Here is a 115,343-nt window from a genome sequence, read left to right on the forward strand (position 1 = left end):
ATTAAACCTGCTCGCTAGTAAAGTCGGAGTTCATTCCGGAAAGTCGTTTATCGACGTCGGATGCGGCAACGGCGAGTGGTTACTCCCCTTCATTCAGGCTGGTAAAGCAGTTCAGGGAATGGACGAAAAAGGAGCGATCAGTGGCGCTCCAGGCCAGCACATCATCGTTGGGTCGCCGTCTGCAAATGTCCCTTGGGAACCGCATTCAATCGACACGATCCTCTTTCGTGGAACGAGTTTGCACCGAGCCGCCGAGTTCGGGCCGGAACTGATGATCGGGCTTGCGAACCTCGGTTCGTCATTGAAAGCCAAAGGACGACTGATCATCCCTGTCGTCGGAACGAGTACCAGTGAGGTTGAGGCAGAGCTGACTCGCTGGAAAAACCAACTCTCCGTCTTCCCGGGAACATTCCAAACGAAGACGCTGAAGCCCGGACTGAGCGCCTACCTGACACTGGCGTTTCTCTTTGGCCGGAGTCATCAGGTTTCAATCATCGATTTTCAGGTGAACAAGAATGCGATTTCGCGGCTGGAGTGGCATAAGCTCGCCCGCAATGCCGTCATGGCTCGCATGAATGCACCTGCAGTTGCGTAGTTTGATTGTCGTTTAGTGCAATCGAAACTCCCAAACACCTCGCACCAGACCTGCGAGGTGTTTTTTCATTGATGGTAAACGGAAAACACCTCGGAGCTTTTCGAGAAGAAATTCTCTGTTGATATGGAAGCACACCAATTGCAGATTCATATTATGAATCAAATCGAATGAAGTCTGCTTTGGTGATCCGACAGTGGCCAGTTGGATGCGGACCAACCGTTTAATCCTGCTAGCGAGGCAATGTCATGGTGCGATGGGAATCTGGACGCAGAAGTGACAACGTGGACGACCGCCGTTCAATGAAACCGCGAGGAATCGCATTGGGAGGTGGCGGAACAATTTTGATGGCGATCATGATCTACTTCTTCTCAGGAGGAGATCTGGGGCAGGTGTTGCGATTCTTCCTGCAAAATCAAGGAGGAGGAGCCCAACAGCAAGCAGCGGCCCCTGATCCGGAAGAAGACAAGATGGCAGACTTCGCAAAGGTCATCCTTGGCGACACGGAAGATGTCTGGACCCAACTCTTTCGACAAAACGGTCGCCGCTATACGCCCACGAAAATGGTTCTATATCGCGGGCAGGTCAGTTCCGGATGCGGGAACGCCTCTGCAGCGGCCGGTCCGTTCTATTGCCCTGCTGACCAGCAGGTTTACATCGACCTCTCGTTCTTTGATGAACTCGACCGCAGGTTTGGGGCCCCCGGCGAAATGGCGCGTGCTTACGTGATTGCACACGAAGTGGCTCATCATGTGCAGAATCTGATGGGAACAATGGATAAACGTCAGGAGCTTCTGCGATACATGGATGAGAAAGAATTCTCAGTCCGACTGGAACTTCAAGCAGATTTCCTGGCGGGAGTCTGGGCTCATCATGCCCACGACGAACGGAAGATTTTGGAACCGGGAGATATCGAATCTGCCTTGCAGGCTGCGACTGCAATCGGCGATGACGCACTCCAGAAACAATCACAAGGCTACGTCGTGAAAGAATCCTTCACACACGGTTCCTCCGCACAGCGAGTCCGCTGGTTCAAGAAAGGCTTCGAAACAGGGGATATCAACCAGGGAGATACATTCAGTGCCAGAAGTGTCGACGACCTCTGACAGTTGCTGAAACGGCACCGATCTCACTGACAACCTCAGTTCCACCAGAACCGCCAAGCTTCCCATCTTTCATTTCCATGAAAGGATGGGATTTTTTTTGGACTCAGTTGAACAGCAATTGCTGCGGCTCAGCACACTGAGTTTCAACAAAATTCCGTTGGATTACGTGACTCGGACAACCTGACGGTCATTGTCATTCTTCTAAACCTATTGGCGTAACAACACTTACCGGCTCACCCTGCCCCTTCATTGGTGCTCGATAACTCATCTTGTCCCATTCGCAATCTTCCGGTATTCCTCCCCTACATCGGAGGAAAAGCTCAAGTGACGACCGTGCTCACGTGCGTTACGACGAATTCCCCTCCTCCGCCAAAGTGGATTCTCTACGAATTCCGCAAAGCAAATCATGGGCAGGAAACCGTGATTTGATGTGCTGATTGACGCATTTCAAAAAAATTCGCCAAGCTCCAATCAAGTTAGACACCCACCTCAACGCAACTTCAAAGCCATTAAGCACTACGGTCGGAAGAAAAGTTAAGCAGACAGAAATCAAACTTCGGTTTCGATTTTCAGCCTCGTAAAATTCGTATTCGCATGGACGCGATGGTAATCAGGCAAGGTTTCATTCGATTGAAATCTCCCCCCTGCTTACGTCGATTATCAATCGAAAGCAAAGTCGATGAAGCGTGTCACGAATGACACTCGTCGAACAGAACAGCGATCAAATTGCTGGCGCAATGGAGTGACACTCTGTGCGTTCAGCGGGCTGTTGCTTTGCTTCGTACTGCCAACGCTGGCAGACGGTCCTCGACCATTTCCCGGTTCCGAATCCGAATCTAGCTCTCCCCCTGTTGCAGCAGAGGCCGAATGGGCCAAGCCCATCACCCGCAGTGCCCCAACGACTCTTCCGTCGGTGAGCACTCCTGCTCCAGAACCTGCAAGTAAGCCTGCCCCAGCGAAGACACGCCTTGATGACACCATTCAACCTGTCTCTGGAGTGAAAACAGCTGAAGGTCGAGCAACTCCGTCTGATATTGGACGGGCGACACTGTCTGCCTCCCCCGCCAACAGTGGCGTCTCACTCTCTGGAATTAACCCCAACGAAAAGGTGAAACAGGCAAGCTTCTCTCCTGAGAATCTGCTTGAGACACCACTGGAAGACGTGATCATCGAAGGGAACGAGACGATTCCGACTGCGCCTCTGTTGCAGAAAATCGAATCTCGCCCGCACCGCATTGCTTCCAACGCAGCGATTCAACGTGACGTCTCTCACCTGATGAATACCCGCTGGTTCTATTCTGTCCGCCCGAGTTTTCGTGAAGGGGCCAATGGTCCGATTCTCGTTTTCCAGGTGGTCGAAAAGCCAATGCTGAATAGCGTCAGCTTCAAAGGGAACAAGAAGATCAAGACAGGTGAGCTGGAAGCTCAGACCGGATTGCGCAAGGGAGCGGTGTATGATGTCGCTGCCAATCGGGAATCAGTCAATCGAATCAAGCAGTTGTACAAGGAAAAAGGGTTCCTGTTTGCAGAGGTCACTCTGGAAGCAGGAAACCAGAATGAAGAGCGCGACGTTGTGATCAGCATCGTCGAAGGCCCCAAGCCCAAGATTCGCCAGATCAAATTCGAAGGAAATGAGTTCTGTTCAGATGGAGTGCTGCAAACGAAAATCAGCTCTCGAACGCTGAAACTCTGGTTAATCCAAGGCGAATACGATCCTGACGTGATTCAGAACGATGTTCTGGCTCTCAAGCAGGAATATATGAGCCGTGGATTCTTCGACGTCGACGTCAAATCTGAAGAACGTCTTTCTGAAGATCGTGCCAAAGTGACTGTCGTCTACACGATTAACGAAGGACGTCGATACTCTGTCGACAAAGTCGAAGTGGTCGGAAATGAAGTGATCGGAAGAGACCTTCTTCTCAACGACCTGAAAATGACTACTGGAAAACCTTTCAATGAACGATTCCTGAAGGAAGACGTTCAGAAAATGACGGACCTGTACGATGCTCAGGGACGCTTGTTCGCCAAAGTGGTTCCAACTCCCCGCTTTCGACCGGGTGAAGAAGCTTTGATCGACCTCGTCTACGAGATCGATGAAGATGTACCTCGTTACATCGGGACGCTAAACGTTCATATCGCCGGCGATTACCCACACTCGAAAGAAGAGCTGGTACGCCAGCAGATGAATCGATTCCTGAAGCCAGGCCAACTGGCAAGTGCATCCGACCTGCGGATGGCAAAAGCACGTGTCGAGGGAAGTGGATTCTGGGACAAAGAAACACCCGTCGTTTTCGACATCGTCCCGAATAGTGGCGAAGACTATTGGATTAAGACGACAAATCGTGCTCAGGACAGCCGCCTCATTTCGCAGGATGATGCTGCTCTAAAGTCTCGTACTCCAGAAGAGATCTTCGACCACCTCGCTCCACCGATTCAGTTCATCGACGCCCCCAACGAGGCGGAAAATGCGCAGCTGGACGATTACAGCCCACAGTTGAATCCAGAGATCGGCGTGATTGATCAAGCAGTTGGCAAACCTCAGCTGGGAGTCGACTCTGAACCGCTGCCAGAAGTGTCGCGTCGTCAATTGCGCCGGCCAGAAGCCAACACCACACCACATGTTGGGAATGCCGCGAACGCCCCGGCTCCACTCACCGAGAATGCTCAAGCACCTGCAACGATCCGAGTTCCAGATTTCAAGGCGAACGAAACGGGGACAGAGCCTGCCGTTGCTCCCTCGGAATTCGTTTTCCGTGGTCAATCAATGGATGGACAGAATTTCCGATCACAGAGCCTGGATGCTTATGCACAACCAGTTCCGCAGAATTACCTCGAAGGCGTCTCTCCTCAAGGAAACCCATTCGGGGATGCATTGACGACCCCACCTCCGGGATTCGTTGATGTGAACGTGGATGTCGCTGAAGGACGAACAGGTCGACTCATGTTCGGTGTCGGGGTGAACTCTGACGCTGGTCTGGTCGGATCGTTGGTGTTGCAGGAAGACAACTTCGACATCATGCGTCCACCACGTAGTCTGGCTGACATCATCAATGGTCAGGCATGGCGCGGTGCGGGGCAGAGCTTCCGGATTGAAGCGGTGCCCGGTACTGAAGTCAGTCGGTACATGGCGAGCTGGAGTGATCCGTATTTCCTGCGCAGCGACTTTAGTCTCGGCGTGAACGGGTTCTACTACAACCGTTTTTATGAAGCCTGGACGGAAGAACGTCTCGGTGGTCGCGTCAACGTCGGCTACGTGCTCAACAAATATTGGTCAGCGTCGGCTTCAGTTCGTCTGGAGAACGTCGACATCAGCAACATTCCGACAATCGCTCCACCCCCACAACTGGCGGCAGTTAAGGGAAGTAATTTCCTGTCAACGGCGGGAGTGTCACTGCAGTATGATGCACGAGACAACTCATTCTTCCCAACTCGCGGAAACTACGCAAACTTCAATTACGAACAAGGATTCGGGGAATTCACATATCCTCGCTTCGAGGTCTCCGGCGGACAGTTCTTTACAACCTACGAACGTCCCGACGGATTTGGTAAACACGTGTTATCATTCACCGGTCAACTCGGCTTCACAGGCGAGAACACACCTGTTTTCGAGAAGTTCTTCGCAGGGGGCTATTCATCCTTCCGCGGTTTCTACTTCCGTGGCGTTTCTCCTGAAGTCAACGGAGTGAAAATCGGGGGAGACTTCCTCGCCCTCGGCTCTGCTGAATACATGATTCCGATTACAGCCAATGACAACATTCGAACCGTGGTTTTCACCGACTTCGGTACAGTTGAGCCAGATGTCAGCCTGGATCACTTCCGAATGAGTGCAGGTTTCGGCTTCCGTCTGACAATCCCTGCAATGGGTCCAGCCCCACTGGCGTTCGACTTCGCATGGCCAATCACAAGACAAGAAGAAGACAGACTGCGAGTCTTCAGCTTCTACGTCGGATTCAACCGATAGCAACGATCCGATCAGGGCGAGCCGCCCCAGTAGAGATTGAGTCGGCTACGTTCAATTGAAACTCGGCCTCCAATCAGTGCCAGTTCCCCCGTGAGGACGCTCGGTTGAAAGTTTTCATCAGCAGCTCGATGAACCTGCGCAGACAAGTTCCGCGAAAAGAACTTAGAATGCCGAAATCGTGACGAATGACCGTCACAAGGCGATTCATTTCGACGTCGCCTGACAGACGAATCGACTCAAGGATGGAGCTTGTCGCTGATGGGTGTTCCCATTTCTCAAATGTGGAGTGTGGCCTCCTACGTTATTCGACAGAAGCTCAACGGCCGAAAACGCTACCCTCTTGTGTTGATGCTGGAACCGCTGTTCCGCTGCAATCTCGCCTGTGCTGGATGTGGAAAAATCCAGTACCCCGGAAAGATTCTTAAGCAGAACCTGTCAGTTGCGGAATGTCTGAACGCTGTGGACGAGTGCGGTGCTCCCATCGTCTCCATCCCCGGTGGAGAGCCTCTCCTTCATCCAGAAATTGATCAGATTGTCGCGGGAATCGTCGAACGGAAGAAATTTGTGTACCTCTGCACGAACGCCATCCTGCTCGAGAAACATCTGCATCGCTTTAAGCCCTCAAAATATCTCTCGTTCTCCGTCCATCTCGATGGTCCCAAAGAAGAACATGATGCGGCAGTGTGTCGCGATGGAATTTACGACATCGCCATCAAAGCGATTGAGACAGCTATCAAAGCTGGGTTCCGAATTACGACGAACACCACAGTCTTCAACAACAGCGTCCCAGAACGTCTGCACGAGATGTTCGATACACTGATGGGAATGGGTGTTGAAGGGATGATGATTTCTCCGGGATACCAATACGAAAAAGCTCCCGATCAGGAACATTTTCTGGGACGCCGTGACTCCATCGAACTCTTCCGGAAGGTGCTCGGCAAGAAGAAGAGGTCCTGGGTATTCAACCAGTCTCCGCTGTTCCTGGAATTCCTGAAGGGGAACTGGCGGTTGGAGTGCACTCCCTGGGGGAATCCGACATTCAACCTATTCGGCTGGCAAAAGCCCTGTTACCTCCTGCAGGAAGGGTATGCCAACAGCTTTCAGGAATTGATGGCGACAACCGACTGGGATGCGTATGGGCGCGCCAGTGGGAACTCCAAATGCCAGGACTGCATGGTCCATTGTGGTTACGAACCATCAGCGGTTGACGCCACATTCGGCACCGCTTCAGGCCTGATTGAATCCGCCTTGCGAACCGTATTCGGTCCTAGCAAAAACAAAGAATTGCCGCAGGAAGGACTTCGTCCAGCAGCCCCCGCTCTTTCAGGACCACTGGTGTCGCTGCAATTGCCGAAGCGATCGGTTCACCCTGAAGTTGCGAACATGGAATCGTCTGAAGTAGAGACTGTTTCGCAGCGTTGACACCATGACACGCTGCTGTCTTGTCTCACTCCGACAGCGGCGTGCAGGTCCGAATTAATCAACCATTCAGACCTCGATTTTGCGATCGAGGTCTGAATTTATTTCGGGAGGCGTAGAACCCAACAACGCCTCCTGTCCGCCGGCGGAATCTCAGGAAACTGTGTCGAGCAGCGACTCCGCCTCAGCAATCGAATGGCATGGAAGCTGACAGAGTCCTTGCTCGCAGAGATAAAACGATGACCCCTGCGACGGTTCTTTTCCGTTCAACAGTTCTGCAGTCAGTGTCGACTGAGCCGAAGCTGACCATCTCAGATAAACTCGGTTGGGAATAAACCGCTGCCAGACAGCTGATGAAAACTCAGTGGCAAGGTGATCTCCGGAATCGCGCACAACAATTTCGTACGTCGGCCCGAGCAAAAAATCGAGGGCCAACAACGACTGCCCCCCTGCTCTCGGATGATCTACCAACATGGACGAGATGGAATTCAATGTCCGTGTCGCAGCATTGAGGTATCGCTCGTTCGACGTCAACTTTCCAAGCTTCGCCAACGCCGTCGCCATCATCCCATTCCCGGACGGCGTGGCATTGTCTTGTGAGTCTTTGGTTCGCGCGATCAGCTTTTCGTGATCATTCGCAGTGTAAAAGAATCCGCCCACATCCTGATCTTCGAATCGAGCGATCGCGTCATCTGCCAGCTGAACTGCGGCTTGCAGGAAGTCTTCGTCGCTCGTCACCTGGAAGAGTTCGACGAGACCATCGATCACACAGGCGTAGTCATCAAGAAATCCGTTAAATCTCGCAACGCCATCTTTCCATGAATGAAACAATCGGCCTGAGTCATCACGCATTTCGCTGAGCAGGAATCTCGCCCCGTGAACCGCTGCTGCCTGATATCGATCGTCGTTTAACACCGCAGAAGCCTGAGCCAGCGCTGCGACCATCATTCCGTTCCACCCCGAAAGAACCTTTTCATCGCGGCCGGGAGCGACTCTTCGGGATCGGGCGAGGAGCATCTTCTTTCGACTTCGGGCCAAAACGTCTTCGACCTCTTTCGGCTCCATCACCAATGCATTTGCCACATCATCGAGCGGGCGAGGAACATTGAGGATCGAATGCCCTTCCCAGTTGCCGCTGGCTGAAACATCGTAGTAGGCATCGAACACTTCAGCATCATCTTTGCCGAGGATGTTCGCGGTCTCAATGGCAGACCAGACGAAGAATTTTCCTTCTTCCCCTTCTGTGTCCGCATCCTGAGTGCTGAAAAAACCGCCCGCATCGGAAGTCATCTCTCGCAGCACGTAATCAAGCGTTTCACGAACGACCCGGGCATAAAACGGATCATGCGTGATCTGGTACATCTCAAGATAAACCGGGACCAGCAACGCATTGTCGTACAGCATCTTTTCAAAATGCGGTGCGAGCCAGATTGCATCGGTCGAATAACGGTGGAAGCCGCCTCCGAGATGGTCGTAAATTCCTCCATTCGCCATCTTCTTCAACGTCAGTTCAACGACCTTCAGAGCGTCATCGTCACCGAAACGTTTCCAACCACGTAACAACACACGAAGGTCCATCGGATGCGGGAACTTCGGAGCCCCTCCGAATCCCCCGTGTCGCCTGTCCGCAGAGTCTGTGAGCGCTTCCCCCCCCGCCTTGAGGGTCTCCTCGTTCAACTGGGTGGTCTCGAAAACGGGAGCAGCCATATTCTGAATCGCCCGGAGCAACTCGCTGGCGCTCGTGTTAATCTCCTCCCGCTTTGTCACCCAGTAATCATTGAGCTTTTGCAGAATATCGATGAATCCGGGCATCCCCATTCTGGACGTCGGGGGCCAGTACGTCCCCCCATAGAAGGGAGTCGCTTCCGGCGTCAAAAAGACGGACATCGGCCAGCCCCCTCGGCGGGTAATCAGCTGGACAGCGGACATATAGATCTGGTCGACATCAGGACGTTCTTCTCTGTCGACCTTGATTGAAACAAAATGCTCGTTGAGGAACTTCGCGATGCCAACGTTTTCAAAACTCTCCCGTTCCATCACGTGACACCAATGGCAGGCGCTGTAGCCGACCGACAAAAATATCGGTTTCCCCTCCCGTTTCGCCTTCTCAAACGCTTCTTCTCCCCACGGATACCAATCCACGGGGTTATAGGCATGTTGCAAAAGATATGGGCTTGTTTCCGCAATCAAGCGATTCGAAGGTTGGTTGGGTAACGGGGAACCTGCCATGATTGCAAACATCCGAAAATTGAGGCGATGAATTCTCTCTTGCTCATGGTACGTTTCCTGTATTGCAATGCCTATAGCGCGGGCGAGGTTCATGATTGAAGTGATGACATTTCGAATCACTCAATTCACACACCGGTCATGCTCGGTCTCCTGACCCTGGAAAAAGCGAAATCCATCGCTGATCCGATTGCGGCAAGTTCGGGAATTGACGAAACTGACGAAGTCGCTCGCATCGTTGTTCATTGTTCAGTGTCCCAGGTAACGAATTACCTCCCCATGAGTACAGATTCCCCAAAGCTCAGGAAAATTGGTCCTTTCCAATTGGAAAAGGAGTTGGGAGTCGGCGGAATGGGAATCGTTTACGCTGCGACGTATGAAAAGAACGGAATGAAATGCGCGGTGAAAGTCCTCGCGCCGGACATGTCTGGAAATGAAGCAGTAAATCAGCGGTTCATTCGCGAAACAGAAATTCTCAAAAAGCTGCAACATCCGAACATCATCAAGTATTTCGGTGCAGGGTCGAATCGCACGCAGCGATTCTTTGCGATGGAGATCATTGACGGCGGTTCTCTCGATAACGTGATCCGACAGGAAGGACGGCTCACAGTCGAACGAACGATGGACTTCGGGATGCAGATCGCCAAAGCGCTGGAACATTCCCACAATGCAGGGATTGTTCATCGCGACCTGAAACCGGCCAACCTGCTGATGACTCAGGATGGGGTACTGAAGCTCACCGACTTCGGGATCGCCCGAGATACGGAAGCGACTGCTCTGACTCAAGCGGGCAAAACGATGGGAACCATGAACTACATGGCGCCCGAGCAGATCAGCGGGAAATATCCCATCACGCGGCAAACAGATTTGTATGCGCTGGGCTGCGTCCTCTTCGAACTTCTGACCGGCCGAGTTCCATTTCAGTCTGACACGCAAGCAGAATTGCTGTTCAAACATCTGGATGAGAGTCCTCCCTCCGTTCGGGAATTTAATCAGACAGTCCCGATCGGGCTCACGAAACTGATCGACGAACTGCTCTCCAAAGAGCCCAGCGATCGCCCGTTTGATGCACTTGCAGTTCAGGTCCGACTCGAAGAAATCAAGAAGAAGCTGGACAAGCAGGAACTGAACAAACAGGCGACAATCGCCTCTGGTGGCGTGGTTGCGACTGCTGGCATTACGAAGAAAACGTCGACAGCCAAGAAGAAGAAAAAGAAGACCGAAGAAATCGGTCCGCCCGTTCCATTCTACGAACGGACCTGGTTCCTTGGGACGATTCTGGGTGTGCTTGTACTGGCAGTTGCCTACTACGTGACGGTTAGCCGTAGCGAAAAGACACTCTACGCCCAGGCCGAGAAATATATGTCGTCGACTACCCCCGCGACTTGGGTAGGAGCGGAACATACACTGAAAACGATGCTGGCGCGATACCCGGCGGGAGAACATGCAGTTCAGGGCCAGCATTGGCTCGATCAGATTGAAATGTTCCGAACCGAGAGCCGGATTGAAATGAACCTGAAGTTGGGCAAAGACGCTCAATCAGAACCAGAGCGCCTTTATCTGGCTGCCAATCAGTATGAGAAATTTGGCGATCGCATCACGGCCTTGGAGAAATACGATGCAATGCCTCAGGTGATCAGCAAAGACGAAGCTGCAAACCGGCCGTACCTGAATCTCGCCAAACGGCAGGCAGAAAAGATACGTGCTCAAGTCGGCGGCGAGACCGACCGTACCGTTTTCATTGAAAAAGCGTTGAATGATGCAGACCAACTCTATGCAGACGGCAAGAAATTGGCCGCGAGAGAGAAGTGGCAGGCAATCGTGAATCTCTATCGGGATAACGCTGAGTTTGAAAACTACACTCAGCAGGCTTCTTCCCGGTTGATCGAGACGAAGTAAACCGTTTACCACGTCATGCCATCCGTACAACCGCAGTTCCTAGCATCCTGTCCTAGCATCCTGCTGAGGTTCTCCTGAGAGTTTGACTTGCACCGAGGACCGCGGCCACTCAGGACCGCGGCATTGGATTGAAGGAGCAACACGATCTTTCTGCTCTACTACGCTCCTTAGAGCGGCTCTCACGAGAGTGTGGCGTTCCGGCGGCGATAAACGCAGCGTTGGATCGAGTTTTTGCCACCATTCGTCGCCACACACCCCTGAGACAAGGGCTACGTTGATCGATTTGCAATAGACCACACGATCCAATGGCGATCTGTCCAATGGATCAAAAATGCGAATCGACAACTCTCCGCGCGGGGACCACGTTTCCGTTTCTTATACACTCACTACTGCGAAGTTCACTCAACCAGTTCATTGAGTGTGTAATATGCCTGAGGATGCAGAAGTGGCAACCCTTCACGGGATCGGACCCCCTTTGCGATCATCTCGTGCACGTGACCTCGCTGTAGGCCGTCGACTTGCAAGCGCACGGTGTAGCCGTCGTCACTGACGGTCGCACCGGGAAGCTTGGGAGTCGTGAAATCGACTTCAGGACTTCCGTACGCACCCTGATAGATGTAGGTGTAGGTTTGCATCGTGATCGCATCACTCTGCTGAATGGATTCAGCATCCACTGGATGAGTAAACGTCAGGTCGAAACCATCCGATCTCAGCTTCATGCGTTTGATTTCAAAGGGAACGTTTCCATTCCAATCGACACGTTCTACAGAGAATTCTTTGTTTCCACGAGATCCCCATCCACGCGACGTTCCGCCGACGAAGAGTTTTCCATTGGGAGTCATTTCCATGCCAACAACCCCGGATGCAAACCCTTCCAGAAACGGAAAACATGCTCCCTGGTACACCCCTTTGATCATCTCCAGATCGACGCGCATCACAGTGCTGGCAGTCTGATCTCCAACAAAGAGTTGATTCTCGAACGGGCCAAATTTTCCTCCTGTGGTATCACAAACGACACCCGCTGCCGACTGCCCCATTTTTTGATAAGGAAAGAGAATGGCGGGTCGATCAAGTTCCGGAATCTTGTCCGCTTCGAGATGCAATCTACCGCCGGATTCGGGACGTCTCGGCTCTTTACCCATTGATGCTTCTGCAATTTTGTACCATTTGAATCCGTCTGGATTTCCCACAAATTTGCCGGGTCGCAGCGGTTTGAGCCCACAAGTCCCATTCCACGGACCTTGATTATCGACGTAGAAAATCTGACCGTTCGCATCAGCACCTTGCCCCCCGGGGGAGCGTACTCCGCTGGTGGTAGGAATCATCTCGCCGTTTTCATTCACCCGCACGCACCATCCGCGATACGGAACTTCGCTGGTGAATGACCCCGTCAGGCAGAGTGTGATCCAGAGATTCCCCTCTGCGTCGAATTTCGATCCAAATGCGTACTCGTGATAATCCCCGTTGATCTCCCAGTCGTCGCTCACGATCTCATACAGATCCGCGACGCCATCATCGTTCAGGTCCTTCAAGCGAGAGACATCAGAACGTTGAACGACGTAAAGCCAACCGTTGCGCTCATCCAGACCGAGAGGTTCGTGGAGGCCATGAGCAAAGCGAGTGAACTGGCTCGCTTTCAATTCTTTGGAAAACGGATCACTAATGATCCAGATTTCTCCTCGACGCGAAGCGACTGCGATCTTGCCGTTCGACAGGAGCTCGATCGCCCCGATCTCCAGAACAGCTCCTTCAGGAAGTTCACCACGAGTGATTGAGTAGTAGTCACTCTCTTTGGGCTGATCATTGGCGAACAGGGCATTGGTTGTCATCGCGAGCATGGTCAATGTCGTGAATACAATACAGATGCTGCTCCGCATAGGTGCCCCTCGCTATGGTGTTGCCTGGAGAGTTTGGCAACCAGACACATCACCAAACTTCGATTTCAAATCCTCTAGAAATCAAAGAGATTCTGCAAGGCTGCAACAATCAGTAATGAGAACCGTTTTTGCGAACATGGACCCATGGGCGTTCTTTCCCCAGTCGTGGGCCAGCACCAGCGTGATGAATCTCCACGAGAAACACTGAGTGATCGCCAGCATCGATGATGGCTTTCACTTCCCCTTCCAGCCAACCAACAGAGTCGGATAAAAGCGCAAGCCCGCTCGTTGAACGCTCGATCTCGAGACCTTCAAAGGCGGGCGCCCCGGGCTCGAACCCTTTGCCAAAATGTCCGAGAAGTTTTTTTTGCGAGTCGCTCAACAGGTTCAAACTGATTGAGACTCCCTCCTTCACCCATTCATGGAGGTAGCGAGACTTGTTCACCGCAACCGTGACAGCCGGGGGATCGAACGCTGCCTGTTGTACCCAACTCGCCAGCATTCCTGTCTCCAACCCCTCTTCAGAACGGGCGGTCAAAATTGACAGTCCGCTGGGAACCTGCCCAATGATAGAAGCGATCGTGTCGTTCATCAGTGTCATCTTTCATCTGCCATTGGATTGTCCGACTGTCGGCCGGAGCGTGAGTCGGAAATGAGTTCGCCCTCGCGGGGTCGATCAGCTCAGCGTTCGATCCAAACTGATCCTCACTTGCCCTACTTCACCAACTACGGGGCCTCAGCCGCTCACCGGAAATACGGTTCGCGAGGGAAGAACCCGAGATTCCCATCTTAACAACTTGCAGCCCTAGGCTCGCCCATCCACTCCCCCGGTTTTCACGCGGTGATTCCCCTAAATTTCCCACCGTGCAGCTGCCAGAACATTCCCACCATCCCGCACAACCACACCCCCTCTTGTTGCAAATGCGAAACAGAACGATCGAATTCCACAACATCGGACATTGGATGAAATAGAAATGATGAGAAGACTTTTACGATCAGGAAATCCTGACAAATAAAGGAATCTTTTGGTTTCATTGAGGAAACCTGTGAATTCGCGAACGATGGATTCGGTTAGATCACCGAATTCCATTGCGTTGATCATCTCCCTGTTTCAATGTCGCGGGCCACCCCGCAGGAGCGATGAGTTATGGAAAAGAAGACCACAAACCGTACCCGTGTCCGCAAGAGCGAACCGATTCCAACACCAGCCCGAATCGCCAAAGAACGCGTGTCGATTCAGGCGACTTGGACAACCCGCGAACGCCAACGCCGCCGGGTCGATCAGTCTCACAAGAAGGCTGACCCACGAATTCAGGCACAACTGCGCTTCATTAAATTCCTTTTGGAATACGAAGCAGCCTGTAACTAGCCCCTGCCCCTGGTGAGTGTGGCGGCGAACGCAAGCAGAAGTTCATTCAAACGCTGTGCTGATCGCCGCCGGAACGCCACTCTCTCGGGAGAGGCACTCGAGTCCGTCAGAGCCTTGGCCTCATCGCCGAGGCTCACCAAATCAACAGCGTCGTCATTGCTGGGTTGGTTGAAATTGCGGATCACTTGCGTCCTTCGGAAGGGCCGAGTTCCACTCTTCAACCGATTGCAGCATCCGTGCGACGACATCTGGATGTTCCTCAGCGACGTTTGTCGTTTCGCTGGAATCACTTTCCAGATCGAATAGTTGTTGTGTCGTTCCATCCAGATTCACGGTGAGCTTCCACTTCCCGGAGCGAATCGCCAAATCGGGATTGTCTTCCTTGTCGCTTCCCGGGCGATCGGGCGGACGACGCCACATTAATGGTTTTTCTCGGCTACGCGTTGCGTTCCCCAGCAACGTGGATGACAGGTCTTCACCGTCCAATGTCACCCCTTCTGGGGGGGCGGTTCCCGTGATTGCGTATAACGACCGATTCAGATCAATCGTCGATAGGATTGACGATTCATTGATCTTTCCCGCCATCTCTGGATTCGTGAGCCCTGCTCCCCAAACAACCAATGGGGACCGAATTCCTCCTTCGTACAGCCAACCTTTCGAACCGCGGAATGGATCCGAACGGCCCGCCCCCTGCTCGTGACCATTATCAGAACACAACAGTACGAGAGTATTTCGACTCAGCTTCTCGTTGTTTCGAATTCGGTCAAACAAGACAGCTAGCTGCGCGTCCATTGCTTTCAGGACTTTCAGATACATCGCTCGCTTTCCCTGAGCCCCTTCCTTTCGCAGTTCTTCCGGGGGGAAAAAGGGAGAATGCACATCGTCCGGCCAGAGATTGATGTAGAAGGGCTTTTCTTCAGCCTGTGCCTGGTCAATGAACTGAATGGCCTTTTTCACGAACACCGATGTAATTTTTGACCGATCCTCCCAATCAATCGGCCCCTGACCGAGATTGTCAGAACCGAGAGCGTGTTTCTGAGGCTCTTTCCCATCGTATGCATCCTTCAGCGGAAGAACGCGAGGGCCAAGTCCTTCAAAATTCGTGTAACTCTCATCGAATCCGTACGCTGAAATCAGCGGTGCCTCACCGACATCCCGCTGACCTCCCATGTGCCACTTCCCGAAGTGCCCTGTCCGATACCCCGAACGCTGAAGTTCTCTCGCCAGCACGGGAACAGCCGGGTCCAACCATTGCGCGACCCCGCGATCAGAGTTTGATTGACGATTATTCAGAAACGATGTGATCGAAAAACGCTGGGGATAACACCCGGTGGTCAGTGCCACTCGCGAGGGGGAACAAATCGGGGACGCGACGTAAAACTGATCGAACCGAATTCCTTCGGAAGCAATCCGATCGATATTCGGGCGTCTGATTTCGATTCCCGCCGAAACAGGATAGGTCCGAGCGTCCCATGTCGTCGACAAAAATGACGATCACATTGTGGCGAGCAACGATCTCATCGGCTCGTGCTTCCTGCAGAAAAGCGTTGCTCGCAAAGAAAACGGCCAAAAAAAGAACTGCAGATAAGTCCGCATGAACAACTGATCCTTTCAAGCAATCAGATTCACATCAGAGGTATTGTGTACCGCAAGATTACCGATTTCGCTCGGCCGTGAGGATGGATTGAGAGGTTCATTTCGCAGAATGTGGATGGGTTGCCTAGAATTCAATTTTTATCGAGTGCCACGGTTGCCGCATTGCATCTCGAACGGCGACAATCAGAGATCCTGGACATCTTTGATACGCTGATTTCACATGACTTCTCCGGCCACTCTTTCAGTTTCCGAACACACCCCGCGTCTACTTTCTGCCCTGCAGAAATATTGGGGTTACGAATCGTTCAGGCCACTTCAACAGGAAGCGATGGAGTCTGTCCTGTCCGGAACTGACACGCTGCTCGTTCTTCCGACGGGGGGTGGAAAGTCTTTGTGTTATCAGGCTCCGGCGCTCAGCATGCCTGGAACAGCAGTGATTGTCTCGCCGCTGATTTCTCTGATGAAGGATCAGGTCGACGCTGCCCGCGAGAACGGAATCAACGCAGCCTTTCTGAATAGCACGCTCACGCTTCAGGCACAGAGAGAAACGTTGCGAGAGGCCAGAAACGGAAAGCTTCAGCTTCTGTACGTTTCACCGGAACGACTCGCCAAAGAAGACTTCCTGAAGATCCTCACCGATGTTCCCGTCTCGATGTTTGCGATCGATGAAGCGCACTGCGTCAGTCAATGGGGACACGACTTTCGCCCACACTATCGCGAACTCGGTCAGATCCGCAAATTATTCCCCAACATCGGACTACATGCGTACACCGCGACAGCGACGGAACGGGTGCGGCAAGACATCGCTGCTCAACTGGGCCTGCGGAATCCCAAGGTATTGATTGGCAATTTCGACCGCCCCAATCTGCGATTTCGAATCGAACGCAAATCGGATCTCCAGTCTCAGATCGCAGGAGCACTCAGTCGGCATCCGAAAGAGTCCGGCATCATCTACTGCATCACCCGAAAAGAGGTGGAACAGTGGACTCTCGCGGTACGGGCGATGAAGAGAAAAGTCCGCGCCTATCACGCAGGATTGGACGATGAAGAACGTCAGGCGAATCAGGAGGCGTTTCTTCAGGATGAAGTTGACGTCATCGTCGCGACGGTCGCATTTGGAATGGGCATCGATAAATCCAACGTCCGCTTTGTGATTCACGCTGGGATGCCACAGTCGCTGGAGCATTACCAACAAGAGAGCGGGCGAGCAGGCCGCGACGGGCTTGAGGCGGACTGCTACCTCTTTTATGGCGGTGACGATATCCGTAAATGGCAACGAATATTCAGCGATCAACCGCCAGCAGTCCAGCGGGTCTCGTTGAATTCGTTACGCTCGATCGCAGACTTCTGCGAAGGAGTCATTTGTCGACATCGCGCACTCGTCCAGCACTTCGGGCAGGATCTCCCTCACGATTGTGGAAATGCCTGCGATCTGTGTCAGGATGAACGAACAACACTCCCAGACTCGCTGACGATCGCACAGAAAATACTCTCCTCGATCTATCGGCAAGAGCAACGCTTCGGAGCCGATTACACTGCGCTCGTCCTCAAGGGATCGCGCGACCAACGAGTGGTTGAGAATGGTCACGAAAAACTAAGTACATGGGGAATCCTGAAGCAGCACGAGAGAGAGGCCATTCTTTCCTGGATCGGTCAACTGATTCAACAGGGATTTCTGGAACGCGTCGGCGACTTTCACTGCCTCCAAATCACGGAAGCCGGCTTTGAAATCCTGAAAGGCCAAAACACAGTCAGATTGCTGACGCCAATCGATACGCAACGCAAAAAGGCGAGAAGCTCTGTTGCTGACGAAGATGTCGAATGGCTTGGAGTCGACCGGGACCTGTTCGAAATACTTCGAGAAGAACGAACATCCATTGCTCATGAACGAGGAGTTCCACCGTATTTGATTTTTGGTGACGCGACGCTTCGGCACATCGCCCGCCAGAAGCCTTCGTCACGAGAAAAGCTTTTGCTGATCTCTGGGATCGGGCAAAAGAAGCTGGAAGATCTCGGAGACCGGGTTCTCAGTGTGATTGCGAAGTATTGCACCGAGAACAACAAACCGTTCGATCAGGCAGCGACTCCCGGAATGGCCCGCACTACCGAACTAAAACGTGCCAACCCGGCTTCGTTTCCAGCGTTCCCGCTGTTTGACTTGGGCCACTCCATCGATGTTGTGATGGATCGACTCGGCCGGGCACGCGCCACGACAGTGGAGTACCTTTGCGATTACATCTTTGAAAAGCGGGAAACCAACCCGGCCCGGTGGCTCGACGAGGAACTTATCGCAAAAGTCGAGGCAGCAATCGACGAAGTGGGGATGCAACGCCTGAAACCGCTCTACTCCCACCTCAATGGAACAATCGAATACGACTACATTCGTATTGTCTGTAGTTGCCGACAGGTCCGCGAGTTTCTTTCGCGCTAAATGATGTCTGGCTTCAGAGACTCTTCTTCTCCGTGATTCTGCTCCATTTCATGCTGTAGAGCCCTTCGTTCTTGAATGCACAGACAGCCCATTCTCCAAGTGGATCACAAATCACTTCGATGACGTCATTCGGGACTTGAGATTTCCACAGTACGGTTCCCTCTTTATCCAGCCACTCGATCTCCCGTTCGACTGTGGAGGCAATGATGCGATCGGGATCGTAACTCGAGTCGATCCGATTGACGGTTCCATCCAGCACATAAGTTCCGAGAGCGTTTCCATCACCATCGAGAGCCTGAATGCCGTGCAGAAATCCTGCGATAAACAGGACATGCCCGTCGCCACAGACAGAAATCCTCGCCACATTCGACCGATTTGGGTGCTGCCAGATGAGCACTCCTCGCAGATTGAAACAGCAAACCAATCCATGATCTGCTGCACCGAAGAGAATCGGTTCCTCTGGACAGAATTTCAAAAAGGAGAGCGGACGAACGGACTCGAATGTCGCGACCGGCTTTTTCTTCCCCGCATAAATGAACGTCTTGCTATCAGCCAATCCAACAGCAAGATGATTCCCGAATGGCGAGACTGCGACACTGCGACAGACGTCATGAAACTTCAATTCCATCTCGACTTGCAGATGCTGATTCAATCGCACAACTCGATTCTCGCCGAGAATGGCGGCACCTTGCGAACCGTCATCACTCCAACTGAGTGCGACAATTGGCTGGTCGAATTGCTGATCCAGAACCTTGCGCCCAGCTGAATCCAGAACGGTGAGCTTCCCAGTCTCATCAGCGCAATAAAAATCTCCTGCTTCCCGACTGTGTTCAACACAAGTCAAAGGAGAAGGAGATTTGTAATTCCAATCTAACTTCGGACTCGTCCCTTCCCCATAAAACCAGGTTGGAACGTTCATCGAAGAAAGCTCGGCCATCAGTTTACTTCTTGGTAAACTCCAGACCTTGCAACTGGCGTAAGGCTTCTCGCAAGTCTGGATCGTTCTCGATATCGACGTCACCCAGAACACGATTCGTGGGCCCGTCCTGCACGACGACGTCAGGTTGGAGTCCGATCTTACCGTAGGTATTTCCACGTGGCGAGTAGAACTTGGCAGTTGTCAGTCGAATTGCTGTGGAATATTTCCCATCGAAAATCGACTGCACACTCCATTTACCGAACGATGTACGGCCCACAATCGTCCCACGCTGATGATCCTTAATTGCCCCAGCGACAATCTCACTGGCACTGGCGCTGTTTTCATCGATTAACAGGATAATTGGAACGTTCCATGTCCCTGGGCGATGTGCTGTGTAGGAAGCATTTTGATCCGCAGCACGACCGCGAGTCGAAACAATGACTCCTTCTTCCAGAAAGCGATCCAAAACCTCAATGGCAGCAGTCAGCAATCCACCCGGGTTTTCACGAAGATCCCAGACCAGTGATCGCATCCCCTGCTTACTCAACGAATTGAGTGCTTCATCCAGTTCCGCGACTGTTCCTTGCTGGAATCCGGTCATCTGGATGTACGCGATCCCGCGAGTCGAGTCGATGATCTTCGCTACAGGGATACTTCGCACTTTCACTTCACGACGAGTACAGACAACTTCAAAAACCGCGGAGTCTTTGCGAGAAACTTCAAGTTTGACCTGACTCCCAGCTTGTCCACCGAGAAGGCCAGCGGCCTCGTCAGTCGTGAGGTTTCGAATGTCTCGTCCATCAACCGTGATGATGAAGTCACCTCGTTTGAGTCCGGATGCAGCAGCAGGACTATCTGGCAGCACCTGTGCGAGAGACATTCCTTTCCCCGGCTCCGCATCCATCACAATCCCAATTCCAACGAACTCCCCTTTGATATTTCCAAAGAGATCCTGTTTCTTCCCGGGGCTGAGCACATTGGAATAGTCATCGAGGCAGTTACAGGCCCCAAAGACGTATTCCATAATCACCGGACCATGACCAAGTCCGACGCTTTGTCGACAGAACTCACAGATTTCCAATATCAGTTGGCGAGCCCCTGCTGGACCGCTGACAGGTTTGTTCCAGTACTTCTCAAAGAGATCGCGGCGAAGCTTTTGAATTTTCTCGCCAGATGCTCCAAAGAGATTTTCTTCCAGAAAGCGATCGTTTCCGAGCGCCAACCAGAGGCTCTCTGTCCCGTGAGCGACGATGGAAGTGGTGTTGATTGGATCGACGTAGTAAGTCTGAATATTTGAGAGAACGTCGTCGTAAAGAGACAAACTCATCTCTTGCGACATGGGCCGCAACGATTCCAGGAATGAGCTATCAGAGTAGCGACGAGCGACTGAGAACTGGAACTGTGACCGTCGCAGACCACGGACCAACGCCTCCTGATCTGGCCACTGCTTGAGCCCTTGCTTGTAAACAGCAACTGCTTCTTTCCAGTTTCGTTGTTCTTCAAACTGGATGGCTGATGCAAGCGCTGCCTGCACATCTGTATGAATTTCTGCAGCGTCGACGCGATTCCAAGCCAATGCGACGATGAGGCCGAGTGCTGCAATCGTTCTGAGTTGGGTATTGATGCGAACCAAAGTGGTCGTCAAATCCATTCTTATCCCTTTCGCGGGGGAGCTGGTGGAGTTCGTAGCCAAACTTCCATGTGAGGAAACCCCCTGCCAACAGGAGCTCAACTTCATCATCCTGACGAAGCGTTCACTTGAACCTACTTCACGATGCCAGCGCGGGCAAAAGACCACAAGCGAGGAACTTAACTAAAAAAGCTCGACCCGCCTGATTTCGTCAAAACTCACCCGAAAAAGACAACTAAGCAGTTCGTTCCGACTAGCAAAGATGCGAAGCGCTCAAAAAATGTCGGAATTTCACCGAAAAATCACGCCAATACAGTCCGCAAAGCCGTTACAACCAAGCCGTTACAACCACACCATACAACAATGCAATCACCTTCCCCCCGACCCGCACATCCCCACCAAAACGATAAATTTCGTAGAACTCAATCGTACAGAAATGAAAACGTGACCACACAGACGATCCAACCGTCACAGGACTCACAGAAAACAGCCCCGTACTCGGGGAACTCCGCAAACCAATTCAAACTCCCCCAGTCAATCGCTCGCGACTCAAATGAAAAACGGCTCCAGAAACCAAAGGTTCCTGGAGCCGTCGAATTCGATGAATCGGACGCTGTGGAGAACAGCTTACGGCTGACGAGAAAACCTCTTCCCGCCCGATTTGCCGTTACCTCTCCCCCCGGAGGCACGTTCGCCGCCAGCATTTCCTCCGGCCCCGCCATGACGACCACTGCCCTGCTTGGGGCGTCGAGGTGCTCCACTTGAACCACCCCCATTGTTTGGTCGTCCTCCCGACTGCCGGCCTTTTCCAGCCGCTGGACGAGTACTTGCCCCTGCTGGAAACTTGTCGGGAAAGTCCGGGTGGACTGGAACAGATCGGCGGATCAGCTTTTCAATTGCTCGCAACTGACTTCGCTCGCTGGAATCGCACAGCGTGTAGGCGATTCCGCTCGCACCAGCCCGACCAGTACGTCCAATTCGATGAACGTACGATTCTGGCTCAACGGGCAAATCATAATTCACGACGTGCGTGAGTCCTTCAACGTCGAGTCCTCGTGCTGCCAGGTCAGTGGCGACCAGAACACTCAGTTTTTCGGACTTGAACTGATCCAAAGTCCGAGTTCTCGCATTCTGGGACTTATTGCCGTGAATTGCCTCCGCCTTGATGCCGTGCATGGTCAACTGCTTGGCAAGCCGGTCGGCTCCACGCTTTGTACGAGTGAAAACAATCGCTTTCCCAACGTCTGCCCCTTTCAGAATGCTGTCCAGCAAGGGGCCTTTATTGAGGTTCGATACGTACAGGACCTGCTGTTCGATCAGTTCCACAGTAGAGGACTGCGGAGCCACTTCGACTCGGACGGGGTCCGTGAGGAGACCCGCAGCGAGTTCAGCCACTCGGCCGGGAAGTGTCGCTGAGAAAAAGAGTGAATGTCGCTGCTTGGGAAGCTTCGCGATAATCCGCTTCAGGTCTGGAAGAAACCCCATGTCCAGCATGCGGTCCGCTTCATCCAGAACGAATGTTTCGAGCTGTTCGAGATGAATATGCCCCTGATTCATCAAGTCGAGTAGCCGCCCCGGAGTTGCAACGAGCACGTGAACGCCGCGGTTCAGCGATTGAACCTGCCGCCCTTGCCCGACTCCTCCGAAAATCACGGTCGTTCGCGTACGTAAATGCTTGCCATACGTTAGAAAGCTGTCTCCGATCTGCGATGCCAATTCGCGTGTCGGAGCGAGAATCAAAACTCGTGGTCGATTTGGAATTGACTTGGCACGATTGATTCCCAACCGATTCAAAATCGGCAATGCAAATGCCGCAGTCTTTCCTGTTCCTGTCTGTGCACATCCCAATAAATCACGTCCATCGATCAGGTGTGGAATCGATTGAGCCTGGATCGGAGTGGGTGACGTATATTCGACGTCGGCAAGGGCTTGTTGAATTTCCGGAATCAGATTGAGATCAGTAAACAAAGGGGAGTTCAAATCGGAACTTTCAGTTGAACAAGTCAGGCCTCGGTTCCGGAAGACACCGGCACCCGCCTGACTGCATTATGATTTTTTACCGCTTGCCTCAATGACAAGGGGTGGGGCCAAGGAGTCGATCAAGAAAGAATGCCTCTCCAATCGAACTGATTCACCGCAGTTTGTTCCCGCCGGTCTCTCTTGCCCAGAAGATAGACGGAAAAAGAAAGAACGGATTCGCCGACTCATGATTGGACTCGGACCTGCCGCTGGATGATGCAAAAAACCACCAATTTGCAGTGAAATTCATCTGCAACAGCGATTCTCCGCGAACGTTCCAGAAACCAGATCTTTGCTGTTCTTCCTGGGTGGCCGCAAAAAAGAGAAATTTCGGCATCCTACAAGACGAGGAGTCTTGCCGAAAAGTTCGCGATATTTCGCGGCAGTGGCCATTCCAAGAGGAGAAACGAACAGCGTTTCAACCGAGTCAGGGCCATTGCTGAGTCATCTACGATCACTCAGCGAACTTGGTCAGGTAAGTGTACCGCCGACATGATAAGACGACAAGATGTGAACCTCGCCAGGTCGCTGAATTCCAGACGAACACGCAGTTCCCACGGCTTTCGTGAAACATTGCAGGAATGCTGTCGAAAAGAGCCGCACGAGATTTTGGGCAACACTGACGCATCACCTAGCTGATCATCCGGTGATTCCCTGAACGCATCGCCTCACATTCAAGCTCTTGCCGCCAGCGTCCAGAACTCACTCGAATGAATCGAGTTCAGTCTGGAGTTCAAGCCAACGATCTTCCGCGTCACTGAGTTCCTGACTCACCGCGGTGAACTGGGTATGGAATTCCAGAGCCTTCTTGGGATCCGTGGCTTCCATGAGTTGCTTGTTGAGATCGCGTTTCTGTGTATCCAACTTGGCAATCGTTCGTTCAAGATTGACTTTCTCTTTGCGGATGACTCGATCATCTCGCTTAGCTGCCGGCTTCTTTTCTGCAGATTTGGCCGCAGTCGAAGGCATCGGAGCAGCACGCCCCTTGCTGGCAGCGAGTTCACGTTCGCCGTCTTCAATCTCTTTATTGACGGAATAGAGATAAGAATCGTAGTCACCACCGTAGTTGCGAGCAGTTCCGTCGCGAACTTCCACAATACAGGTCGCCACATTCTTCATAAAATAACGATCGTGGCTCGTGAAGATCACGGTCCCTTTATACTCGAGCAACGCGCTGGTCAGGGATTCAACCGTTTCCACATCTAAATGGTTCCCCGGTTCGTCCAACACAAGGATGTTGTACGTGCCCAAAAGTAGGCCGGCCATGCACAAACGCGCCCGCTCTCCCCCAGAGAGTACGGAAATTTTCTTCTTGGTGTGTCCGCCACGGAACAACAGTGCTCCTGCTCCTGCCAGCAGTTCTTGAGTGGTTGTCCCCGGCTTAGCCACGTAATCGAGGTACTCGAGAACAGTCTGATTCTGGGGAAGACTTGTGTAAACATGCTGGGCGTAGACACCAATTTCACACCCGTAGCCCCACTTCACCTCTCCATCGAGCGGTTTCAGTGAGTCCACCAAGGTACGCAGCAAGGTCGTCTTCCCCTGCCCGTTATCTCCTACGATCGCTGCTCGTTGACCATGTTCGATTTCCAGGTCGATCCCCTTGGCGATCACGTGCTCGCCGTAGCCAATCGCCATCTCTTTACATCGAACCGCTGGCCCCTGACGAGGGTCAACACGAGGGCACCGCATGTGTGCGACTGCTTCATCCGCCGCAATATCGATCGTCTGCAACTTCTCGAGTTGCTTTTCTTTGGATTTCGCACGAGTCGCAGTACTTGCGCGGGCTTTGTTTTTATCGATGAACTTTTGCAGTTCTTTCTGCTTTGAGATGACAGCCTGATTGACGCGAAGGTCATGCTCTTTGCGATCTGCCTGATACTCTAGAAAACTCTCAATCGGCCCGGGATACATGGTGAGTTTGCCGCGGGTCAGATCGAGTGTGTGCGTGCAAGTTGCATTCAGAAACGCACGATCGTGGGAGACAATCAGGCACGCCTGCTCGAAATGCTTCAGGAAGTGCTCGAGGAGAATCTGTGTTCGCAAGTCAAGAAAGTTGGTCGGTTCGTCCAGCAGCAGCAATCGTGGCTCATGCAACAGGAGCGCTGCCAGCTTGACTCGAGTCTGCCAACCTCCGGAGAGCTTGGAAACTGGTCCTTCCAGGTAAGTTCCTTTGACTTCGAATTCGCCTGCAACCTCTCCGCACTTCCAGTCAGGCTGACCAGAGTCCCGCATGAGAAAATCCAAAGCGGATTCTCCTGGAAGAAATGGATCGTGCTGTCGCAGATATCCGACCTGCAAATTGGAAGCTCGCGTCACTTCGCCGCTGTCGAGCTCTTCTTCCCCGAGAAGAACTTTCAAAAGAGTCGACTTGCCAGCACCATTTCGTCCGACGAATCCGACTTTCACCCCATCCATTAACGTGGCACTGGCATCATCCAGCAGTACTTGATCGCCGAAACTCTTGACACCGTTACGGATTTGCAGCAGGACTGACATTTGAACTTTCTCGGAGACGAAATCGGACCCAAGTGGGAATCGTATGTCCAGAACTCCCGCGAGTAAAGGAATTCCCTCCCGGGGCAAATAGGGATCTTTCAATCCGCCACCGAATCAGATCAACACAAACCGATGTCTCTACCGCCCAAAAGGATTCCTGCAACGTCCCATCCCCAAGCCCTCACGACTCCGATACGGGCCCGGTATCGAACTTCCACCGCACAGGTTCTACCCGTCTGATCGTCAACAACAGCAAGGCCACCGCGACGAGTAAAACTCCAGAAGTGAGATAGAAGGACGAATCATACGATCCTGACTTCTCATGGAGCCATCCAGTAATGACAGAGGAAAAAGCCCCCGCGAGGTTCCCAAAGGCATTTGCGACTCCACTCCATTTACTTGCACCTGCCTCGCCAGCCAACGTCTGCGTGACTGCCCAGATACTGCAGGAAACCATCGCAAACCCGATACAGGCACACGTTGTAATCAAAAGAATCGTGAACCCGCCGGGCGGAATGACAGAAGTCTCAATGGGAGAATTGCTGAACAATTGCCGAAACGCATCGATCCCTTGCAGCACTACGGATCGGACCGGCTGAATCCAAGTTGGGTCATCCTTAACAAATGGAATCAACAACATCATCGGAGCAGCGATGGCGAATCCACCCACAAGCATGATTAGCCGACTGAACGTTGCGGAAAGCCCGCTGGAGATCATTTTATCCGAGAGAAATCCCCCGAAAACAGTGACCACTGCCATCACAGTGAATGGAATCGATCCATAGATCGCCATTTCGGACTTAGTAAATCCGCGCTGCGTCTCCAGAAAGTCAGGCAGATAGGATATCAGGAAGTAAAGTGAATAACCTAACGCACTGAACCCTATAGATGTCCCCCAGAATGGAACCTTCGCCCAAAGATCCATGTAGGTGGCCGATCGTTTATTCTCTTCCTCTTGAAGTGAATCGAGGTCACTGACACGAGAAACACGTTCGTTGGGAACGATCAGCATCCAGGGGATCAACCAGAGGAGACTCACCACCCCGGTTAGAATGAAAAGTGGTCGCCAGCCCCATTGATTCGCAATCAGACCACCAACCAGAATACTGATAGCCGGCCCAATTTTCGTCCCGGCAGCGATCAGTGCATTGGCTGTTCCCCGCTTTTCCTCCGGAATATTCGCGACAAGGATCTTGGAGACACAAGGATAGACGACGCTCTCGCCGATCCCCAGTAACAGCCGCATGACGAATAAGGCCCAGAAGCCCCACACCAAACCTGCCCCAAGAGTTGCCAGCGTCCAGACGAGGAATCCAATCGCGAAGACATGCTTCACGGAGAACCGGTCAGAGAACCACGCGGCCCCAAATTGAGCGAGCGAATAGCTCCAGAAAAAAGCTGAGATTAACCAGCCCATTTCCAGATTGCCGAAACCAAGCTCAGCCTTCAGATTCGTGGAAACGACTGAGAGGTTCTGGCGATCGACATAACTTAAGACCGCCGCAATTATCAGCAAAACCAGTATGGCTCGCCCTCGCCCTGGTGACTGCATCAGATCGCATTTCAGACTGCTAAGCGCTCAAGAGACACGGACGAACCTTTGCGCAGCGTTCGTCATTTCCTATGAACACAGGTAAGGTGAACTGATCAAACTTTAAATCGCTGACGATATTCAAAAAGATCAGACAGAGCAACGTTCCCACCGCACAGTAGCAAGACCACTTTCTCGCCTGGCTTGAACGTTCCTTTGTGAGTCTCTGCAGCGGCCAGACAGCATGCCGCTGCGGGTTCAGTCAGCGTTTTCACCCGCTCCAGCAAAAAGATGAGAGAGCGGACAGCTTCTTTGTCATCTACGACGACCACATCTTCCACGAATTTTCGAGTCGCTTCGAATGTCATCTGTGACACTCGTACCGCGGATAACGTCCGTGCAATCGAAGTGAGCGCAGACATCTCAATCAGCGAATTGGCAGCGAGACTTTGAGCCATCGTGTCTGCCCCCAGAGTCTCGACCCCATAGAGCTTCATCTCCGGCAGAGCCGCTTTCATCACAGAGCCGATCCCTGCGATCAGCCCTCCTCCTCCGATGCTCACGTACATCCGCGTCACGCCTGGCAGCTCATCCAGAATTTCCAGACCAATGGTTCCCTGTCCAGCAGCGACAAGCGGATCATCGAACGGTGGAACAAATGACATCCCGGCGTCGCGTCGTTTCATTGCTTCTGCAATTGACCCGGACTGACCACCCTCGCACAGAATGACTTCCGCACCGTAGCCGCGGGTCGCATCGACGTAGTTAGACGGGGTGTTATCTGGCATACAGATTGTCGCTCGCAGGCCCAACAGTTTCGCTGCGTACGCCACACCTTGAGCGTGATTTCCACCACTGACGGCGACAACTCCCGCCGCCCGTTCCGCCGGTGTCATTGCGAGAATTTTGTTGAACGCACCGCGTGGCTTGAAAGACCCGGTTTTCTGCAGACATTCCAACTTCAGGTAAACGTCCACTTCCAGCAAATCGCTGATTGTTTGCGAAAACACCAGCGGCGTTTTGTGCAGATAACCGGCAATTCGCTGTTGTGCCTGAAGAACGAGGTCGAGAGTGGGAGCTGTCTGATTCATAGCTGTGCTGTGTGCAGAAACCGGTCAATCTGACTGAAATCGAACTGTGTTAATTGAAGGCTCGTTGAATCATCACCGCCCTGACTCAGAATGCAACCTAGCGCTCTGGCAACTTGACTCGAAATTTATGAGTACCCCCATAACACAAAGAGCAACACTCTTTGCGGCGACGCAGCATCCACCTGCGACTTCAGCGCAGTGGAACGCACAAAGTCGACTCTCATGCGCATTTCCCGGTCCATTCTTCGATGTACTACCAATTCGGAGCGATTTCAATATCCGTTTATTTGATTCGATTGACTCAAACGCATCGAGAAGAAATGATGCGAACACACGCAACAAAACGTTTGGCGAAGATTTACCCACCCCAATAGATTGAGCGACCATTGAAACGACTCAAACTCTTCCTTGCCGGGCTGACACTGGCAGTCTCGACAACTCAGCTCTGCAATGGTGCTGACCCTGCCTTCGAACTGAAGAAGGGAGACCACATCAGCGTAATAGGAAACACCCTTCCAGATCGAATGCAACATGATGGCTGGCTGGAAGCGCTCATTCAGCACCGATTTCCCGAACACGAGCTCGTCTTCAGAAATCTCTCATTCCCCGGCGACGAAGTCGATGTCCGACCACGTTCAGACAACTTCGGAACTCCTGAAGACTGGCTGAAGAAGAACCAGACTGACGTTGTCTTTGCGTTCTTCGGCTATAATGAGGCCTTCGCTGGAGAGGCTGGACTTCCAGCTTTTCGCGATCGACTCAGAAAATTCATCGACGAAACGCAAGCCGCTCAGTACAACGACCGGGCTCCTGCACGTCTTGTCCTCTTCTCGCCCATCGCAGCAGAAGAGTTGAACAATCCGAACCTTCCAAGTAGCCAGGAACAGAACTCCCGTCTGGCAATCTACGCTAAGGCGATGGAGGAAATCGCGAAGGAAAAGGATGTTCCTTTCGTTGACTTGTATACTCCCTCCTACGAGATCTTTGCTCGGGAATCAGAGCCGCAAACAATCAACGGGGTCCACCTGACCCCCGATGGCAATCACAAAATCTCGGAAGTGATCGTCAAGTCGCTCTTCGGGGCCGAGGCTCCGCAAGTTGATGCTCATCTCGAGAAGCTGCGACTGGCAGTTGTCGACAAAGACTTCAAATGGTTCAACGTCTATCGCGCTATCGATGGCTACAACATCTTTGGCGGCCGCTCCAAGCTGGAATGGTTTGGACAAAGTAATGCAGACGTGATGGGACGTGAAATGGAGATTTTCACAGTCCAAACGAACAACCGTGACCAACGCATCTGGGCAATCGCCAAAGGGGGCGACCTCGAGATTGATGACAGCAACACCCCACCGGAACTTGTCGTTCAGACAAACAAGCCGGGTCCACTCGAAGGGGGCAAATATCCCTTCGAAACGGGCGAAGGGGGGATTGCTCTCATGCAGATCGGAAAAGGGTTGCAGGTCAACCTTTTCGCATCTGAAGAAATGTTCCCGGACATGATCAAGCCGGTACAGATGGCTGTCGACACCGATGGGCGACTCTGGGCTGCCACTTGGCCGACTTATCCACACTGGAATCCGAACGAACCACTCGCTGACAAGCTCATCATCCTCCCGGACGAAGATGGCGACGGCAAAGCCGACAAACTCATCGTTTTCGCGGAGGGGCTGAATAGCATCACCGGATTCGAATTCTGGAACGGCGGAGTTCTGGTCGCTGCCGCCCCTGAAATTCTCTTCCTGAAAGACACTGACGGCGACGATGTTGCCGACGTCAAAATTCGCATGCTTCAGGGGATTTCCTCCGAAGATTCACACCACACCGCTAACTCACTCACCATCGGCCCTGACGGTGGGCTGTATTCGTCGCACGGAATTTTCCACGTTGACAACATGGAAACCCCGACGAAAACCTTCCGTTCAGAGGCATCGGGTGTCTTTCGTTTCGATCCACGAACTTTTGAAGTGACATTTGAGCACCCAATCGGTCCGAACCCTCATGGAATCGCTGTCGACCAGTGGGGATACATGTTCGCCAATGACGGAACAGGAGGAGCAGGAAGCTACGTCTCGATCGGCAAAGGTGTTCCACCGCCAAAGAACTGGTTCCAGCAGCGGGTGCGCCCGGTTGCCGCCACAGGTTTCCTCTCAAGCTCACAATTCCCTGACGAATTCAATGGGGACTTCCTCATCTGCAATTGTATCGGTGTACTCGGCGTGTTGCGTCACCAGGTGCAATACGACGGAGCAGATATCAACGCCGTCGAAGTTGAACCAATCCTGATTTCCTCCGATCCGAATTTCCGTCCGACCGACGTCGAAGTCGCTGGCGATGGTGCACTGTATGTCTCTGATTGGGCAAACCCACTTATCGGGCACATGCAACACAACATTCGCGATCCAAACCGCGACCACATTCACGGTCGCATCTACCGCGTCACTTATGAAGGAAAGGCAAACCCCAAGCCGTTAAAACTCAAGGGAAAGCCAATCACGGAAGTCGCACAGGCGTTTTATCAGCCAGACACCGGATCACGTTACCGCGCCCGTCTGGAACTGACAGGTAGGACTCCGGAAGCAATCAAGTCTGAACTTGGCCCGTGGACCGAGAGGATTCAGCCGACAACTCCAGAGCACGAACAGGCCCTGCTCGAAGCTCTGTGGGTTTTTGAAGAACAGCGAATCCCGAACGAGCCCTTGCTGAAGAAAGTTTTGACCGCCAAGGAACCTCGTGTTCGTGCCGCTGCAATCCGAACACTCGGACACTGGGGCGAAAAGGTTTCAAGCTGGGAATCGCTACTACTGGCTGCTGCGCAGGAGGACGAACCTTTGGTTCGCGCAGAAGCAGTCAAAGCTGCGGTTTCATTCACCGGTCCATCCGCTGCCGAAGTCGTCTTCCAGGTAGCACAGCGACCATCCGACGTGCAAATTGCCTACGTTCTGCGATATTCCGCTGGGCAGCTCAAAGTCAATGCGGTCCTGAAGGATCAGATTGCCTCCGGAAAGGCACTCTCCCCGGCAGCTCATCAATATGCCCTTGCTAACGCCGATGTGGATGACCTGCTCAAACTCGGTAAGACAGAAGAGATTTACCTCGCGATCCTGTCTCGTCAGACGCTCCCACCAGCGGTCCTGAAAGAAGCTCTCGTCGGTCTCGCGGCACTGCGAAACATCAGCCCGATCAACCTGACATTGGATCTACTGGTTCAACAGGACGCTACCGAACAGACATCGAATCTCCCGGTGCTCATACAGCTGCTCCTCGAACAACCAGCGCAGGAGCTTCATCAGGTTCGAAGCCAACTTGAAAAGCTATACACCTCGAGCAAAACGAAAGATGCAGTCGTCGCTGGGTATGCAGCATCGATCATCGCTGATCAGGGACTTCACAACGTCCTTGAAAAGTCGCTGGACTCCAAGAATCGCTTTGCAAACGTTCTTGCCTCAATCCAACTCCTCAAAGACGAATCACTCCGCAATAGTCTGTATTCGCAGCTACGCGGGTATCAATTCGAGCTTCCTTCTTCACTCGCGGACGCATCGGGATCAAGTGCGATCGGTGCCCCGGGAATCTTTGTTGAGTATTTCCATCCAAATGGTAAAGACGTTTCTCAGGAAACGCTGGCGAAGATGAAGCCGCTCAATTCAGGGATCGTAAACGAGATTTCTCTGAACGTTCCACAGCGAGCCCGAAGTGATGAATACACACTGCGATTCACCACGACACTCCAGATTGAAACGGAAGGCAAGTACACGTTCTTTGTCCGATCCGACGATGGATCTCGCGTGTATGTCGATAATCAGCTGATCATCGACAATGATGGCCCACACGGGTCGATCGAGAAAAATGCTCAGGTTCAGCTCTCCGCTGGTCCACACAAACTTGTCGTCAACTATTCCAATCAAACCGGTGGCTTTGATCTCAATTTCGACTGGAGAGGTCCGGGAATCAAACGCGGACCACTCCCATTGAATCTGCTGGCTGTCGAAGGTGCCAAGACACTCACCGATGAGATCATCCATACCTTGGCGACACTACCGGGCCACGAAGACCAGAAGTTCGACGACTTGGTCGCAGTCATCAAGTCCGGCAAGAATCGGGCGGCCGCGATCAACGCACTGGCACTCGTTCCAACGTCGAACTGGAAAAAGAACAACCTTCAGGAACTAGCTGACAACCTGGTCGCGTACCTGACCGAGATTCCCACGAAGAACCGGACATCACCCAACGCGGTGACAACGACCAAGCTCGCAAAGATCGCGGCTGAATCACTGTCTGCCGAACGCAAGGCGGAGATTCTTGCCCGCCTCGAAAACCTGGACATTCGCTCCATCGCGATCGGTGCAGTCCCCGAGCGGATGATCTATGACAAGGAACGCATCGTTGTTCAAGCGGGAAAAACCGTGGAGTTCGTGTTCTCAAACACAGACAACATGCCCCATAACCTGGTGATTGTTCAGCCGGGCTCGTTGGAAGAAATCGGGCTGCTGGCAGAACAAACCGCCCAGAACGCTGATGCAATGCAGCGACAGTACGTTCCGAAGTCCGACAAAATTCTCCTCAGCGGCAATCTGTTGAAGCCCGGTGAAACGGAACGATTGAGCTTCGAGGTCCCGACCAAGCCCGGAGTGTACCCATATGTCTGTACTTACCCCGGACACTGGCGGCGTATGTATGGAGCACTGTACGTCATCGATTCTTCCGCTGAGGATGAAGCGGCTGCAATTGCTGCCTTGAAGCCGCAAGATGAACTGTTGGCGTATCTCCTCCGAAATACCGAGTGGAAATACGACGACCTCACCAAGGCGGCTGATCAAGTGGCGATGGGGCACTCACCCCGATCATTCGAAGTCGGCAAACAGCTCTTCAAAGTGGCAGCTTGCGTCAGCTGCCACAAGCTGAACGGCGAGGGACAACCGATCGGTCCGGATCTGGCACAACTCGATTCGAAACTTTCGATGAAGGAAGTGCTGCGAGATATTATTGAGCCGTCTCATCGCATCAACGAGAAGTTTTCTTCGCAGCTATTCGCTCTGGAAGATGGTCAGGTTGTGACCGGTCTGGTCATCAGCGAAGATGCAGAGACGGTGAAGGTTGTGACGAACCCCTTGGCTCCAGACAAGGCGGTCACAATCAAGAAAGGCGACATCGACGAGCGAGCAGTATCCAAAGTCTCGCTGATGCCGCAAGGAGTGCTCAACAAGTTGACCGAAGAAGAAATCATGGATCTGCTTGCATACATCTATGCTCGCGGGGATGCAAAACATGAACTCTTCAAGGGTCATGAAGGGCACGATCACTAAATTCGATCGGCCGGATGACAATGAATTCGACAGTGTCGTCGATTCACTCCCGGTTGATGATTGACATGAACGCCAAAGAGTCGCATTTTTATTAGTGCGACTCTTTGTTTTTTAAGCACCATTGCCGTCATCCCGACAACTCCGACCTGAAAAGCCAAGCCAATGCTCACATCTCTGATCCGCTTCAGTTTCTTTGTGATCTGCTTTGGATTGGTAGTCATCACTTCGGCCGTCGCCCAGGATTTGATTTCCGGGCCGAAGCCCTACGTCAGCAGGAACTTCCAGCTCGTGACCGACTTACCTCCAGAGGAGGCCAAAGAACTCACGACACGGCTGGAAACCATGCTGGCAAACGTCGCTACTTACTATGGACGTCCGTGCCGCAAACCAATCCGAATGTACGTCGCGAAGAACATCGAGAGTTGGCCACAGGCCGAACTCAGCAAAATGGATGAGAAGGGACTGAATTCCATTCGCGAGAAAGCCGGACTGACAATCAGAACGACCACATCCACCCAGAATGGTGTGCGACTCGATGCGGATGCGATTGTCTACGCATACGCTGACCACGGAACGCCTCAGCACGAAGCGGTCCACGCTTATTGCGGACTCACTTTCGGCGGGACAGGCCCGACATGGTATGCAGAGGGGATGGCAGAAGTCGGCCAATACTGGAAGGAGAAGGAATGGGGAGTCACGACAAACCCCAATGTGCTGGCATATCTCAAATCGCAGGAGCCGAAACCTCTCCGTGAGATCATCGACAACCCATTGGAGACCACAGGAGACTCGTGGCAAAACTACTCGTGGCGATGGGCTGTCTGTCACCTCTTGCTCTATAACAAAAACTACTCAGACCGATTCAAGCCTTTGGGCCTTTCCATGATTGGTGGAGGAAATGCCTCATTCACATCCGTTTACGGCCAACAGTTTCAGGAAATCGATTTCGAATATCGGCAGTTCCTCAAGAATGTCGAAACGGGATACCGTGCCGATCTCTGCAGCTGGGATTGGAAAACCCCTTTTAAGATAGTGAAGGGGAAGCCGGGCGCCGCTTCAAAAATTGACGCGAAACTCGGGTGGCAGGCATCTCGTGGAATCGTCAAGGCAGGGGTCACTTACAAAGTTGACGCCACCGGAAATTGGACTGTCAATAAAGAGATCGCCGCTCACGATGCAGGCGGAAATGAAAACGGAAAAGGGAAGCTGATGGGGATCATCTTCGACGATTACGCGCTGAGCGAGCCGTTTGAAATTGGCAATGCGGGAGAGTTTATTCCGCCACAGGATGGCAGGCTTTTTTTGCGGTGTGACGACCAATGGGGGGAAACAGCAGACAATCAGGGAACCATCTCTGTCCGGATTTATCAGCAGAATGAAAAGTAAACAGCTGTGGGATCGATCGGACCCCACAGCTGTTTACGATGATCTTCGCTTAACTCGAACGATCTGACTGGCAACGTCCGTTCATCACTATGTCAAAAGACCGGAATGAACATAGTAGCGTGCGCCGGTTTGGTCACCGTCATCAGTACCAAAAAATCGTCGCAACGTCCTGAACTCGTCTTCGAACGGCTTCAAAGGATTCTGTAACCACTCAATTGCTGGTGCCAGCTTCGGTTCTCCGATGAATTGAGCGGAGCCCGGGATCACCGAATCGAGTGTCGACGGCAACTGAACCGAAGCGGAAGTCAGGAAATCGGTCGCGAATTCGTTTTGGCGAGCAAGCATCAAGGCTGCTCGCGTCAGTTCTCGCCGTGCCTGTAAATCGCTCATGGCCGGCTTCGCAACGGGATCAAGAACCATGCCGGTGGAATAAGCAGCCACCAGCGTTTCGGCAGCGGCATCCACTGACGGCTGACCAGCAGGATCGCCAGAGACGCCTGCAGGCGCTGCCGCTAAGTTCGCTGCAGCGGGATCGCTCCCGCCGCGATTCGGGGACAACACCGGCAATGCCACAATGACGGCTGCGAGCAGCAATCCACCCACGGCACCATAGACTGGAAACTGTTGTCTCCAGCTCGGCTTATTCGGAGCGATTCGCGTATGGGCAGCAAACTCCTGCTCGATGGCAGCCATTGCTTTCCACCGTGGAATCGCCTCACCTAACAGGAGAAAATCGTCCCACGCATCTCGGCACTCAGGATCAATGCACTCCGAAGAATGTGCCTGAAGCTCCAGACTCGGAGTCGATCGCTGCTCGATGCAGTTTTCCAATTCAGATTGAAAAGTATGACAGTTCATTTTCAATTTTCGACCGTCTTCCGATTAGGAGAAATTCCACGTTCTCGCAAACGCTGAGCAAGCTGTTTTCGACATCGATGAAGCCAGGTCTTCACAGTTCCTTCAGGCATCTCCATGATCAGAGCAATCTCGGCAATGCTCTTGTCCTGCTGGTAAAACAGACAAAAACAACGGCGCTGCTCCGCATTCAGAGTCTCGAGCGCAAGTTCCAGTTCTTCACCCAGACCGAAGGAAGCTGTTGAATGTGAAGCCTCAATAATCTCGACGACAAATTCGTTCTGAGAGGGGAATTTCCCCCGCTTTCCGAGATTGGTTCGGCAGCGGTTCGCAGCAATTTTCAAGACCCAAGGGGTCAAAGGCTGCGTATCATCCCACGATTTCAGATACCGCAAGGCACGAACAAGAGATTCCTGAGTAGTATCCTCAGCGTCCTGCTGGTGCCGGAGCATGCGTAAACACAATACAAAAACGGGTTGGTAGTACATGTCCACGAACTCGCGGACAGCACCTGCCTCACCGATCAAGCATCGTTGAGCTAGCTCCACCTTCGTCCTTGTCACAATCTCGTTGTTCATGACTCAACAGAATATACCCTGATCGTCGGGAGAAGTTTCAAGGATTTCACTTGCGCCACGATTTTTTTATTTCTTCACATGCGTTTCGTCACACTTCGATCCATCAAGAAAGACGGTCACGTTTTCAATCACACCCCATCTCCAGCAAAACAACTCAACGCATTACCCTTAAATGACATACGAACACACCGAATGAGAATTCCCTTCAAAAACGAGGAGTCGTTTCACTCGCTGTACTCATCCTGTCGCTACCACCAGCGATTTCCGTCCTTCACTCACAGCTCACCCAAGCAAAAAAAGCTTCGCACCATTGAATGGAGCGAAGCTTTTCGAAGTACATCGAAAGGATGCCTGCAACCCTTTGGTTAGCTGGCGAGTTCTCCTTCATCCTTCATCAGTTTGTATTCCACAGCATCAACAAGCGCCAGCCAGCTCGCTTGGATGATATTCTCGCTGACTCCGATTGTATTCCAGACGCCCTTCTCGTCGGCACTTTCAATCACAACGCGGACGCTGGCAGCAGTCCCTCCGGTCGAATTGATCACCCGGACCTTGTAATCAACAAGGTGCATCTCAGCGAGATTCGGGTAGAAGTCGATCAGTGCTTTTCGCAAGGCCTGATCCAGTGCATTCACTGGCCCGTCCCCTTCTGCGACCTCGTGCATCACCGGACCATCTCCGTCAACTCGCAATTTCACGGTCGCTTCGGTGAGTGGATCAGTCTGTCCCGCAGTCTCCACATTCACTCGGTAGTGAATCAGCTCAAATTTCGGTGTGTAAAGTTTGGCGACCTTTTTCACCAGCAGATCAAATGACGCTTCGGCTGCTTCGAACTGATAGCCATCATTCTCCATTTCCTGAACTTTATTCAGGATGTCCGCCATGAGTTGCGGATTCTGATCGAGCTTATGCTTGCTGGTTTTCGCAACGATGTTCGACCGCCCCGACAGCTCACTGACGAGAATTCGACGTTCGTTTCCAACGAGTTCAGGAGCGATGTGCTCGTAGCTGTGAGAAAACTTGTTCACTGCGTGAACGTGCATTCCGCCTTTGTGAGCAAATGCACTTCGTCCGACGAACGCCTGATTGGATCGAAAATTCATGTTCGCGAGTTCGTAAACATAGCGAGAAATTTCAGTCAGGTGTGTCAGTCCACTGCCGTGCGTCAGGACTTCAAAGCCCCCCATCTTGAGCGCCAGATTGGCCGCCACACTCAACAGGTCGACGTTTCCGCAACGCTCCCCGATTCCGTTGATGGTTCCTTGAACCTGAACAACTCCAGCCTGGACCGCCTTGAGTGAATTCGCGACCGCAAGATCACAGTCGTTATGACAGTGAATCCCCAGCGGGGTTTTGATTTCCCGCTGAACGAGTTTGAGAACTTCGGTCAATCGCTCTGGGAGAGTCCCCCCGTTGGTATCACAGCAGACGATCACGTCTGCACCAGCTTCCTCAGCAGCTTTGAAGGTCCTCAACGCGTATTCCGGATTTGCACGAAATCCGTCGAAGAAGTGTTCCGCATCGTAGAAGACCTGCCGCCCTTCGGCCTTCAGAAACTCGATCGAATCGCGAATCATCGCGAGGTTCTCTTCGAGATCGACCCGCATCACCTCCAGAACCTGAAGGTCCCAGGTCTTTCCAACGACGGTGCAGACCGGGGCGTGCGAATCACGCATCGCCTGCATGCCGATATCGTTCTCAGCGAGCACACCTTTGCGACGTGTCATTCCGAATGCGCAGATCTTGGCATGTTTCAGATCAAGATCGCGGGCTCGCTGAAAATATTCGGTATCTTTCTCATTCGAAAGTGGGTAGCCCCCTTCAATGAAATCAAACCCCAGATCGTCCAGTTTCTGAGTAATCATCAGCTTATCCTGCAGGGAGAAGTTCACTCCTTCCCCTTGGCTTCCGTCACGCAGGGTCGTGTCATAAAGCTGGACGTACATAATTCTGTTCTCGATTGGACGCTGATAAACAAAAAACCCCTCAGATCTCGAAGGACCTGAGGGGGGATATTTTGGACGGGGCCAGACTCTCCTCAGATCACGCGCGGAATAATCGCAGGAATTTCGCTCGCCAACGAAATTCGCGTACCACGGATGATGGAGATTGTCTGCATGCGATGCCCTGAGATTGTGTACAGAGTTCAACAGAGAGTAGGGCAACAAGTTGGCTCAGGTCAATCGAAGAGGCTGAATTGGCTGTCTATTCGAAAAATCCTGACAATGAAATTCTACATGTCACTAACACGCCGATTGAATCGACCAATCCACCCTGATTCCAAGCGGACCTACGACACCAGACAATTCTGCTGCTGATCGCGGAAACTCTAGTCAGCACGAAACTTACTCGTCAATCGTCTCGCTTCAAGCACGACGAATTACTGCTGCGGATCCGGGAATTCCAACGGGGGCTTATTGAACTTCTTACGCACCCAATTCAACGATGTTCGCACCGATTTTCGCTGAATCACCCCGTCAATGAGTCGGTGTTTGCCGGGGAGATCCATGATCGAAATGCCAAGCAGAATGGCAAGAATTCCGGGGCCGGGAGCGATCACCATGTAGATTCCCAAAACGATAAGAACTGCACCGATGGCGTTCCTGACGACAGCACTGACAACACGCATCACCGGGTTACGATGTGTGGACACCCGAATGGGTTGAGTGAAATGGTCAACAGGCATGTTCACGATCACCCAGAAAACCAGAACCGTCCCGACAATGCTGGAGATGATTGCAAGCAACAGTATGACGCCGCCAATGCCTTCAAACATTACGTATTCTACCTCTTTTCCAAGTCATTGACTTGTTCCCTGCCGTCTTTCTCACTCGCCCGTTATTCTAGTGAACACAGAGCCCGCTCAGGGAGTGCGAATTCACACTTCCTTCCCTGCACGGCGACAAATCACGAGTTCGGATTGAGTAACCACAAACATGACGTTGCTCGCAGCCGAACTGAAAATCAAACTGGCCTAAAATCCCGTCAGGGAATTATTTCGAAGAGATCAGGGGAGTCGTTGCAGTGCCTGTCATTAATGTTGAAGGAGATTGGCTGAACCAACTGCTGGGACGGACATACGCTGTTGAAGAACTCGCCGATGCCCTTGAGCAAATGGGCTGCGATGTCGACGATGTCCTTGAGGTCGACCGCTTCCGTTGTCCGAAATGTCAGCAGGTCGTCGAAGCTTCTCTGGGCGCTGAAACAACCAATCACTGCAACTGGTGCGAATTCGAACAGGAAGCCAGCTTCGCGAAAATCGGTCGCAGCACCGTGATTCGACTCGACCTGCTCGCTGCCCGCCCAGACCTCTTCGATGTCGGGGGAATTGCGAGAGCGTTAAAGGGGTACCTCGGAGAGGTCGAAGGACTGCCCGAATATACCGTCCTGCCGTCGGACGTCGTTGTTGAAGTGGACGCTGCCACCAACAGTGAATCCTGCCAGCGTCCATTCATCAGCTGTGCTGTGGTGGAAATGCCAGAGGTCACCGACGTGACACTCGTCTCCTTGATGAAACTCCAGGAAGCACTCCACTGGGGCGTCGGACGCGATCGAAAACTGGCATCGATCGGTGTTTACGATCTCGACACCATCCAAAGCCCAATTCAGTACACCACAATCGATCCGGACAAAGAGTCGTTCGAGCCTCTTGGACGTCCGGGCGAAAAAATGACCGGTCGCGAGATTCTCGAAAAGCACCCGAAAGGGGTTGGCTATGCTCGCCTGCTGGCAGACCACAAAAGCTATCCGGTGCTGAAGGATGCGAATGGCGTTGTGCTTTCAATGCCTCCGATCATCAATAGTGAAGGAACGAAAGTTCATCTGGGAAGTCGTCGCCTGTTTGTCGATGTCACTGGCATCAGCCAGGCGGCCGTCGTCAAGTCGCTCGACACGTTCGTCTCATCGTTGGTCGAATTAGGCGGACAAGCGAAATCGGTGACGATCTCCTTCCCGGATGGGTCGAAGGTTGTCTCTCCGGACCTTTCTCCACGCGAAATGGAAATTGACCTCGAAGCAGCCAAACGCTGGCTCGGGCTTCCACTCGATGAAACCAATCTCGTGACGTCGCTGCGACGCATGCGACTGGACGCCGTACAGACGCAACCGGGGGCATCCACTTTCCGGGTTCGCTTCCCGGCATTGCGAACCGACTTCAAACACATGGTCGACGTCTTCGAAGACCTGGCGATCGGGTATGGGTACAAAAACATTCAGGCCCGTCTTGTCAGTCAATTGACCGTTGGACAATCACGCCCGGAAGATGACGTCAGCGACCTTGTCCGCAGCGTACTTATTGGACTCGGATACACCGAGATCATGAGTTTGCCAATGACAACCGAAGAACATCACTTCACCAAGTTCCGCCTGCCAGTCCCTGAGCACTATGTTCGGATCGGCAATCCGAAACTCAAAGCGATGACCGTCGTCCGATCCCATCTGATGACTGGCTTAATGGAGCACCTTCGCGAGAACAAGCGTGCGCCGCTGCCGCTACGGTTCTTCGAACTGGACAACGTCACCGTTCTGGATCCAGAAGCGGAAACAGGAGCCCGTGAAGAACGTCATCTTTCCATCGTAGAAATGGGGAAGGAAGCAAGTTACGCCTCTCTCCGCACGGTGATCGACGCCCTGTTGTTCGAATTGGGGGAGAACGGGACGTTCGCAGAGACTCAGCACCCAGCGTACATCCCGGGGCGTGTCGCATCAGTTTCCACTGAAGGGGAAATCGGAGGAGTGCTGGGCGAACTTCATCCGGAAGTAATCCTGAATTTCGGCCTCGACCACCCGGTTGCTATCGCCGATTTCAAAATCATGAATGTGCGGTAAACAAAGACTTCACTTCAACTGGAAGCCCACGAGCCACTCCATCGCCACGCTGGTCGTGGCTCTACGGGTTTCGAGGCGATGACTTCGTGTCATTCAACGAGGGTAAATGACTGAGTCCTGTAATGAGACACGCTGTGTCGTCTTCGACGCTGTGGGGACATTGATTCACCCCTCCCCAAGCGTCGCAGAAATCTATTACGCGATCGGCAAGAAGTTCGGGCTTCGGTACTCGCTGAAGGAATTGGCCCCACGTTTCAAATCCGCGATGAAGAGGCGACCAGCGACCGAGCAAACAGACGAGGAGTCAGAGTTCAACTTCTGGAAGGCCCTCGTCGACGATGTGCTCGGTCCGGTCGATTCTCCGGAACAGTGCTTCCTGGAGATCTACAACCACTTCGCTCAATCGGATGCGTGGCGGGTCGGAACAGACGTCGCCGAAACTCTTCAGGTTTTGAAAGATCACGGAATTGTCACTGTCATCGCTTCAAACTTTGACGAGCGGTTGGATCGCCTGGTTCAACAGATTCCGACCCTGCAACTTGTCGACCATTTAATCATCTCGTCTCGGGTCGGGTGGAGAAAACCCCACCTTAACTTCTTTAACCAAGTCCTAAAAATCGTACAGTTGCCTGCCCGGAACGTTCTGATGGTTGGTGATGACTATGAACTCGATGTAATTGGCGCACAATCTGCGGGAATGCAGGCGATGCACCTGTCGGACATCCCGGCACCGGGCGGAACTCATGGATTTTTCCGCGGGACGTCGGTTTCTGATGTCTTGCCAATTGTGAACTGCAGATGAATCAAAATCCAATTGCCTATGAATCCGGCGATTCTCCACCAGAAACCGGTCGCAAGTCTCAGGCCGCATTGAGATGGATCTGTTACAGATTCGTGCGATTGGCACTCTTCGTTCTTGCGACAATCGTCATCATCGGCAGCCTCATTCGTTTCACGGTGAAAGACGAATGGGATGTCACGTCAACAATTTTCTATGCGACTCCGCTGGTTTTACTTGTCGGCGGGAGTTCAATCTGCCTGGCTGCCGCGATACTAATGCATTTCCGCATCAGAACGAAATTCTGGATCGTGATTACGTTCCTCTTACTGGCTACCTGGCTTTGGCAGGATTGGCGCTGGCACAGTACCGGGACGATTCCCTCTCAAAGCGATCAACAGGAACTGAGCGTGCTGTTCTGGAATGTTGCACGTAAGCAGGACCTAACCGGCGCGGCAGATTTCCTGAAACTTCGAAATCCGGACATCATCGGACTAGTCGAAGTAATCGGAGACGCGAACCATTGGAAGCAGTTCTGGAAAGACCGCCTCCCTGAGTACGATGTTTCCGCATTGGGAGGAGGACTGTACGTGCTCACTCGTGGGACGAGCGGAACATCGATTCCGCATAATCTCGGAGCAGGTTCCATCGGGAGACAAATTCAAGTCGAACTGAACGGAAACAAATTCGAAATATTGGTCGTCGATATCAACGCCAACCCACGAATCCCAAGACGACTGGCGTTCCAGAATTTATACACTGTCGCACAGAAAATTCGTGATCAAAACACCATCATCATGGGGGACTTCAACACCCCCAGTGAGTCTGCTTTGCTCACTGAATTACGAACAGATTTCCGGTTATGCTTCGATGCAGGAGGCCGTGGATACAAATGCACGTGGCCAACTTGGCTTCCGTTGATGCAGTTAGACCAGATTTGGACAAGCTCGAACATCAAGGTTTTAACATGCCGTCATTACTGGACTTGGAACTCCGATCACAAACCAGTTGAGACGCGAATTCACTTGCAGCGTTGAGTTGAAGCACTGAGTGAATTACGCTGTTGTCAATGAGAAACTGGACCACCAGTGCCTGTCTCGCCCGACATGCTCACTTTTGCAAACAAATGATTACTTTGTAAAATAAGCATCGAGGCAGAGGGCAATCGACAGCGCAATCGTCGAATAATACCAGTCATCAATTTCCCACCTCGTTCCCGATGGAGCACAAGTGATGTCGAATAATTCCTCCCGCCCAGAAAACAATTCTGGTGCTTCTCGCCGTGACTTCCTGAAAGCTGGCACCGTCGCCGGCGTGACAGGATCCCTCCTCGGTTCATTCGCAGCGAACTCACAGGTCTTCGCTGCTGGCGATGACATCCTCAAGGTCGGTCTGATCGGCTGCGGAGGACGCGGTACCGGTGCAGCGAACCAGGCACTCAACGCCGACAAGAAAGCCCATCTCGTCGCAGTTGGCGACGCGTTCCCAGAAGCAATCGAGCCAAGCCTGAACTCACTGCGAGCTCAAAAGGAAATCGCTGATCAGGTCAAAGTTGATGACGATCATAAATTCTCCGGTCTCGACTCATACCGCCATGTGATCGACGCCAGCGACGTTGTGATTCTGGCTTCTCCTCCGGGCTTCCGCCCAGAGCACTTGGCCTATGCCGTCGAAAAAGGCAAGCACATCTTCACAGAGAAGCCAATGGCCACCGATGGCCCAGGGATTCGTTCTGTCATCGAAAGCGTCAAGAAGGCCAAAGAAAAGAACCTGTCTCTGGTTGCAGGTTACTGCTGGCGATATGACTACCCACGCCGCGCTCTGTTCCAGAAGGTTCTGGCAGGCGAAATCGGCGACGTGCTCTGCACATACGCGACTTACCTGACTGGTTCAGTGAAGCCGATGCAGGATCCAGCGTCCCGCCCAGAGGGGATGAGCGACCTCGAGTGGGAAGTTCGCAACTGGTACAACTTCACATGGTTGTCCGGTGATGGTCTGGTCGAGCAGGCAATTCACGCTGTCGACTGGCTCGCATGGGCAAAAGGCGATCAGGCACCTGTCAGCTGTACTGCAGTGGGTGGACGCCAGACTCCAGCAGTTGGCACTGCAAACATCTTCGACCACATCGAAGTGAACTACCTCTGGGCAGATGACACTCGCTCCTTCCTCGCTCAACGCCAGATCAACGGCTGTTACAACGACAACAGCTGCTACATCCTCGGTTCAAAGGGCAAGGGAGAAATCGGACGCCGTGGAGTCTCCATCAAGGGTGAATCCAACTGGAAGTACGAAGGTCCAAACCCAAACATGTACCAGGTCGAACACGATGAGTTGTTCGCATCCATCCGCAATGGCAAGCCCATCAACGATGGCGACCGCATGGTCAACAGCACACTCATGGGAATCATGGGCCGCATGGCTGGTTACACCGGTAAGGAAGTCACTTACGAGGAAGCCCTCAACTCGAAGGAAATCCTCGTTCCAGAAACACCAAACTGGGACACCAAGATCAACACACCTGGAATCGCGATCCCAGGCGTCAACCAGTTCGAATAATTTCGAACGAGTCTTGTGAAGCGTCAATCACGGGGCAGGCCAACAGTTGGCTTGCCCCGTTTTTTGTTCTCATGTTTTCCATTGCGGCAAGTGGAGTTCATCAACGGCTGTCGACTATTCTATTTGGACGAACCGCCGGAACCTTTGACCGGTATTCGCGGTGCTGCCGTCGACGCGACCACAAGACGCTCCGGGACTATCCATGAGCGAAGCACGATCAGATTCATCGCCCCGAAAGAAAGATCAAAGCTTCTATTACCGCCTGTTCCACATGCAGCTCCCACTTGAAACCGAGTCGACGGTTTTCATTCTGGTCAATCTTCTCGATTTCTTTGCGACCTACTTCGGACTCGCAAATGGTGTTTTTCGAGAATCCAACCCAATTGCCAATTGGTTTCTCGAGGGCTGGGGCGTCAAAAAGGGACTGCTGATCTACAAGCTGGTCATGGTGACTCTCGTTTGCGTCATCGCTCAGATTGTCTATCCGCATCGACCTCGTACCGCCCGCATGATTCTGATCGGCGGAAGCCTCGTTGTCGGCTACGTCGTCATCTACAGCGTGCGACTGTTGCTCGCTCAAGAGTTGTTTTAATAAACCTCATCAGGTCGATGCGACGCCCCTTGAAGCACAAGGACATTTGAACCTTCCCTCGCTCGTCTGGCTCCCTCCTCGAGTCAGGAAAGAAGGTTCTGAATCTGCTGCTCAACCGCATCGATATCCAACCCGGTGATCGCAAAAACTTTTCGTGAAGACTTCAATCCCGATACGAGTTCGATCTGTGACTTCGAGAGCCCAAATGCTTCTGCAATGGCCGCCAGAATCTCCCGATTGGCTTTACCCCCTTCAGGAGCTTGCGTCACAGCGATTTTCAACCGGCCATCATGGACGCCGGAAATCTGATTTCGACGCGATCCGGGTTGTGCGTGAATGGGAAGAAGAACACGGTGATCTGACACTTTGAGTTCAACACCGCTCATGCCGCTGAGACTCCATCAAACACGGCGCTCCCGACACGAATCAGCGTCGCCCCCTCTTCAATGGCTATTTCGAAATCATGACTCATTCCCATCGAGAGTTCCGGGAGTTCGACCTGACTACCAAGAGCGCGAAGCTCATTGCGTAGCTCACACAACCCTCGAAACGTCAAACGAATTGCTTCACTGTCTTCGGTCAGCGGAGCCATCGTCATCAATCCCTGAATCGCGATGTTCGGCACAGCAGTCAATTGCTCCCATTCAGCCCGCAGCGTCTCTGGTTCGAAACCGCTTTTCGTCTGCTCTCCCGAAACGTTGACCTGCAACAACACATTGGGTGTTAATGAAAGCTCGCCGGCGATTCGCCCAATTCGCTGCAATTGCGACAACGATTCCACTGAGTGAATCATGGCAGCATCGGGCAGGACGCTCCGAATCTTGTTGCTTTGAAGTTGTCCGATTAGGTGCCACTCAATCGGATTCGACGTCACTTCCGTTTGCTGAAAATGCCGCGACCGTTCAATTAATTGTTGCGGTCGATTCTCTCCCAGCACCTGGTGACCGCACATCAGCAGGGTCACCACATGTTCAATCGAAGCATATTTGGTGACAGCGATGAGTCGAACGTCACTCACGGAGCGGTGCGCACGAGTACACGCTGCTTCGATCCGCTGATTCAGTGAATCGAGATTCTGCCTGATTTTTTGAAGAGATTCGAGAGAAGGATCTGACATGAAAGAAAACAACGCGTCGATGGCAGGATGAAACTGGTGTCACTAAGACACTTCTGATTCTCCTGCAAACCAACGCGGTTCGTCAAATCAGACACCGCGACGAGCGATGCGAGTATCGTCGATTTCAATGGATGACAGATCGAGCAAACATGTTGCGATCTGGATCATCCAATGAATCGAGATTCGTCGACTGTCGGCGAAAGCTATGCGCCGGGGCGCACACGTTGATATTCCGTCAGAACCTCATAGAGATCTTCCGGAACCTGAACTCCATCCTCGGAGAAATCTCGCAACGAATTTCGATGCTTACGACTTGCTTCATTGAGGATGTGCATCAATTCGCCGAAGGTGATCGTCATCTGAGGAAGGCTTGCGACATCTTCTTCATGATCGCCTGTAAAGATTCGTAACCTGGGACGCATGATTTATCCTCCTTGATCCACGAATGCACACTTCCGAACAATCTCCGACTGTTCGTCTGCTCGCTGGTATTAGCTATCGGCGAACTCTGCATGTTCCCTTGAAGATCAAAGCGACTTTTGGGCGGACTGATCGTTTTAGTCGATTTCAACCGCATTTCTGGAATCTCATTCAAGTTTCGAGATCAGCTCATCGCAGCCGCGGATTATGCAACATCGGCCGGACCTACCTGACTCGGAAATTCCACCCAAAACACCCCAGGGAAAATCTCCCGATTACAAAATTGTTGACCAACGAATCTGCAGGGTGTGTCGAGACAGGAAGAAAGCAGCGAGCGATCCGAAGAGGGGCCCCGAGGCGAGGGCTTGCATCAGCTTCGAGAGTTCTTGAGGAAGGCGACCGACTTTCAATACAGAGCGACAACAACCGATTTGTATCGCAATTGCTCACCCTTCAACAAACGCGTCAAACTGCTCCCGCCTCGCATCAAATCACACAGAATCCAACGCAACAGTTTACCCCAGAACCACTTGCAACCAAAGCCAAGAACAAAACCTGTCAAGAAACTCATTCGCGAAGAGATCTTCATCTTCAAAAAAGTGTCAATTCCCTGCACTGTTCGGACGGGAATCGCCCCCTGATGCGCTTCTATTCCATGACAGTCATTCGCAACAGGCAGAGCTGTCCTGAATTTCATGTCTTCCGTTCGCCCAGATTTTCACAAACGACTTTGTCACAGTATTTCAGTGCACGAAATTTCCGCTACTCTTCTACTTTCTTCATTTGAAATCCATCTGAGCGAGAAGCAGTCTCATCAACAGCCACCGGTTTCACTTCAAACACGATTGAAGCGAAGGCTGATTGGAGACTGACGATACAGATCCCAGGGAAGATCATGGCAGCTAGCGCCAAGAATGAATCCAGCTACGTCGCAGACGACATTGAAGTACTGGAAGGACTTGAACACGTTCGCAAACGTCCATCGATGTATATCGGGGGGATCGATACTCGCGGTCTGCACCACCTGATCTGGGAAATCGTCGACAACTCCGTCGATGAGTATCTCGCTGGACACGGCGACTCCATCAGCGTCACTCTGCACAAAGACAACGCATCGATCACTGTCGAGGACAACGGCCGCGGCATTCCTGTTGATATTCACAAAAAGACAGGGAAATCCGCTCTGGAAGTGATTCTGACCACGCTTTATGCAGGAGGTAAGTTCTCGGAAAAGAACTACCTTCGCAGCGGCGGACTCCACGGGATTGGTTCGTCCGCGGTCAACGCCCTTTCAGAAACGCTCATCGCGACTGTTCGCCGTGACGGCTTCGAATGGCGTCAGAGATTCAAACGAGGACGCGCGACGACAAAAGTCGAACAGGTCCGCCCGATGCGTGGCCATGGAACATCGATTTTCTTTAAGCCTGACGACGAAATTTTCCGCCGGGTCCAGTACCACGCGGACACCATTCGCCAACATCTCGAAGACATTTCGTACGTCCACGGCGGTCTGAAACTCACCTTCATCGACGAGGTCAAGAACGAGAAGTTTGAACTGCATCACCCCACGGGAATTGCAGCCTATCTCGACAAAATCATCGCGGATGACAAGCGCAAACCGATTCACGAAGCAGCATTTACCACAGCGAAGGATGAAGGAAAGATCCGGGTCGAGATGGTTCTCCGCTGGAGTGAATCCACGGACGAACACATCCGTAGCTATGTCAACGGAATCCGTACGCGAGGCGGCGGAACTCACGAATCGGGCTTCCGCTCTGGTGTTGCCAAAGCGATTAAAAACTACATGGATGTCCACAACATCAAAACCAAGGGACTATCGATCACGCCGGATGACATCCGGGAAGGAATGATCGGGATTATCTCGGTCTTCCACAATGACCCGATGTTTCAGGGACAGACGAAAGACCGTTTGAACAACCCTGAGATGACATCGATGGTCGACAGCATGACCCGCATCGCGCTGGAAAGCTGGCTGAACTCAAACAGAACCGTCGCCGACGCTGTCATTGGTCGCATCATCCTCGCTGCCCGCGCTCGAGAGGCAAGCCGCGAAGCGATCAAAGAAGTGAAACGGAAATCAGCCGGGACCCGACGCAGCAACCTCCCCGGAAAACTGTTGGACTGCCGTTCCACCAATCCAGAGGAATGCGAGCTGTTCATCGTTGAAGGTCAGTCTGCGGGTGGAACTGCTGCCAGCGGACGAGACTCCCGAGTTCAGGCGGTCCTGCCCCTCAAAGGGAAAATCCTGAACACAGAGGCGCTTGCCCTCGGAAAAATCATGGTCAACCAGGAAGTGAAGGACCTGGTTGAATCACTCGGGACTGGCATTGGCCCCAATTACGATCCACACAAACTTCGTTACCACCGCATTATCCTTCTGATGGATGCCGATAGCGATGGATACCACATCAGCACCCTGTTGCTGACGTTCTTCTTCCGCCATATGCAGGAACTCATCCAGCAAGGGCGTCTTTATCTGGCGCAGCCGCCCCTCTACAAAATTGAAGTGGGCAAAGAGCGTTTTTACGCTCGCGATGACGCAGACAAAGAAGAGATTCTCTCGAAAATCCCGGCCAATCGCTCGTTCGACGTCCAGCGATTCAAAGGACTGGGAGAAATGAATGCATCACAGCTCAAAGAAACCACTCTGGACCCAGCGACCCGCACACTCTTGAGGGTGGAGATCGATAGCCTCGTCAATGCAGACTCCACTTTCGCCCAGCTTCTTGGAAAAGATCCTGCTGAGCGATACCGAATGATTATGGAAGAAGCAGCGGAAGTGGACGACCTAGACCTCTAGTTCAGCCAACTGTTATGTTGAGCCGCAGCAAAAACTACGTCACCATTGCTGGAAACTGATTGTTGAATATGGAAGCCGCACCCGTGTCAGATTCGAGAGACTCCAGCGTTCCCTCGATCTATCGTGATCGTTCGTTCTGGGGAATGACGTCGACCCAGTTTCTGGCAGTGTTCAATGACAACTTCTACAAGCAAACAGTGATGCTGGCTTGCGTTGTCATGGAGAAAGAAGTCCCGGGAACCTGGAAGAATCAGGCGCTGGCAACAATTTTCTTCTCGCTGCCCTTCATTCTGTTCTCCGGATTTTGCGGTTTCCTTGCTGACCGATACAGCAAGCGCACAATCATCGTCGTTTCCAAACTCGCGGAAGTCGGGATCATGCTCTTAGGTATGATCGCCTTTCATTTAGACAACTGGCCAATGATGTTCGGAGTGCTCTTTTTGCTAGGGGTACATAGCACGCTCTACGCCCCAGCCAAATACGGTCTCCTCCCGGAACTCTTCTCGGAAAATCAGCTTCCGCGAGTCAACGGTCTGTTCCAACTCAGCATGTTCATCGCGATTATTCTAGGGATTGCAGCAGCGGGAATCGTCGCGGAACGTCTTCAGGCACCTTGGGTTGTGACGCTCATCTGCATGACGATCGCCGGAATCGGATTTCTGACCTCTCTGCTAATTCATCCAACTCCAGCGGCCCGTCCGGAACTTAAATTCGATTCATCCGATCTGGTCCTCAACGTCGAAACCCGCAAAGTCATCTGGGCCGATCGTCGCCTGCTCTATGCACTTCTGGCGACATCCGCCTTCTGGGCAACGGGTGGACTTGTCTATCCGCAAGCAATTAATGATGTGGGAGTGACTCAGTTAGGGCTGAATAAAGAGATCACCAGCTACATGGCAGCGGGAACAGGATTCGGCATCGCGATTGGCTGCATTGTTGGAATGATTTTCTCACACGGCACATTCAACGCACGCCTCGTATCCTTTGGAAGCTTAGGGATGTTTTTTGGGCTGGTGGCCCTCTCTCTTCCTGGCAATCAGAGTGGGACTTTCCTCGGAGTGAATGGAACCGCCGCAATGCTCGTGTGGCTTGGTGTTTGCGCTGGAATCTACAATGTGCCCCTGCAAGTTCTTATTCAGGCCCGAGCCCCCGAAGAGCACAAGGGGCGAGTGATTGGGGCCATGAGCCTGGCGAACTGGATTGGGATCTATTTCTCTGGCGTCCTTTTGCTAGTGTTGAAGCCGATTCTGGTTAAAGGGGAATTGCCACTGAATCTGCTCTTCGGTGCCGGAGCTCTCTTCTTCCTCCCAATCGTCCTGTTCTACCACCCGAAGTCGGAGCGACTGAAATCGTCAGTGCCGCATGATGCGCATCATGCATAATTTCCTCCAATAAACAGAGGTTCATTCTCTTTTTGCGAATTTCGTGGAAATGGAGCATGACTTTTCTACTCGACAACGGTTAGAAAAGACGTAGACACCAATCAGCACGTCTCCAATCTCTCTGATTGCGATGTCGATCGTACTTCCCTGTCCTATCATTCGATGAACAGGGGAGTCACTAAGCATCACTGCGGGTGCAGGAATTCCATGATTGCTCAACTCATCCCAATTGACGGCAGTCCACCCATAGAAATCGTGAGAGACGTCACGCTCGTTGGACGAAAACGCGATTTGTGTGACGTCATCATCATGAACACGAGCGTTTCGAAACTGCATTGCGCCATCGCCAAAACTGATGGACTTTTGTTCATTCGGGATCTGGGAAGCACGAATGGAACGAAGGTGAATGGCCAACGAGTCTCCCGAGGGGCGCTGCTTCCCGGAGATGAACTCAGTTTCGCGAACGCAAAATTCCGTGTGCATCTCGGCCCCAGCCCTGCACAACAGCCGGTCAGCTCAACGGAACATACAGAAGAACTCGTACGTTTTGTGAAGCCGAACTCCTCAGCGAAAACCCCGCCTGATCACTTTGTTTTTGTCGAACATGGCGACGAAATGAGCTGATTTCTTCGGGCTCTCTTAAAAGTCCCAAACGATTTCGCTGCATTCCCATCCTCCGAACGTCCCGAAATGCGCCATCGACGGTTGGTCTGCCACTGAATTCGCCGCTGTGAACTCTCAAACAAAGTCGGTCTCCGCGATTTGCGGCATTGAGCTCGGAGACGCCGCGCCAATTGCTCGTCCTTACGGGATAATTGAGAATTTCACTTCAATTATCGTCTTCAAAGGTGGTGGAGCTCGTTTCGATCCCTCGCACGCGTCGATCTAGATCGCCTCTCACGAGAGTGTGGCCTCCCGACGGGGATAATCGCAGCGTTTGAACGAGTTTTGGCCACCATTCGCCGCCACTCACCCCTGAGACAGGAGCGAAGTCCCTTCGAAACGCGAGGCTAGCCCAAGCCAAGCAACACCCCCGCTTCTCTATTCCATTCGCTCTGTCACCAGTGGGGGCTTCCTGACGTCCAAGTACGCTGGCCGAGAAAACTCTCCAGAGACTGGGCTCAGATGCTTCCCGAATAGACGAACACTAGAGAATCTCCCCGCCCCCCTGGAGGTGGAACTTCTGAGACAAGATCCGAGATCAGCCGTAGCCCCACGAAACACTCACCCTAAACCACCTAAACACCCCACTACCCAAGACAACTCAGCCTCACACGCCAGATAAACGCTAAGTTCACTAAAATCGTCATAAACCCACAAGTTTCACTCCCCATCCGTTCGATATATCCATTGTCGGAAGGAGCAACCGTCTTACGCATACGGACTTTGCGTATTCGCTCCCTTCGCGTCATCGCAGCACCTGGAGGCGATCGGATGACAACCTGGAAGAGTCAGGCCAAGCGATGGGGCTTGTTTGCAATGTTGTTCTTGGGGACGTTACCCAGCAGCGGATGCTACGGGACCTATCTTTACTTATTAAAAGATGCGTTTATCGGTGGTTGGTTCTTCGGAACGACAGCTCCGATTCCGGTGACACCCTATTTCAGTCAGCAGATTGAAGACACCTATTGGGAGGAGGAGAGGTACAAACGTGTGCCAATTCTCGACCCCATCGAAGGTGAAAACGCTCCGCTGTTCTGTTTGGATCCACCGAGACCAGACGAAGTCATGCGGGCATTGCCAGATGACGTTTCTGGCGGCGTGCCATTCCTCGCGGAGACGTTCCGTAACAACGTCCGCATCGTTGTGGAAAAGATCGTGGATCGCGTTGACGAGCCCCGGTTCTATCCACAGGTTGGACCAGCTCGACTACATCACTGCCACTACAAGTGTACCGTCTACTTCGAGAAGACGATTCGCTCAAGCTGGCCTGTGCCGTTCACACATGTCGACGAAGTTCAGGAAGTGGTCTATATCGACCATGACCACCTGATTCGTGTGGCAGGTCCAAGTCACCAGCTGTAATCAGCTCGGTTATAAAAACATCAATAGCCCAGTCACGTTTTGACTGGGCTATTTTTGTTTGAGCAATTGCAGGTGGTGCCTGCCAGGTACGGTGCAAAGTTGCACTGAATTTGAATCACACACCGAAGAATCGGCGAACTCCTGAGATCCCCTCGGCAACATGGCCGACGATATCGAATTGCCCCAGAAGCTTCTTCATGGATGGCACCGCAGGAGGAAAGACCAGCCAACATCCTGGCTCGAATCAACAATAGAAACGACGAGTGGGGACATCATGTGATTCTAACACACGGTGTCCCCACTTATTTGGGCGAACGGTTGTTGTGACGGCAACTAGGCGCCGATACCTAGCTTCTTTTCAACCGCTTGGCTGAGTGTCTCTCGTACGAGTTCCACCGGAATACGATCGTAGACGCCTGCGAAGAAGCCTTCCACGATCATGTGCATGGCTTCATAACGGGAAATTCCGCGGCACATCGCGTAGAAGATCTGTTCTTCATCGACCTGACCTGCTGTCGCACCGTGTGTACAGCGAACGTCATCTGCTTCGATTTCCAGACCGGGAATCGCATCTGCGCGAGCATCCGAACTGAGCATCAGTGAGTCGTTACGTTGGTACCCGTCAGTCTTCTGAGCTTCTTTGTCGACTTTGATCATTCCGCGCCAAACAACGCGTGACTTATCTCGGCACACTTCCTTGTAGAGGAGGTCCGACCGAGTGTCTTCCTGATGGTGCGTTTGCTGTGTGTAGTACGACAACTGCTGCTTGTCAGTCGCGAAAGTGACTCCGTTGACCTGACCAGTTGCTCCACGTCCATCGAGATGAACGTCCTGATGAATGTGTGCCAGACGGCTTCCCAATGCACCGACCGTCCACTGCAACATTCCGTCACGTTCCACTCGACCGGATTGGTGAGCGAAATGTCGAACTTTCATGTTCCAGTTCTGGAGCTGGACGTATTCGAGTCGCGCCCCCTGCCCGACGATCAGTTCCACTGCTCCGACATGCAATCCATCAAATTCATCGGACGCAGAAACGGTTTCTTCGAGCAGTGTCGCCGACGCGTTATCTTCAATAATCACAAGAGTGTGGCTGAAGTCAGCTGCCAGATTCTGCTGAAGACTGATCAGGCTGTACAACGGCACTTTCACTTCGACATTGCGGGGGACAAACAGAACAGTTCCACCTGTCCAAAAAGCAGCGTGCCAGGCCGAAAACCGATCAGTCTCTGGTTTCACAGCCTTCGAGAGGAAATAAGGTTCCAGCTTCTCGCGGTGCGTCACTAGAAGCTCGGAAAGGCTTCCGAACAGCACGCCTTTCGCAATGAGTTCTTCACTCAACGAGGACGAGAGACATTTCCCGTCTGCGTGTGTCACTGATCCACCGAACTCCGCTCGATTCTGCATGAGTGTCGAAAGTTGAGCGGTTTCAGCAGCCTGCTCGGCAATGAAATACTTGCCCGGCTGAAACGTTCTCAGTTCAACCCGCTTGTATTCTTCCGGATCGAGATCAACCTGCAGCAGCTCCTGATACTTCTGAAATGCTTGACGACGGCGATCCTGCAACCATTGTGGTTCAGCGCGAGCCGCCAAAAAGCGGTCGAAAGCCGCCTGATCAAAACCGGCGGCAACAGGGCTCGGAGCAGCTGAGGAAGTCATGTCTAAAAACTGTCTACTAGAGGTCTAACGCAGGCCAAGCGATCTTATCAGGTTTTCGGTAACCCGACGAAAATGACTTCGCCCCAAATGAACGCATTTAAGCACAGACAGGCAATGCCAAGCCAACCGACACTGCCCGTCTGTTCAACTTATCAATTTTCGATACGCAATGAACGACGACTACTTCAACAGGCCGTAGTTCACAAGCGTGGCTCGCAACTTCACCTGATCAGCAGAAGACAGCGGTGTCAGTGGCAGGCGAACTTCACCCGTGTCGCGTCCAAGCAATTGCATGGCTGCTTTGAGCGGAATGGGGTTGGTCGCCAGTCCGAGCATGTCGCGGCATAATGGGAACAGCTTATGATGAGCTGCCTGTGCTTCCGCCACATTCCCTGACTTCCAGGCCGCAATCAGCGCCAGCACGTCCTTTGGCACGATGTTTCCTGCAACCGAGACGACTCCGCTTCCCCCGACGGAGAGAAGTGGCAACGTCAGGCTGTCGTCACCCGAAAGAAGAGTGAGATCACTTCCATTCAGAACCTGGGAGGCCTGATCAAGTGATCCAGTCGCTTCCTTGATCGCTACGATATTCTTCAATTCAGCCAGTTTACAAATGGTATCTGGCTCGATGTTTTTCGCTGTCCGGCCCGGAATGTTGTAAAGAACGATGGGCAAATCGACAGATTCTGCGACGGCTTTGAAATGCTCGTAAAAGCCATCCTGCATTGGCTTGTTGTAGTATGGCCCGACCATAAGAGCGCCATCGGCACCCGCCTCTTTTGCCCGTTGCGTCAGACGAACAGCTTCACGGGTCGAGTTCGATCCGGTTCCCGCCATCACCTTCATGCGGCCGGCGGTCTGCTCGCAAACAATTGAGATGACCCGTTCATGCTCTTCATGGCTGAGTGTTGGACTCTCTCCAGTGGTCCCACACGGACAGACGCAATTGGTTCCCTGCTCTGCGTGCCAGTCGACGAGTTTACGCAGTGCAGCCTCATCGACATCACCATTGCTGAACGGGGTGATCAAGGCCACTGTCAGGCCGGCGAACTGTTCTCCCTTGCGGGCCATTTTCAACTCCATCGCCACTCAATGCGGCCATCGATACTGTTACAGAGGGGACTTTCGCGAAAGGGCACATTTTAGACGGTCCGACAGCGGACCGAAAGCGCACGGGTCTCTTTCGTCATCGATCGCCTCGGGACCGCCCCGATTGTATCGAATCAAAATCGCAGACAACCCCTGAAAGATGCAGGTTCACACTGCCCTCATATTTATCACGACTTACGTCGACCGAAAGATTTCACAGCAACAGGTCTGGAAAATAGACCATCAATTCCATTACGCTGGATCGCTGCGCCCGATTTCGGGCGGGTCGACCTTTTTTGATCGGCCCTTGTACACTTTCGACCTAATTTAGAACCGCGAGCGATACGTCTCACCAACAGGGAATCCAAAACACTAAGTGGGTATTCTGGAGACCGTTTCCGAGGGACTAAGATTCACGCGCAGGGAGGCCAGGGGTGTCTCTGACACAACTGCTTGAGAGCAAATTCCGAGGCGATATCAGATTCCGTGGACAGGCGTATCTTCAGGCCGACCGCGTTTCCATTGCCCGAGTCACAGCCGACGATCTTCATGCTGTCGTTCGCGATGGTACAGAATTCCAAACCCATCTGAGTCGCCTTGAGGGTGAGCTCCGGATGTTTTGTTCCTGCGTCGGGGAAGGTCAATCTCGCGATCCCGCCTGCAAACACCTTTGGGCCACCGTTCTGGCGGTTGATGCGGGATCTTATCTGACCGGCGTTCCGAAGCCGGGACAAGTCCCCCCATTCGTTTCTGAAAGCCGATACGAACCGCTCGACCTGAGTTCATGGGACGAAGATGACTTCGACGGGGCTGATTTCTTCCGATCCTCAGAAAAAAGCCGCGACACCTCTTCTTCCGCTGCGAAGAAAGAGGCTCCGACCGCTGCACCTCGGTCTCAACCGCGAGAATGGGAAACCAAACTTCAGGACCTGAGAAATCAGATGCCTGCGAGCAGCCGCGCGGGCGCCTCCGCAGAGTCGCGAGAACGCGAAATCTTCTACGAAGTGGACGTGGAAGAAAGTCGCAAGTCGATGCAGCTTGTGATTCAAACCTCCCAGCGACAACGACGCAGCAACGGTCAATGGGGCAAACTCAAACCACTCAAGATTCGACCAGGCCGGCTGGAAGAAATCGAACACGCCGACGATCGCCAGATTCTCGCATACCTCGGGGGCGGAACCCCTGAGCGTACAGGCTGGATGGCGCAGCAGGCAGAATTCCAGACATCGATCAGCCGATACCGCCTTCCATATGAGCTCTGTTTGCTCATCCTTCCGATGATGGCAGGCTCAGGACGACTTCGCTTCCTCGATGAATCCGAAAAAGACACCGACGCTCTCTTCTGGGACGACAGCGATCCTTGGAGACTCTGCCTGTCCTTGGAGCAGCAGGAAGACCAAAGCTGGGCACTCAAGGGGCAGGTTCGGCGCGATGACATCGTTTTAACGCTGGACAAGTGCGACCTGATCCTTCCCGGTGGTCTGATCATCTACAAACATAAGTTCTCCCGTCTGGAGGACTTCAACTCGTTTGACTGGGTCCCAATGCTGCTCGGTGAGCAGAAATTGACCGCCAAAGAGAACGAAGAGCAAGATCTGGTGGACTGGCTGCTCGACATGCCAAGTCTTCCGCAACTGGAATTGCCCGAATCCCTGCAACTGGAAGAAGTGCGTCCGATTCCTTCGGCACGCCTCATCTTCAAGTCTCCTTCCAAGCGTGGATGGAAACACGAACGGATTCACGCCAACGTCGAATTCGAATACGACGGCACTGCCGTGCGCGGATCGAATGTTCAATGGGCGATTGTTCAACGCGACTTGAATCGCTGCATCCTCCGCGACCAGAAACTCGAAGGAGGATTCTGGGGACGACTCGACGATCTTGGTTTCCGACGTCTCGTCGACCATCGCCAGACAGCTCATGATGTCGACATCTCGGCGAGTGAGCTTGGTCGTGCAGTTCGCGGCTTGATTGCTGACGGATGGCAGGTCCATGCTGACGGCAAAGAAGTTCGCCAGCCAGCATCGGTCAAGTTCAATGTTCGCTCCGGAATTGATTGGTTTGAACTGACAGCTGACGTCGATTTCGACGGCAAAAAGGCCAGCTTCCCAGAACTACTGGCAGCTTTAACGCGTGGCGATCAAACCATTCGCCTCGACGACGGCTCGCTGGGAATTCTCCCGGAAGAATGGCTACAGCAATACGGTATTCTGGCTGGGCTGGGGACGACGGACGAAGAAGGGCTTCGTTTTTCAACGACTCAGCTGGGACTCGTCGATTCCCTGTTGTCGACGCAAGAGTTCGTCGATTTCGACGATCGATATCTCGAGCTGCGAGGTAAGCTGGCATCCTTCGAAGGAATTCAGCCGCGGGCAGAACCAAGCGATTTCCATGGAGAGTTGAGACCGTACCAGCGAGAAGGTCTCGGGTGGTTGCACTTCCTCCAGGATTACGGATTTGGGGGATGTCTAGCGGACGACATGGGTCTGGGTAAGACAGTCCAGATGATCGCTCTCTTCCAGGAGCGTAGCCAATCTCGTGGGCGCCATCTGCCTTCGTTGGTCATCGTGCCGAAGTCACTGATGTTCAACTGGATTCAGGAAATCGAGAAGTTTGCTCCTGCGTTGACACACATGGAGTACACCGGACCGGAACGTGCAGTTCTGTTCCCAAACATCCCGACAACAGACATTATCCTGACGACCTACGGAACACTTCGACGCGACATTCTTGATCTGAAAGACATCGAGTTCGATTACGTCGTACTCGACGAAGCCCAGACGATCAAAAACGCGTCGTCACAGGCTGCCAAAGCATCTCGACTGTTGAAAGCTCAACACCGCGTTGCGTTGTCCGGTACGCCGATCGAAAACCATCTGGGCGACCTTTGGTCGATCTTCGAGTTTCTCAACCCGGGAATGCTCGGACGCAGCCAGATCTTCAAGTCGTTTGCCACGGAAGCTTCCAACGAAGGAGCCAGAAGGACAATCGCGTCCGGTGTGCGTCCCTTCGTTCTACGCCGAACCAAAGGGCAAGTGGCCAAAGAGCTGCCAGATAAATTCGAAGAAACTATTTACTGTCAGATGGGCGAGCGGCAACGCGAGCTCTACTCCGAGATGCGAGAATACTACCGTGATTCGCTGCTCGGCATGGTCAAAAAGCAGGGGATGGGAAAGAGCCGCATGCACGTGCTCGAAGCTCTTCTCCGCCTCCGTCAGGCAGCATGCCATCCGGCACTACTCGACAAGGGAAGCGACGAAGATGCATTCGCGAAGCTGGATGTGCTCATTCCGCAGCTCGATGGACTGATACAGGAAGGCCACAAATCGCTGGTCTTCTCCCAGTTCACCAGCATGCTGTCGATTGTGAAGAAACACCTCGATCGCAAGAACATTCCGTACGCGTATCTGGATGGTCAAACCCGCAAACGCAAGCAGGTTGTCGAACAGTTCCAGAACGACCCGAACTGCCCTGTCTTCCTGATCTCCTTGAAAGCTGGGGGTCTGGGTTTGAACCTGACACAAGCGGAATACGTCTTCCTGCTCGACCCATGGTGGAACCCTGCCGTGGAAGCGCAGGCCATCGACCGAGCTCACCGAGTGGGACAAAAGAAACAGGTCTTCGCATATCGTTTGATTTGCCGCGACACTGTGGAAGAGAAAATTCTCGAGCTGCAGAAGCAAAAACGAGAACTCGCAGACGCGATTCTGGAATCGGAAGGAACGCCTCTCGGCGAGCTGACGACCGACGATCTCGAAATGTTGCTCTCCTGATTCTCAACTGAGAATCATCAGATATCGACGCAGAAACGCCGGACATCAGTCGTCCGGCGTTTCTGCTTTTGATGAATCGCTTTTGCCACATCTCGCGAACTTGAACTGAAAGTGCAAGCAGTTGTATTTAATTCCTCAACAAATAGACCGAACAGCAAAAAAATGAAGATTTCTCGTCAACATTCCGTCACATCAATTGACATGGATGTCGCACGAATTTAAGTTCGTCTTCAGCCTTCGAAATGAAATCCGTATTTGATCCCATCGCTTTTCCTTTCTTTCCGCCGTAAGTCATTTCGATTTGCAGCACTCATAAACTGCGGTACTGCGGCAGCAATCTACTTGATGTCGGAGGGTTCGTATGAACACGTCGCTAGTCTCGATGCAAGCAGACTCCACCAGAGTGATTCGCTCACAAAACGCCGAGGATTTCTCCTCACATCACCTCAGTAACAGAAGGAAGTCGAACTCCGGTTTTACCCTCATTGAACTTCTCGTTGTCATCGCAATCATTGCTGTCTTGATTGCACTCCTTCTTCCCGCAGTCCAGCAAGCTCGCGAAGCCGCGAGGCGCACTGAATGCCGAAACAAAATGAAGCAACTTGGCTTGGCAATTCACAATTACCATGACGTTGCCTCAACATTCCCGATCAATTTCGAGGTCGCGGGAGACTTCTCAGCTACGTCACGAGGACGCTCCTGGCTCACCGGCATCCTCCCCTACATCGATCAAAGCCCACTCTACAACACAATTCAGTTCAACGAACCAATGGCGCCCGCCGCAACATCCCCACTCCCCACTCCCTACTCGGCCAATACGCTGGCAGCGATGACGATCATCCCCGCATTTCTCTGCCCTACAGACTCGACCTATGAGTCAGGAAAACTCCCATGGCGGGCGAATCTCACTCAGGATGCTTTTGCTGTGAATTCCTACAAAGCCGTCGCAGGAAGTAACTGGGGATGGGGACCATTCATTCACTCATCTCCCTTAGGACGTGGTGCGAATGACGCGAATGGCTTGGATGTCGGAAATGGCTGGATGTGTCGAAATAATCGCACGAACGGACCACTTGTTACCCGAATGCGCGATATCGTCGACGGAACATCGAACACTCTCTTCGTGGGAGAAGCCCTCCCCGGAAAATGCACGCATACTTCCTGGTATTTCTTCAACCACACAACAGCCACGGCAGGCGTTCCACTGAATCACTATGTCAAAGCCGTTCCTGCGATTGACCCTAACGATTGGCCACAAAACTACGCATTTGCCAGCCAGCACGTTGGCGGCGGAAACTTTCTGATGGGGGACGGAGCGGTCCGCTTTGTTTCCGAAAATGTTGATCTCGCGACGTACCGCAATGCCGCAACCATCAACGGAAACGAAGTCCTCGGGGAGTTCTAAACCACCCCCAAGTAACCACGCAATCTGCTCGTTCAACCCTGGATCTGCATGAGCTCTCGGAAGCAGATCCGGGTTGTGCTTGTCCCGTCAACCTCTAGTCGAGGTGGGAGTTCTGCTCGTGCGAGGAATCTCCCTACATCTCGCTGTCAAAGAACAATCATCATGCCCATTCATCAGACTCTCTTCCCCTGCATCCTACTCCTTGCGATGGGATGTGGAGGATCGACCGGGCCGAAGATCCAGCTCGGACCAGCTAGTGGAAAAGCGATCTTCAATAATGCCCCAATCAAGAATGCCACAATCACCTTCTATCCGGAGAGTGGACCGGTTGGCGTCGCTACAACCGACGACTCAGGTGCTTTTGAAGTCAGAACAAATGGTCGACTCGGAGCAGTTGTTGGAAAACACAAGGTCACCGTTTCAGGTGCAAAGGAAGACAATGTCATCCCCCCCATGAACGGTAAAGAAACCACATACATGAAGAAGCCAACGTTTGATCCGAAGTATTCCGACCCGCAAAAAACCACGTTGGTCGTCACCCTTGAGCCATCCGGCGACAAGGATATTGCTTTGGAACTCACGAAGTAGTCGACGAGTCAGCATGAATTGCTTGCTCGTCATCCATCGACCAGCCCGCTGAAACACTGAGAGCCAGATCGGAATTCCGGTCTGGCTCTCGACCATTCTCAGTTTCATTCAATCGCGAATCAGACCATTGCAGCCTGATGTTCACGGACGTCAGTGACGTGACCATCAATCGCAGCAGCGGCCACCATCGCTGGGCTCATCAACAAGGTACGACCAGTTGGACTCCCCTGACGGCCTTTGAAGTTTCGATTTGAAGAGGACGCACAGATTTCGCGGCCTTTCAATTTGTCAGGATTCATCGCCAGACACATTGAGCAGCCTGCTTCACGCCATTCGAAACCAGCTTCAGTGAAGATCTTGTCGAGACCTTCCATCATAGCCTGTTTCGCGATCAATTTTGATCCCGGGACGACGAGCGCTTTGACTCCTGCTGCCACATGCTTACCACGAGCGATCTCAGCCGCTTCACGCAGGTCGGAAATCCGACCATTTGTGCAGGATCCGATGAAGGCAACGTCGATCTTGACCCCCTGCATCGACTGACCGGCTTCCAGTTCCATGAACTGAAGCGCCTCTTTAACCCCCGCCTGCTCTTCAGCTGGGAAGTCAGCGACTGCGGGAATACTCTCATTGATCCCAACGGATTGACCTGGATTAATCCCCCAAGTCACTGTTGGCTCGATGTCCGCTGCGCTATAGACGACTTCGTCATCGAACTGGGCATCTGGCCCGGAAGCGAGTGTCAGCCACCATTTGGCAGCCTTCTCGAACTCTTCACCCTTTGGTGAAAACGGACGACCACGCAAGTACTCGACAGTTGTCTGGTCCGGGTTGATGTATCCGCAACGAGCTCCCCCTTCGATGCTCATATTGCAGACTGTCATTCGTTCTTCCATTGTCATGGAGTCGAAGACTTCGCCCGCGAATTCGTACGCATATCCGATTCCACCCTTCACGCCAAGTTGGCGGATGATGTAAAGAGCAACGTCCTTCGCGTAGACACCCGGAGCAAGTTTGCCGTTCACGACGACACGGCGAACTTTAGGCTTGTTCATGGCAAGTGTCTGAGTCGCCAGAACGTATGCCACCTGGGAAGTTCCGATGCCGAATGCAATCGTCCCGAACGCACCATGTGTCGAGGTGTGACTGTCACCACAAGCGATTGTCAGCCCCGGCTGTGTGAGCCCCTGTTCCGGACCGACAGCGTGAACGATCCCCTGGCGATCATCCTTCAGGTCGAGGAGAGTCACGCCAAATTCGTGACAGTTTTTCTCGATCGAAGACATCATCTGTTCAGCGAGAGTGTCCTGAAACGGACGCAACTGGGAATCGGTTGGAACAATGTGGTCAACCGTCGCGACAGTGCGTTCAGGCGACATGACCTTCAGGCCACGATCTCGCAACATTTCGAACGCTTGGGGACTCGTCACTTCGTGAATGAGGTGCAGGCCAATGAACAGCTGGGTTTGCCCGGAAGGCAACGTACTGACAGTATGCAAGTCCCAAACTTTTTCGAACAGATTACGTTTGTCGCTCATGATTTCTCTGATTTGCTGGTAGGAGACTCCAGAGAGCCCCCGTGCCGTTGCCAAACTGCCGAAGAACGGATCAACGTACTTCGATCTCATCCTACACACTCGTCTCGGCGGAATTGATCCTCCAGTGTACGAATCCCCGCCCTGAATTGTCTACATTCGCAGCGAGCGAAGCTGGTATTCAAATCAAGTGGAAAAACCCGACAGCGGCGGCTCCACACTCAACGTAACCTACTACAGGAAAAACTCTTGCAGACGAGTACGGCGACCGATCCCTGAATTTACGTGGAGCAGTCGCTGGAAAATCGCGGACACAGCCCGATTCGTCACCACGGCTCCAGTCTCGCACACCACGGCTTCCGAGTGATTTTGAACATCCCAAGGAGTTTCGAAATCAAGTCTCGCAGCCCAATGTCGCTTCCATAAAACTTCGCATTTTCAATCACTGAAATGTGGGATTTCCGGTATGTTAGGGAGGCTCGACCCCACTTCCAGTACCCGGGAGATATTCCGATGAGGGCGCTTTCCTGCATTTTCGTATGTCTCATGCTGATGTTCGAATCCTCGTTGTTGGCAGACCCGCCTCAGGTCTCGGCGGAAATTATTCCGAACGAGCAGGCCAATCCTCAGTTTCAGCTCAAACACCTCTCGTCCCCTCAAAATAATGATGCCGCTAACGTCGCGACGTTTCGAGTTATTAAAGGAAATGTCGACGGCAATAGCGGACCGGCAGCTGTCTTGAACGACGGGAAGTCTCCTCCGCACGCAGACGCTCCCACTGCGAATTTCTTCTTCGCCCCTGGAACAGAAAATGGCCAACTGCTCATTGATCTGGGCGAGGCCCGCAAAATTCAGAGTGTCAACACCTACTCCTGGCATACGGGCGAACGCGCGGCTCAGAAATATCAGCTGTACGGCAACAAAGACGAATCAGCCACACTCACTGAACTCAAACTTGAGGAGTGGGTGCTTCTCGGTGAAATCGACACAAGCACTCAAGGTGGACGGGGTGGCCAGCATGCCGTCAGTCTCTCTCAACAGGATGGTACCGTAATTGGAGAGCATCGCTATTTGATTCTCAGCTTCTCTCCAACAGAACCCAACAACCAGTTCGCCCAGACATTTCTGAGTGAAATTGACGTGATTGATGGTAAGCAATATTCACTTCCAGAACGACTCCCCAAGAAGCTTGTCAAAATCAATGAGCAGTATCAGGTCGTGCTGGACTACTCAGATCTCCCGGAAATTCAGCCGTGGGTCGACGAGAAACTGATTCCGGTGATTATCGAATGGTATCCGAGAATCGTGGAACTCCTCCCTAGTGACGGATTTCGCGCGCCTGCTGAATTCTCGATTACATTCCATCGCGACATGAAGGGGGTTGCACATGCATCCGGGACCTCAATTCACTGCGCCGGAAACTGGTTCCTGAGAAACTTGAACGGAGAGGCTGCCGGCTCAGTCGTTCATGAAATGGTGCACATCGTGCAGCAGTACGGAAGAACACGCCCCGGAGCACGTAATCCCGGCTGGCTGGTTGAAGGAGTCGCCGACCAGATTCGCTGGTACCTTTACGAATCGAAAGACCAACGCCCCGGAACACCTGATTTTTCACGAGCAAAATACTCCGACAGCTATCAGACGACCGCGGGTTTTCTGGACTATGTTCAGAATCACGGTCACGAAGATCTTGTTCAACGACTCAACGCTGCAATGCGAGAAGGAACCTATTCTGAAGAAATCTGGAAGAAGATTACTGGAAAGACCGTCGACGAACTGTGGAATGACTACAAATCTCATTCAGCACAATGACCTGTCTTGACGTCCTTCATCTTCAGTCCATGATTCAGCCTCATTCCGTTCGTCAATCAGTCGGTAGCACGAAATGATGAGCGATCGCGTCATCAGGACACTCCTCTGTGATCTGGGGAATGTCCTCTGTTTTTTCTCTCATGAGAAGATGTGCCAACAAGTGGCAGACGTCTGCAATGTTCCGGTGGAAAGTGTTCGTAAGACTCTCCTTCAGGGGCAGATGCAATGGAATTTCGAGCGAGGGCTGATCACGGAGATCGAGTTAAAGCAGCAACTTGAGAATGAATTCAATTGCCGAATCAATCTCGGGCAACTGGTTCGAGCCCTTGGAGACATTTTCGAGCTGAACGACTCGATGATCCCACTTCTACTCCACCTGAAACGCCGACGTACACGGCTGGTACTTCTCTCCAACACTTGTGTTAGCCATATTAATTTCATTCAGTCGCGATGGAACATTCTCGGGCTGTTCGACCACATGATCCTCTCTTACGAGGTCGGGACAGTGAAGCCCGAAGATCGCATCTTCGAGATCGCTCTCGACCAGGTTCAGTGTGATCCCGAGGAGGTCCTCTACATTGACGATATTGCCCAATACATTGAGAAAGGGCGGCTCTTCGGCATGAACGCAGAAATCTTCACGACGACAGATCGCCTGATCGAAACATTGCCCAAGTACGGCATTCAGTATTCCCCACAAGAATCCAAACCAACGAATTGACTGAGACGACATGGAAAAATCACCCTGCGAAATTATGGCAGAGGGGAAATATCTGAAGCTCCTTAAGCAGGGAGACTGGGAGTATGTGGACCGGACACGCGGCATACGGGCTGTCGCAATTATCGCCATCACACCGAAGAACGAACTGGTCCTCACTGAGCAGTACCGAGTGCCGCTTGATGGCATGGTGTTCGATCTCCCCGCAGGACTTGTCGGAGATGAACCCGGCTCAGAAAACGAAGCCGAAGAACTCGCTGCACATCGGGAACTGGTTGAGGAAACCGGCTATCAGGCGACGACGCTGTTACGTGTGATCAGCGGACCGACTTCCGCTGGAATGGCCACAGAGCAGGTGACGTTTTTCCTCGCTCGTGATGTGCATAAAGTAGGAAATGGAGGTGGCGTCGCCGGTGAGAGTATTCAGGTGCATCTTGTCCCGTTGAACGATTGTACTGCCTGGCTTCTTGCACAAACGACCAAAGGAAAACTGGTCGACGTCAAGACGTTTTTTGCAGCAGCTTGGCTGAAAGCTGAATGCGAACGCAGTTCATCTCGATGAGCTGACTTTTATCGATGGAACGAAAGAGCCACGAAACAGCCGGGAGGACATCTCATGGAGACGAAGTTGCCGGTACTAACGCTTGTGCGGGCTATCATTCGATAGGCTGGTTCCACCTGAAACGCGATTTCCAAGCGCACAAACGACCAAATTCTCTTGAGTTTTGTCTTTCTTCAAATTCAGATCTCAATCTGTGGATGCGGCTCCCTGTTTCCGGAGTCAATCCCTTTCTACACTGAAGAAAAGTTCAGACTGGCATCGGTCACCGGTTCACGGCGGCTTTGGTGACCGTTTCTACAGCATTTCCTTTGAATTCACTTCAATCGCAATTCAATCACGACAGCAATGAGGAATCCCATCGATGGCGGGAAATGATTGGCTGTATCAGTTTGTTGACGATGGCACGATCAGTGCGGATCAGCTGGACGAAGCAATCGGCATGGCCCGAAACATGGGCGGACAGCCAGAGGACGCTTTAGTCCGACTCGGCTATGTCGAAGCCTCTGCGGTCGCTGCCGCCAAAGCGAAAGCATTCGGCTTCAGCTTCGTCGACCTCGACAATATGGAGATTCCCCATTCGTTGATCGAGCTGGTGCCAGAATCGGTCGCCCGCGAAAACAACTGCATCCCCATCGAGTTCAAAGGGGAACGCCTTGTTGTGGCAGTGACCGACGCCATGAATATGGACATTATGGATAAACTTCGTTTTATCCTTGCCCGCGACGTCGAGCTGACAACCGCATCAAAAGAGTCGATCGCAACCGCCATCAATCGTCATTATGGACAATCTCAAACCGAGTCTGTCGATACGATGATTCAGGAGTTCACCGAAACAGCGATCGACTTCACCGAAACGGAGATGAAAGAGGCCGCCTCCGCGGAGAAGGATATTGAGGGCTCCCCGATTGTGAAGTTGGTGAATTTAATCATCAACGAAGCGGTCAACATGCGGGCCAGCGACATTCACATTGAGCCGTTCGAAGATCGAATTCGCATCCGCTACCGAATCGACGGAGCACTCGTCGAACGCGACAGCCCCCCGAGACGTCTACTTCCAGCGATTACTTCACGCCTTAAAGTCATGGGGCGCATGGACATCGCCGAGAAGCGAAGACCTCAGGACGGCCGAATCAAAACGCGAGCCGGCGGAAAAGAAATCGACCTCCGCGTCAGTATCCTGCCGACTAACCACGGTCAGGCCATGGTGTTACGAATTCTCGACCGCGACAACATCAAGGTCGGTATTCGAAACCTGGGATTCAGCGAAGACAACTATCGGCGCTTTCACAACATCATCCGTCGCCCCAACGGGATCTTTCTGGTGACAGGGCCAACCGGTTCTGGAAAGACGACGACGCTGTACAGTGCTTTAGGTGAACTGAATCGCCCAGACCGCAAAATCATCACTGCAGAAGACCCTGTCGAGTATTACCTTCCCGGAATCAATCAGGTGGAGGTGAAACATCAGATCGGTCTCGATTTTGCGCGAATCATCCGTGCGATGCTCCGTCAGGCCCCGAACGTGATTCTCGTTGGAGAAATTCGCGACACGGAGACCGGAGAAATGGCAATTCAGGCTTCTTTAACTGGACACTTGGTTTTCAGTACATTACACACGAACGATGCGCCCGGAGCTATTACACGTTTGATCGATATGGGTGTACAGCCATTTTTGGTGGCATCCAGCCTCATGGCGGTCATGGCTCAGCGACTTTTAAGGACGGTCTGTCCAAAGTGTGGAGAGTCTTACCAGCCAGACCAGGCTGAGCTCTCACTCTTTGAACTGACACCTGACCAACTCGAGAACGCGACCTTCCGACGCGGCAAAGGGTGCAAGCACTGCCAGCACACCGGCTGCCGAGGACGTAAAGCTGTCTTCGAACTGATGATGCTCAACTCGAGCATTCGAGACATGGCATTCAAGAGTGAACCAGCCCAGAACATCCGCCGCCAAGCCCGACTGTACGGGATGAAGACCTTGGTGGAAGATGCTGTAGACAAAGCACTTGAGGGACTTTCGACACTCACTGAGGCGTACAAACTTTCAAGCGGAGGACACTAGAAGTCAGGGCCGAGAGATGTCGCAGATCGGGGAGGAGGACGGGGGGGGGGGATTTCCAGATCCGACTAGGGTTCCCACCACGCGACTACCGGACTTCTTCTCATCGACCGACACTGACTTCAATCCAATCCCGCTGTTACGAAAAGCTGAGCTGCTGGGCGTAATCGCCACAACTGACAGCCCGAGTAGAGAGATGCGGTGGTTAATACAACCGCAGACAATCAGCCAATGATGAGAGTCGAAAAACAGTTAAGAGAAAGTATGTTCTCCCGACATCGGTCGCCTTTTGATCGATTTCTGAGAGAGTGTTGCCAATAATCACTGATACATCAGCATTCTACTGATGTGTCAGGTCTGCTCGGACATTCGTCAATAAGGGTCTCGATGGCTTCCTTTCAAATCGACAAACTCCTGGAGACGGTGGTTCGCGAAAAAGTCAGCGACCTCCACATCACCACTGGCCAACCCCCTGTGGTCCGGCTCTCCGGCCGTATGCAGCGACTTGATACAAAATCGCTCGAACCAGAAGACACGAGCGCGCTGATGAAAAGCATCACGCCAGAGCGAAATCAGCAGGAGCTTCAGGAAAAAGGGGGGACCGACTTTGGTTTCGCCTTCGGGGACAAGGCCCGTTTCCGCGTTGCAGTGTTTAAGCAGCGAGGTCAGATCGGGATGGTTCTTCGGCGAGTACCGAATGAATTCCTCACGTTCGAGCAGTTGGGACTACCTCCCATCATCAGCGAATTGATCACTCGTCCCCGTGGTCTATTTCTCGTGACTGGTCCAACCGGATCGGGAAAGACCACTTCGCTGGCGAGCATGATTAACTACATCAACGAACACGACCAGCATCACATTATTACACTCGAAGATCCGATCGAGTATTACCACCAGCACAAGAAATCGACCATTAACCAGCGGGAAATCGGAGTCGACGTCCCGAGCTTCCCGGAAGCACTACGACGTGCCCTGCGTATGGACCCCGACATCATTCTGGTGGGGGAAATGCGAGACCTTGAAACGATTTCGTCGGCGATCACCGCTGCCGAAACCGGGCACGTGGTGTTCGGAACCCTGCACACCACAGGTGCTCAAGGAACCGTGGACCGTATCATCGACGTGTTCCCGACGAACCAGCAGGAACAGGTTCGTACCCAGCTATCGAATGCAATCATCGGAATTCTAAGCCAGGCGTTGTTGCCGCGAATCCCCAAGGGGCTTGTCGCTGCCTACGAAATGCTGGTGGTCACTCCTGCTATTGCCAACCTGATCCGTGAAGCGAAAACCTTCCGTATTAATTCGTCCATTCAAACCGGACGTAAATACGGGATGCAACTGCTGGACGATGCCCTGTTCGACCTCTGGCGAAAAGGGCTGTGCGAAGAAAAGTCTGTCGTCACCAAATCCAATAATCCGGGGGAACTCAAGGCGCGTATCGCAAACGCCAAGAAAGGAATTCTGGACGAAGAAGAAGACGAGGATGAAGACGAGGAGTGATCTTGATCGACTCCGCTCGTTGTCAGTGTTCCCCGTAGTTCTTCGCTTAGAAAACACACAGGAATTGTGCGATGGCCCAACGAAAACTTGGACAAATTCTGGTTGACCTCGGTTATCTGACAGAGGATCAGCTCTGGGATGTTCTTGAAGAACAGAAGCAGAGCCCCGGTGAAGTGATTGGTCAGGTCGCCAAACGCATGGGATTGGTCACGGAACCTCAGATTACTGAGGCTCTGGCAGACCAATTTGGGATGCCTGTCGTCAATCTGGACGAGACAACCATCCTTCCCAAGGTGCTGGAACTTGTTCCGGAAACCATGGCGAGTGTTTACAAAATCATGCCCGTCTCGCTGAAGGACAACGTCCTGATGGTGGCGATGGCAGATCCGCAAAACCTCGGTGCCCTCGACGACTTAAGAAACTTCCTTGGGTATGAAGTCAAAGGTTCAGTCTCTTCTCTCGCGGAAGTCGAAGCAGCGATCTCGCGCCACTACGCCACCCGCACCGAAGACGACATGGAAGGACTCATGGGCGAACTGGAAGCCCTTGAGGGAACCAAGTCGCTAATTGCTTCTTCCGGACCGATTGAGCTGGGAGGAGATGATGAAATCTCCAACTCCCACCCGATTCGTAAGTTGCTGAACATGGTGATTCTGCTCGCCATTAAAGATCAGGCGAGCGATATCCATTTCGAGCCATTTGAAGACGAATTCAAGATTCGCGTGCGTGCCGACGGGGTGCTGTACGAGATGGTTCCTCCGCCACGTCACTTGGCTGCTGCAATTATCAGCCGCGTGAAGGTGATGGCGAACCTCGACATTGCAGAACGTCGACTGCCGCAGGACGGACGTATTGAATTGAACGTCGGTGGAAACTCCGTCGACTTGCGAGTCAGCGTGTTGCCGACAATGTTCGGCGAAGCAGTCGTTATGCGAATTCTCGACCGGACCGTGGTCCAGTTGAGTCTCGACAAGATCGGAATGGACCCGACCACTCTGACACGTTTCCGGGGCATGATTGACCGGCCGAACGGCATCGTTCTGGTGACGGGACCGACCGGATCCGGGAAGACGACCACCCTTTATTCCGCTCTGAACGAACTGAATAAAATCGACGTCAAGATCATCACCACCGAAGACCCGATCGAGTACGACATCGACGGGCTGGTCCAGGTGCCGATCAACTCCGAAATCGACGTCACCTTTGCGAAGGCACTTCGTGCGATTCTCCGCCACGATCCAGACAAGATTCTGGTCGGAGAAATTCGAGACTTTGAAACGGCTGAAATCGCGGTGCAGAGCTCGTTGACTGGCCACTTGGTGTTCTCCACCTTGCACACGAACGATGCCCCTTCCGCAGTGACTCGGTTGCGGGATATGGGAATTCCGCCGTTCCTCATCACTGCGACCGTCGAAGCGGTGCTCGCCCAGCGACTCGTGCGACGAATCTGCGTGGAGTGCCGAACGGAGTTTGAGCCCAGCGATGACCTCCTGATGGAGCTCCAACTTCCCATCGAGCAGGCGAGGCGCTACAAATTCTATTACGGCAAAGGGTGCCAGCGTTGTAACAACTCCGGCTACAAGGGCCGAACCGGTATTTACGAACTCATGGAAGTGAATGACGACATTCGCGACATGATTTCCTCAGACAAATCTGTGGATGAAATGCGAAATCTCGCCCGCAGCCACGGAATGACAACATTGCGAGAAGCTGGCCTCAAGTTGATTTTCGACGGTGTTACGACGATCGACGAGATCGTTCGAGAGACAGTCATGGAAGACATTGACTAACGGACAATGGGCGCAGGGAATGCCAAACAGGCAATCTCGAACACATGTGACTCGAAACCCGAATTGCAGTCGGCAACTGTCGGCAGCAACCAATTCATACAACAACTGAAACTTCTTCAGATTGTTCCTCTGGGAGTGCCGCAACATGCCGGTCTTTCAATACGAAGCGATGGACAACACTGGTCTCGAAATCAAAGAGACCATCGAAGCTCCTACAGAAGCGGATGCCCAGCAAATCATCCGCGAAAAGGGCTTTTACGTGACAAAAATCACGGAAAAGACCACTCGCAAGAAGAAAGATGGCAAGACAAAGGACGCTGCCAAGACTCAGGGGCCCAAGAAGAAAACGACATTTACAATCGGGGGGGTCAGCGCCAAAAAGCTCACGGCGTTTACCCGCCAGCTCTCCACACTTCAGGACGCTGGCCTTCCGATTTTGCGAAGCCTTCGCATTCTTGAAGGACAAGCGAAACCCGGACCACTCAAGAATGCGCTCATGGGCGTGATTGAAGACGTCGAGTCAGGGAACACGCTGTCGGAAGCGATGGCCAAACAGCCCAAGGCGTTCGACAATCTGTACGTCAACATGGTAAAGGCCGGGGAGGCCGGGGGTGCATTGGAAATTATTCTCCAGCGTCTCGCCGAGTTTAAAGAACGTGCTCAAAGTCTGAAACGCAAAGTACAAGGGGCGATGATTTACCCTTGTGCGGTGATCACCGTTGCGACGTTGATCGTGGGCTTCATCATGTACTCCATCATTCCGAAGTTTAAAGAGATCTTCATCGGCTTCGGCGTGGAACTTCCGCCCATGACAGTTGCGCTGATCACGATGAGCGATGCGGTGGTTTCTTACTGGTATTTGATCCCAGTGGTTCCTCTAGCGATCTATATCTCAAGTAAGATCATCAAGAAGAATAAAACCGGAGCCTATATTGTTGACCGGATCTCACTGAAAATACCGCTCTTAGGCCAGATTCTGGCCAAATCGACGGTAGCGAGAACGTGTCGAACGCTGGGAACGCTCATTGCTTCCGGGGTGCCGATTCTTGAAGCGTTATCCATCGCTCGAGATACCGCGGGAAATGAAGTCTTTCGAAAGGCATTTGACCACATTCACTCTTCCATTCGCGAAGGAGAGTCAATGGCTGTGCCGCTCCGTGAAACCCGCATCGTCGACGACCTGGTCGTCAACATGGTTGACGTGGGTGAAGAAACCGGTGCTCTCGACAACATGCTTTACAAAGTCGCAGACGTTTACGACGAAGAGGTCGGGGTGTTGGTGGAAGGTCTCATCAACATGCTTGAACCGATTATGGTGGTCGTTTTGGGTCTTATCGTCGGCTTCATCGTCATCGCGTTGTTCATGCCGCTGGTGAAGTTGCTAAACGACTTGTCGTAATCCATAAGCAGCCCGTCTGGTTTAGCATCACCGTTTTACTCTGATGCTAAACCAAAGCTGCGGACTGGCATTCAAACTGCTTTATTACTTCGCGGGGCGAGTTTCAGTTCAAAACCGATTCAGGAATCAACGCGGAGTCAGCGAGAAAACACAGTTCTGTACTATTTCGCAACAAACCGCAACACAGAGTTCCATCACATCAGAACCTCATCCAGAGGCCCGTCATGAAGTCATCGCTCAACAAATTGGAAAATCGTATGCGAATGGCTCAGCCGCAGCCTGTGTACAAGCGATCCGCTTTCACTCTCATCGAGTTGATCGTTGTCATTCTGATCATCGGGATTCTCGCTGCCATTATCATTCCATCGATCAATGGCGCCCGTATCGCCGCTCAAGAGGCCTCCGTCGTCGTCGACATCAAGAATCTTGAAGCAGCGATCGCAAACTTCAAGCTGAAATACGGCGTCGAGCCTCCCAGTTCCTTCGTGATTCACGAAAATGGAGCATGGGATCCGAACAACAAGGCTGACAGAGACAGTCTCGCTGTCATCCGACAGATCTGGCCATTGTACAAACCCACTGCAATGAACCCTCCCGGAGACGTCAACGGGGATGGTGACGCCACAGACATACTGCGACTCAACGGGGCTGAGTGCCTCGCCTTCTTCCTCGGCGGCGTTTGCGATACCTACGACGGTGCAAGTCCACTGGTCACAGCGTCCACGTCAAATGCCGGTACTCCAAATTCCTGGGTCCCCAGAGGGTTCAGTGCAAACCAAAACAAACCCTTTGACCGAGTCAGCACGACTCGTGTGGGTCCGTTCATGGAGTTTGACCCGAAGCGACTTGTCCTAGTCACCTTCAGCGATTCAGCAAACAAAATGCCCGGACTGCTGGACACATTGCCAAATCAGACAGTCCCATACACTTACGCCTCTTCTTATGACGGACGTGGATACAACAAGTCCAGCACAGCTGCCGATGCACCGAACCCGGATTTCGGTGAGGACGCTGCAGGGAGTTCTTCCCTCATCTTCAAGGACACGATGCTCCGTACCTACGTGAATCCAAAGGGAAATACCCCTTACAACGGCAAGACATACCAGCTGATTTCTCCGGGACGAGACAGCAAATTTGGTGTCGGTGGCGTATACGACTCGGATTCCACCCTGACAGCCGATCAGGCAGATGATCGCGACAATATCACCAACTTCTCCCGTGGACGTTTGCAGTAAGCCAATCCCATGCGTAATTCAACTCCACACATGAAACATTTCAGCCGATCCGGCTTCACGCTGATCGAACTGTTGGTTGTGATGGCCATTATCGGTGTCCTCGCAACCATCGGGATCACAGCGGGTATGTCCGCGATGGAAGGTGCGAAAGTCGCTGCCACTAAGACGACCATCGCCCAACTGAACCGCATGATTCAGGAGCGTATGGACGGGTTTCTTGAACTTGATCTAAAAAACGACGCGAAGAAGTTCCGGAGTGCGTATAACGCCGGTGGGAATTCGAACCCTGTTCCCACCCAGATCAATGATGAACTGGCTGAGATCATTCTTCGCCGACGCTACTACATGAACTTCTTCCCGCAAAACGCACACGACCTGTACGGCTTTGCTGAGACTTATACCAGCGGCGGAGCAGACGTCACCGACATCCGTGACGCTTGGAACAATGCGACAGGTTCAGGAACACACGCCGAAGAGACTGAAAGTTCTGAGCTGCTTTACATCTTCCTGTCCAGTTCACGCAAGTTTGGACGCGAAGTCGCGAACATTGATGAAATCAATCCGAAACATATCGCTGATACAGATGGTGACGGCCGCTTGGAGTTTGTCGATGCCTGGGGCAAGCCACTTCGGTTCTACAACGCTCCGACGCGCCTTATCAAGGACACCACCGGAATCCGCGAAGCGATGTTTCAGGGATTGCCAGCGGATCTGACAATCGACCCGCTCGACCCGATTGGTCGCATCAGCCTCGGATCGAATATCGGATTGTTCTCTGCGCCGTTCCGGCTTCGGATCAACAATGCGATGGTCAATGCAGAACACCTCGGGGCCGATTTTTACTTCGACCCAGAAACCTATTTTGCGTTCCTATTGGTGTCGAGCGGACCGGATTCCAAGTTGGGGCTCGGAGAGCCGACACTCGAGCACAATCCAAACCGTCTGGGTCATGTCCTCAGCGGCGATGAAGCCAGCGATAACATTACGAACCGTCAACAGTAGTCGGCGAACATGAAGCGAACTTACCTTAAAGCTGGTCGGCTTCATCTGCTCACCTCAGGCGAGCAGAAGGCCGCTCGCCATCACGGCGGTTTCACATTGATTGAACTGCTGGTTGTGATGGGGATCTTCGTCATCCTCGCCACGATTTCCATTTCAGCATTCCGCGGAACCGACAAGGATCGTGTTTCCAACGCGTCTGCCACATTCAAAAATGCTCTCGAAGGGGCCAAGTCCCGTGCGGTGAAATCGAACCAGACGCGCGGGCTTCGCCTGAATCTCGCCTCCGGATCGACCAGCGAAGTCACCAGTTTCGTCTACCTCAACGGTGGCAGCGTCGAAACGATGACTGTCCGTGTTGAGTTCAATAACTTGCCGGGCATCGATCGCTGGATGCTCGCTGGATACGGCGAAGCCAACGACATTCTGATCCAGTACGTGAGCAAAGGGCTGATCACTTCCGGAACAGAAGTTGAAATTCCTGCGTATAGCAACAACTGGCTCAAGTTCCAACGATTCGATGAAAATCCCACGTTGCCATTAACATCCCAAACATTCGCCGGTGCTGATGTCTGGTGGCCGTTGAGTGGTGCGATCACAGGAGCGACTGCTGCTGAGGCAGGTCCTCCGGAGAATGGACTCGGGAGGCGTTACAGTCCAGCACCTGAGGAAGAACTCGACGCAGGATCAATTGGTCTTCCGTCCGCCTTGGCTTCCCAACAGCTTCAAGTTCGAGTCAAGTTGCAGCCATCGATCCTGACCGGATCGGAACCAATCACCCTTCCAGTCAACACCTGTGTCGATCTGGTTGCCAGCAAGATTCCATCCAACTGGCGTCCGCAAGTCGCCGGAGACCGATTCGGACCGAATCGCGGGGGCTACATGGATATCCTCTTCACGCCACAAGGGACACTCGCTCGTCCACTTTCAGTCGAGGGGATTCTTCACTTCGTCATCGCATCGCAAGTCGATCTCCAGAAGTCGGCCGCACGTACAGCGAACGATGATCCAACATTTGTCCTCGATTTGGAAAGCGGCGCAAAGCTCGTCTCTGTCGTCACTCAGACAGGAATGCTGATCAACGCAGACCTAAACATCTCAAACAACCTGACAGATCCCAGCCCTGAACCGAACGATTTCGTGGGAGCCCTCTCCGGTCTCACTGGAATCAACAATCCCTACTACTACGCCATCTTCGGCAAGGAGTCCAAGTGATGAAGCTGCACTTGAAAGCTCCTCGAACATCACATCGCCGACACGCTGCAACCTTGGTTGAAGTGCTGATGTCGCTGATGATTTTGAGCCTCGGGGTGGTCAGCGTCTTTACGCTGTTCCCACTCACGCTGGTCTCTTCGATTAAAGCAAATCAGCTGACGACATCCCGGCTTTATGCGGATCAGATTGCAGCAGCGATCCGCGCCCGTCCCGAACTCGTTCTGGGTGCCAGAGAATGGCAGCCGAACCAAAACTACACCAATGGCTCAGTCGTCACAGGGAGAATTTTACAGGGGTCAACTTCTCCTCCATCGAACGAGTACTACCGTTGCATCGCTGCGGGGACGAGTTCCTTCATGGAACCGGAATGGCCTTCGGTGACAATCGCGGTCCCCACAATTACAGAAGCAACCAATGTGGAATGGCAGAGAATTCCTTTGCCGTTCCAGAATGGAACTCCGCCGGGAATGCAGTTTACGCCCTACAAGTACGTCGTCGATCCGATGGGAGCGATCAACTCCATCCCGCTGACCAATCCGCTAAGGCATGCTTTCGGCAATTATGCTTCTCAACTGGTAGACAACAATTTCCCGCGTCCAAACGGTCTGCTTCTGCGTACCAACTGCGGCATCGAAAATGAACTGACAGCAATCCAAACGAACTTCCTGTCACAGGATTCCTGGACCACAGTCTTCACTGCGGTGCCGCTCACCTTCACTCGCCCCACAGACCCGAATAATCGAACGTCGACAATCACCTTTGATCCAACAATCAGCATCGATGGCCTGCCGCTCAAGACGGATCCATACGACTGGACAATCCCGGCACGAGTCATCGCCATTTCCGCAGATGGGCGCCGAAGTGCGACAGCGAATCTGATCGGTATGGATGTCGCCAATAAACAAATCACTGTCGACTCCAGGTTAAATGGGGCGGATCCGATTGGGTCGGTGCGAGTTGAGACATACGAACCACGATACACATGGCTGGCTGCCGTTGATCGAACGACGCCAACCTTTACCACTGTTCAGTGCGCCATTTTCTTCAACAGAGATTACCGGGACGAATCGGAGCAGATCTATCCTGCCCTGCTGATACCTGGCACTTTGGATCAGGTGGAATTCGACAGTACAGTGATGGATTCGATTGAAAGCGACATCAAGTCGAAGCCCTATGCTCCTGTAGGGGGATATGTCTTTGACGTCGACGCAGTGAAGTTCCATCGCATTGTTGATGTGAAGAAAACCTGGGGCACCAATTCACTGTCGTCGATCACTGTCTCTCCAGTTTTTAACGGCCCTCAACGTCCTCGCAACTTGATTTTCATGCCCGGAATCGTGCGGGTTTACGAGATGTCACTATGAGCAGACTCAACACATCTCATCGAATGTCCCAGCGTCGCCGCTTCGCGCTGATTGTTCAGCGTGGTGGGTCGCGGTCTGGCTTTACGCTTGTTGAAATGCTTGTTTCGACGGCGCTCGTCGTGTTGATCATGACACTGTTTGCCCAGATCTATGGCTCAACAGTTCAGACGATCACTCAACAGCGTGGCATTGGAAATAACGATCAGAAGGCAAGAACGCTCAACATGCTGATGTTGAACGATCTCAACGCGCGCACCTATCGTCAGGGCAACGCGACCTACACCGACGCCAAGGGAATCATCCCGATCAACGCTGGCGATGCGGATGATTTGGCCTTCGACCAAGAACGTCAACGTGGGTACTTCTACATCTCTGAGAATGACCCGGATGACGATACCGACGACGTCCTGCAATTCACTGCTCAGATCGGCACCGCCGCCACAGCGGGAGACCAGGCGACAGACAGTTCGAAGCTCTTTCTCGGGAAAGCACTTTCCCTTTCAGATCCTCCGGGCAATATGGGCTTCTACTTCCAAAGTCAGCCCGATGCGGATGACGGCGTCCGTGGCAACAACATCGGTCAATCACGAGCAGCAGAAATCTGCTACTTCGTTCGAGGCGGAAATCTCTATCGAAGAGTGTTGCTGTTGAGAGACCCACAATACGCCTCACCCGCGATTGATCCGCAACTGACCGATCCAACCAATGCCACTTACATTGTGCCGGGGACTCGGAACAATTTGCCCCCACTCATTCTGGGAAGCGGACCTCCTTCGAGCTATTTCAACGTATTTGATTACTCAACCACACGGCGATCATACGATGTGCCAACAAACTACTTCTGGCTGAATAACGTCAATTCGCTCAGCAACCTCTTTGACAATGAAACATCACTCGGAATCACTCGCTTCCGCTATGGGTTCGAAACATTCGCGACACCTCCGTCGGCGACAGTTGAATCACCGTTGATCGGACTTCCAGTCGAGTACACCACAGCCGACCGACAGTTTTTCGGGCGACTGACACATCAGGAAACGTCGTCACCCACGTGTACCTGGCCAGCAAGTTCACAAGCTCTTGGGCCATTTCCGAACTTGACCGCTGATTACGAAGTTGCAAACCTGGCGGACGGTCAGCGGGTTGGTGAAGACATCCTGATGACGAATGTCGAGGGGATGGATGTTAAGGTCTTCGACCCCGGTACGAACGGATTTGTCGACCTTTCCCGCGGAGACACATTTAACTCGGGCGTATCGCTTCTGGGGAATCCCGGATTCCACAGCGATCCGCACACCCCAGGCACACCGCTACGCAACAACTTTACGATCTTCGATACGTGGCATGAACGGAATGTATTCGGTGGCGTGACACTGCCTCCGGTCTATCCACTGAAGAGTCATAACGCGACGGTCCTCACGCCCAATACCAGTGGAGGGGGAACTTGGTGTAACGAAGCTCCAATACTCGGGCAGATCTATCGTCGACCGGCGGTCACTGGTGTGAATGCGATGAGCCCGAAGGTCTATCAAGTCGTCGAGCAGCGAAACACCATGACGTATGGCGGATTGCCCGGAAATGGCGAACCCTCACAGTGGGATCTGCCTTACAACGAATCATTCGAGGATGGGGACCTGACCTGGAAAGTCATTGATAACCGAATTGGCTTGCGGGCCATTCAGATCACCATTCGTTATCGAGATCCCGCAAAGGGATTGTCGAAGCAGTTGACCCTGATTCACTCGTTTGTTGAATAGCGATTCACAAGACCATTTCGCTTCCCCGTGCGACTCCAATCGTATCCCGTTCCAGAGGGAGCAGAGGAGTCACATTAAACACATCGCAGCGGGCGCCCAGCGAGGGCTATCATGAAAACGATCCAAAGACATTCGCACTCTCGCAGCAGCATTCCCCCAACGTCTTCCAATCGTCAGGGGGGAGCGGTCATCATTGTTGTGCTCTCGTTGTTGACGACTCTCTTGTTCCTGGGTCTGTTCTTCTACAACTGGACCACGCAGGAAGTGGCGAATTCGCAGAACTTCGCGAACGCCGACATTCGGCTGGCCCGGAAGGTCAATCCGATTCCAACGTTTAACATTGCAGCTGAACAGCTCCTCGTTGGAACCAAAGAAAACTCGTATCCATTCAGCGCCTTTTACGGCGGTCGCCTCTCCATGCTCTCGCACGTCATCGGGCGGATCAGTGGAGCAGACGATGAGCTCCGACCGACCGACCTGACAGTCGGAAACGGCACCGGAATTTTGACGAGATACACCGTCGACGCTGACGGCCTTCCAATGTTCGACGCGAATGGCGTCCCACAAGATTTCCGGTGGGTTTACCCAAATTCGACAATCTATCCCATCGTACTGACAGGTGAATTTAATTACGACCGGTTTGAAATCAACTTCAGCCGGTTGGTCCCAGCTGGGATTACCCCTCAATTTCAACCAGATGCTGGCTACACCTATCCGGACATCAACAGTCCGTTTCTGGCATACGAAGAGGATGCCCACGATCCGACGTCTTCAGACACTGCAAAACGTCGTGTGCTAATCCCGTCCTTCTTCCGTCCGCAATTGTTTCCTCAACTGCGTGCTAGCAGCGGGCCCGGTCTGTTCAACAACTTATATACTGACCCAGCCTTTCAGGCTCAGGTGCTGCGTCCACACCGGTCCCACGGCTACGCTTCACAGCCCCGTTACCTGAGTGCTGGCCCGGTGCAGGCCCAGTCGGGAGATCGCGGTCGAACTCTCGGAGCGTTTCCGTTTCCGGATGATCCATCATTCGATGCAGCTCAGATTACCGCGAACTCGCAGATGGGAATCTTCACGAACACCGCCCCCGGAACACCTTACTCGCTGCTGGATGTCGACCTCGATCTGGATGGCACCAAGGATGCGATTTACATCGACCTGGACCTCCCGATGCAGGAGCTTCCCGGTGGGCGCGAGTTCAAACCACTTGCCAGCTTCAAAGTCATCGACCTCGACGCCCTGCTTAACCTGAACGTCCACGGGAATGATCAGGCGGTCGCCCGATTGAATCGCGACGTCATCGATGGGGAACCGATTTCCGTATCCAATAACGGGATGTCTCGCAGTGAAGTCAATCCGTTGTGGGCACTGATGGAAGGACTCAAAGGATACGAAACAGAAGATCAGGCAACCTACGATCGGGCGACGACAGTCATTGGCGACGCGTACGGTGCCGCAAACCGTCCAGACGCGACACAGAACGCAGCGAATCGAATTCGATTGGCAAACATGGAGTGGCGACTTCTCCTCGCTGGTTATCTCCCCAGCAGCGGAGAAGAAGCGACAGTCGGACGGTATGGCGATCGACAGGCATTGAACAATTCGATCCTTCCACGTCCGGGTCTTCCGAGCACCGACGACGACACCGACAACGGAAACGCGAGCGGCCAGAATGGCTTTGGACTCCCAACCGTCGACGCAACCAACTTTCCAATTCCGGGTCTGGCGATTCCCGGTGCTGTTCATCCGATGTCTCCCGTTGGGTTGGGCATGCAGGAATACACCGACCTCACCGGTGATGGCTATCTCAAAGAAGCTCCCGGCATTGGAGCCAAGCGAACACTCGGAACAAACCCCGCGACAGCAAATAACCCCGCTGCGTGGCCACGCTACGTCGACTTTCGCTATCCAATGGGTTCAAATCCGGACTACCTTCTGGACCTGATGATCACAAGCCCGGGTGCTTCTCTTGCAAACTCGCTGGTCGATGAAGATGACGAAACCATCGTCGATTCCGGCAACCTGAGTTTCGGCCTGAATGACTCTCCATACACAGCTGCCGATAACGCGTTTCTGCAATTGGGGAATTCGGACCATTACAAGGCGGGGGTCTCCTCGCGACTGGGCAAGTTGGCATCTGTGAACTTCCAGTTTGCGAAGGAAGCGGAAAAGATTCGCCGACAGTTCACGACCGATTCATGGGATCGCTTGGACTTCGCGTACCCGTTGTCCGTCATGCGCGAGGAAATCAGCGCTGACCCCAACGACGGCGGGCTTGTGAAGTTCCCACCGACTTTCACTGTCACTGGAACTCAGGTTCAGCCATTCCGTGAAGAAGTTCGCATTCTCTTCAGAACACCGCTGGCAGATCAGAGCGAGATTGGGCAAAACCGACGAAGTCCTCGACAACGCCTGAATCTCAACGCCATTCTTTCGAACGATGCCCTCCATGGCGCAGCGAATGACGGCACAAAAGGGGCCATCAGAAATGGAAATCCTCGTTATCGTCCGCTCACCCCACATCCGCTCACGCTGACGGGTGAAGACAGCGTGATGGAAGTTCCGATGTATCACGGAGATGCAGGGGATTTCGCTGATGAGGTGATTGGCGAAAATTCGGCACTTTCGTTTGCCAACGTCAGTAACGCTGGCAACACCTATGTGCAGGAATGGTGGGCTCGCTACGACCGCCAGCGACTTGCTCGCGATATTTATACCCTGCTTTGGTTGCACGGTTCTGGTGATGAGAACGCTGACCCCCTCAATTCGAATCCCTACGCCAGCAATCCTGAACGAACACGTGAAATGGCGCAATTTGCTGTGAACGTGGTCGACTCCATGGACGCAGACAATGTCATTACCCGGTTTGAATACGATGAAGACCTTTCCGATGGCTGGAACACCGATCCAGCAAGCCTGAAGGTGGTGTATGGAATCGAACATCAGGAACTCGCCTTCAACGAGGCACTCGTCATCGCAACCACAGCGGCAGGGACAAACCAGACTACGACCGAAATCGATGACTCGACAATTACCGACAAGCACTTCAACACATTCCTCGAATTGCGAAATGCCGCTCCCTGGTCGGTCGATCTCGGACAGGGGAACTGGCGTATCCGTCGAATTCAAGATGGAGGAACCGATCAAGTTGCTGTCGCCCGAATTCGCGATACTCGCTCCGACAAAGGGGTAATCGGCCCCGGCGGTGAGTACCTGATTGGATGTCAGGATGGTTACAACGTATTCACTAGTGACGGCACGAGAGCACGTCCCAGCGAATTCCGCCTCGACCTGGATGACTCACAAGACGGGGTCTATGAACTGGTCGTCCCGAACATCATCGAAGCGCTTCCACGCGATGACACCACCACTCCGGATGCAGCAGAAACCAATCTCGATCTGGATCTGGTGTTTCACAAGCACAGTACATTCGTCAACGATGGGACTTCTCTGAACACGACCACGTCTCTTGTCAATCGTTCAAACATCGGAAGTGAAACTCATGTGACATTTGTACTGGAACGATCACTCCGTCCGGGAGCAGGCGGGCAAGTCGACGCAAGCTACAACCCTTGGGTGGAAGTCGACCGGGTCCGTGTCGAAGTGCGTGATTTTAATCCAGTGAATCTCGATGGCGTGAGTGATCTGAAGAGCTCCGAACGAATCAGCCCTTACGATTCTGGGGTCGCTCCGGATAACTTATTGTTCCGCGTATACACCGGGGCCAACACCGGAGTCGCAGACAACGATGATGCCATCGGGCACCACACGATGCCGTTCTTCCAGAGAGCCACTGTCGGTGACGGGGTTCGGCGAAACAGCCAGATGCCGTTGGCGAACTCATTTACTCTGTGGCAGCCACATTTCGACCGTCCATTCACTTCCGTCATGGACCTCCTGTCGATTCCGCTTTACGGCAATCGTGGGGTGGCAACTACAGATGCACCATACGCAGCTGCCGTCAATGGCGGGGCGTCTCGCAACGTTGCCGAACCAGGAACACCGCCAACTGGAACTGATGAACTGATGATGTCAGGCCACCGGGTCGCAGCAATGCGATTCCTGTATCCTCAGGACGCGGACACTGGGATTCCAGCGATTCCGGACTGGGGCCCAAGTGATGCCGACCCAGTTCCCCATTACCCAAATCGCTGGTATCGCCTCCTCGGGCTGGTGGATGTCGATTCCCAGAACGATTTGGCAATGGAGAAAAATGGCACGCTCGAACGTCGAACTCCCGGAAAAGTGAATCTCAACACATTGCGCAACGAAACGGTGCTGGCCGGATTGATTGACGATCCGTTCGTCCTGAATCCTTTGGGAAATATCGAATACCCCACCCGTGATCGTTTCGAAACAAACCGCAACTGGTTCCTTGAACATAAAGTGGCTCGCGATGGACGAGATCCATTCATGCCAGCGACCATTCCCAATTTGACCATCCCGGGCGGTTATCAGTCGCGCCCCTTCCAGCCTTTGAGCTACATGTTCAACACTGGGGCTGGTGGAACAGCTTCGACAAGTCTGAGTATTGAGAGCACTCTGTTGCGATCACGTCCCGGAAACCCTGGACACAATCTGTACGAAGCAGCGGCTGCCTCGGACGCAGAAGGTGATTTCGAGATCGATTACTACACGCGTCAGCGAATTCTGTCCAAGATTTCCAACAACACAACAACCCGCAGCCACGTCTTCGCGGTTTGGATGGGACTGGACTACTTCGAGGCACACACGCTGACAGTGAACAACACCAACTTCACACAGATCGGTTCGAAGGCGGCCCCAGATTTGATTCCAAGTTTCCGCATGTTCCTGGTCGTCGACATGTCGAAGCTGGAAGAGGCCTACGATCCGGTGACAGGAACCTTCAACTACGAAGCCTTCATCATTCACCGCCAGCTTCTCCCGTAAAAGAAATTTTTTACCGGGAAGAAATTTGTGGTTTAGGATTTGCAACCTTTCCCGTTTAATAAATGAGAGTCGCTGCAAACGCTTTGAAAAGCAGATGTTGCAAACCTCATTGCGAAGAAGTGAGACAGATCAGGGACTCATATGCATTAAAATGCAACACCCCTTGAATCGCGTTGAAACGAACGGTTAGGATTGGTTTAAGAGAAGAATCAACTGAACGGGGATTGCCGCATTCACGAGATTTTTCAGTTTGGCTGCTGAAATCATGCCTGTTGGCAATTGATGGAAGCAGAGAGTGAGTAGACACTTCAGTTCATTCGAGTTGTTTCTTTTGAATGTGAAGCGGTGGTTCAGCCGTGAGAATTGGCTGGACTGTGTTTTGAAAGACAGATTCCTGTCGAATTCGATTGCCAATCAACAGTCAATTTCCATAGCAGAGCGGAGAAAGCCATGAAAGTTCGCCTCGCATCCTCGACTCGTAAGCCCCAGCGTGGCGGCTTCACCCTGATTGAACTTCTGGTGGTGATTTCGATCATCGCCGTGCTGGCATCACTGGTTCTTCCAGCTGTCCAGAACGCCCGTGAATCCGGCCGCCGCATTACGTGCTTGAACAACATGAAGCAGTTGGGCATCGCAGCTCAGTCCTTCGCGACCACGAAGAACGGCCGCCTCCCATCGCTGTACGGTGATATCAGCTTGATGGATCCAACAGTTGCCTCTGGCGGAACCTACCCTCCGGCAAACTGGGTCATCCAGCTCTTTCCATTCATGGAAGAAACTGGAGCATTCGACATTCTGACCGATCTCGCACGTGCATCAGCAGTCCCCGTAGCAGGGTCAACCGCATACAACGAAATGCTCGCTAAGAGCTATCCGAACTTGAACTGCCCAAGCAGTCTATCCGCGAACAACCAGGCTAACCTCGGCTTTGTGGCCAACACTGGTTACATCCGTAATGACGCTTGGACAAACGGAAACGCTGCTCACCAGTTAAACGCGTACGGTTTTCCAGGCGCAGCAAATAGAGATGAACAATTGGTAGCTGATTCTGGCGTCTTCTTTCCTGCGAACGCTCCTGGGCTGAACTTTAGCGACAAGAATATCCGTCCGGCGCTGGATCGTGTCAAAGACGGCTTAACCCAGACGATCATGTTCTCCGAGAACGTCAATGCCGGCCAATGGCACAACACAACCGCTGCTGGGATTGGTTTCGGTATCTCTGTTCCAGGAACAGAAAGCGGCGGGGTTTTCAGTGTCACTTCCGCTGCAGATTACATTGGTTTGGGCGCTGCCACTGCAACGCTCGACCACCCAGAGCGTTCAAGAGTGAACTCAAATTTGTCGGGTGCGAGCACAGGGAGTACACCACGTCCATCATCCTACCACCCACAGGTGGTGAACGTTGTCATGTGCGACGGAAGCGGACGCACACTGAGCAATCAGGTGAACGACTCTGTGTATGCTCGTCTGATTTCATCAAATGGTAACGTCCACGGTCAGCTCCCAGTTAGCGGCGCCGATTTCTAATCGCTGTTGGGACGTGGCTGTTGATTCAATCGAAAGAGGCTTGCTCAACTTGAGCAAGCCTCTTTTTTCATTTGGTCTCTGCAACGCCCAGATCTCTCTGTTCAATATCAGAGAAAACCGTACTCCAAATACAATCTGCTTGATTGCCGAGAGAATATATTGAAATCAACCTGATGCACATCAACTTAGTGGCAAACACGTTGAAACGGCAATATGATCATTTTTGAAGTCATCAATTTCGGGTAATTTCCTCGAACCGTTCGCCCGGTTGGCTGGTTTGTTATTGGTACGAAACAGGGTGACAGCCCGACGTCCTGTCGACCCTGATTGTCAATGAAATCGATTCCCGCGTGGGAAATGCCGAAAGTCAATAGCCCCCACGGAATACGATCAAAGTCCCTCCTTCAGCTCAGGCAAAATCGCTCATGCTGCTTACAATTCTCCGTGCAACGTACATCCTCATTTGCGTTGGAGCATTGGCAACGTTCTGTTTCACCGAAACCGATGCCCTCCCTCAGCCGATTCGCGACAACAATGCAGTTGCCTTTTTCCTGCTCACACTGACAGCACTCTCGGTCCTTTTGGTCGACGTTTTGGTCCCCGTCAAAAGAGTCGATATCGTTTCCTCAATCTACTTCGGATTGCTCGTGGGAGTGATGCTGGCTTATATGTGCCGACTGGCGGTAAGCCCGTTTTTCTCCACGCGTGAACTCTTTGGAGACGATGGCTGGCGTTACCTGATGGTGTTTACCTTGATGACGGTGTTGATCATGCCGTACTTGTGTATCACCTTTTTGTTGCAGACCAAGGACCAGTTCCGACTCGTCATTCCCTACGTTGAGTTCTCCCGTGAACTCAAAGGGGGACGCCCGCTGATTCTGGATTCCAGCGCTCTCATCGATGGCCGAATCGCAGATCTCGTCGCGACGAACATCGTTGACTCCGAATTTGTTGTTCCACAATTCATCCTGCAGGAAGTGCAGGACATCGCCGACAGCCACGATAAACTTCGCCGAGGTCGTGGGCGTCGCGGATTGGACGTGCTGAAACGCCTTCAACAGGACCCGAAGGTCGACATCAAAGTGCAGGAAACGGACGCGAACAGCGACAAAACCGTTGATCAGCGACTTGTCGAAATTTCCCGCGAGCTGAACGGCCGATTGGTCACCAACGACGTCAATCTCAATAAGCTGGCGAGTGTCCAAGGGGTTGATGTGGTCAACCTGAACGAAGTCGCCAACTCACTCAAGCCTCGATTCATCCCTGGAGAACAAGTCCGGATTCGAATCATCAAAGAGGGTGAAGGACAAAGTCAGGGAATTGGCTACCTCGATGATGGAACGATGGTTGTCGTTGAAAACGGAACCCGGGAAATGGGGAACGAAGTCGACACCATTGTCACCAGTGTGCTGCAGAACAACGCTGGCCGCATGATCTTCTCACGACTGGTCGATGGACAGGTCTAAGCACAGTTGACGATCCTGATTCCCACACGGTCCGCCTGAAACTTGAGGAGGACCGTGTCGGAACGATCGAGTGACCACACTTGCTTCTCACTCAATTCCTGATCCCTGTGTTGAAGCTTGGTTGACAACAAAAAAGAACCGTTGCGAACTGATTCGCAACGGTTCTTTCATTTTCAGCTGATTGAGGTCGGAGTGACCAATCAGGCCGCTTCGACGATCACGACACTGGCCTGCCCGGGGCGAGTGAAATTGATGTTCAGGAACTTCTTGTTCGAGACTGCTTGAGGCTTCCCCTGCACCAGGTTAAGTCCGACAGACTCATCCGGAGTCTCAAGATTCAACACAGGCGGGACACTTCCGCTGTCGTTGAGCGAGAGAAGTGATGCACTGATTTCAAAGAATCCAGATGCAGCCCCAGCATTTCCGAAGAACCCTTTCAGTGCGGTCACCGGAATGTCCAGATCGCCAATCAACTCTCGCAGCGCCGCCGCTTCGGCCTGATCCGCTTCCAGAGTCGCAACACCGTGAGCATTGATATGTCCGATGTCAGAAATCTTCAGCCCGGCACGTCGCAGGGCTGAATTGACCGCATGAACAACAGCTGCCTTCACGTCTGCGACTCCCTCGGGTGTCGCGACGCACGAGGAGCTACCGCTGAGCAGATAGCCGTAGATATGAGCGCCGCGTCCCTTGGCGTGTTCTTCCTCTTCGAGGATGAAACATCCTGCCCCTTCAGAGACGACCTGACCGCTTCGATTCTGATCGAAGGGCTTGGAACTCTTGGAAGGATCTGATTCATCGAATGCCAGTGGATCGACCAACTTGGCGTGAATCGCACGAACAGGATGAATTCGGGTTCCCGTTCCTCCCACGATCATCACGTCGGCGGCATCCCGCTCAATGATGTTGAGTGCTTCGGTGAGCGCTACTCCTGGGCTGGCTTCATCCAGCGTCACAGAATTGCTCGGACCACGCGAATCGGTCGTGATCGCAATATGGCAAGCAGGCATATTCGGCAGATAACGGAGCATCCAGAGTGGCTCCATGGCTGCCATCCCAGTGGTCCCCCACTTGGAGAAGATGAACTTGCCGTTCTCATCCTGACAGGCCTTAACGGCATCTGCCATTGAATCTGGAGTGAAGAACATCAGGTTCGCACCGTAGTCGACCCCGATTCTCTCGCGAACGATTTCTTCAAGATTGATCTTGGAGTCTTCCAGAGCCTGAAACGCGACCGCAGTTCCAAGCTGGGTCTCACGACTCATCAACTTGATGCTCTTTCGCACCTGCTTGAGGTAAATCTTCTTGGCTGAATCTTCGTTGAAGCCCTTCACTTCTCCACCGATCCCACCGGGCGTTGAAGTGCAGCTGTAATACTCCATCGGAGCGATGCCAGATTTTCCCGCATTGAGATTCTGCAGGAACTCTTCACGACCAATCCCGATCGGCGAAAAGACCCCAATACCAGTAATGGCGACTTTGCGTTTCTTCACGTCTGAAGTCATGATGTTTTACGCTGTTCCTCTCATCGCAGATTTCTCTGGAAGGACAGATTCTCCACGAGCCTGTACCAGAGCAGAAATCGTATGCGAGCCGTGTCTGCTAGTGCCCCTATCGGGCTGACCTCAGACACACCTGTCTGTCAGATGTGTCGAATAAAATGTCTTCACTTTTTCGAACGAATCCGCAGCTATGCGGGTCGCCTGACCAGGACCCGGTGCATAACGACGGTCGAATGCTCCTGGCAACTTCCCTGACCAAGGGAAGAATCTCCAAAAGCGGATTCTATTGCGAAAGGACTATTGTGACGAGGTGAACTCGGAACTGCAAAGCCTGAAGCCAATCACATCCACCAACTCAAATTTGAGTCAGCAAATCCCCGGCTTGAGGATTCGAAACCCTTGTCCGTGTTACAAATAGGGAGTTTGTGATTCTTATTTCACGACTCCTCGGATCTTTTCGGCAGAATTGCCCAACTTACCTTACTATTGCTCAGGGGATTCTCTGCCAGGAGCAGAATCCCGCTCTCCACAGGCTTCCTGAGGTGAAAGTTTGAAAACAGATTAACGCTTTCCACCTTCTCGTAATCGAGGATCAGTTGCTTCCTGAAGTCCTTCCCCAATCACATTATACGCCAAAACCGCTGAGAAAATCGCTGCTCCTGGGAAGACGATCAGCCACCACAGGGAGAAATTCGACCTTCCATCGGAAAGAAGTAGCCCCCAACTCGGGTTGGGCGGTGGTGCTCCAAATCCGAGAAAGCTGAGCCCGCTCTCCAACAAAATCGCGCTCGCGATTCCAAATGTAATTGGCACAAGGACAGGCGCCATGGAGTTCGGCAGAATATGTCGAAAAATGATGCGAAATTGACCTGCCCCCAGAACACGGGCTGCTGCTACGAAGTCAGATTCCCGTAATTTGAGAAATTCTCCTCGGGTGAGCCGAGCAATTCCCGTCCATCCAGTCGCCCCGATGATGGACATCAAGTGCCAGATGGTCGGTCGATCAATAATTGCCAGCAGCGTCAAAATCAGGACGAGAGTCGGAATGCACATGACCACTTCGATCACGCGACTAATCACCATATCCACCCATCCCCCAAAGTATCCGGCAAGTGCTCCCGCTGTGATTCCAATGAGAGAAGCGATCCCCATCGAGACAAAGCCGACCAGCAATGCGATCCGGGTTCCGTGCACCATTCTGGCGAAGACGTCAATCCCTTCAGCAGTCGTCCCGAACAGGTTGTTCCAACTCGGCTGACCAGCCTCGAGGGTCGGATTCCCCGGATGCCCCGGCCACTCGTTCTCTTTGATGCGGCGGAATGGATCCTGATACACCAAGGGCCAGATTGCCCAACTCTCAGGATCCTTTGTTTTGAGATTCTCGGGGTAGACCCGGCGAAAGCGATCCTTGGCGAAGATCGGGTTTTCCCATTCCGGTTTAAAATACCCCATTGCAGGAAAGTAAATCTTCCCCTTGTACTTGCAGACGATCGGCCGTGTCCCTGCAATCGCCGGTGAGAACACTGCGACGAGAACAAGAAACAGCACGTAATAAAGAGCCGCCATCGACAGCTTTTTCTTCCGGAATCTCCCCCAGGCTTCTTTCCAGAATCCTGGAGATTTCGGAAGCGTGGCAGGCACTCTCGCGGATGAGGATGTCGTCGTTTCTGGAACTGTTGTCATGATCTTTATCGAGTCTCCAGACGAACACGTGGATCGACAACGGCGTACAGCACGTCTGCCAGAAGTTGTCCAACAAGTGTCAGAACAGAGAACATCAACGTCAGCCCCATAATCGTGGGGTAATCGTGCTCACGGATCGACTGAAAAAACAACCCTCCCATTCCGGGCCAGGTGAAAATACGTTCGATGATGATGGCCCCGGAGAACAGCGCCGGTAACATCAATCCAATTTGCGTGACAAATGGAATCAACGTATTTCTGAACGCATGAACGAGTAGCACTCGAACAGGCCCCAGCCCTTTTGCCTTCGCTGTACGAATGAAATCCTGACGTGCCACTTCATTCATATTGGCTTTAATAAAGCGACTGTAATAAGCGAGCGAGCCATAGGTGTAACAGGTGATCGGAAGAAAAGCGTGCTGCAGGATGTCCCACGCTTTTCCCGCATTGGACATGCTGGCGTGATCGTCGCTGGTCATTCCGAACAGTGGCAGCAACTCGAGATGCACGCACAACCAAAGTTGTAAATACAACGCTGCCACATAACTTGGAAACGAATACAGCATATACAGCACAGTCGCAATAACTCGCTCATCGGTCTTGCCAGACCGTGCTGTTGAATAAAGCCCGATTGGAATCGACAGAACGTAGGTGAGTGCCAACGAGCTGAGTGAAAGGAGCAGCGTCGGAAAGATGCGTTCAGCGATCAAATCGATGACCGGTGACTTTCTCGAAAACGAAGTCCCCAGATCCCCCTTAGCAAGGTTGCCGATCCAGATTGCGTACGATTGATACCAAGGTTTATCCAACCCGTACGTTTTCAGAATGCGCTGTTTGTCCGCCTCACTGATCTGCTTACCGGGGTCCATCATCGCCATTTCCTGAGCGACAGGACTCCCCGGCATGCTACGGATCATTCCGTAAACGATGAATGTGATCATCACCAACGTGAGAAACGCCAGTGAGATTCTACGGACAAAGAATGCGACCATACGGGTGACGACTCATCTAGATACCACGGACGAACGGCTGAGGCGCTTCAAGTCAGTTTATTTTGATTTTGGAATCCAAACTGACATAAATCCCGGTGAGTAACCGAACGGATTTCGAGGACTAAACATATAGCCCCTCCAGTTCTTGCTGAATCCGTAAAATCCTTGCTGGTAAAACAACCAGGTGTACGGCTGATCTTTCCAGAGTTCAGCGGCGATCTCCGCATAGATCTTCGCACGTTCATCCCGATCAAAGGTGACTTCACCCTTTTCAAAGAGTTCATCCACTTTCGAATTCGAGTACTCGCCGTAATTTCTTCCGTTTTCGCGAATCGCGCGAGTCGTCCAGAGGTTTTTGTTAGTCGACGGGTCTGTGCCGGTTCCCCATCCACCGAACATCGCGTCGTACTGATGCTTCTGAGTCAGATCCTGCATCACCACGTATTCCACAGGCTTAATGTGACAGACAATTCCGATTTGATCGAGATTCGACTTCAGTAACTCACAGGCTTTCAGGCCTGTTTCAGAACCAGCAGCCACCACGACAGTGAATTCGAATTTCTGAACCTTCCCGTTGATCTTGCGGTCACGATATCCATCTCCATCGCTGTCTTCCCACCCCGCTGCATCAAGGAGATCTTCGGCCTTGTCGAGATTTTGTGTATAGGGAGTTGGAGTTGGTTTCGGAGCCATCCACGCAGTTGGATGAAAAATCCCCTGCCCTGGCTCATACAGCCCGTAGCAGATGTTCTGCAGGAATTCGTTGTGATCGAATGCGTAAGACATCGCTTCGCGGACACGTTGATCCTGAAAGAATGGAACTGACTTCGACATGTTCCAACCGAAGTAGAAGTAAGTCCATTCACGACCGTGTACTTTGACGTTCCGGTTGGTGAAGTCCGCCCCGCCTGTCTGAGTCATCCACTGCTCAGGACGAAGTCGTAATTCCTCGATTTCACCGCTCTTCAAAGCGAGTAAAGCAGTATTTGGATCCTCAATGATGCGAAAACGGATTTCCTTCAAATACGGCTTATCGCGAACCTGTTGTCCGTTGTGCATGAACCAGTCGTCGCGTCGTTCAAGGAGGATCTCTGACCCGCGAACCCGCTTGACCAGCTTGTAAGGACCGCCAACAACTGGATTCGACTCCATCGCGACGTTCGCGGCGCTCGTACGCAACGTTGGATCTTCAGCAATTGCCTTCTCATAGATGTGCTTTGGGAGAATCGGGAAGCTGATATTCTCAGAGTTTGTGGCCAACGACTTCTTATGGAAGAAGACCACAGTCCGATCATCGTATGCATGCACCCATTTCAGTTCGCTGGTCGAAGAACGCACCGCCCGAACAGGAACTTTTGGATTCATGATCGCCTGAAACGTGAATGCGATGTCATGAGCAGTGATTGGTGTACCGTCCGACCAAGTCAGATCGTCTCGCAACACGACTTTGTCGTACAGCTTGTCCTTACTCGAGTCCCAAGAGACGATCGCCTCCGCTGCTCCGAAGGGAATCAGGTTCCAATCGAACGAAAACAGTCCGAATCCGGTCAAGGAGTGATAGTCAAAGTCCACCACGGAACTCATCATCAACGGATTAGTCGATCCGAGTTCACCGGAAAAATGGCGACTTGCTCTCGCTTCGTAATCTACTTCTTCAGGTGAAGAGGGTGGCTGTCCAAGGGCACTGAGAATCTTGCGATTCATTTCTGGATTGGTATTCGAGGCCTTCAACGCCTCATCCAAGGACATCTCCGGTGGATTTTCTGCAAAGTGCTTTTTCAGCAACGCAGTCGCATCCAGAACCGGTTGAGCTTCCCAAGTCGTTGCCGAATTCAGTTCATCAAGCGACGGGGGAGTAAACGGTTCGAGCAGGACCTCCGTTTCGGCGGTCGATCCTTCAGTAGCGGCCGGCTTTTCCTTGCCTGCAGCCTCACCTGACGATTCCTGTTGATCCGGAGAAGAGTCTGTCGACGGTGCCGAAGAGCTGGGACACCCAGTGATGAAGAGCAATGACGCCGACAGGAAGCATGCGCTCAGGAAGCGGTTGAAGCTGCGATTTTGAGTCATCAGTGGTCCACTCTCCGAATCGAAACAAAGCAACAGTCACGAATTGCTCCGATTCTGCCAGACAGGACCAAATGCAGCAAGGTTTAACGCAAACGAACTCACCAATGTGGGAAACATCGGAGCGAGGCCTGAAATCCCTGCATTACGGTGCGTTCGAATTCTCGTCCACGCGATGGACGGGGATTTCACCAGACGAATTTCGGGCCAACATCGCCTGTTTTCTGCCAGCCGACTCCAGAATTGAGACAATCACGAGAAGCGAGATTTCGATCGCGATGACGAGCCAGGCGCCCGACCATGTCATCACGTGATAAAGCAGCAACGCCCCCAGACCTGTCGCCAGCGTCAGAAAATGGACGGTCAGAACCGCATTTCTGCGACTCAGCCCAAGATCCGTCAATCGGTGGGAGAAATGGTTTCGATCCGGCCGAAAGGGACTTTGCCCTTGCGATAGGCGGATCACAAGGACTGTGCAGAAGTCATAAAGAGGGATCGCCAAGATGAAAAGTGGGGACAGCAGAACGTGCGGAGCATCCTCTTCCTCGACGTAAAACGTCCCAAGAATCGTGAGCGTCGCCAGCATTAAACCAATAAACGTACTGCCAGCGTCACCCATGAAAATTTTGGCAGGAGTCCAATTGTGAAGCAAAAAACCAGCAATCGCTCCGGCGAGAATCAACAAGCACCCCCCGACCAGCCACCTCGGTTCAGTGGTCAACTGCAGCATGATCCAGGCAAAGAGGAGCGAGGCAATCAGACCGATCCCTGCAGCCAGTCCGTCCATATTATCCAGAAAGTTGATTGAGTTGATCAGCACAACAATCCAGATAACGGTGAGCACCATTCCAATCCACGGAGCGGAAATCATGACGGTTCCGCGAACGCCCGAGACGACGAGAGCAATGGCGAGCAAAAACTGGATAGAAAGGCGGATTTTCCAAGAGATGCTGTACCGATCGTCCAGCAACCCCATCACCATAAGAAGCGTCCCCGCTGCGATAATTGCCCAGAGTTGTTCGGCTCGATACAGCACGCCGGGAACATGTTGGCGGAGATTTGGAGGAAGGTAATCTTGCGCTGTCGGGGAAACCGTGAGAACCACCGCTGCAGCGAAAGCCAGCAACAAGGGGACAACGGTCCCCAGATAAATGGCAATCCCCCCTCCCAAAGGGGTCGGCTGAATGTGAACCTTGCGCGCAGCAGGATGGTCGACAAGTCCGAATTTCGGTGCCAGATAGCGCAGCAAGTACGTCATCGACCAACTGATTATGAAGGCTGGAACGAGACATGCACCGACAAACCAGATCATGCAGCACTCCTGAATCGCGGAATCTCTGCTGCAGGATAGTCGCGATCAGCAAATAAAAAAGCGTCACTGAATCAAGATTCAATGACGCTTTGAACAAATGACGCTACTTCACCATGCTGGTGATTAAGAGGACGCACTTGCTGGCTGGTCTCCTGGTTTGACAGGAGCACGTTCGCGTTGAATAGCTTCATAGACTTCCTGGCGATGAACCGGAATTTCGGTTGGGGCCTGAATCCCCAGGCGAACCTTATCACCCCGGATATCAACGATGGTGATCACAATGTTATCGCCGATCATGATACTTTCATCTCGGTGACGGGAAAGTACGAGCATCTTCCTGACTCCTCGTTGGGGACGGCCGTCGTTTCGACGGGCTCCGACCCACACTGCCATTTGTACGGTGGACTTCCACTTTCTTTCAGGGACTTTCACTCAATCCCCGCGACAACTATGAATTCGACAAACAACGCAATGCGGGAAGACAGGAAGATTAGAGGTTTTGGCAAAAGCAGCAAGGCATCGAAGAGTATACCAATTACAACGATCGCAACGGCAGCCATTCGAAGCCGCCTGTACAATGCACACCAGAAGCACGAAACGGACAAGGAACATTTCAATGAAATTAGTTGTAAAATGTTCTAAAACATTGAATTACATCAAATCCGGTTTGTCGGCATCGTGAATTTATCACCCACTAAAACGAGTCCATTCCGTTACTCCCGTTCCGAAAAATTTTCTTTGAAGTCCTCACACAGCGTTCCAATTGGAGTCCCTTTGATGCGTGAAATCGATGTCGCGATTATTGGAGGAGGGATTGTCGGGCTGGCTACCGCCTGGCAACTGACTCAACGAGCGCCGCAACTTTCAGTTGCTGTCATTGAAAAAGAGACTCACGTCGCTGCCCATCAGAGCGGCCATAACTCCGGAGTTCTCCATTCCGGAATCTACTACAAACCCGGTTCTCTTCGCGCGACCAACTGCCGACTGGGAAAACTGGAGATGCAACGTTTCTGTGAAGAACACGGCATCCCATTTCACCTCTGTGGAAAGGTGATTGTGGCGGTCGATAAGCAGGAACAACATCGGCTCCACAATATTCTAGACCGGGGGCTCGCAAACGGCATCAACTGCGAACTCATCGGCAAAGAACGTCTTCTGGAAATCGAACCATACACCTCTGGTGTTGCTGCGATTCATGTTCCTGAGGCGGGAATCGTTGATTACGTCAAAGTCTGCGAAAAACTTGCGGAATTGGGAGCAATGAAAGGTCACCAACTCTTGCTGGGGACCAAAGTGACCGGAATCACTCCGGAAAGTACAGGCGTCATGATCTCGACGACGCAGGGGGATCTTCGGGCTCGTTTCCTCGTCACTTGCGGCGGACTTTGGGAAGACCGTCTGATCAAACTATCTGGAGACAAGCCCGCTGCTCAGATTGTTCCATTTCGGGGGGAATATTTTACGCTGCGACCGGAAGCAGAACACTTGTGCCGCACTCTGATTTATCCAGTTCCGGATCCTGCATTCCCCTTTCTCGGGGTGCATTTCACTCGAATGATTCAAGGGGGAGTGGAGTGCGGCCCGAACGCTGTTCTCGCGTTTGCACGGGATGGCTACAGGAAGACCGATTTCTCCTTGAAGGATTTATTTGGAACCCTGGCCTATCGCGGGTTTCAACGAATGGCGATGAAATACTGGAAGACCGGACTCGCTGAGATATGGCGATCGTGGAGCAAGCGGGCTTTTGTGAACGCGTTGCAACGACTTGTTCCGGAAATTCAGGAAGAGCATCTCGTCGTTGCTCCGGCCGGCGTCCGAGCACAAGCACTCGGGGAAAATGGCTCGCTGCTCGACGATTTTCTTATTCAGCGACGAGGTCGACTCATCCATGTCGTCAACGCTCCTTCACCAGCCGCCACCGCCTCACTAAATATCGGAAAACTGATTGTTGATCAGTTTGAACCCGATGAACTCAAATGATCTGCAAAAGTTGATCTCTGAATGGAACACTCTTGCCGATCCGGAATCTGTTGCTTCGCAACTTGACGACGCCATCATTAAACTGACCACAGAAATCCAAAGCCGTCTGATAAGGTGGAATCGTACTCGTGATTCAATCAACTTCGAATGAGACTCTGTGCGGCATGATGCCACACGCCCGGCAATACACTGCTTCAGTCGTATCCGTCCGCGAGCTAGCCCATCATACGTACGCCGTCCGAATCGATTCCGCCGAACTGGCGAAGCTGATCATCCCCGGCCAGTTCTTCATGATCCGTCCTGCCAAAGGGACCGACCCGACTCTCGGCCGCCCTTTCGCACTCTACGACACCATTCTCAATGAACATGGCGAACCGATCGCCTTTGAATTCGCGTTCCACGTCGTCGGAAAAATGACATCACTCATGAGCCAGTGGGCAGCAGGAGTGCAGGTTCAACTCTGGGGACCACTTGGAAATGGTTTCCCGATGTTTCAAGGGAAGCACCTTCTCTGCGTCGGTGGAGGAATCGGATACACCCCGTTTTTGGCGGTCTCCCGCGAAGCTCTGGGACTGCGTTCCTACGGAGCCAATGCGACCCGCAAACATGCAGCGGAAGCTCCCCGAGTGTCATTCGTTTACGGGGTGCAGACGAAAGAAATGTGTGCGGATCTGTCAGACTTTGCAGATCTCACGAATCTCTCGACCTATCTCACCACAGATGATGGTTCAGAAGGTCGAAAGGGATTCGTTACTGAAGTCGTCAAAGAACTTCTCGCGAAATCCGGTGCAGATCGTCCCGACGGCGTTTACTGCTGTGGCCCTGAACCAATGATGCACGCTGTCGCTGCCGTCTGCCACGATGCGGGCGTGGATTGCTGGCTCTCTTTGGAAACACCGATGGCTTGTGGTTTCGGAGCCTGTTTCAGTTGCGTGACAAAGGTTCGGGATGACTCAAGTCCAGATGGCTGGGATTATCGCCGTACTTGTATCGAAGGACCAATTTTCCCTGCACAGGCATTGGTTCGATAACTGAATTGGTTCCGGGGCCATCATGGCCACGCAGACAGAAATCCTTGCTTCAAGGGGTCGCCGACTTCAGAAGCAAGGATTCCTCTTTTCTGTAGCGTTCCTGTTCGACAACCTGCTGAGTGACTCCTCGAATCTCCCCTGCCATCTTGTCAAGGATGTTGGGAAGCAAAATGATTCCGGCGTAGTGATTCACAGGCATCTGAATGTGGTGACCTTCAGGTAACTTCGCGCGAGAAGCGAGCAACCGGGCATTTTCAATCGGCACGACGGTGTCGAAGATTCCCGAATAAAGCCAGGTCTTTTTTGGGTTGAGTCGATGAATGATTCGGTTTGGCTCAACCCGATTGGCAATGGCTTTCATCTCATCCTCGGAAAGTTGAGCATCTAATAACGAGTCTCGAATCTTGGCAGCCTCGCGTTCTCCGTTTTTCAGAACGGTATACACATCGCCCCCGGAGAGAAGAAGAAAGACCGTCTGATAGGCGGAGTCTATTCCAGCGGCGAGCGACGCGACAAATCCACCGAGCGATGTCCCCTGAATCGCAATTTGGCTTGCATCGACAGGTTCGAGAGCCGCAACGACGTCGCGGGCCCGCCGGGCATCTTTGACTCCTTGCTGCATCCGTTCAATCAGTCGATCCGTTGATCGTGCCCCAGCAATACGGCGTTCACCATAACCGGGAAGTTGCAACAGAAACGCGTGAATTCCTCTCGAGCGGAACCCGGTTGCAATCAGGCGTCCCACTGCCATGTTGCTCCCGGATTCGTGAATCACGACGACAGCCGGTGCATGGAGAATCTCCCCTTGTAGATCCTTGACTTGATACCACTCCAGAGCAACGAGATCATTGATCGCATTTCCCATCGGCGCGGGACTGGGAAACCTGATGAGTGCATCTTCCCGATCGGCCTTCGCTGGGGGTGTGATCCGAACGTCGAAGCTGGCAGACTCCCAACCGAGCTCCGTCAGCAATGCCTGAGCGTCCTCATTCGGCTCATCTCCAATCAGTAATGAGTCGCTTACTGAATAGGTGCTCTCAAGCTGACTGGGTTCTGCAGCGAGGATCGGCGTGCAAATTGCAAATAAAATTAGGAACTCGAACCAACGAACTCTGCCATTTCCCATCGCAGCATCCCATCTCAAATCGATTGAAATCACTGCCTCACATCGAAGCCTCGACACCTGCAAGAATAGCTTAACTCATCCGATCGATACCTGGCGATCCCGCAAGCTTCTTTGCAATCGCCGGAGTCGATTTGGTAACATCAGGCCCCCGCTCAGACTACGCCCCCTTTCCTGTACCCTTTCCCGCACCTCCGAGGTTTCGATCACCCCTATGTTTACTGGAATGTCCCGCCGATCGTTTCTGACCCACTCCGCGATGATTGCCATGAGTGCGCAACTCTCTAAAGGGATTGCCTTGGCCGAAACCGCTTCTCAAGCGGGGAAATTATGGGCATACATCGGGACGTTCAGTTCACCACTTCGGGATGTTCTCCCGACGCAGGTCGATCTTCCTCCGGGAAACGGTCGGGGCATTCACATCTTTGAAGTGAATCGTTCGACTGGCGTCATGACTGAGGCAGGCACATTCGATCTGGGAACCAGCCCAAGTTGCCTTGAAGTCAACTCAGCTGGCACTCGACTCTATTCCGCGAATGAGACTGATCGCGTCGGCGAGAAGAAACACGGGTCTGTCAATTCCTACTCCATTAATCCAGTCGACGGAAGTTTAACGCTGCTGAACTCCGTTCCTTCCGGGGGAGCAGGACCGACATTCGTCAGCATGCACCCATCTGGGAAATTCCTCTTCGTTGCCAACTATTTTGGAGGGTCGATCGCTGCACTTCCAATTCTGGAAGATGGAACACTCGCGGCAGCAACCGACGTTCAGATTGATGAGGGCGAAATCGGCCCGACACGCGCAGTCCATGCCCCTCCCGGATCGTTTGCGATTAGTGGTCATGACCGTACTCATGCTCACATGATTCAATCGGACCCAAGTGGGAATTTCGTGCTGCACATCGATCTGGGACTCGACACGATTTTCGTGTGGAAATTCGATGTGAACACCGGGAAATTTTCACCTGCGCAGCATCACAAATTCCAACTGCCGCCGGGAGATGGGCCTCGACACTTCTCGTTCCACTCCAACCGGAAGTGGATGTATTCCATTCAGGAAGAAGGGTCGACGGTTGTCCTGTTCGACTGGAACACTGAGACGGGTGAATTGAAGGCGCGCCAGACGATCAGTACGCTCCCGGAAGGATTCGCCGGAAGTAATTTCTGCTCCGGCATCCATGTCTCACACGACGGAAAATTCGTCTACGCTGGAAACCGCCTGCACGATTGCATTGCGATTTTCAAAGTGGGCGAGGATGGCATTCTGACCTATCTCGAAGAAGTCTGGACCCGCGGAAGCTACCCGCGTAGCTTCACCTTCGACCCGACGGGGAAGTTCCTTTACTGCTGCAACCAACGTGGTGACCACGTTGCAGCCTTTCAGGTGAATCAGGAAACCGGAAGCCTCACCTTTTCCGGTCAGTACCTCCCCGTCGGAAATCCGTCTCATATCCTGTTTGTCGATCAGGCTCGATAATGCCAACGAGGGGGATGCGACTTTCCGATCTCCCGACAATCGCATAAGATAGATCCGATCATTTAATATTCGAATGCTGGATGATCCCTCCACCTGCTGCGCGATTCTATCGTTGGTTGAGTCGCGCAGCCTCGACCTGACAACATGTTTGCAGAGAGAGCCGTCCCGATGATCTCACGCCACCTGCTTGCCATCGCTGCGTTTTGCCTGGTTTCGTCTCTGCACGCCAACGCCGATGACACGATTGATTTCAATCAGCATGTTCGTCCGATTCTGTCTGCAAACTGCTTTGCCTGCCACGGGTTCGACGCAAAATCCAGACAGGCTGATCTGCGTTTGGATATCGCTGATGGAGCATACGCTGAGCGTAATGGAACCGTTGCAGTCAAACCGCATGACCTCGCGGCCAGCCTGATCTGGGAACGGATCAACTCGTCAGATCCTGAACAGGTCATGCCTCCAACCTCTTTTCATGCAGCACTCAGTGATGCCGATAAAGAAGTCATTCGCAAATGGATTGAACAAGGTGCGGCTTATCAAAAGCACTGGGCCTTCGAACCACCCGTCGCTGGTGAAGTCCCAGCGGTCCAGAACGAAGCGTGGGTGAAGAACGACATCGATCGGTTCATCCTCGCCAAGTTAGAAGAAAAGGGCCTCACTCCGCAGCCAGAAGCGGACCGCCCCACGCTAATCCGACGTGTCTCATTCGCATTGACTGGACTCCCCCCCGCTCCCGCGGAAGTTCGACGATTTCTTGATGACCAGTCTGCGGATGCCTACGAAAAAATGGTCGAGCGATATCTCTCATCTCCTCAGTACGGCGAAGAGATGGCTCGACATTGGCTGGATCTCGCGCGCTACGCTGACACGCACGGACTTCATCTCGACAACGAACGCGAGATGTGGGCCTATCGCGACTGGGTCATTGAAGCGTTCAACAGCAAAATGCCATTTGACCAGTTTACGATCGAGCAGCTTGCGGGAGATCTGCTCCCCAATCCGACGAAAGAGCAGCTCATCGCGACAGGTTTCAATCGCTGCAACGTCACCACGGCTGAAGGGGGGTCGATCGATGAAGAACTTCTGTTCCGTTATGCCGTCGATCGAGCGAGCACCACGGTTGAAAACTGGATGGGATTAACCGCAGGTTGTGCCGTGTGTCACGACCACAAGTTCGACCCAATCAGCGCAAAAGAGTTTTACTCTTTGTACGCATTCTTCTACAGCAATTCTGACCCTGCTATGGATGGCAACATTCGGAACACACATCCGTTTCTCTCCCTTTCAACTCCCGAGCAGGATCAGAAAATCGAAGAGTTGAGAGCAGCTCATCAGGCAGCAATCGACAAACATCGGGCATTCACAGCGACGATGGAATACCTCGACCCGCACACATCGACAGTCGGAACCGAGAGTGCTATTCCAGAAGCAGTCGAGGTCACCGAAGTTCTTCTTGATGACCTGCTTCCATTACACACAAGTGCTCGCACCAAGAAACGAGATCCTCTGACCTGGACCCATGCTTCGCAGATTCCATCCGCTTCAGGGCTTCGTTCTCTCTCTCAATTTGCTGGTGAAAACTACTACGACCACTTCGAGAATTTCGGTGTGCCAATTGTGATGCCGGAAAATGGAAAGATCTCCGTCTGGGTGCGCCCTGATGCCGATGCCCCGCCGAAATCGATCATGATTGAATTCGCAACATCGGAAGGAATTCGAGCTGCCATTTGGGGAAATCCACAGCTCCTTGGATCGGGAGAGGTCGGAAGTCCACAGCGTTTCCATGCCGGCCCGATTCCGACGCCCGGTGAATGGACCCAGCTTGAAGTGACCGCAGAACAGCTAAAATGGAATGCAGGAGTCGCGATCGATCGCTTCTCCCTCATGCAGGTAGAAGGAGCAATCCTCTGGGACCTCATCACTTTCTCTGGAGTTCGCCAGCCGCACGTTGATCCTCGAGCCTCGTTCCACGCATGGTGGTCCCAACGAAAGGACAAAGCGACCCCCGGGATTCCGGGAGAACTGACCGAAATCCTGAAAGCTGGTCCTGAACAAGAAGTGACCGCCGAACAGCGTGAGGCACTGCTGCGATACTTCCTGACTCACATCGCTCGGCCCATCACGACCGAACTCGCAGAACATCAATTGCAGCTTTCGCAGGCTGAAGCAGCACTCAAGACGCTGCAGGATCAGATCCCCGGAACTTTCATTTACAAAGAACTGGATACACCGCGGCAATCACACGTCATGACGCGCGGGCAGTACAATCAGCCCGGCGACGCTGTGTCTCCCAGTACCCCCGCAGTGCTCCCGGCGCTTCAAGTAGATGGACTAGCTAATCGTTTGGATCTGGCCAAGTGGTTGATGGCCGACAGCCATCCCCTCACCGCCCGTGTGGCAGTGAATCGTCATTGGCAGCAGTTCTTCGGAATTGGTCTCGTCGAGACAGCCTCCGACTTTGGTGCTCAGGGAGCCCCGCCGAGCCATCCCGAACTACTCGACTGGCTCGCAGTCTGGTACCGCACCAATAAGTGGAAGACGGACGGTCTCGTGCGCTTGATTGTGAACTCTGCGACCTTCCGACAACAGTCTGCGGTGAATTCACAAATGCTTGAAGTCGATCCAAAAAACCGCTTACTCGGTCGCGGAGCGAGACTCCGACTCGACGCCGAACAGATCCGCGACAATGCACTGCTGGTCTCAGGGCTGATCAACCTGCAACTCGGCGGACCCGGAGTGAAGTTTTATCAACCGGCGAATATCTGGGAGCCAGTAGGATACGAAGACAGCAACACGCGTTTCTACTTCCAGGATCACGGCGACAAACTCTATCGTCGCAGCGTGTACGCGTTCCTGAAACGAACGGCTCCTCCTCCGTTCCTTTCGAATTTCGATGCTCCAAACCGCGAGCAGGCCTGCCCTCGACGCGAACGTTCCAACACGCCTCTTCAGGCATTACAGCTTCTCAATGATATTCAGCATGTGGAAGCAGCAAGATCAATGGCTTCCCGCATTCTGAGAGAAGGAGGACCAGCCCCGCAGGAACGCTTGTCATTCGCTTGGAAACTGGTCCTCGTACGTGACATCGAGGTCTCGGAACTTCAAATTCTCGAGCAGGAACTGCAGGGAAATATCGAGCGGTTCAGCAACGACGAAGAAGCAGCCCAGAAGCTGATTGCAGTCGGAGAATCCCCTGTGCCGCAAGATCTCGATCCTAAAGAACTCGCTGCTTACACACTCATCAGCAACCTGATCCTCAATCTCGACGAGACCGTCAATCGCAATTAGCGAGGGCAGTTTTTCCATCGAGATCCTGACATCCACTCCTGTAATCGCTGCTGTCTGAGGGAATCATGAATCCATTCTTCGAATTTCAGAATGAGATGAATCGTCGCCAGTTCTTCGGAAGAACTGGCGTTCGACTCGGAGGGCTATCACTGGCAGCGATGGCGACATCGACGTCGATCGCCAAGGCGGAATCCAGCACATCCGCGGTCTTCCCGGCGCTACCGGGATTCCCGAACTTTGCTCCCAAAGCAAAATCGATTATCTACCTGCACATGAATGGCGGTCCCTCTCAGATCGATTTGCTGGATTACAAACCCCAGCTTCATGAGCACTTCGACAAAGACCTGCCGGATAGCGTTCGAAAAGGCCAGCGCATCACAACGATGACAAGCGGGCAAAGCAGGCTTCCAGTCGCTCCGTCAAAGTACAATTTTGCGCAACACGGAGAATGCGGACGATGGGTCAGTGAACTTCTCCCCCACACCGCGAAAGTTGTCGATGACATTGCGGTCGTGAAGTCCGTTCACACGAATGCGATTAACCACGATCCCGCGTGTACGTTCGTGATGACTGGGAGCGAAATCCCAGGCAAACCTTCGCTTGGCTCCTGGCTCAGCTATGGACTCGGAAGTGAAAGCAACGATCTTCCTTCGTTTGTTGTGTTCACTCCCCGGTGGACCTCGTCAGCGGGGGCACAGGCACTGTTCACCCGGATGTGGTCGAGCGGGTTTCTTCCCAGCAGCTATTCCGGAGTCGCGTTGCGGAGTGTCGGAGACCCTGTCCTCTACCTGCAAAACCCCGGTGGAGTCACTTCGAACGACCGACGTCGTATGCTCGATGCGCTGGGGCAACTCAACCGCCGCAACCTCGAACGTTACGGCGATCCAGAAACTGCCACGCGAATCGCTCAGTACGAAATGGCGTTCCGCATGCAAAGCAGCGTTCCGGAACTGACAGACCTGCATGGAGAATCCGAATCGACACTTGCACTCTACGGCCCTGAAGTGCTTCAACCCGGAACGTTCGCCTCCAGTGCTTTAATGGCGAGACGACTCGTAGAACGCGGAGTGCGGTGTGTGCAGATCCTACACCGAGGATGGGATCAGCACTTCAATCTTCCGAATGATATTTCAGCACAGTGCTCCGACACTGATCACGCTTGCGGCGGATTGATTCAAGACTTGAAACAACGTGGCCTGCTGGAATCGACACTCGTCGTCTGGGGTGGTGAATTCGGTCGCACAGTGTACTCACAGGGGACACTCACCAAAGACGTGTACGGACGAGACCACCATCCTCGTAACTTCACGATGTGGTTGGCGGGGGGCGGAATCAAAGGGGGAATCACTTACGGCGAAACCGATGATTTCAGCTACAACGTTGTTGAGAATCCGGTCAACGTCAACGACATCAATGCGACAATCCTGCATTGCATGGGGATCGACCATTCCCGCTTTACCTACAGATTCCAGGGGCTCGATCAGAAGCTCACTGGCGTCGAAAACGCACAAGTGGTGAATGAACTGCTCTCCTGAAGAACTAAAAAGAAAAGGCGGTCGAACTTGTGAGTCGACCGCCTTTTCTTTTTAACATGATTGAACTCGCATCAAACCAGTCTTCCATCCTGCAACTCGTAACGTTTGGGCATTCGCTGCGCGAGTTCCTGACTGTGAGTCACGCAAACAAGAATTGCCTGCTGCTCTTGTGCAATTTCGAGGAGCAACGCCCCGACGGCATCTGCGGATTTCCGGTCGAGATTGCCAGTCGGCTCGTCAGCCAGAAGTAGAGCTGGCTGATTAATTAATGCCCGGCACACAGCGGCCCGTTGACGTTCGCCCCCCGAAAGTTGCGATGGGACGTGATCCATTCGGTGAGCCAAGCCAACCCGTTCGAGAAGATTTTTGGCCCGTTGCTCCTGTTCCGCTCCGATGCCTCCAGTGGCCAAGGCAGGCAAGACCACATTCTCCAGAACGGTACACTGCGGGAGGAGATGGTGATCCTGAAAGACGAATCCAATTTGCTCGCTTCTGAAATGTGCCTGCTTCACTGCATTCAGTATCAGAGGATTTTGCCCGTTGATTTCGACCGAACCACTCGTCAACGTGTCGAGTAGGCCAATGATGTAAAGCAACGTGCTTTTTCCAGAACCACTGGGCCCTGTGATTGCGACTGCGTCTCCAGATTTCAGCTCCAGATTCACTGCCGTCAGAATAGAAAGGTCCCCGCTCACGGTTGAAAACGACTTTGCAACATCTTTCACAAGCAGAGAATGTGACACAGGATTCATGAGTCCAATGATCTTATAAGTCAGATGATTCAGAAGATGGAGTTCTCGCTGGCGGAATTCCAAACGAGCCAGGTGCGTCCGGTGGAGGAGTTCTCGAAGGACGCCCACCCCGTCCATCGCCCGGGCTAAACGGAGGCCGGTCACCCGGTCCACCCTCTGGGCGCCATCGATTTCCCGAACCTCTTCTGAACGCGTTCGCCCCGAAAAAGATCTCGATGATCTCTTCTGCAGAGGGGAGCGAGTTTACTCCGTTTTTGTCGAAATAAATGGCCTGCAGGTCAGTCAGAAAGTCTGAGGAATCAAGTGCAAGAAGTTCGAACTGCTGATCTCCAGGAAGTTCATCCAGAAACTTCTGCAGCTTCGCGGTCTCAGGGCGTTTCATCGCAGCCCGGCGCTGATGATGAAGATCAGTGAACAATGACTGCGAAACAAGAAGCACCAAACGGTGTTCCGGCGGCCCCGGGAATGCAGGCGCTCCTTCCACAGGCGGAAGGCCATCGGAAATGAACTTTCGCAGGCGCTCATCTGAAATCGTGTTCTGAACCTCCCGAGCAACCTGCTGGAATTCAACAGGAGGAGCTTCCATCAGTGGCTTGGGAGTCAGCCCGTTCCCGTTCGCTTTCAGGATTTTTAACAGTCGAACGTATTTCGAAAGCCCATGCAGCTGATCCAGCTCTGCTCGCATCTCAGCGGTCAGTCGCGGATCGGCAGCCTGCTGAACGGCCTGCATCACCGCTGCCAACGACGTAGCGTCCAGACTGGGCGGAGGTTCCCATTGCGCTCGATCTCCACCCGGACCCGCAAACCTCATATTCCTGCGGGCCACCCGTTCCGGCTGCCCTTTCAGGATCTCGGTCATCAAAGCAATCCGTTCCTTCGGATCGCGCGTCTTATCGAGCTGCTCACGCTGATAGGGGTTGATCGTGTTCAACCAGGCATCGTAACTTTCCATCGCGTGGATGAGTTCTTGCGACGGGGTCTGACGGTCCTTTTCCAACGCTGCATGAATGTTTTGAAAATTACTTCGCTCATCTGCCGTCGCATTGCGGTAGAATGTTTCGTTCCGTTTCAGACGCGATAGTTGCGACTCGGAAAGTTTGGAAACCCGAAACGCGTTCTCTTCTCGAGTTTCACGTAGCTGCTGATTCCCCTGAACAAGGAACGGGGTGACGCCGACGGCAAACGCAAAACACGCCAGAACACTTAAAAGCCAGTATTTGCGGGTCATGGTGTGCTCGCTCCTCTGATTTGCTCAAGAAGCTGCCGTTGTGCCGCTAATTCGTTCAGAAACTCGACGCTGTGAACTTTCTGATAGGAGTCAAGATTCTGAATCAGCGGATATTGGTCGAGCAACAAATCATCCGAACGGGCAAAGATCTGGTTCGTCAGCAGGAATCCAACAGATGAGCTGATCAGAAATGCCAGTGTGATTCCCAGCAGAATTCCCGCTGTCCGCACCGTCCCGAACCACTTGTGTTCCGAGATCGGTTTGCGAACCGACTCCTGCTTCACGGTCGACATCGTTCGTTCAGTGAACTCTGTTCCACCTTTGGGCTTAGGAAGCAGATCCAGCAGATCGTAGGTTCTCGCCAAAATCTCAACGTCGTTCCTCGCGACCGAACTACTCGTCAAAATGGACTCGATTCGGCGCGTAGAATTCTCGTCCAACTCACCGTCCAGATAGGCGGTGAGATTATCACGATCTTCTGCTGTCAGTCTGGAAAGTTTATCCATGACAATCGCCAAAACGGACGGTCGGTTTGTTCGTAAACACTGAAACCAATCGCCCCCTCAACACAGTCCTCAACGAAGATTCGGACGCTGAACCGTTCGTGTTTCTAATCAGTTATGTGATGTATTTTTCGAGAACTACCCGCAAATTCTCACGAGCCCGGGATAGTAACGACTTCACAGCTTGCGGACTCATGTCCATCACAGCTCCGATGTCCGCATAGCTCATCTCTTCAAACTTATGAAGCAGTACAGCCATCCGCTGACGCTCATTCAATGTCTCGAGTGCTTCCATGACACACGCTCGCATTTCATCCGCATCGAACTGCCGGGCAGGCATGAGTGCAGATTTGTCTGGCACGAGCACTTCCCCAACAGCGACTGGCTGCGAACCGGAATTTGAAGCACTGAACTGCACTTCCTTCTTGCGGCCCTTTGTACGGCGCGAATTACTCGCCAGATTACTTGCGATCTGAAAGAGCCAGGTCGAAAACTTGGCCGTGGCCTCGTAACCTTGTCGGGAACGATAAATCCTCAGGAACACTTCCTGAGCCAGGTCTTCCGCCAGAGCGGAATCTCCGAACATACTTGAAAAAACGCCGATTAAGCGATCTTGATACTTCGAGACTAACTGACCAAAAGCAACATCATCCCCTTCCCTGACCCGCAGCATAAGCTGCACATCGGGATCGCGCAAATATGTTGTTGAACCAGCGCTGGTCGTGGACACTATGCTCAATATCTTGAAGTTACGGAGCAGATCCTTGCTCAACTCTTGAAACCCACTACTTGCCCGCAGGTTTCGGCGGAATTTCGATATTCATACAATAGCCGAACTACCAACGTCGAAGCAAATGGCGTTTTCCGTCCAGACAATTGACACGAACCGGGCGATCCCCCTGACTCACAACGTCAAGCTGCAGAAAGATTCTCACTTCGCTATTTTAGACCGAGAAACCAATCGCAAATCGCCCTCGACGCAACGCCAAGTAGATCTCGCCATGTCACTCAGCACTCTTCCGCTCAGCTATTGCACGAACGTTCACCCGGGATTGTCGGTTGACGATGTAATCCTCGGGCTGAAAACGCACACGTTCTCGGCTCGGAAGAAGCTCGGATGGAAAATCGGTGCTGGACTCTGGCTCGCAGCGCCTGTCATCGATGAAATCCAACGCGATCCCGCCGGAATTCAACGACTCCGTGACACTCTGGCCGAGGGGGATCTCACCTGTTTCACGCTGAATACATTCCCGTATGGAAACTTTCACAGCGCACGGGTGAAAGAAAACGTCTACCTCCCCGATTGGACGACTGCTGAAAGGCGTGATTATACCGTTGCCTGCGCGAAGGTGCTCACAGAACTGATGCCCGTAGGTGTCGAAGGAAGCCTGTCCACTGTTCCACTCGGGTTCAAGCCGTTTCAACATCCTGCTGGATTTTCAGCCGCGTGTATTGATCAGCTTCTTGCCGTCGCAGAAGCGTTCGACCAGATTCATGACGAAACCGGACAAGTTGTCAGATTGGCAATCGAACCCGAACCGTATTGTGAATTAGAAACAACCGCAGAGGCAGTCGAATTCTTCCGGCACCTCTACTCGATTGCGGAAGATCGGCACCAGCTTGAAATCGCCCAACGACACCTCGGGATTTGCTACGATGTGTGCCATCAAGCTGTTGAATACGAAGACCAATCGACCTCGATCAGCCAGATCGCTTCTGCAGGAATACGCATCAACAAGGTCCACCTCACGTGCGCCATTCATGTCGATCGCCCAGCGGACAATATCGAAGCCCGAACACAACTCGCCAACTTTGTCGAGCAGCGTTACCTGCACCAAACGTTTGCACGTAGCCAAACTGGGGCAATCACGCACATTTCGGACCTGACCACAGAAATCTGCTCGCAACCGACCGGGGAATTCGCACTCGCTGAATCGTGGCGAGTTCACTTTCATGTCCCGGTCCATCAAGAAGAATTCGGCAAACTCTCCACAACTCGCAGCGACCTGAAAGAGGCGATCGCAGCTGTTGCGAAACTTGAGTACGCCCCACACCTCGAAGTGGAAACCTACACTTGGGGGGTCCTTCCAGAGCACTCTTACGAAACATTGGCAGACGGAATCGCCAACGAACTCCAGGCGACTCAAGACTTGCTCAGTGCCCAAAAGTAACGGCCGCCTGGATAATTGGCCGAGGCTGAAAAATCGACCGTGAACCGTAACGCCGCCTCGACGGCCTTCATCCCTACGACACCAGCATGGAACGTGCGCGAAGAAAACAGCCTACGTTTCCGTCTGTTACACCGCAGTGGGCATAAAAAAACGGTTGGATGACAAGCCATCCAACCGTAATACGACTGAGGAAACCAGCCAGAGAGGGCTACTTCTTGCCCTTCTTGCCTTTTTCTTTGGTTTCTTCTTCCTCTTTCTTCTTCTTCTTCGCGACTACCAGCTTCTGAACGCGAACTTTAGGAAGACCTAATGGGCTTTGCCCGTCGACCCAACGATCGTCAGCCTTCAATTTTTCGATACGCTCGTCTCGGTTGAGCACGTTGCGGGACCGACCGAGGCGGCTCCCAACCTTCAAACTTTTGTCAATTCCCATCTTAACCGCCTAAACTGCAAGGCCTTACAGCCGAAATTGTACGATATCCGTGATCCGGTCAAACTGGAGTCTAGAGCAATCACGGATTGAAATCAATGACGAGTCACCGGGGGTAAAAACGGTCCGGAGATTTCACAACCAAACCCTTCAAACGTTCCCGAATGAGGATGTTTCACCACTGCACCGAGTCTCATATCGCATCGGGCAGACCGCTAAATTTAGCAAACGTTTCTACATTCCGCAAACTCCCGCCGGGCTTGATTGATCGTACCCCTTGGGATTAGTTCCGTTCCGCGACCACCTCGGTTAGTCTTTTGTCAAGAATTGAAGACCATTACACGACCCAGATTTCAGGATCAAAACCGGGTCACCACTGCGAGGGACGGGGTTGCACCCCCGAGAGCTATCGTGTCACAACAACAGAACCACACAGAATTTCGTATATCCATCCTCGAGCAGGTCGACGCAATCCTCAAGAACTGCGAAGAAGCAAAACGCCCGATCGAAATGGACCCGGCACGCTCAGAGCTCTTCGACCTTTTCGCGACTGTGGAAGCAGCAGGCGGACTCGTTGAGGACAGCCCGATTGACCTCTCTGCAGACGGATTATGCCAGGCACTCGCCCAGAAATGGGGCCTGAAAGCAGCCACGGAGACTTCTGTCCGCGAAAACTCACAACTCAACACCGAACAGCTGTCGCAAATGCGGATTTTGTGGAGCTTGCTGAGATTGTGGATGGAATGGACCTACGCGTGGAACCGATGGTCCGACTTCCACAACAATGACGGAAGTCGTATCACAAAAACAACTAAAAGCGAATAGCAAGCTCACTCACACATTGCTCAGCACCTGACAACACTGCAAGAATAGCCGCATTCCTGCAATTTTTTGAGAAATTTGGAACTAGCAATTCGATGATCTGCGTCAAAGAATAGTAGTTGTTCACGCCTGCCAATCATTCCATCAGCGCACTCGCGCGTTCGCATTTTTAAAATAGACGTGAAAACTGCCCCATCACTCATCTCGACCGATTTGCGAATACTATAGACGTTTCGTAAACTGAAAAATCATCATCACTTCAGTATGTTTCTTTGCGACCATCTTGAGACATTTCGTCAAACATCAGTTTTGACCGTGAAGTCGTCGTAATCAGAAGGTGAAGTCAATGGCGGATAATCGTGCATCCTGGGGGATTGACATCGGTCAGTCTGCTCTTAAGGCAATTAAGATCCGACACATCGCTGACGGTGACCAGATTGTTGCAGAAGCCTTTGATTACATTCAGTACCCCAAAATTCTGAGTCAGCCGGACGCGATCCCTGACGAAATTGTTGCATCCGCGATGGAGACATTCCTCGGCCGCAACAGCCTCAAAGGGGATTCCGTCTCCATCAGCGTGGCAGGAAAATCTGCTCTCGCCCGCTTCATTCAGCTTCCTCCTGTCGAGGCAAGCAAGCTTCACGAGATTGTGAAATACGAAGCTCGTCAGCAGATCCCTTTCGCCCTTGAAGACGTGATCTGGGATTATCAGCCACTGGGGGCTGGAGCTGAAGAGAGTGGATTCCTTCTCGACGCTGAAGTCGGTCTCTTCGCGATGAAGAAAGATCAGATCTACCAGCAACTCCGCCCTTACAATGCTGCCAAGGTCGAAGTCGATCTCATTCAGATCGAACCGCTGAACCTCTACAACATGCTGAGCGTAGACACCCTCGGCATCCGCAGAAACAGCACCCAAGAGCCGTCCGATGAGTATGTCATCGCATTGGACATGGGGTGCGACAGCACGACGATGGTCGCTTCCAATGGATTCAAAATCTGGATTCGAAGCGTCTCAATCGGGGGAAATCATTTCACCCGAGCACTGACCAAAGAGATGAAGCTCAGCTTCGCAAAAGCAGAGCACTTAAAATGCAACGCGACGAAATCGCCTGATCCACGCGCTGTGTTCCAGGCACTTCGACCTGTGTTTAATGACTACGTCTCAGAAATTCAGCGTTCAATTGGCTACTTCTCCAGCGTCAATCGTTCAGCGAAAATCTCGAAAGTCATTGGATTCGGGAATGGATTTAAACTGGCAGGGCTGCAAAAGTTCCTGCAACAAAACCTGCAATACGAAGTCGACCGCCCAGACTCATTCCAGCGACTGTCTGGGGATGCGGTTCTGAATTCACCGCTCTTCTCCGAAAACGTCCTGAGCTTCGCAGTCCCATACGGCCTGGCGCTGCAAGGACTGAACCAGACTCGCATCCGCACGTCGCTTCTCCCTCCAGAGATCACTGCGGCTCGTCGCATCCGCAAAAAGAAACCCTGGGCAGTTGCCACAGCAGCGTCCCTGCTCGCTGGACTGTCATTGGCAACAGCAGCCAATGCTCGTTCCTACAGCGTCGTCGCGGCACCGGGATTCGTTGATGCTGAAAAAGATGCTGACTCTTTCGCAGCCGAAGTCGGCGGATTCAAGAGTAGCTATGATGCGGCAGTGGCAAACAACACGAGCATCAAGGAGAAGTTGGATTCGCTCACACTGAATCGGCGAGATATCAGCTGGATTGAGCTCTACAACGCAATCATCGAATGCTTGCCTCGCGAAGTCGGCGAGACTGAAGTGGCAGCTGACGACATTGCCAGCAAGAACCAGATTTCCATCAGCCAGTTTTCCGCGGAGCGGATGAGCGATTTAGCTCCGTGGTACGATGCGTTAACTCAGGTTAGCAAAGACCACATGACGGTCGTGGAGAAGGAAGCTGGTCCCTCTGAAGCAGGCTATATTGTCACGCTGAGAGGATCCCACTACCACCACAATCCCAATAACCCTGAAGAACAGGGTGTTCTCTATGTGATCAATCACTTCCTGAAGAACCTTCAGAAGTTTCAGGTCGAGCAACCCGGATTTCCGATTCGCGATGTAGCGAGAATGGGAATCTCGCACGCCACGATTGTTGACCACTCACAGACTCCGGTCATGTACAACCCACAAGAGCGTGAAAGTGCGACCGCTGCTCGAATCATCCCGACTGATCCGGTCACTGGGACGCCGGGTCGACCGGGAATGGGACCAAGTTCTGGCCAGAGTCGCGATGGTTTTCAGCCGGGGCTACAGGGGGGAAGCTTCCCACTGGGGGGTGGAGTCAATCCGCTCAACCCAGGGACGAGTCTTGGCGGAATGGGCGCCAATGGTCAGCAGTCCTTCGACCCGGCGAACACGAAAGAACTCATCAGAACCGATTTTGTGATTCAGTTTGCATTCAAATACATCCCGCAAGCTGAACGCAAAACGGCAGAAGAAGCAGCAGCTGAAGCGGCTGAGGCAGCAGCGGCGGCCGAAAGTGATTCAGACGATTCTGATTCCGAATAAGCAGTCTCGTCTCCAGTTTTTTGTTTTACATTCAACGTGATTGAACTCCCCAACGACTCACTCACGCCCCGGACTCCCTGAATCAGGGAATTCATCAGACTGATAAGATTTTGAAAGCAGTAAGCCATGGACAAGCTGCAACCATTGATTCGAAATCAATTCTGGATTCTCTCCGGACTGGTGATTCCAATGATCCTGGCGGGGTATTACATCTCGAACAGCTCATTGGTTTCAGCAACTGAAGCCCGCGAAAAGGCGATTGACGACAAGCTGAAAGCCATCTCTTCTGGCAATGAGCCGAACGCCCAGTTCGTCAAGAACATTGAGACGATCAACTCGTTCCTCGAGGAATCGGTGGACAGCGAGATCGTCGCCATGTGGGAAAAGCAAAAAGAAAGAATGGTCTGGCCGACACAGGTTGCAAGTCGAGTTCCTGCTGAATTCATGGGGTCTTTCGACCAACAGGTCCCGTTCATTTATACAGGGATCTATCCCGAGCTGATTCGCAAACTGCAGGCACGTGTTCAACCGGTTGAACCTGTCGATCAGGGAATGGGTTTCGGCGGAATGTCCAGCGGCAGCGGAATGCGACCCGGTGGAAGCATGGGCGGGATGCGACCCGGCAGTTCTTTCGGCAGCGGAATGTCACCCGGATCAACCTTCGGAGGAGGGATGTCTCCCGGAGGTCTCGGGTCAGGATTCGGGATGGGCAGCGGAATGCGCCCCGGCGGCACAACAATGGCCGTTGGTCCACTCGCTCGTCCAATCACCTCGACAGCAAATCAAAAAGTGATTCTGTCTGCGATGCTTCCTCATGCCAGTTTCGGCCGGTTGGGAATCACCTCGCAAGAGATGTGGGATGCTCAGATTGATATCTGGCTGACCGAGATCCTTCTTGATGCCATTGTCAAAATCAACTCAGGTAAAGAGTCCATTTCCGAAGCAGTGGTCCGTCGCCTCGACATCCTCGAACTCGTGGGAGGAACCGGCGAGCCGGTCACCAAAGACGCCGGTGGAACAGGCGAAGAAATGATGGGAGCCATGTCGGGGATGGGAGGACCGATGGGGCGGGGAGGCTCAGGGGGAGCTGCAGTCGAGTTTCCTACTGATATTGAGTTCCTGCCCGAAGAAGAATTCGGCCCAGCTCTTGAAGGGGGCGGGATGGATGAGAGCGGCATGGGAAGCGCCATGATGGGAATGTCTGACGCAGGTGCTGAAGCTGTACCACCAATGCGATACATCGCAGAGACAGAAGAAGCCCCTTTCCTCGAGCGAGGTTTCTACCTCTCGGTGATCATTCAGCAATCGAAGATCCCAGACTTCATCGTCGCACTTGCTAACTCGGACTGGCCTGTTCAGATTCGACGATTCCAGGTCGGTGAAAATCCTTATAAGCGAGAAGAACTCGGCCTCGGCGGAAGCGGCGGCATGGGCTCTTCCGGAATGGGATTAGGCATGGGTCTGGGGATGTCAGGGTCGGGTCGCGGAATGAGCGGCGGCAGTGGCATGTCACCGTTAGGCGGGGGCATGGGAGGAGGCCGTCGTGGTGGATCCACCGGCGGCACAACTCGTGGAAGTCGCTCTTCCTCCGGGATGTCGGGAATGTCTGGCATGTCCGGAATGACTCGAGGGGGCATGGGTGGGGACGCAGGTCAGTCGACCATCATCAACTATTACGACGGCACGATGCCCGAATTTGCGATCAATTCGCTCGATCATCCAGATCTCGTTCGCCTCGACATTGCTGGCATC

General features: G+C 52.8%; 77 protein-coding genes (2 of these 77 only partly in view). 45 read left to right on the forward strand and 32 right to left on the reverse strand.

The annotated features are described in order from the left end of the window. From SH668x_RS17180 to hpnH, 4 genes are all read left to right on the forward strand, one after another. A protein-coding gene (locus SH668x_RS17180; RefSeq protein ID WP_437186289.1) for a hypothetical protein crosses the window boundary here: on the forward strand, nt 1–595 show its 3' portion. Its footprint begins 47 nt before the window's first position; the window shows 595 of its 642 coding nt (coding positions 48–642); the start codon falls outside the window, past its left edge; it ends in the stop codon at nt 593–595. Nucleotides 596–843: 248 nt separating this feature from the next. After that, the gene (ypfJ, locus tag SH668x_RS17185) at nt 844–1,698 is read left to right on the forward strand and encodes a KPN_02809 family neutral zinc metallopeptidase (RefSeq protein WP_437188579.1); all 855 of its coding nucleotides are present in this window, start codon (nt 844–846) and stop codon (nt 1,696–1,698) included. Nucleotides 1,699–2,377: 679 nt separating this feature from the next. Next, nucleotides 2,378–5,659: a BamA/OMP85 family outer membrane protein gene (locus tag SH668x_RS17190; protein ID WP_437186290.1), complete on the forward strand. Its 3,282-nt coding sequence runs from the start codon at nt 2,378–2,380 to the stop codon at nt 5,657–5,659. A 258-nt stretch (nt 5,660–5,917) separates the two neighbouring features. Continuing rightward, the gene (gene hpnH, locus SH668x_RS17195) at nt 5,918–7,081 is read left to right on the forward strand and encodes an adenosyl-hopene transferase HpnH (RefSeq protein WP_437186291.1); all 1,164 of its coding nucleotides are present in this window, start codon (nt 5,918–5,920) and stop codon (nt 7,079–7,081) included. A gap of 150 nt (nt 7,082–7,231) precedes the next feature. Here hpnH and SH668x_RS17200 read toward each other — a convergent pair whose 3' ends face one another. Further along, nucleotides 7,232–9,307: a thioredoxin domain-containing protein gene (locus SH668x_RS17200; RefSeq protein ID WP_437186292.1), complete on the reverse strand. Its 2,076-nt coding sequence runs from the start codon at nt 9,305–9,307 to the stop codon at nt 7,232–7,234. A gap of 276 nt (nt 9,308–9,583) precedes the next feature. Here SH668x_RS17200 and SH668x_RS17205 point away from each other — a divergent pair, with 276 nt between their 5' ends. Next, entirely contained in the window at nt 9,584–11,203 is a 1,620-nt protein-coding gene (locus SH668x_RS17205; RefSeq protein ID WP_437186293.1) for a serine/threonine protein kinase, read from the forward strand. A 398-nt stretch (nt 11,204–11,601) separates the two neighbouring features. On the opposite strand, the gene SH668x_RS17210 is transcribed toward SH668x_RS17205, so the two are convergent. Then, nucleotides 11,602–13,080, reverse strand: a complete 1,479-nt coding sequence (locus SH668x_RS17210) for a hypothetical protein (protein ID WP_437186294.1) — start codon at nt 13,078–13,080, stop codon at nt 11,602–11,604. A gap of 109 nt (nt 13,081–13,189) precedes the next feature. Continuing rightward, the gene (locus SH668x_RS17215) at nt 13,190–13,672 is read right to left on the reverse strand and encodes a flavin reductase family protein (protein ID WP_437186295.1); all 483 of its coding nucleotides are present in this window, start codon (nt 13,670–13,672) and stop codon (nt 13,190–13,192) included. 555 nt (nt 13,673–14,227) lie between these two features. On the opposite strand from SH668x_RS17215, the gene SH668x_RS17220 reads away from it, so the two are divergent. Beyond that, nucleotides 14,228–14,449: a hypothetical protein gene (locus SH668x_RS17220; protein ID WP_437186296.1), complete on the forward strand. Its 222-nt coding sequence runs from the start codon at nt 14,228–14,230 to the stop codon at nt 14,447–14,449. Between the two features lie 153 nt (nt 14,450–14,602). Here SH668x_RS17220 and SH668x_RS17225 read toward each other — a convergent pair whose 3' ends face one another. Next, entirely contained in the window at nt 14,603–15,934 is a 1,332-nt protein-coding gene (locus SH668x_RS17225; protein ID WP_437186297.1) for a sulfatase-like hydrolase/transferase, read from the reverse strand. Between the two features lie 331 nt (nt 15,935–16,265). Between SH668x_RS17225 and recQ the strand changes: the two genes are divergently transcribed. After that, nucleotides 16,266–18,476 (forward strand): DNA helicase RecQ, encoded by a 2,211-nt coding sequence (gene recQ / locus SH668x_RS17230; RefSeq protein ID WP_437186298.1) that lies wholly within the window; start codon nt 16,266–16,268, stop codon nt 18,474–18,476. Nucleotides 18,477–18,489: 13 nt separating this feature from the next. Here the strand turns inward: recQ and SH668x_RS17235 are convergent, their stop codons facing one another. The 6 genes from SH668x_RS17235 to SH668x_RS17260 form a co-directional block, all read right to left on the reverse strand. Continuing rightward, nucleotides 18,490–19,413: a hypothetical protein gene (locus SH668x_RS17235; protein ID WP_437186299.1), complete on the reverse strand. Its 924-nt coding sequence runs from the start codon at nt 19,411–19,413 to the stop codon at nt 18,490–18,492. A gap of 4 nt (nt 19,414–19,417) precedes the next feature. Continuing rightward, entirely contained in the window at nt 19,418–21,046 is a 1,629-nt protein-coding gene (locus tag SH668x_RS17240) for a S41 family peptidase (RefSeq protein ID WP_437186300.1), read from the reverse strand. Nucleotides 21,047–21,652: 606 nt separating this feature from the next. Next, complete coding sequence (locus tag SH668x_RS17245) at nt 21,653–22,993, reverse strand: DEAD/DEAH box helicase (RefSeq protein ID WP_437186301.1); 1,341 nt, start codon at nt 22,991–22,993, stop codon at nt 21,653–21,655. Between the two features lie 753 nt (nt 22,994–23,746). After that, on the reverse strand, nt 23,747–25,543 hold the full coding sequence (locus tag SH668x_RS17250; RefSeq protein ID WP_437186302.1) for an ABC-F family ATP-binding cassette domain-containing protein: 1,797 nt from the start codon (nt 25,541–25,543) through the stop codon (nt 23,747–23,749). A 181-nt stretch (nt 25,544–25,724) separates the two neighbouring features. Then, complete coding sequence (locus tag SH668x_RS17255; protein WP_437186303.1) at nt 25,725–27,095, reverse strand: MFS transporter; 1,371 nt, start codon at nt 27,093–27,095, stop codon at nt 25,725–25,727. Between the two features lie 95 nt (nt 27,096–27,190). Then, entirely contained in the window at nt 27,191–28,165 is a 975-nt protein-coding gene (locus SH668x_RS17260) for a threonine ammonia-lyase (protein ID WP_437186304.1), read from the reverse strand. A gap of 386 nt (nt 28,166–28,551) precedes the next feature. Here SH668x_RS17260 and SH668x_RS17265 point away from each other — a divergent pair, with 386 nt between their 5' ends. Next, nucleotides 28,552–33,468, forward strand: coding sequence for a PVC-type heme-binding CxxCH protein (locus SH668x_RS17265; RefSeq protein WP_437186305.1), 4,917 nt, complete (start codon nt 28,552–28,554; stop codon nt 33,466–33,468). 162 nt (nt 33,469–33,630) lie between these two features. Continuing rightward, complete coding sequence (locus tag SH668x_RS17270) at nt 33,631–34,854, forward strand: hypothetical protein (protein ID WP_437186306.1); 1,224 nt, start codon at nt 33,631–33,633, stop codon at nt 34,852–34,854. Between the two features lie 87 nt (nt 34,855–34,941). On the opposite strand, the gene SH668x_RS17275 is transcribed toward SH668x_RS17270, so the two are convergent. The 4 genes from SH668x_RS17275 to SH668x_RS17290 form a co-directional block, all read right to left on the reverse strand. Then, entirely contained in the window at nt 34,942–35,712 is a 771-nt protein-coding gene (locus SH668x_RS17275; RefSeq protein ID WP_437186307.1) for a hypothetical protein, read from the reverse strand. A 2-nt stretch (nt 35,713–35,714) separates the two neighbouring features. Then, complete coding sequence (locus tag SH668x_RS17280) at nt 35,715–36,287, reverse strand: RNA polymerase sigma factor (RefSeq protein ID WP_437186308.1); 573 nt, start codon at nt 36,285–36,287, stop codon at nt 35,715–35,717. A 365-nt stretch (nt 36,288–36,652) separates the two neighbouring features. Then, complete coding sequence (gene cimA, locus SH668x_RS17285) at nt 36,653–38,233, reverse strand: citramalate synthase (protein ID WP_437186309.1); 1,581 nt, start codon at nt 38,231–38,233, stop codon at nt 36,653–36,655. Between the two features lie 434 nt (nt 38,234–38,667). Beyond that, a complete protein-coding gene (locus tag SH668x_RS17290; RefSeq protein WP_437186310.1) occupies nt 38,668–39,063 on the reverse strand; it encodes a PGPGW domain-containing protein in 396 nt (131 codons plus the stop codon). 248 nt (nt 39,064–39,311) lie between these two features. On the opposite strand from SH668x_RS17290, the gene pheT reads away from it, so the two are divergent. The 5 genes from pheT to SH668x_RS17315 all read left to right on the forward strand — a co-directional run bounded on the left by pheT (nt 39,312) and on the right by SH668x_RS17315 (nt 45,040). Then, a complete protein-coding gene (gene pheT / locus SH668x_RS17295; RefSeq protein WP_437186311.1) occupies nt 39,312–41,114 on the forward strand; it encodes a phenylalanine--tRNA ligase subunit beta in 1,803 nt (600 codons plus the stop codon). 106 nt (nt 41,115–41,220) lie between these two features. After that, the gene (locus SH668x_RS17300) at nt 41,221–41,916 is read left to right on the forward strand and encodes an HAD-IA family hydrolase (RefSeq protein WP_437186312.1); all 696 of its coding nucleotides are present in this window, start codon (nt 41,221–41,223) and stop codon (nt 41,914–41,916) included. After that, nucleotides 41,913–42,929: an endonuclease/exonuclease/phosphatase family protein gene (locus tag SH668x_RS17305; RefSeq protein ID WP_437186313.1), complete on the forward strand. Its 1,017-nt coding sequence runs from the start codon at nt 41,913–41,915 to the stop codon at nt 42,927–42,929. The genes SH668x_RS17300 and SH668x_RS17305 overlap by 4 nt, the downstream gene beginning before the upstream one ends. 196 nt (nt 42,930–43,125) lie before the next feature. Then, nucleotides 43,126–44,448: a Gfo/Idh/MocA family protein gene (locus SH668x_RS17310; RefSeq protein ID WP_437186314.1), complete on the forward strand. Its 1,323-nt coding sequence runs from the start codon at nt 43,126–43,128 to the stop codon at nt 44,446–44,448. Between the two features lie 202 nt (nt 44,449–44,650). Then, nucleotides 44,651–45,040, forward strand: a complete 390-nt coding sequence (locus SH668x_RS17315; protein ID WP_437186315.1) for a DUF5658 family protein — start codon at nt 44,651–44,653, stop codon at nt 45,038–45,040. 83 nt (nt 45,041–45,123) lie between these two features. On the opposite strand, the gene SH668x_RS17320 is transcribed toward SH668x_RS17315, so the two are convergent. The 3 genes from SH668x_RS17320 to SH668x_RS17330 all read right to left on the reverse strand — a co-directional run bounded on the left by SH668x_RS17320 (nt 45,124) and on the right by SH668x_RS17330 (nt 46,579). Beyond that, nucleotides 45,124–45,426: a DUF167 domain-containing protein gene (locus tag SH668x_RS17320; protein ID WP_437186316.1), complete on the reverse strand. Its 303-nt coding sequence runs from the start codon at nt 45,424–45,426 to the stop codon at nt 45,124–45,126. Next, nucleotides 45,423–46,157, reverse strand: coding sequence for a YggS family pyridoxal phosphate-dependent enzyme (locus SH668x_RS17325; protein WP_437186317.1), 735 nt, complete (start codon nt 46,155–46,157; stop codon nt 45,423–45,425). Before SH668x_RS17325 ends, SH668x_RS17320 begins: the two co-directional genes overlap by 4 nt. A 203-nt stretch (nt 46,158–46,360) precedes the next feature. After that, nucleotides 46,361–46,579, reverse strand: a complete 219-nt coding sequence (locus SH668x_RS17330) for a hypothetical protein (RefSeq protein ID WP_437186318.1) — start codon at nt 46,577–46,579, stop codon at nt 46,361–46,363. Between the two features lie 893 nt (nt 46,580–47,472). On the opposite strand from SH668x_RS17330, the gene SH668x_RS17335 reads away from it, so the two are divergent. From SH668x_RS17335 to SH668x_RS17350, 4 genes are all read left to right on the forward strand, one after another. Continuing rightward, a complete protein-coding gene (locus SH668x_RS17335) occupies nt 47,473–49,398 on the forward strand; it encodes a DNA gyrase/topoisomerase IV subunit B (protein ID WP_437186319.1) in 1,926 nt (641 codons plus the stop codon). Between the two features lie 83 nt (nt 49,399–49,481). Continuing rightward, nucleotides 49,482–50,780: an MFS transporter gene (locus SH668x_RS17340; protein ID WP_437186320.1), complete on the forward strand. Its 1,299-nt coding sequence runs from the start codon at nt 49,482–49,484 to the stop codon at nt 50,778–50,780. Between the two features lie 207 nt (nt 50,781–50,987). Continuing rightward, nucleotides 50,988–51,404, forward strand: coding sequence for an FHA domain-containing protein (locus tag SH668x_RS17345; protein ID WP_437186321.1), 417 nt, complete (start codon nt 50,988–50,990; stop codon nt 51,402–51,404). A gap of 810 nt (nt 51,405–52,214) precedes the next feature. Then, nucleotides 52,215–52,805 carry a hypothetical protein gene (locus SH668x_RS17350; protein WP_437186322.1) on the forward strand — a complete coding sequence of 197 codons (591 nt, stop codon included), beginning with the start codon at nt 52,215–52,217 and terminating at the stop codon, nt 52,803–52,805. 333 nt (nt 52,806–53,138) lie between these two features. Here SH668x_RS17350 and sufD read toward each other — a convergent pair whose 3' ends face one another. Both sufD and dapA read right to left on the reverse strand, forming a co-directional pair. Further along, nucleotides 53,139–54,464 carry a Fe-S cluster assembly protein SufD gene (gene sufD, locus SH668x_RS17355; protein ID WP_437186323.1) on the reverse strand — a complete coding sequence of 442 codons (1,326 nt, stop codon included), beginning with the start codon at nt 54,462–54,464 and terminating at the stop codon, nt 53,139–53,141. Between the two features lie 180 nt (nt 54,465–54,644). Beyond that, nucleotides 54,645–55,535 carry a 4-hydroxy-tetrahydrodipicolinate synthase gene (gene dapA / locus SH668x_RS17360; protein WP_437186324.1) on the reverse strand — a complete coding sequence of 297 codons (891 nt, stop codon included), beginning with the start codon at nt 55,533–55,535 and terminating at the stop codon, nt 54,645–54,647. 452 nt (nt 55,536–55,987) lie between these two features. Between dapA and SH668x_RS17365 the strand changes: the two genes are divergently transcribed. From SH668x_RS17365 to SH668x_RS17375, 3 genes are all read left to right on the forward strand, one after another. Next, complete coding sequence (locus tag SH668x_RS17365; protein ID WP_437186325.1) at nt 55,988–59,326, forward strand: SNF2-related protein; 3,339 nt, start codon at nt 55,988–55,990, stop codon at nt 59,324–59,326. 361 nt (nt 59,327–59,687) lie between these two features. Next, on the forward strand, nt 59,688–60,731 hold the full coding sequence (locus tag SH668x_RS17370) for a DUF1559 family PulG-like putative transporter (RefSeq protein ID WP_437186326.1): 1,044 nt from the start codon (nt 59,688–59,690) through the stop codon (nt 60,729–60,731). A 162-nt stretch (nt 60,732–60,893) separates the two neighbouring features. Beyond that, complete coding sequence (locus SH668x_RS17375; RefSeq protein ID WP_437186327.1) at nt 60,894–61,319, forward strand: carboxypeptidase-like regulatory domain-containing protein; 426 nt, start codon at nt 60,894–60,896, stop codon at nt 61,317–61,319. Nucleotides 61,320–61,438: 119 nt separating this feature from the next. Here SH668x_RS17375 and leuC read toward each other — a convergent pair whose 3' ends face one another. Continuing rightward, the gene (leuC, locus tag SH668x_RS17380) at nt 61,439–62,857 is read right to left on the reverse strand and encodes a 3-isopropylmalate dehydratase large subunit (protein ID WP_437188581.1); all 1,419 of its coding nucleotides are present in this window, start codon (nt 62,855–62,857) and stop codon (nt 61,439–61,441) included. Nucleotides 62,858–63,400: 543 nt separating this feature from the next. On the opposite strand from leuC, the gene SH668x_RS17385 reads away from it, so the two are divergent. The 15 genes from SH668x_RS17385 (at nt 63,401) to SH668x_RS17455 (ending at nt 87,165) form a co-directional block, all read left to right on the forward strand. Beyond that, nucleotides 63,401–64,666 (forward strand): basic secretory protein-like protein, encoded by a 1,266-nt coding sequence (locus SH668x_RS17385; protein ID WP_437186328.1) that lies wholly within the window; start codon nt 63,401–63,403, stop codon nt 64,664–64,666. Between the two features lie 73 nt (nt 64,667–64,739). After that, nucleotides 64,740–65,387: an HAD family hydrolase gene (locus tag SH668x_RS17390; protein WP_437186329.1), complete on the forward strand. Its 648-nt coding sequence runs from the start codon at nt 64,740–64,742 to the stop codon at nt 65,385–65,387. A gap of 10 nt (nt 65,388–65,397) precedes the next feature. Continuing rightward, nucleotides 65,398–65,946 (forward strand): NUDIX hydrolase, encoded by a 549-nt coding sequence (locus SH668x_RS17395; RefSeq protein ID WP_437186330.1) that lies wholly within the window; start codon nt 65,398–65,400, stop codon nt 65,944–65,946. Between the two features lie 361 nt (nt 65,947–66,307). Beyond that, the gene (locus tag SH668x_RS17400; RefSeq protein WP_437186331.1) at nt 66,308–68,008 is read left to right on the forward strand and encodes a GspE/PulE family protein; all 1,701 of its coding nucleotides are present in this window, start codon (nt 66,308–66,310) and stop codon (nt 68,006–68,008) included. A 384-nt stretch (nt 68,009–68,392) separates the two neighbouring features. Then, entirely contained in the window at nt 68,393–69,505 is a 1,113-nt protein-coding gene (locus SH668x_RS17405) for a type IV pilus twitching motility protein PilT (protein ID WP_437186332.1), read from the forward strand. A gap of 71 nt (nt 69,506–69,576) precedes the next feature. After that, nucleotides 69,577–71,295: a GspE/PulE family protein gene (locus SH668x_RS17410; protein WP_437186333.1), complete on the forward strand. Its 1,719-nt coding sequence runs from the start codon at nt 69,577–69,579 to the stop codon at nt 71,293–71,295. Between the two features lie 145 nt (nt 71,296–71,440). After that, nucleotides 71,441–72,694 carry a type II secretion system F family protein gene (locus SH668x_RS17415; protein ID WP_437186334.1) on the forward strand — a complete coding sequence of 418 codons (1,254 nt, stop codon included), beginning with the start codon at nt 71,441–71,443 and terminating at the stop codon, nt 72,692–72,694. A 224-nt stretch (nt 72,695–72,918) separates the two neighbouring features. Continuing rightward, a complete protein-coding gene (locus SH668x_RS17420) occupies nt 72,919–73,929 on the forward strand; it encodes a prepilin-type N-terminal cleavage/methylation domain-containing protein (protein WP_437186335.1) in 1,011 nt (336 codons plus the stop codon). Nucleotides 73,930–73,938: 9 nt separating this feature from the next. After that, nucleotides 73,939–74,931, forward strand: a complete 993-nt coding sequence (locus SH668x_RS17425; protein WP_437186336.1) for a type II secretion system protein — start codon at nt 73,939–73,941, stop codon at nt 74,929–74,931. 9 nt (nt 74,932–74,940) lie between these two features. Further along, the gene (locus SH668x_RS17430) at nt 74,941–76,143 is read left to right on the forward strand and encodes a pilus assembly FimT family protein (RefSeq protein WP_437186337.1); all 1,203 of its coding nucleotides are present in this window, start codon (nt 74,941–74,943) and stop codon (nt 76,141–76,143) included. Beyond that, nucleotides 76,143–77,507, forward strand: a complete 1,365-nt coding sequence (locus SH668x_RS17435) for a type IV pilus modification PilV family protein (RefSeq protein WP_437186338.1) — start codon at nt 76,143–76,145, stop codon at nt 77,505–77,507. Before SH668x_RS17430 ends, SH668x_RS17435 begins: the two co-directional genes overlap by 1 nt. After that, nucleotides 77,504–79,261 carry a PulJ/GspJ family protein gene (locus SH668x_RS17440; protein ID WP_437186339.1) on the forward strand — a complete coding sequence of 586 codons (1,758 nt, stop codon included), beginning with the start codon at nt 77,504–77,506 and terminating at the stop codon, nt 79,259–79,261. The genes SH668x_RS17435 and SH668x_RS17440 overlap by 4 nt, the downstream gene beginning before the upstream one ends. A gap of 111 nt (nt 79,262–79,372) precedes the next feature. After that, a complete protein-coding gene (locus tag SH668x_RS17445) occupies nt 79,373–84,172 on the forward strand; it encodes a hypothetical protein (protein ID WP_437186340.1) in 4,800 nt (1,599 codons plus the stop codon). Nucleotides 84,173–84,622: 450 nt separating this feature from the next. Beyond that, the gene (locus tag SH668x_RS17450; protein ID WP_437186341.1) at nt 84,623–85,699 is read left to right on the forward strand and encodes a DUF1559 family PulG-like putative transporter; all 1,077 of its coding nucleotides are present in this window, start codon (nt 84,623–84,625) and stop codon (nt 85,697–85,699) included. A gap of 425 nt (nt 85,700–86,124) precedes the next feature. Further along, entirely contained in the window at nt 86,125–87,165 is a 1,041-nt protein-coding gene (locus SH668x_RS17455) for a PIN/TRAM domain-containing protein (RefSeq protein WP_437186342.1), read from the forward strand. Nucleotides 87,166–87,365: 200 nt separating this feature from the next. Here the strand turns inward: SH668x_RS17455 and SH668x_RS17460 are convergent, their stop codons facing one another. From SH668x_RS17460 to csrA, 6 genes are all read right to left on the reverse strand, one after another. Continuing rightward, on the reverse strand, nt 87,366–88,670 hold the full coding sequence (locus tag SH668x_RS17460; RefSeq protein ID WP_437186343.1) for a beta-ketoacyl-[acyl-carrier-protein] synthase family protein: 1,305 nt from the start codon (nt 88,668–88,670) through the stop codon (nt 87,366–87,368). A gap of 558 nt (nt 88,671–89,228) precedes the next feature. Continuing rightward, entirely contained in the window at nt 89,229–90,350 is a 1,122-nt protein-coding gene (locus tag SH668x_RS17465; RefSeq protein WP_437186344.1) for an ABC transporter permease, read from the reverse strand. A 5-nt stretch (nt 90,351–90,355) separates the two neighbouring features. After that, nucleotides 90,356–91,342, reverse strand: a complete 987-nt coding sequence (locus tag SH668x_RS17470; protein WP_437186345.1) for an ABC transporter permease — start codon at nt 91,340–91,342, stop codon at nt 90,356–90,358. A gap of 57 nt (nt 91,343–91,399) precedes the next feature. Next, the gene (locus SH668x_RS17475; RefSeq protein ID WP_437186346.1) at nt 91,400–93,409 is read right to left on the reverse strand and encodes a peptide-binding protein; all 2,010 of its coding nucleotides are present in this window, start codon (nt 93,407–93,409) and stop codon (nt 91,400–91,402) included. A gap of 142 nt (nt 93,410–93,551) precedes the next feature. Next, nucleotides 93,552–94,718, reverse strand: coding sequence for an MraY family glycosyltransferase (locus SH668x_RS17480; protein WP_437186347.1), 1,167 nt, complete (start codon nt 94,716–94,718; stop codon nt 93,552–93,554). 123 nt (nt 94,719–94,841) lie between these two features. Further along, entirely contained in the window at nt 94,842–95,051 is a 210-nt protein-coding gene (gene csrA / locus SH668x_RS17485) for a carbon storage regulator CsrA (protein ID WP_437186348.1), read from the reverse strand. A 444-nt stretch (nt 95,052–95,495) separates the two neighbouring features. Here csrA and lhgO point away from each other — a divergent pair, with 444 nt between their 5' ends. Together lhgO and SH668x_RS17495 are read left to right on the forward strand one after the other, a co-directional pair. After that, a complete protein-coding gene (gene lhgO / locus SH668x_RS17490; protein WP_437186349.1) occupies nt 95,496–96,698 on the forward strand; it encodes an L-2-hydroxyglutarate oxidase in 1,203 nt (400 codons plus the stop codon). 128 nt (nt 96,699–96,826) lie between these two features. Further along, nucleotides 96,827–97,729 carry a dihydroorotate dehydrogenase electron transfer subunit gene (locus tag SH668x_RS17495; RefSeq protein WP_437186350.1) on the forward strand — a complete coding sequence of 301 codons (903 nt, stop codon included), beginning with the start codon at nt 96,827–96,829 and terminating at the stop codon, nt 97,727–97,729. Between the two features lie 49 nt (nt 97,730–97,778). Here the strand turns inward: SH668x_RS17495 and SH668x_RS17500 are convergent, their stop codons facing one another. After that, nucleotides 97,779–98,855 (reverse strand): alpha/beta hydrolase family protein, encoded by a 1,077-nt coding sequence (locus tag SH668x_RS17500; protein ID WP_437186351.1) that lies wholly within the window; start codon nt 98,853–98,855, stop codon nt 97,779–97,781. Between the two features lie 265 nt (nt 98,856–99,120). On the opposite strand from SH668x_RS17500, the gene SH668x_RS17505 reads away from it, so the two are divergent. From SH668x_RS17505 to SH668x_RS17515, 3 genes are all read left to right on the forward strand, one after another. Beyond that, nucleotides 99,121–100,329: a lactonase family protein gene (locus SH668x_RS17505; RefSeq protein WP_437186352.1), complete on the forward strand. Its 1,209-nt coding sequence runs from the start codon at nt 99,121–99,123 to the stop codon at nt 100,327–100,329. A gap of 168 nt (nt 100,330–100,497) precedes the next feature. After that, entirely contained in the window at nt 100,498–103,617 is a 3,120-nt protein-coding gene (locus SH668x_RS17510; RefSeq protein WP_437186353.1) for a DUF1553 domain-containing protein, read from the forward strand. A 65-nt stretch (nt 103,618–103,682) separates the two neighbouring features. Then, nucleotides 103,683–105,152, forward strand: a complete 1,470-nt coding sequence (locus SH668x_RS17515; protein WP_437186354.1) for a DUF1501 domain-containing protein — start codon at nt 103,683–103,685, stop codon at nt 105,150–105,152. A gap of 71 nt (nt 105,153–105,223) precedes the next feature. On the opposite strand, the gene SH668x_RS17520 is transcribed toward SH668x_RS17515, so the two are convergent. The 4 genes from SH668x_RS17520 to SH668x_RS17535 form a co-directional block, all read right to left on the reverse strand. Further along, complete coding sequence (locus SH668x_RS17520; RefSeq protein ID WP_437186355.1) at nt 105,224–105,904, reverse strand: ABC transporter ATP-binding protein; 681 nt, start codon at nt 105,902–105,904, stop codon at nt 105,224–105,226. Nucleotides 105,905–105,917: 13 nt separating this feature from the next. Further along, nucleotides 105,918–107,132, reverse strand: coding sequence for a hypothetical protein (locus SH668x_RS17525; RefSeq protein ID WP_437186356.1), 1,215 nt, complete (start codon nt 107,130–107,132; stop codon nt 105,918–105,920). After that, entirely contained in the window at nt 107,129–107,638 is a 510-nt protein-coding gene (locus tag SH668x_RS17530; RefSeq protein ID WP_437186357.1) for an anti-sigma factor family protein, read from the reverse strand. The genes SH668x_RS17525 and SH668x_RS17530 overlap by 4 nt, the downstream gene beginning before the upstream one ends. Nucleotides 107,639–107,750: 112 nt before the next feature. After that, entirely contained in the window at nt 107,751–108,365 is a 615-nt protein-coding gene (locus SH668x_RS17535; RefSeq protein WP_437186358.1) for an RNA polymerase sigma factor, read from the reverse strand. A 271-nt stretch (nt 108,366–108,636) separates the two neighbouring features. Here SH668x_RS17535 and eboE point away from each other — a divergent pair, with 271 nt between their 5' ends. Next, nucleotides 108,637–109,806: a metabolite traffic protein EboE gene (gene eboE / locus SH668x_RS17540; protein WP_437186359.1), complete on the forward strand. Its 1,170-nt coding sequence runs from the start codon at nt 108,637–108,639 to the stop codon at nt 109,804–109,806. A 208-nt stretch (nt 109,807–110,014) separates the two neighbouring features. Here eboE and SH668x_RS17545 read toward each other — a convergent pair whose 3' ends face one another. Continuing rightward, entirely contained in the window at nt 110,015–110,239 is a 225-nt protein-coding gene (locus SH668x_RS17545; RefSeq protein ID WP_437186360.1) for a small basic protein, read from the reverse strand. 408 nt (nt 110,240–110,647) lie between these two features. Here SH668x_RS17545 and SH668x_RS17550 point away from each other — a divergent pair, with 408 nt between their 5' ends. The 3 genes from SH668x_RS17550 to SH668x_RS17560 form a co-directional block, all read left to right on the forward strand. Then, nucleotides 110,648–111,061 (forward strand): hypothetical protein, encoded by a 414-nt coding sequence (locus SH668x_RS17550; RefSeq protein WP_437186361.1) that lies wholly within the window; start codon nt 110,648–110,650, stop codon nt 111,059–111,061. 343 nt (nt 111,062–111,404) lie between these two features. Continuing rightward, complete coding sequence (pilM, locus tag SH668x_RS17555) at nt 111,405–113,591, forward strand: type IV pilus assembly protein PilM (RefSeq protein WP_437186362.1); 2,187 nt, start codon at nt 111,405–111,407, stop codon at nt 113,589–113,591. A 126-nt stretch (nt 113,592–113,717) separates the two neighbouring features. Further along, nucleotides 113,718–115,343, forward strand: the 5' portion of a protein-coding gene (locus tag SH668x_RS17560) for a hypothetical protein (RefSeq protein WP_437186363.1). The gene runs 384 nt beyond the window's last position; 1,626 of the gene's 2,010 nt are visible here — the first part of the coding sequence; it begins with the start codon at nt 113,718–113,720; the stop codon falls past the right edge of the window.

Source organism: Planctomicrobium mucosum (genome assembly GCF_051466335.1).
Taxonomy (GTDB): Bacteria; Planctomycetota; Planctomycetia; order Planctomycetales; family Planctomycetaceae; genus Planctomicrobium.

Bases quoted from the DNA above. Each gene is read 5' to 3' on its own strand.
- SH668x_RS17545 (WP_437186360.1), bottom strand. From the start codon at position 110,239: ATGGGAATTGACAAAAGTTTGAAGGTTGGGAGCCGCCTCGGTCGGTCC.
- sufD (WP_437186323.1), bottom strand. From the start codon at position 54,464: ATGACTTCCTCAGCTGCTCCGAGCCCTGTTGCCGCCGGTTTTGATCAG.
- SH668x_RS17415 (WP_437186334.1), top strand. From the start codon at position 71,441: ATGCCGGTCTTTCAATACGAAGCGATGGACAACACTGGTCTCGAAATC.
- SH668x_RS17505 (WP_437186352.1), top strand. From the start codon at position 99,121: ATGAGTGCGCAACTCTCTAAAGGGATTGCCTTGGCCGAAACCGCTTCT.
- SH668x_RS17530 (WP_437186357.1), bottom strand. From the start codon at position 107,638: ATGGATAAACTTTCCAGACTGACAGCAGAAGATCGTGATAATCTCACC.
- SH668x_RS17475 (WP_437186346.1), bottom strand. From the start codon at position 93,409: ATGACTCAAAATCGCAGCTTCAACCGCTTCCTGAGCGCATGCTTCCTG.
- SH668x_RS17260 (WP_437186304.1), bottom strand. From the start codon at position 28,165: ATGAATCAGACAGCTCCCACTCTCGACCTCGTTCTTCAGGCACAACAG.
- SH668x_RS17455 (WP_437186342.1), top strand. From the start codon at position 86,125: ATGCTGCTTACAATTCTCCGTGCAACGTACATCCTCATTTGCGTTGGA.
- SH668x_RS17525 (WP_437186356.1), bottom strand. From the start codon at position 107,132: ATGACCCGCAAATACTGGCTTTTAAGTGTTCTGGCGTGTTTTGCGTTT.
- SH668x_RS17205 (WP_437186293.1), top strand. From the start codon at position 9,584: ATGAGTACAGATTCCCCAAAGCTCAGGAAAATTGGTCCTTTCCAATTG.
- hpnH (WP_437186291.1), top strand. From the start codon at position 5,918: ATGGGTGTTCCCATTTCTCAAATGTGGAGTGTGGCCTCCTACGTTATT.
- recQ (WP_437186298.1), top strand. From the start codon at position 16,266: ATGACTTCTCCGGCCACTCTTTCAGTTTCCGAACACACCCCGCGTCTA.
- SH668x_RS17450 (WP_437186341.1), top strand. From the start codon at position 84,623: ATGAAAGTTCGCCTCGCATCCTCGACTCGTAAGCCCCAGCGTGGCGGC.
- SH668x_RS17240 (WP_437186300.1), bottom strand. From the start codon at position 21,046: ATGGATTTGACGACCACTTTGGTTCGCATCAATACCCAACTCAGAACG.
- SH668x_RS17445 (WP_437186340.1), top strand. From the start codon at position 79,373: ATGAAAACGATCCAAAGACATTCGCACTCTCGCAGCAGCATTCCCCCA.
- SH668x_RS17480 (WP_437186347.1), bottom strand. From the start codon at position 94,718: ATGATCTGGTTTGTCGGTGCATGTCTCGTTCCAGCCTTCATAATCAGT.
- lhgO (WP_437186349.1), top strand. From the start codon at position 95,496: ATGCGTGAAATCGATGTCGCGATTATTGGAGGAGGGATTGTCGGGCTG.
- leuC (WP_437188581.1), bottom strand. From the start codon at position 62,857: ATGAGCGACAAACGTAATCTGTTCGAAAAAGTTTGGGACTTGCATACT.
- SH668x_RS17515 (WP_437186354.1), top strand. From the start codon at position 103,683: ATGAATCCATTCTTCGAATTTCAGAATGAGATGAATCGTCGCCAGTTC.
- SH668x_RS17465 (WP_437186344.1), bottom strand. From the start codon at position 90,350: ATGACAACAGTTCCAGAAACGACGACATCCTCATCCGCGAGAGTGCCT.
- SH668x_RS17420 (WP_437186335.1), top strand. From the start codon at position 72,919: ATGAAGTCATCGCTCAACAAATTGGAAAATCGTATGCGAATGGCTCAG.
- csrA (WP_437186348.1), bottom strand. From the start codon at position 95,051: ATGCTCGTACTTTCCCGTCACCGAGATGAAAGTATCATGATCGGCGAT.
- SH668x_RS17390 (WP_437186329.1), top strand. From the start codon at position 64,740: ATGATGAGCGATCGCGTCATCAGGACACTCCTCTGTGATCTGGGGAAT.
- SH668x_RS17345 (WP_437186321.1), top strand. From the start codon at position 50,988: ATGATTGCTCAACTCATCCCAATTGACGGCAGTCCACCCATAGAAATC.
- SH668x_RS17440 (WP_437186339.1), top strand. From the start codon at position 77,504: ATGAGCAGACTCAACACATCTCATCGAATGTCCCAGCGTCGCCGCTTC.
- SH668x_RS17190 (WP_437186290.1), top strand. From the start codon at position 2,378: ATGAAGCGTGTCACGAATGACACTCGTCGAACAGAACAGCGATCAAAT.
- cimA (WP_437186309.1), bottom strand. From the start codon at position 38,233: ATGTACGTCCAGCTTTATGACACGACCCTGCGTGACGGAAGCCAAGGG.
- SH668x_RS17350 (WP_437186322.1), top strand. From the start codon at position 52,215: ATGACAACCTGGAAGAGTCAGGCCAAGCGATGGGGCTTGTTTGCAATG.
- SH668x_RS17430 (WP_437186337.1), top strand. From the start codon at position 74,941: ATGAAGCGAACTTACCTTAAAGCTGGTCGGCTTCATCTGCTCACCTCA.
- SH668x_RS17200 (WP_437186292.1), bottom strand. From the start codon at position 9,307: ATGGCAGGTTCCCCGTTACCCAACCAACCTTCGAATCGCTTGATTGCG.
- SH668x_RS17320 (WP_437186316.1), bottom strand. From the start codon at position 45,426: ATGAGCGGTGTTGAACTCAAAGTGTCAGATCACCGTGTTCTTCTTCCC.
- SH668x_RS17395 (WP_437186330.1), top strand. From the start codon at position 65,398: ATGGAAAAATCACCCTGCGAAATTATGGCAGAGGGGAAATATCTGAAG.
- SH668x_RS17235 (WP_437186299.1), bottom strand. From the start codon at position 19,413: ATGGCCGAGCTTTCTTCGATGAACGTTCCAACCTGGTTTTATGGGGAA.
- SH668x_RS17210 (WP_437186294.1), bottom strand. From the start codon at position 13,080: ATGCGGAGCAGCATCTGTATTGTATTCACGACATTGACCATGCTCGCG.
- SH668x_RS17375 (WP_437186327.1), top strand. From the start codon at position 60,894: ATGCCCATTCATCAGACTCTCTTCCCCTGCATCCTACTCCTTGCGATG.
- SH668x_RS17290 (WP_437186310.1), bottom strand. From the start codon at position 39,063: ATGTTTGAAGGCATTGGCGGCGTCATACTGTTGCTTGCAATCATCTCC.
- SH668x_RS17250 (WP_437186302.1), bottom strand. From the start codon at position 25,543: ATGTCAGTCCTGCTGCAAATCCGTAACGGTGTCAAGAGTTTCGGCGAT.
- SH668x_RS17370 (WP_437186326.1), top strand. From the start codon at position 59,688: ATGAACACGTCGCTAGTCTCGATGCAAGCAGACTCCACCAGAGTGATT.
- SH668x_RS17385 (WP_437186328.1), top strand. From the start codon at position 63,401: ATGCTGATGTTCGAATCCTCGTTGTTGGCAGACCCGCCTCAGGTCTCG.
- SH668x_RS17325 (WP_437186317.1), bottom strand. From the start codon at position 46,157: ATGTCAGATCCTTCTCTCGAATCTCTTCAAAAAATCAGGCAGAATCTC.
- SH668x_RS17425 (WP_437186336.1), top strand. From the start codon at position 73,939: ATGCGTAATTCAACTCCACACATGAAACATTTCAGCCGATCCGGCTTC.
- SH668x_RS17405 (WP_437186332.1), top strand. From the start codon at position 68,393: ATGGCTTCCTTTCAAATCGACAAACTCCTGGAGACGGTGGTTCGCGAA.
- SH668x_RS17500 (WP_437186351.1), bottom strand. From the start codon at position 98,855: ATGGGAAATGGCAGAGTTCGTTGGTTCGAGTTCCTAATTTTATTTGCA.
- dapA (WP_437186324.1), bottom strand. From the start codon at position 55,535: ATGGCCCGCAAGGGAGAACAGTTCGCCGGCCTGACAGTGGCCTTGATC.
- SH668x_RS17280 (WP_437186308.1), bottom strand. From the start codon at position 36,287: ATGAACAACGAGATTGTGACAAGGACGAAGGTGGAGCTAGCTCAACGA.
- SH668x_RS17305 (WP_437186313.1), top strand. From the start codon at position 41,913: ATGAATCAAAATCCAATTGCCTATGAATCCGGCGATTCTCCACCAGAA.
- SH668x_RS17400 (WP_437186331.1), top strand. From the start codon at position 66,308: ATGGCGGGAAATGATTGGCTGTATCAGTTTGTTGACGATGGCACGATC.
- SH668x_RS17435 (WP_437186338.1), top strand. From the start codon at position 76,143: ATGAAGCTGCACTTGAAAGCTCCTCGAACATCACATCGCCGACACGCT.
- pilM (WP_437186362.1), top strand. From the start codon at position 111,405: ATGGCGGATAATCGTGCATCCTGGGGGATTGACATCGGTCAGTCTGCT.
- SH668x_RS17410 (WP_437186333.1), top strand. From the start codon at position 69,577: ATGGCCCAACGAAAACTTGGACAAATTCTGGTTGACCTCGGTTATCTG.
- eboE (WP_437186359.1), top strand. From the start codon at position 108,637: ATGTCACTCAGCACTCTTCCGCTCAGCTATTGCACGAACGTTCACCCG.
- SH668x_RS17215 (WP_437186295.1), bottom strand. From the start codon at position 13,672: ATGAACGACACGATCGCTTCTATCATTGGGCAGGTTCCCAGCGGACTG.
- SH668x_RS17330 (WP_437186318.1), bottom strand. From the start codon at position 46,579: ATGCGTCCCAGGTTACGAATCTTTACAGGCGATCATGAAGAAGATGTC.
- SH668x_RS17275 (WP_437186307.1), bottom strand. From the start codon at position 35,712: ATGAACTGTCATACTTTTCAATCTGAATTGGAAAACTGCATCGAGCAG.
- SH668x_RS17270 (WP_437186306.1), top strand. From the start codon at position 33,631: ATGCTCACATCTCTGATCCGCTTCAGTTTCTTTGTGATCTGCTTTGGA.
- SH668x_RS17315 (WP_437186315.1), top strand. From the start codon at position 44,651: ATGAGCGAAGCACGATCAGATTCATCGCCCCGAAAGAAAGATCAAAGC.
- SH668x_RS17255 (WP_437186303.1), bottom strand. From the start codon at position 27,095: ATGCAGTCACCAGGGCGAGGGCGAGCCATACTGGTTTTGCTGATAATT.
- SH668x_RS17310 (WP_437186314.1), top strand. From the start codon at position 43,126: ATGTCGAATAATTCCTCCCGCCCAGAAAACAATTCTGGTGCTTCTCGC.
- SH668x_RS17335 (WP_437186319.1), top strand. From the start codon at position 47,473: ATGGCAGCTAGCGCCAAGAATGAATCCAGCTACGTCGCAGACGACATT.
- SH668x_RS17470 (WP_437186345.1), bottom strand. From the start codon at position 91,342: ATGGTCGCATTCTTTGTCCGTAGAATCTCACTGGCGTTTCTCACGTTG.
- SH668x_RS17220 (WP_437186296.1), top strand. From the start codon at position 14,228: ATGGAAAAGAAGACCACAAACCGTACCCGTGTCCGCAAGAGCGAACCG.
- SH668x_RS17300 (WP_437186312.1), top strand. From the start codon at position 41,221: ATGACTGAGTCCTGTAATGAGACACGCTGTGTCGTCTTCGACGCTGTG.
- SH668x_RS17510 (WP_437186353.1), top strand. From the start codon at position 100,498: ATGATCTCACGCCACCTGCTTGCCATCGCTGCGTTTTGCCTGGTTTCG.
- SH668x_RS17460 (WP_437186343.1), bottom strand. From the start codon at position 88,670: ATGACTTCAGACGTGAAGAAACGCAAAGTCGCCATTACTGGTATTGGG.
- SH668x_RS17520 (WP_437186355.1), bottom strand. From the start codon at position 105,904: ATGAATCCTGTGTCACATTCTCTGCTTGTGAAAGATGTTGCAAAGTCG.